General features: G+C 68.4%; 99 protein-coding genes, 2 tRNA genes, 2 rRNA genes and 1 pseudogene (1 of these 104 running past the window's edge). 28 read left to right on the top strand and 76 right to left on the bottom strand.

All coding sequences use genetic code 11. The features are described from left to right. From H507_RS0107065 to H507_RS0107040, 6 genes are all read right to left on the bottom strand, one after another. On the bottom strand, nt 1-264 hold the beginning of the coding sequence (locus tag H507_RS0107065) for an acyl-CoA thioesterase (protein WP_022910026.1). The gene continues 609 nt to the left of window position 1, outside the view; the window shows 264 of its 873 coding nt (coding positions 1-264); its start codon is at nt 262-264; its stop codon lies off the left edge, out of view. Nucleotides 265-346: 82 nt separating this feature from the next. Beyond that, nucleotides 347-4,201, bottom strand: a complete 3,855-nt coding sequence (gene hrpA / locus H507_RS0107060; protein ID WP_022910025.1) for an ATP-dependent RNA helicase HrpA — start codon at nt 4,199-4,201, stop codon at nt 347-349. Between the two features lie 20 nt (nt 4,202-4,221). Continuing rightward, nucleotides 4,222-5,124 carry a universal stress protein gene (locus H507_RS0107055; protein WP_026377908.1) on the bottom strand — a complete coding sequence of 301 codons (903 nt, stop codon included), beginning with the start codon at nt 5,122-5,124 and terminating at the stop codon, nt 4,222-4,224. Next, the gene (locus H507_RS15340) at nt 5,111-5,518 is read right to left on the bottom strand and encodes a pyridoxamine 5'-phosphate oxidase family protein (protein ID WP_022910023.1); all 408 of its coding nucleotides are present in this window, start codon (nt 5,516-5,518) and stop codon (nt 5,111-5,113) included. The genes H507_RS0107055 and H507_RS15340 overlap by 14 nt, the downstream gene beginning before the upstream one ends. Nucleotides 5,519-5,525: 7 nt before the next feature. Further along, nucleotides 5,526-6,461: a T3SS (YopN, CesT) and YbjN peptide-binding chaperone 1 gene (locus H507_RS0107045; RefSeq protein ID WP_022910022.1), complete on the bottom strand. Its 936-nt coding sequence runs from the start codon at nt 6,459-6,461 to the stop codon at nt 5,526-5,528. Between the two features lie 131 nt (nt 6,462-6,592). Then, nucleotides 6,593-7,528, bottom strand: coding sequence for an AEC family transporter (locus tag H507_RS0107040; protein ID WP_026377906.1), 936 nt, complete (start codon nt 7,526-7,528; stop codon nt 6,593-6,595). A 62-nt stretch (nt 7,529-7,590) separates the two neighbouring features. Here H507_RS0107040 and H507_RS0107035 point away from each other — a divergent pair, with 62 nt between their 5' ends. Beyond that, the gene (locus tag H507_RS0107035; RefSeq protein WP_022910020.1) at nt 7,591-8,076 is read left to right on the top strand and encodes a DedA family protein; all 486 of its coding nucleotides are present in this window, start codon (nt 7,591-7,593) and stop codon (nt 8,074-8,076) included. Here H507_RS0107035 and H507_RS0107030 read toward each other — a convergent pair. Then, entirely contained in the window at nt 8,067-9,656 is a 1,590-nt protein-coding gene (locus H507_RS0107030; RefSeq protein WP_026377905.1) for an ABC-F family ATP-binding cassette domain-containing protein, read from the bottom strand. The genes H507_RS0107035 and H507_RS0107030 overlap by 10 nt on opposite strands. Nucleotides 9,657-9,914: 258 nt before the next feature. On the opposite strand from H507_RS0107030, the gene H507_RS0107020 reads away from it, so the two are divergent. Both H507_RS0107020 and H507_RS0107015 read left to right on the top strand, forming a co-directional pair. Continuing rightward, on the top strand, nt 9,915-10,139 hold the full coding sequence (locus H507_RS0107020; RefSeq protein WP_022910017.1) for a tautomerase family protein: 225 nt from the start codon (nt 9,915-9,917) through the stop codon (nt 10,137-10,139). 54 nt (nt 10,140-10,193) lie between these two features. Next, a complete protein-coding gene (locus tag H507_RS0107015) occupies nt 10,194-11,828 on the top strand; it encodes a LuxR family transcriptional regulator (RefSeq protein WP_022910016.1) in 1,635 nt (544 codons plus the stop codon). Between the two features lie 97 nt (nt 11,829-11,925). Here H507_RS0107015 and H507_RS0107010 read toward each other — a convergent pair whose 3' ends face one another. From H507_RS0107010 to H507_RS0107000, 3 genes are all read right to left on the bottom strand, one after another. Beyond that, a complete protein-coding gene (locus H507_RS0107010; RefSeq protein ID WP_022910015.1) occupies nt 11,926-14,805 on the bottom strand; it encodes a vitamin B12-dependent ribonucleotide reductase in 2,880 nt (959 codons plus the stop codon). Between the two features lie 83 nt (nt 14,806-14,888). Next, the gene (nrdR, locus tag H507_RS15335) at nt 14,889-15,437 is read right to left on the bottom strand and encodes a transcriptional regulator NrdR (RefSeq protein WP_084707749.1); all 549 of its coding nucleotides are present in this window, start codon (nt 15,435-15,437) and stop codon (nt 14,889-14,891) included. Between the two features lie 305 nt (nt 15,438-15,742). Beyond that, on the bottom strand, nt 15,743-16,078 hold the full coding sequence (locus tag H507_RS0107000) for a hypothetical protein (protein WP_026377904.1): 336 nt from the start codon (nt 16,076-16,078) through the stop codon (nt 15,743-15,745). Between the two features lie 296 nt (nt 16,079-16,374). Between H507_RS0107000 and lexA the strand changes: the two genes are divergently transcribed. Next, nucleotides 16,375-17,238: a transcriptional repressor LexA gene (gene lexA / locus H507_RS0106995; RefSeq protein ID WP_022910012.1), complete on the top strand. Its 864-nt coding sequence runs from the start codon at nt 16,375-16,377 to the stop codon at nt 17,236-17,238. Between the two features lies 1 nt (nt 17,239). On the opposite strand, the gene H507_RS0106990 is transcribed toward lexA, so the two are convergent. The 4 genes from H507_RS0106990 to miaA all read right to left on the bottom strand — a co-directional run bounded on the left by H507_RS0106990 (nt 17,240) and on the right by miaA (nt 22,712). Next, nucleotides 17,240-19,204 (bottom strand): ATP-dependent DNA helicase, encoded by a 1,965-nt coding sequence (locus H507_RS0106990; protein ID WP_084707748.1) that lies wholly within the window; start codon nt 19,202-19,204, stop codon nt 17,240-17,242. Between the two features lie 129 nt (nt 19,205-19,333). After that, nucleotides 19,334-20,863, bottom strand: a complete 1,530-nt coding sequence (gene hflX / locus H507_RS15330) for a GTPase HflX (RefSeq protein ID WP_022910010.1) — start codon at nt 20,861-20,863, stop codon at nt 19,334-19,336. A 45-nt stretch (nt 20,864-20,908) separates the two neighbouring features. Continuing rightward, on the bottom strand, nt 20,909-21,727 hold the full coding sequence (dapF, locus tag H507_RS0106980) for a diaminopimelate epimerase (RefSeq protein WP_022910009.1): 819 nt from the start codon (nt 21,725-21,727) through the stop codon (nt 20,909-20,911). A gap of 67 nt (nt 21,728-21,794) precedes the next feature. Then, nucleotides 21,795-22,712, bottom strand: a complete 918-nt coding sequence (miaA, locus tag H507_RS0106975) for a tRNA (adenosine(37)-N6)-dimethylallyltransferase MiaA (RefSeq protein ID WP_022910008.1) — start codon at nt 22,710-22,712, stop codon at nt 21,795-21,797. Between the two features lie 386 nt (nt 22,713-23,098). Here miaA and H507_RS0106970 point away from each other — a divergent pair, with 386 nt between their 5' ends. After that, on the top strand, nt 23,099-23,320 hold the full coding sequence (locus H507_RS0106970; protein ID WP_022910007.1) for an antitoxin: 222 nt from the start codon (nt 23,099-23,101) through the stop codon (nt 23,318-23,320). Nucleotides 23,321-23,479: 159 nt separating this feature from the next. Here the strand turns inward: H507_RS0106970 and miaB are convergent, their stop codons facing one another. After that, nucleotides 23,480-24,946, bottom strand: a complete 1,467-nt coding sequence (miaB, locus tag H507_RS0106965) for a tRNA (N6-isopentenyl adenosine(37)-C2)-methylthiotransferase MiaB (RefSeq protein ID WP_022910006.1) — start codon at nt 24,944-24,946, stop codon at nt 23,480-23,482. Nucleotides 24,947-25,037: 91 nt separating this feature from the next. Between miaB and H507_RS0106960 the strand changes: the two genes are divergently transcribed. The 5 genes from H507_RS0106960 (at nt 25,038) to H507_RS0106940 (ending at nt 29,329) form a co-directional block, all read left to right on the top strand. Beyond that, a complete protein-coding gene (locus H507_RS0106960; protein ID WP_022910005.1) occupies nt 25,038-25,937 on the top strand; it encodes an aldose 1-epimerase family protein in 900 nt (299 codons plus the stop codon). A gap of 94 nt (nt 25,938-26,031) precedes the next feature. Further along, nucleotides 26,032-26,808, top strand: a complete 777-nt coding sequence (locus H507_RS0106955) for an amino acid ABC transporter ATP-binding protein (protein ID WP_022910004.1) — start codon at nt 26,032-26,034, stop codon at nt 26,806-26,808. Between the two features lie 47 nt (nt 26,809-26,855). Continuing rightward, entirely contained in the window at nt 26,856-27,665 is an 810-nt protein-coding gene (locus H507_RS0106950) for a glutamate ABC transporter substrate-binding protein (RefSeq protein WP_022910003.1), read from the top strand. Nucleotides 27,666-27,758: 93 nt separating this feature from the next. Then, complete coding sequence (locus H507_RS0106945; RefSeq protein WP_022910002.1) at nt 27,759-28,442, top strand: amino acid ABC transporter permease; 684 nt, start codon at nt 27,759-27,761, stop codon at nt 28,440-28,442. Continuing rightward, complete coding sequence (locus H507_RS0106940) at nt 28,439-29,329, top strand: amino acid ABC transporter permease (RefSeq protein WP_022910001.1); 891 nt, start codon at nt 28,439-28,441, stop codon at nt 29,327-29,329. Before H507_RS0106945 ends, H507_RS0106940 begins: the two co-directional genes overlap by 4 nt. A gap of 80 nt (nt 29,330-29,409) precedes the next feature. On the opposite strand, the gene H507_RS15325 is transcribed toward H507_RS0106940, so the two are convergent. The 3 genes from H507_RS15325 to H507_RS0106925 form a co-directional block, all read right to left on the bottom strand. Further along, the gene (locus H507_RS15325; protein ID WP_040438019.1) at nt 29,410-29,907 is read right to left on the bottom strand and encodes a regulatory protein RecX; all 498 of its coding nucleotides are present in this window, start codon (nt 29,905-29,907) and stop codon (nt 29,410-29,412) included. A 62-nt stretch (nt 29,908-29,969) separates the two neighbouring features. Further along, the gene (gene recA / locus H507_RS0106930) at nt 29,970-31,016 is read right to left on the bottom strand and encodes a recombinase RecA (protein ID WP_022909999.1); all 1,047 of its coding nucleotides are present in this window, start codon (nt 31,014-31,016) and stop codon (nt 29,970-29,972) included. Between the two features lie 262 nt (nt 31,017-31,278). After that, nucleotides 31,279-31,473, bottom strand: a complete 195-nt coding sequence (locus tag H507_RS0106925; RefSeq protein ID WP_022909998.1) for a DUF3046 domain-containing protein — start codon at nt 31,471-31,473, stop codon at nt 31,279-31,281. Nucleotides 31,474-31,539: 66 nt separating this feature from the next. Here H507_RS0106925 and H507_RS0106920 point away from each other — a divergent pair, with 66 nt between their 5' ends. Together H507_RS0106920 and H507_RS0106915 are read left to right on the top strand one after the other, a co-directional pair. Beyond that, complete coding sequence (locus H507_RS0106920; RefSeq protein WP_022909997.1) at nt 31,540-36,063, top strand: Lhr family ATP-dependent helicase; 4,524 nt, start codon at nt 31,540-31,542, stop codon at nt 36,061-36,063. A gap of 184 nt (nt 36,064-36,247) precedes the next feature. Beyond that, nucleotides 36,248-37,009 carry a DeoR/GlpR family DNA-binding transcription regulator gene (locus H507_RS0106915; protein ID WP_026377901.1) on the top strand — a complete coding sequence of 254 codons (762 nt, stop codon included), beginning with the start codon at nt 36,248-36,250 and terminating at the stop codon, nt 37,007-37,009. A gap of 124 nt (nt 37,010-37,133) precedes the next feature. Here the strand turns inward: H507_RS0106915 and H507_RS0106910 are convergent, their stop codons facing one another. The 10 genes from H507_RS0106910 to H507_RS0106865 form a co-directional block, all read right to left on the bottom strand. Further along, nucleotides 37,134-37,409: a helix-turn-helix domain-containing protein gene (locus tag H507_RS0106910; RefSeq protein WP_026377900.1), complete on the bottom strand. Its 276-nt coding sequence runs from the start codon at nt 37,407-37,409 to the stop codon at nt 37,134-37,136. A 140-nt stretch (nt 37,410-37,549) separates the two neighbouring features. Next, complete coding sequence (locus tag H507_RS0106905) at nt 37,550-38,068, bottom strand: CinA family protein (RefSeq protein WP_084707747.1); 519 nt, start codon at nt 38,066-38,068, stop codon at nt 37,550-37,552. Further along, nucleotides 38,049-38,630: a CDP-diacylglycerol--glycerol-3-phosphate 3-phosphatidyltransferase gene (gene pgsA / locus H507_RS0106900; RefSeq protein ID WP_022909993.1), complete on the bottom strand. Its 582-nt coding sequence runs from the start codon at nt 38,628-38,630 to the stop codon at nt 38,049-38,051. The genes H507_RS0106905 and pgsA overlap by 20 nt, the downstream gene beginning before the upstream one ends. Continuing rightward, nucleotides 38,627-40,057 carry a 30S ribosomal protein S12 methylthiotransferase RimO gene (gene rimO, locus H507_RS0106895; RefSeq protein WP_026377898.1) on the bottom strand — a complete coding sequence of 477 codons (1,431 nt, stop codon included), beginning with the start codon at nt 40,055-40,057 and terminating at the stop codon, nt 38,627-38,629. The genes pgsA and rimO overlap by 4 nt, the downstream gene beginning before the upstream one ends. An 81-nt stretch (nt 40,058-40,138) precedes the next feature. Further along, nucleotides 40,139-41,410, bottom strand: coding sequence for a hypothetical protein (locus tag H507_RS0106890; protein WP_040438018.1), 1,272 nt, complete (start codon nt 41,408-41,410; stop codon nt 40,139-40,141). After that, the gene (locus tag H507_RS0106885; protein WP_022909990.1) at nt 41,407-42,543 is read right to left on the bottom strand and encodes a hypothetical protein; all 1,137 of its coding nucleotides are present in this window, start codon (nt 42,541-42,543) and stop codon (nt 41,407-41,409) included. Before H507_RS0106885 ends, H507_RS0106890 begins: the two co-directional genes overlap by 4 nt. 73 nt (nt 42,544-42,616) lie before the next feature. After that, nucleotides 42,617-43,807, bottom strand: a complete 1,191-nt coding sequence (locus H507_RS0106880) for a hypothetical protein (RefSeq protein ID WP_022909989.1) — start codon at nt 43,805-43,807, stop codon at nt 42,617-42,619. Next, entirely contained in the window at nt 43,804-44,922 is a 1,119-nt protein-coding gene (locus tag H507_RS0106875) for a hypothetical protein (RefSeq protein ID WP_022909988.1), read from the bottom strand. Before H507_RS0106875 ends, H507_RS0106880 begins: the two co-directional genes overlap by 4 nt. 54 nt (nt 44,923-44,976) lie before the next feature. After that, nucleotides 44,977-47,493, bottom strand: a complete 2,517-nt coding sequence (locus H507_RS0106870) for an FtsK/SpoIIIE family DNA translocase (protein ID WP_022909987.1) — start codon at nt 47,491-47,493, stop codon at nt 44,977-44,979. 76 nt (nt 47,494-47,569) lie between these two features. Beyond that, nucleotides 47,570-48,520 carry a thiamine-phosphate kinase gene (locus H507_RS0106865; protein ID WP_022909986.1) on the bottom strand — a complete coding sequence of 317 codons (951 nt, stop codon included), beginning with the start codon at nt 48,518-48,520 and terminating at the stop codon, nt 47,570-47,572. An 87-nt stretch (nt 48,521-48,607) separates the two neighbouring features. Here H507_RS0106865 and H507_RS0106860 point away from each other — a divergent pair, with 87 nt between their 5' ends. Together H507_RS0106860 and H507_RS0106855 are read left to right on the top strand one after the other, a co-directional pair. Next, nucleotides 48,608-48,841, top strand: coding sequence for an Lrp/AsnC family transcriptional regulator (locus H507_RS0106860; protein WP_022909985.1), 234 nt, complete (start codon nt 48,608-48,610; stop codon nt 48,839-48,841). Next, on the top strand, nt 48,841-49,302 hold the full coding sequence (locus H507_RS0106855) for a DUF3515 family protein (protein ID WP_022909984.1): 462 nt from the start codon (nt 48,841-48,843) through the stop codon (nt 49,300-49,302). The genes H507_RS0106860 and H507_RS0106855 overlap by 1 nt, the downstream gene beginning before the upstream one ends. A gap of 31 nt (nt 49,303-49,333) precedes the next feature. On the opposite strand, the gene H507_RS0106850 is transcribed toward H507_RS0106855, so the two are convergent. Together H507_RS0106850 and H507_RS15320 are read right to left on the bottom strand one after the other, a co-directional pair. After that, a complete protein-coding gene (locus H507_RS0106850) occupies nt 49,334-50,443 on the bottom strand; it encodes a D-alanine--D-alanine ligase family protein (protein ID WP_022909983.1) in 1,110 nt (369 codons plus the stop codon). Beyond that, nucleotides 50,440-51,291 (bottom strand): lysophospholipid acyltransferase family protein, encoded by an 852-nt coding sequence (locus H507_RS15320; RefSeq protein WP_022909982.1) that lies wholly within the window; start codon nt 51,289-51,291, stop codon nt 50,440-50,442. The genes H507_RS0106850 and H507_RS15320 overlap by 4 nt, the downstream gene beginning before the upstream one ends. 31 nt (nt 51,292-51,322) lie before the next feature. Here H507_RS15320 and H507_RS0106840 point away from each other — a divergent pair, with 31 nt between their 5' ends. Next, a complete protein-coding gene (locus H507_RS0106840; RefSeq protein WP_026377895.1) occupies nt 51,323-51,535 on the top strand; it encodes a hypothetical protein in 213 nt (70 codons plus the stop codon). A gap of 45 nt (nt 51,536-51,580) precedes the next feature. On the opposite strand, the gene leuD is transcribed toward H507_RS0106840, so the two are convergent. Continuing rightward, the gene (leuD, locus tag H507_RS0106835) at nt 51,581-52,189 is read right to left on the bottom strand and encodes a 3-isopropylmalate dehydratase small subunit (protein ID WP_022909980.1); all 609 of its coding nucleotides are present in this window, start codon (nt 52,187-52,189) and stop codon (nt 51,581-51,583) included. 5 nt (nt 52,190-52,194) lie between these two features. Further along, nucleotides 52,195-53,631, bottom strand: a complete 1,437-nt coding sequence (gene leuC, locus H507_RS0106830; RefSeq protein ID WP_022909979.1) for a 3-isopropylmalate dehydratase large subunit — start codon at nt 53,629-53,631, stop codon at nt 52,195-52,197. 111 nt (nt 53,632-53,742) lie between these two features. Between leuC and H507_RS0106825 the strand changes: the two genes are divergently transcribed. Beyond that, nucleotides 53,743-54,468: an IclR family transcriptional regulator gene (locus H507_RS0106825; RefSeq protein ID WP_022909978.1), complete on the top strand. Its 726-nt coding sequence runs from the start codon at nt 53,743-53,745 to the stop codon at nt 54,466-54,468. 121 nt (nt 54,469-54,589) lie between these two features. On the opposite strand, the gene H507_RS15315 is transcribed toward H507_RS0106825, so the two are convergent. The 6 genes from H507_RS15315 to H507_RS0106795 all read right to left on the bottom strand — a co-directional run bounded on the left by H507_RS15315 (nt 54,590) and on the right by H507_RS0106795 (nt 59,526). After that, nucleotides 54,590-56,911, bottom strand: a complete 2,322-nt coding sequence (locus H507_RS15315; protein ID WP_022909977.1) for an alpha-L-rhamnosidase — start codon at nt 56,909-56,911, stop codon at nt 54,590-54,592. Nucleotides 56,912-56,998: 87 nt separating this feature from the next. Then, a tRNA-Glu gene (locus H507_RS0106815) sits at nt 56,999-57,071 on the bottom strand. Nucleotides 57,072-57,145: 74 nt separating this feature from the next. Next, nucleotides 57,146-57,217: transfer RNA gene (locus H507_RS0106810), tRNA-Gln, on the bottom strand. A 69-nt stretch (nt 57,218-57,286) separates the two neighbouring features. Further along, complete coding sequence (locus tag H507_RS0106805) at nt 57,287-58,240, bottom strand: CPBP family intramembrane glutamic endopeptidase (RefSeq protein ID WP_022909976.1); 954 nt, start codon at nt 58,238-58,240, stop codon at nt 57,287-57,289. Between the two features lie 4 nt (nt 58,241-58,244). Continuing rightward, complete coding sequence (locus H507_RS0106800) at nt 58,245-59,048, bottom strand: fumarylacetoacetate hydrolase family protein (protein ID WP_022909975.1); 804 nt, start codon at nt 59,046-59,048, stop codon at nt 58,245-58,247. A gap of 103 nt (nt 59,049-59,151) precedes the next feature. Further along, complete coding sequence (locus H507_RS0106795; RefSeq protein ID WP_022909974.1) at nt 59,152-59,526, bottom strand: VOC family protein; 375 nt, start codon at nt 59,524-59,526, stop codon at nt 59,152-59,154. Between the two features lie 59 nt (nt 59,527-59,585). Here H507_RS0106795 and H507_RS0106790 point away from each other — a divergent pair, with 59 nt between their 5' ends. Beyond that, on the top strand, nt 59,586-60,866 hold the full coding sequence (locus H507_RS0106790) for a thymidine phosphorylase (RefSeq protein ID WP_026377893.1): 1,281 nt from the start codon (nt 59,586-59,588) through the stop codon (nt 60,864-60,866). A gap of 204 nt (nt 60,867-61,070) precedes the next feature. Here H507_RS0106790 and cimA read toward each other — a convergent pair whose 3' ends face one another. Then, nucleotides 61,071-62,654, bottom strand: a complete 1,584-nt coding sequence (gene cimA, locus H507_RS0106785; RefSeq protein ID WP_022909972.1) for a citramalate synthase — start codon at nt 62,652-62,654, stop codon at nt 61,071-61,073. Nucleotides 62,655-62,762: 108 nt separating this feature from the next. Further along, a complete protein-coding gene (gene ilvE / locus H507_RS0106780; RefSeq protein WP_022909971.1) occupies nt 62,763-63,908 on the bottom strand; it encodes a branched-chain-amino-acid transaminase in 1,146 nt (381 codons plus the stop codon). Nucleotides 63,909-63,978: 70 nt separating this feature from the next. On the opposite strand from ilvE, the gene H507_RS0106775 reads away from it, so the two are divergent. From H507_RS0106775 to H507_RS0106760, 4 genes are all read left to right on the top strand, one after another. After that, nucleotides 63,979-65,049 (top strand): 3-isopropylmalate dehydrogenase, encoded by a 1,071-nt coding sequence (locus H507_RS0106775; protein WP_026377892.1) that lies wholly within the window; start codon nt 63,979-63,981, stop codon nt 65,047-65,049. 66 nt (nt 65,050-65,115) lie between these two features. Continuing rightward, entirely contained in the window at nt 65,116-65,739 is a 624-nt protein-coding gene (locus tag H507_RS0106770; protein ID WP_022909969.1) for a hypothetical protein, read from the top strand. A 49-nt stretch (nt 65,740-65,788) separates the two neighbouring features. Further along, nucleotides 65,789-66,754 carry an alpha/beta hydrolase gene (locus tag H507_RS15310; RefSeq protein WP_022909968.1) on the top strand — a complete coding sequence of 322 codons (966 nt, stop codon included), beginning with the start codon at nt 65,789-65,791 and terminating at the stop codon, nt 66,752-66,754. 140 nt (nt 66,755-66,894) lie between these two features. After that, a complete protein-coding gene (locus H507_RS0106760) occupies nt 66,895-68,190 on the top strand; it encodes a S1C family serine protease (protein WP_211217319.1) in 1,296 nt (431 codons plus the stop codon). A gap of 87 nt (nt 68,191-68,277) precedes the next feature. Here H507_RS0106760 and H507_RS15305 read toward each other — a convergent pair whose 3' ends face one another. The 6 genes from H507_RS15305 to H507_RS0106730 form a co-directional block, all read right to left on the bottom strand. Further along, entirely contained in the window at nt 68,278-69,795 is a 1,518-nt protein-coding gene (locus H507_RS15305; RefSeq protein ID WP_022909966.1) for a flotillin family protein, read from the bottom strand. 81 nt (nt 69,796-69,876) lie between these two features. Further along, on the bottom strand, nt 69,877-70,407 hold the full coding sequence (locus H507_RS15300) for an NfeD family protein (RefSeq protein ID WP_022909965.1): 531 nt from the start codon (nt 70,405-70,407) through the stop codon (nt 69,877-69,879). A gap of 44 nt (nt 70,408-70,451) precedes the next feature. After that, nucleotides 70,452-71,282, bottom strand: a complete 831-nt coding sequence (locus tag H507_RS0106745; protein ID WP_022909964.1) for a serine/threonine-protein kinase — start codon at nt 71,280-71,282, stop codon at nt 70,452-70,454. A 129-nt stretch (nt 71,283-71,411) separates the two neighbouring features. Then, complete coding sequence (gene ilvC, locus H507_RS0106740; protein ID WP_026377890.1) at nt 71,412-72,443, bottom strand: ketol-acid reductoisomerase; 1,032 nt, start codon at nt 72,441-72,443, stop codon at nt 71,412-71,414. A gap of 170 nt (nt 72,444-72,613) precedes the next feature. Beyond that, on the bottom strand, nt 72,614-73,150 hold the full coding sequence (gene ilvN, locus H507_RS0106735) for an acetolactate synthase small subunit (RefSeq protein ID WP_022909962.1): 537 nt from the start codon (nt 73,148-73,150) through the stop codon (nt 72,614-72,616). Then, nucleotides 73,147-74,889: an acetolactate synthase large subunit gene (locus tag H507_RS0106730; RefSeq protein WP_022909961.1), complete on the bottom strand. Its 1,743-nt coding sequence runs from the start codon at nt 74,887-74,889 to the stop codon at nt 73,147-73,149. Before H507_RS0106730 ends, ilvN begins: the two co-directional genes overlap by 4 nt. Nucleotides 74,890-75,365: 476 nt before the next feature. Here H507_RS0106730 and H507_RS0106725 point away from each other — a divergent pair, with 476 nt between their 5' ends. The 3 genes from H507_RS0106725 (at nt 75,366) to H507_RS15295 (ending at nt 79,466) form a co-directional block, all read left to right on the top strand. Further along, nucleotides 75,366-75,929: a hypothetical protein gene (locus H507_RS0106725; protein ID WP_022909960.1), complete on the top strand. Its 564-nt coding sequence runs from the start codon at nt 75,366-75,368 to the stop codon at nt 75,927-75,929. A 206-nt stretch (nt 75,930-76,135) separates the two neighbouring features. After that, nucleotides 76,136-77,980 (top strand): dihydroxy-acid dehydratase, encoded by a 1,845-nt coding sequence (ilvD, locus tag H507_RS0106720; protein ID WP_022909959.1) that lies wholly within the window; start codon nt 76,136-76,138, stop codon nt 77,978-77,980. Between the two features lie 355 nt (nt 77,981-78,335). Further along, nucleotides 78,336-79,466, top strand: coding sequence for a TerC/Alx family metal homeostasis membrane protein (locus H507_RS15295; protein WP_022909958.1), 1,131 nt, complete (start codon nt 78,336-78,338; stop codon nt 79,464-79,466). 15 nt (nt 79,467-79,481) lie between these two features. Here H507_RS15295 and H507_RS15290 read toward each other — a convergent pair whose 3' ends face one another. From H507_RS15290 to hisH, 4 genes are read right to left on the bottom strand one after another with little or no spacing between them, the layout of a single operon-like run. Next, the gene (locus H507_RS15290; protein ID WP_157438915.1) at nt 79,482-79,865 is read right to left on the bottom strand and encodes an HIT family protein; all 384 of its coding nucleotides are present in this window, start codon (nt 79,863-79,865) and stop codon (nt 79,482-79,484) included. Continuing rightward, the gene (locus H507_RS0106705) at nt 79,862-80,782 is read right to left on the bottom strand and encodes a 2-hydroxyacid dehydrogenase (protein ID WP_022909956.1); all 921 of its coding nucleotides are present in this window, start codon (nt 80,780-80,782) and stop codon (nt 79,862-79,864) included. The genes H507_RS15290 and H507_RS0106705 overlap by 4 nt, the downstream gene beginning before the upstream one ends. Continuing rightward, complete coding sequence (gene hisF / locus H507_RS0106700) at nt 80,779-81,579, bottom strand: imidazole glycerol phosphate synthase subunit HisF (RefSeq protein WP_022909955.1); 801 nt, start codon at nt 81,577-81,579, stop codon at nt 80,779-80,781. The genes H507_RS0106705 and hisF overlap by 4 nt, the downstream gene beginning before the upstream one ends. Beyond that, complete coding sequence (hisH, locus tag H507_RS0106695) at nt 81,576-82,211, bottom strand: imidazole glycerol phosphate synthase subunit HisH (RefSeq protein WP_022909954.1); 636 nt, start codon at nt 82,209-82,211, stop codon at nt 81,576-81,578. The genes hisF and hisH overlap by 4 nt, the downstream gene beginning before the upstream one ends. Before the next feature lie 134 nt (nt 82,212-82,345). On the opposite strand from hisH, the gene H507_RS0106690 reads away from it, so the two are divergent. Both H507_RS0106690 and H507_RS0106685 read left to right on the top strand, forming a co-directional pair. Continuing rightward, nucleotides 82,346-83,845, top strand: a complete 1,500-nt coding sequence (locus tag H507_RS0106690; RefSeq protein WP_022909953.1) for a TldD/PmbA family protein — start codon at nt 82,346-82,348, stop codon at nt 83,843-83,845. Then, the gene (locus H507_RS0106685; protein ID WP_022909952.1) at nt 83,845-85,338 is read left to right on the top strand and encodes a metallopeptidase TldD-related protein; all 1,494 of its coding nucleotides are present in this window, start codon (nt 83,845-83,847) and stop codon (nt 85,336-85,338) included. Before H507_RS0106690 ends, H507_RS0106685 begins: the two co-directional genes overlap by 1 nt. A 186-nt stretch (nt 85,339-85,524) precedes the next feature. On the opposite strand, the pseudogene H507_RS18250 reads toward H507_RS0106685, so the two are convergent. The 8 genes and pseudogenes from H507_RS18250 to H507_RS0106645 all read right to left on the bottom strand — a co-directional run. Next, nucleotides 85,525-86,544 (bottom strand): annotated as a pseudogene (locus H507_RS18250) (MFS transporter); the annotation flags it as partial. After that, on the bottom strand, nt 86,541-87,224 hold the full coding sequence (locus H507_RS0106675; protein ID WP_022909950.1) for a GntR family transcriptional regulator: 684 nt from the start codon (nt 87,222-87,224) through the stop codon (nt 86,541-86,543). The gene H507_RS0106675 and the pseudogene H507_RS18250, both read right to left, overlap by 4 nt. A gap of 67 nt (nt 87,225-87,291) precedes the next feature. Beyond that, nucleotides 87,292-90,108: a DEAD/DEAH box helicase gene (locus H507_RS0106670; RefSeq protein WP_022909949.1), complete on the bottom strand. Its 2,817-nt coding sequence runs from the start codon at nt 90,106-90,108 to the stop codon at nt 87,292-87,294. Further along, nucleotides 90,105-91,085 (bottom strand): diacylglycerol/lipid kinase family protein, encoded by a 981-nt coding sequence (locus H507_RS15285; protein ID WP_022909948.1) that lies wholly within the window; start codon nt 91,083-91,085, stop codon nt 90,105-90,107. The genes H507_RS0106670 and H507_RS15285 overlap by 4 nt, the downstream gene beginning before the upstream one ends. 49 nt (nt 91,086-91,134) lie before the next feature. Beyond that, complete coding sequence (tatC, locus tag H507_RS15280; protein WP_022909947.1) at nt 91,135-92,007, bottom strand: twin-arginine translocase subunit TatC; 873 nt, start codon at nt 92,005-92,007, stop codon at nt 91,135-91,137. A gap of 44 nt (nt 92,008-92,051) precedes the next feature. Next, nucleotides 92,052-92,336, bottom strand: coding sequence for a Sec-independent protein translocase subunit TatA/TatB (locus H507_RS18445; protein ID WP_022909946.1), 285 nt, complete (start codon nt 92,334-92,336; stop codon nt 92,052-92,054). A gap of 151 nt (nt 92,337-92,487) precedes the next feature. Next, nucleotides 92,488-93,432 carry a helix-turn-helix transcriptional regulator gene (locus H507_RS0106650; protein WP_022909945.1) on the bottom strand — a complete coding sequence of 315 codons (945 nt, stop codon included), beginning with the start codon at nt 93,430-93,432 and terminating at the stop codon, nt 92,488-92,490. Then, nucleotides 93,429-94,415 (bottom strand): helix-turn-helix transcriptional regulator, encoded by a 987-nt coding sequence (locus H507_RS0106645; RefSeq protein ID WP_022909944.1) that lies wholly within the window; start codon nt 94,413-94,415, stop codon nt 93,429-93,431. Before H507_RS0106645 ends, H507_RS0106650 begins: the two co-directional genes overlap by 4 nt. 49 nt (nt 94,416-94,464) lie before the next feature. Between H507_RS0106645 and gluQRS the strand changes: the two genes are divergently transcribed. Next, nucleotides 94,465-95,316 carry a tRNA glutamyl-Q(34) synthetase GluQRS gene (gluQRS, locus tag H507_RS15275; RefSeq protein ID WP_051139712.1) on the top strand — a complete coding sequence of 284 codons (852 nt, stop codon included), beginning with the start codon at nt 94,465-94,467 and terminating at the stop codon, nt 95,314-95,316. Between the two features lie 3 nt (nt 95,317-95,319). Here the strand turns inward: gluQRS and H507_RS0106635 are convergent, their stop codons facing one another. The 10 genes from H507_RS0106635 to H507_RS15255 are packed head-to-tail and all read right to left on the bottom strand — an operon-like array spanning nt 95,320 to nt 104,665. Then, the gene (locus H507_RS0106635; RefSeq protein ID WP_022909942.1) at nt 95,320-96,372 is read right to left on the bottom strand and encodes an FKBP-type peptidyl-prolyl cis-trans isomerase; all 1,053 of its coding nucleotides are present in this window, start codon (nt 96,370-96,372) and stop codon (nt 95,320-95,322) included. Nucleotides 96,373-96,394: 22 nt separating this feature from the next. Then, entirely contained in the window at nt 96,395-97,801 is a 1,407-nt protein-coding gene (locus H507_RS15270) for a proteasome accessory factor PafA2 family protein (RefSeq protein WP_022909941.1), read from the bottom strand. 46 nt (nt 97,802-97,847) lie between these two features. Then, nucleotides 97,848-98,642 (bottom strand): pseudouridine synthase, encoded by a 795-nt coding sequence (locus H507_RS0106625; protein WP_022909940.1) that lies wholly within the window; start codon nt 98,640-98,642, stop codon nt 97,848-97,850. Next, complete coding sequence (gene scpB / locus H507_RS15265) at nt 98,639-99,262, bottom strand: SMC-Scp complex subunit ScpB (RefSeq protein WP_022909939.1); 624 nt, start codon at nt 99,260-99,262, stop codon at nt 98,639-98,641. The genes H507_RS0106625 and scpB overlap by 4 nt, the downstream gene beginning before the upstream one ends. Beyond that, nucleotides 99,259-100,104, bottom strand: coding sequence for a segregation and condensation protein A (locus H507_RS15260; protein ID WP_022909938.1), 846 nt, complete (start codon nt 100,102-100,104; stop codon nt 99,259-99,261). Before H507_RS15260 ends, scpB begins: the two co-directional genes overlap by 4 nt. After that, nucleotides 100,101-100,454, bottom strand: coding sequence for a hypothetical protein (locus H507_RS0106610; protein ID WP_022909937.1), 354 nt, complete (start codon nt 100,452-100,454; stop codon nt 100,101-100,103). The genes H507_RS15260 and H507_RS0106610 overlap by 4 nt, the downstream gene beginning before the upstream one ends. Then, entirely contained in the window at nt 100,439-101,350 is a 912-nt protein-coding gene (locus H507_RS0106605; protein ID WP_157438914.1) for a ParA family protein, read from the bottom strand. The genes H507_RS0106610 and H507_RS0106605 overlap by 16 nt, the downstream gene beginning before the upstream one ends. A 45-nt stretch (nt 101,351-101,395) precedes the next feature. Beyond that, nucleotides 101,396-102,337 carry a site-specific tyrosine recombinase XerD gene (locus tag H507_RS0106600; RefSeq protein ID WP_022909935.1) on the bottom strand — a complete coding sequence of 314 codons (942 nt, stop codon included), beginning with the start codon at nt 102,335-102,337 and terminating at the stop codon, nt 101,396-101,398. Then, nucleotides 102,324-102,974: an NUDIX domain-containing protein gene (locus H507_RS0106595; RefSeq protein ID WP_022909934.1), complete on the bottom strand. Its 651-nt coding sequence runs from the start codon at nt 102,972-102,974 to the stop codon at nt 102,324-102,326. The genes H507_RS0106600 and H507_RS0106595 overlap by 14 nt, the downstream gene beginning before the upstream one ends. Beyond that, entirely contained in the window at nt 102,971-104,665 is a 1,695-nt protein-coding gene (locus H507_RS15255) for a CTP synthase (RefSeq protein ID WP_040438017.1), read from the bottom strand. The genes H507_RS0106595 and H507_RS15255 overlap by 4 nt, the downstream gene beginning before the upstream one ends. Nucleotides 104,666-104,831: 166 nt before the next feature. Between H507_RS15255 and H507_RS0106585 the strand changes: the two genes are divergently transcribed. Then, nucleotides 104,832-105,893, top strand: coding sequence for an ATP-dependent DNA ligase (locus H507_RS0106585; RefSeq protein WP_022909932.1), 1,062 nt, complete (start codon nt 104,832-104,834; stop codon nt 105,891-105,893). A 52-nt stretch (nt 105,894-105,945) separates the two neighbouring features. Here H507_RS0106585 and recN read toward each other — a convergent pair whose 3' ends face one another. The 8 genes from recN to H507_RS0106545 all read right to left on the bottom strand — a co-directional run. Beyond that, nucleotides 105,946-107,631 (bottom strand): DNA repair protein RecN, encoded by a 1,686-nt coding sequence (recN, locus tag H507_RS0106580; RefSeq protein WP_022909931.1) that lies wholly within the window; start codon nt 107,629-107,631, stop codon nt 105,946-105,948. Beyond that, on the bottom strand, nt 107,631-108,578 hold the full coding sequence (locus H507_RS15250; protein ID WP_022909930.1) for an NAD kinase: 948 nt from the start codon (nt 108,576-108,578) through the stop codon (nt 107,631-107,633). Before H507_RS15250 ends, recN begins: the two co-directional genes overlap by 1 nt. Continuing rightward, nucleotides 108,575-109,351 carry a TlyA family RNA methyltransferase gene (locus H507_RS15245; RefSeq protein ID WP_245558869.1) on the bottom strand — a complete coding sequence of 259 codons (777 nt, stop codon included), beginning with the start codon at nt 109,349-109,351 and terminating at the stop codon, nt 108,575-108,577. Before H507_RS15245 ends, H507_RS15250 begins: the two co-directional genes overlap by 4 nt. An 11-nt stretch (nt 109,352-109,362) precedes the next feature. Further along, entirely contained in the window at nt 109,363-109,614 is a 252-nt protein-coding gene (locus H507_RS0106565) for a hypothetical protein (RefSeq protein ID WP_022909928.1), read from the bottom strand. Continuing rightward, nucleotides 109,611-110,600: an HAD-IIA family hydrolase gene (locus tag H507_RS0106560; RefSeq protein ID WP_022909927.1), complete on the bottom strand. Its 990-nt coding sequence runs from the start codon at nt 110,598-110,600 to the stop codon at nt 109,611-109,613. The genes H507_RS0106565 and H507_RS0106560 overlap by 4 nt, the downstream gene beginning before the upstream one ends. Further along, the gene (locus H507_RS15240; protein WP_157438913.1) at nt 110,597-112,903 is read right to left on the bottom strand and encodes a hypothetical protein; all 2,307 of its coding nucleotides are present in this window, start codon (nt 112,901-112,903) and stop codon (nt 110,597-110,599) included. The genes H507_RS0106560 and H507_RS15240 overlap by 4 nt, the downstream gene beginning before the upstream one ends. Nucleotides 112,904-113,113: 210 nt before the next feature. After that, nucleotides 113,114-113,230: ribosomal RNA gene (gene rrf / locus H507_RS0106550) — 5S ribosomal RNA — on the bottom strand. Nucleotides 113,231-113,331: 101 nt separating this feature from the next. After that, a 23S ribosomal RNA gene (locus H507_RS0106545) occupies nt 113,332-115,343 on the bottom strand; the annotation flags it as partial.

Here is a 115,343-nt window from a genome sequence, read left to right as displayed (position 1 = left end):
CGAGAACGTGTGGCCGTCGCGGGTCCTCTCGACGTCGTAGATGATGGGTGCGTCGGTCGAGCCCGGGCGCAGGAAGTAGGCGTTGAGCGAATGGCAGATGCGCTCGGCGGGCATGGTGCCGTAGGCGGCCATCAACGCCTGGGCGAGTACCTGTCCACCGAAGGTGCGCTGCCAGGTCGTCCGGGGGTGGGAGCCCCGGTAGAGGCCCAGTTCGATCTCTTCCAGGCTGAGCAGGTCGACGAGTTCGGCGGTGGTTGCTGGCACGCAGGTCACTCAACCACAGATCGCCGACCTCGAGACCGAGCCGCTGCCTCCGCGGCGACCCGGACGACCCACGCGCGGCTGGTCAGAGCTTCTTGAGTGCCGTCCGCACCCGCTTGGGTGAGATCGGCACGGCCGTCCTCAAGGTCTGTGCGAACAGCCCCACCCGCAGTTCCTCGATCAGGAAGGCGACCTCCTCCACCTGCGGCGTGAGGGGGCCCGGCGGTTGGCGGTCGACCACCGCGGCGTACTCGTCCTCGAGTTCGTCCACCTGGTCCTGCAGTTCCCGGTCACGGACCGGATTGCGGGCGGCTGCCTCGAGCCGCAGCTTCATGGCCTGCACGTAGCGGGGAAGTTGTGCGAACCAGGGGTCGGGGGTGGCAGAGATGAAGTGGGGGAAGATGAGGTTTCGCAGTTGCCGCGAGACGTCCTGGCAGGCAGACGGCGGCGCATCCTGCCGCACCAACTCCTGTACTTCCAGGCGGTGCGTGAGGGTCTGCGCAACCAACGACACCACTCTGCGCATCGCGTCGGCCTGCTCCTGGCGAACGTGCAGGGCCACGGCCTCGTAGGCGGCTGCATCCCGCACCCCGTTGAGGTCACCGACCGCACCGACCGCCAGCGACTCGACAGTCTTGAGCCGGGCATCGGCCAGCAGTTCGGGGACCGAACCGTAGGGAGAGTGCGGCAGGGCCACCTTTTCGAGGTTGCTCAGGTGTGAGACCACCCATTTGGAGGGGTCGGGATTGGTCAGCACCAGCAGGCGCCTGATTCCCCGATGGTGCGAGCGCTGTTGGGCGGCTGGCGCGTCGAGCACCACCTGGCCCACCGATGCTCCCTCGTCGGTCAACGCCGGGTAGCCGACGGCCTTCGTACCGCCCCTGCCCACCTCGACGGTGACGGGGATCTCACCGAACGTCCAAGCGGTCTGGCCGGTGATCCGGTCGGCGCGGGTGGCCTTGGTGAGGGTGCGGCTCAGCTGGGTCGCCAACTCCTGGCGCAGTTCGTCGAAGTCCTTGCCGATCCGGTCGGAACCCTCCCTCGAGGTCACCTGGAACCGGACTCGCAGGTGGTCGGGGACCGCTTCGGGACGCCAGGCATCTGCCGGCACCGGGGAACCGGTCAGGGCGGTCAGCGCTCGTCCGAGTTCATCGGCGAAACGCACGGACCGATCTCCGCCGCCATCACCGTCCAGCCAACGCAGGGCCTCACGGGCATGGTCGGGGGCAGGGACGTAGTTGGTCCGCAGGTGTTTCGGCAGTCCGCGGATGAGTTCGGTGGCGAGTTCCTGACGCAACCCGGGCACCTGCCAACTGAACGGCTCCGCCGTCAACTGGTTGAGCAGGCGCATCGGGATGGTCACCGTCACACCGTCGTGACCGGACCCCGGCTCGAACACGTAGCGGACGTCGAGTCGAAGGTCACCCACCTGCCAGTGGTCGGGGAAGGCACCCTCGTCGAACGTCTGGGTGTCGTCCCGAATGAGGTCGTCGAGGTCGAGTTCCAGCAGTCGCTTGTCGTCGACCCGACGCCACCACGCGTCGAAGTGGCTGGCCGAGACCACCTCGTCGGGGATGCGACGGTCGTAGAAGTCGAAGATGACCTGGTCATCAACGACCACGTCCCGACGCCGGCTGCGCTCCTCGATCTCCTCGGCCCGTCGCCGCACTTCGGCGTTGTGGGCCAGCACGGCGTGGCGATTGGGCCACGCCTGTTCGACGAGACCTTGCCGGATGAAGATCTCGCGGGCCTCGACCGGGTTGATCCGGGCGTAGTTCACGGGACGCTCCGCGATGATCGGCACCCCGTAGAGGCTCACCCGCTCCATGGCCACCACTGAACCCGAGTTGGACGACCAGTGCGGCTCGGAGTACTGCCGCTTGAGCACGTGCTCGGCCACCTGTTCGACCCACTCGGCCTGGATCTCGGCCACCGTGCGCGCCCAGAGTCGGCTGGTCTCGACGAGTTCGACGGCCATCACCAGCGGGGGTGGGTTGCGGGCCAGCACCGAGCCGGGATTGATCGCGAACCGGGCGCCACGGGCACCGAGGTACTCCCGCGGCCCCGGGCGGGTGCGCTTGCGTGGGCCTGATCCGCGCGCGGGGCTCGGCTCCCGCACGTCCGCCAGTCCGACGTGGCCCAGGAGTCCGGCCAGCACGCTGGTCAACACGTCACTGGTGGCGGCTGCGGACTGGTTGCGGTGCCAGCCCAGTTCCTTGCACAGTTCCCGCAGTTGTGCGTGCAGGTCCTCCCACTCACGCACCCGCAGGAAGTTGAGGTACTCCTCTCGGCACATCCGGCGGAAGGCGTTGCCCGACAACTCGCGTCTGGCCCCACGCAGGTAGTTCCACAGTCGCACCAGCGGCATCACGTCGCCGCCCTCACCTGCCGGCGGGCCCTGCTCCTTGCGGGTGTTGGTGTGGGCGGTGTGCCGCAGTGGCCGGCCCTGGTCGTCGGTGCTGGCCTGAGCCGCTGTCACCACCTCGCGGGTGAACCGGGCGTGCATGGCGTCGGCCTGCGGCCGCTTGTCGACGGGCCGTTCCCTGACGTCCGGGATCGCGAGCGCGGAGACGATGACCAGCACCTCGCGCAGACAGTCGCGCCGCTGGGCCTCGATCAGCATCCGTCCCAGTCGGGGGTCGACCGGCAGCTTGGCGAGGGCGTGACCCGTCTGCGTCAGTCTCGGGTGATGGCGGTTGCCGGGCGCCAGGGCACCCAATTCGTCGAGCAGACGCATGCCGTCGGTGATCTGCCCGGAGTCGGGGGCCTCGACGAACGGGAAAGCCGCGATGTCACCCAGCCCCGCCTGCGCCATCTGCAGGATGACCGAGGCGAGGTTCGTCCTCAGGATCTCGGGTTCGGTGAACTCGGGACGAGCCTGGTAGTCCTCCTCGGAGTACAGGCGGATGCAGATCCCGGGGGCCACGCGACCGCACCGTCCGGCGCGCTGGTTGGCCGAAGCCTGCGACACCGGTTCGATGGGCAGCCGCTGCACCTTCGTGCGGGCCGAGTACCGACTGACCCTGGCAGTTCCGGGATCGACCACGTAACGGATGCCGGGAACCGTGATCGAGGTCTCGGCCACGTTGGTGGCCAGCACCACCCGCCGACCCGTGTGGGACTGGAAGACCCGCTGCTGCTCCGCGGACGACAGCCGCGCGTACAGCGGCAGCACCTCGGTCTCGGGCAGCTTCAGTGCGCTGACCGCCTCGGCGGCATCACGGATCTCCCGCTCCCCCGACAGGAAGACGAGGATGTCGCCGGGACCTTCGGCCGCCAACTCCTCCACCGCTGCGCTGATGCCGGCGACCTGGTCGTCATCGTCACCCAGGGGGCGGTAGCGGGTCTCGACCGGGAAGGTGCGCCCGGAGACCTCCACGACGGGAGCGCCCTCGAAGTGCTCGGAGAACCGGGCGGTGTCGATGGTGGCCGAGGTGATGACCACCTTCAGGTCGCGCCTGCGGGTGAGCAGCTGTTTGAGGTAGCCCAGCAGGAAGTCGATGTTGAGGCTGCGTTCGTGGGCCTCGTCGATGATGATCGTGTCGTAGCGACGCAGGTCGCGATCGCGGGTGATCTCAGCGAGCAGCACGCCGTCGGTCATCACCTTCACCCGGGTCTCGCGGCCCGCCTGTCGGGTGAACCGCACCTGGTAGCCGACCACCTCACCCAGCGGCGTGTTGATCTCGCTGGCGAGGCGCTCGGCCACCGACCGGGCGGCGATCCGACGGGGCTGGGTGTGGGCGATGCGCCGTCGGCCACGAGCCAGCGCGATCTTGGGCAACTGCGTGGTCTTGCCCGACCCGGTCTCCCCCGCCACCACGATCACCTGGTGGCGGTCGAGCAGGTCGCCGATGTCGTCGGCCCGGACCGAGATCGGCAGCTGCGGCGCGCAGGTGAGATCGAGGCCGGCGGGCAGGGCGGCGAGGGCGGGCTGGTTCATGGCCCGCCCAGCCTACGCGGTCAGTGCACCACCAGCAGCGGACATTTGGCGTGGGCCAGCACGGCGCGGGTGACGCCCCCGATGGAGAAGCCGATGACCGACGGCGGACGCATGCCCAGCACGAGCAGGTCGACGGTCGCAGACAGAGCGATCAGTTGTTCGACGGGGTGCCCCAGGGTGACCTGCAGGGTGTGCGGGACGTCCGGGTACCCCCCTGCCACCCGGCCCACGATGTCGGCGAGCTGCAGCTCGGCGGCGTGACGCATCTCGGTCTCGGCCTCGGCGGTGAGGCGATAGCCCCCGAACATGCCGGGAGGGATGTTGGCCTGCACGGTGGTGGCCAGCACGCTGGCACCGCGCAGCCGAGCCTCGTCGAAGGCTGCCTTCAAGGTCTGGGTGGAGTGCTTGTCGCACTCGACGCCGATACCCACCACACCGTGGGCACCGGTCGGGCCTGGGTTGACGGCGTTCGAGATGACCACCACGGGGCAGGCCGCGGTGGAGGCCAGCGAGACACTGGTCGACCCCACGAACATGCGCTCCAGACCGGAGATGGCCCGTCGTCCGATCACCAACAAGGTGGCGTCCTTCGACAGTTTGGCCAGCACGGCCGCAGCGTTTCCGAGCACCACCTCGGTGTGCACCTGGTCGGCGGCCATCCCCGTGTCGACGGCATGTTTCACGGCCTCGGCGAGCACCTCGCTGGCTGCCGACTCGAGGCTGGAGGGATCGTAGACGACACCCCAGGTGCCAGCCAGCACAGCATCATCGACGGCGTGCACCAGCAACAGTTCGGCCTTGCGCGCCAGGGCTGCCCGCACCCCGAACGCGACGGCGCGCAGGCCGTCCTCGGATCCGTCGACCCCCACCAACACGTGCGGTCGGTACTGCTCCGGCCCGTCCGTTTCCTCATGCGTAGACATCGACATCCCTCTCGGTTCCGGGGGCGACCGATCGTCCGGAGACTTCCGTGATTCGGATGGCCCGACCCAATTCTCTCTCGCCCGGTGCCCACGGTTCGGGCGCTGGTGTGGAAGTTCGTCCCGAGTCGGCCATCACCCCTCGCGCGACCACGCTCCAGCCGGTTCTGGTCTCGTCGTCGAGGTCATCGATCTCGAAGACGACCTCGCCGACGGCGCCCGCCAGTGGGCTGCCCGGCGAGGTGCGGTACCAGATCGTCTCGCCGTCACTGGTGCAGGTGACGGGAAGCAGGTGCACCCGCCCCTCCACCGCCCAGGCGAGTCGTCCCACACCCGCCTGCCGAAGCAGCGTGCGGCACTCGTCGGGGTCGATCGTGGTGAAGTGCCCGTGTTCCATCAGTGCCTCACTCGGCTCGTTGGTCGAAGGTGGTGCGGCCGCGCAGTTTGGCGGCGAGTTCGTCGTCGAGGCCGTCGGCGACAGCGCTGATCAGGCGGAGCGCCTGGTGCAGGTGCGCAGGCACGAAGGGGTGCGCGAGCACTGACAACTGCACGAAGACGCGGTCGCGGTGCAGCGCGAAGCGACCGTGGCGGGCCTCGACATTGAGGTCGTTGAGCACCTCGACGGCCCGTGAACGGCCCTCGACGTCGTGCACGAGGGCCGAGAACAGCACCACCTCCTCGGCGTCGGGAGTGGTGCGGACGAAGACCATGGTCGAGCCGACCCGGATGGCGATGTCACCCTCGGAGTCGCGCAACGGCTCGTGGCCGAACATCTGCGCGAGTTCCTCGGAGACCAGTTGGTCGAGATGTGCACGACCCGAGGGCATGATGGCCACCAGGTCGCTCGGATCGAAGCGCGACGGCTGCGTGTGGGCCTCGTCCTCGGCGGGAACACTGCCCTGGAGCACCTCCGCCAAGTGGTCGGGGGCCAGGAAGACCGGGTGCTGCACCCCGAAGACGTCACGCAGCGTGCGCACCCCCAGGTCGGCGAGGAAGGCCGACTCGTCCTGGGGGCGGACCAGGGTGAAGTTCGGGCTGGGGGTCTCACCGTCAACCGTCGGTGACTGCCAGCCCAACTTTTCGAGCTGGTGCAGTTGCTCGACCCCGAGCTGGAAACCTTCCCCCAGGACCGCATTGCTGGCGGCCTCGACCACCACGACCTCCGGCCGTTCCGACGAGACGGAGTAGCGCACGAAGGGCGCTGCGTCGGCGCTCGACGAGAGCGTCCCGATGGTCAACTCGCCGTCGGCGATCACCGAGATGACGTCGGCCAGCCGCTCGGCGAACTGCTCCCACGCCTGGGCGACACTGCGGTCGAGATCGAAGTCCTGATCGGGCATGGGCCCTCCTTCCACCCGTCAACCTAACCCACGAGGAATCCAGCCGTCCGCCGATCCGACCCGGTGAGGCCGCCAGCCGGTGACGTCGTGGACGGCACGGCCGGGCACCGGGCCCTCCGGCGTGGCAGGGCTCAGCGATGGACCAGCGCGGCGATCACGGTGATGGTCGGGATCGAGGCAATGGTGGTGATGAACACCACGTCGCGGGCCAGCACGATTCCCCGCGAGTAGCGCACCGACCAGACGAAGACGTTCTGGGCCGTCGGCAGGCCAGCGATCACGGTCACGGCCAAGGTCTGGATGGGATCGAGTCTGAACGCCACCGCGAGTCCCCAGGCGATCAGGGGTTGGACGACGAGCTTCAGGACGCTCGCCAGCGCGGTCTCGAAGCCCGCTCCCCCGCGACCCGGCAGCGGGCCCAGTCTGAGCGACAGTCCATAGGCGAGCAACATGCAGGGCACGGCGAGGGCACCCAACAGTTCGAGGGGGTCGGCGACGGGGGTGGGGATCCTCCAGTCGGCGAGGTTCACGACCAGACCGAGCAGGGTGGCCACGGTCATCGGGTTGCGGAACGGCAGGGAGAGGTTCCGGAGCAGGCTCGGGCTTCGTCCACTCTCGCGGGCAGCGTCGGCGTCGAGCAGTGACAGGCAGATCGGTTGCAGCACGCCGACCTGGATCAGCAGGATCGGAGCCACCCAGGTCACGTCCTTGAGCACGTAGGCGGCGATCGGGATGCCCAGGTTGGCGGCGTTCACGTAACCGGACGCGAAGGTGCCGATGATCCGGGGGGCGCGCTCGAGGTGCGGACGTACCACCAGCGAGATGGCGAGGAAGAGCAGCGAGGCCGACACGGCAGCGATGAAGCTGACCAACAGGTTCATGGCGAAGACGCGTTTCAGGTCGGCTCGCGCCATCATGGCGAACAGCAGGGCCGGTGAGCCGATGAAGAAGGTCACCTTGCCCAGGACCTGCTGGGCCGTCTCGTCGAGCACCCCGACGTGCGCGAGCAGCCAGCCGACACCGATCACCACCCAGATGGTCAGGAACCCGAGCAGGACGTCGATCACCCCCACAGGCTACGGGCTGGAGGCGGACCGGCCTCGACGACACCGCTGGCTAGGATGATCCGATGAACCCGCTCGACTGGGAAGCCCCGTGGGCTGTCATCGCGGCGGCCCTGTTCGTCATCGTCATGCTGCGCGCCAACGCCACCTACTGGCTGGGGCGTGGGTTGGGCGCCTCAGCCTCACGGCACCCTCGACTGCTCCGTCTGGTCCAGTCGGCCCGGTACCGGCGGGTGCTGGGCTGGATCGACCGTTGGGGTCCGCCCGTGGTGTCGGTCTCCTTCCTCACGGTGGGAATCCAGACGGTCGTCAACCTGGCCGCGGGCGCCACTCGGATGCGCCTGGCCCACTACCTGCCGGCAGTCACCGTGGGATGTGTGCTGTGGGCCCTCATCTACTCGACCGTGGGGTTCGTCGGGTTCCGTTCGGTGGCAGCTCTGCACGAGCGCTCCCCCGTGGCGGCCTGGTCGGCTCTGGCGATCGCTGTGGCCGCCCTGACCGCGTTCGTGATCGTGCGGAGGCGAGGAGAGGTGCAGCCGGCTCAGTCCTGACCCAGAGTGATGACCTGGCCACGCCACCGCTGCCTCAGCCAGCGGTCGTGACTGGCGATCAGCACGGCGCCGGGAAACTCGTCGAGGGCCCGTTCGAGCTCTTCGGCCAGTCCCAGGGCCAGGTGGTTGGTGGGCTCGTCCAGCAGCAGCAGGTGCGGGGGGTCGGCGACCAGACGAGCCAGCTCGACCCGCTTGCGCGTTCCCAGGGACAGCTCCCCCAGCGGTCGGTGCTGGTCGCGTCCGGCCACCAGCCCCAGGTCGGAGAGCGAACGCCCGACATCCTGGAACAGTTCGGCTGGGGTCGCATCGAGGTCGGTGGGGGTCGTGTCCTGGGTGAGGGTCCCGATCCTCAGGCCACGGCGCACCAGGCGGCGGCCCTGATCGGGCCGTAGGGTGCCGTTCACGACAGAGACCAGTGTGGACTTGCCCGAACCGTTGGCGCCGGTCACCAGTACGCGGTCACGACCCCGCAGGTCCAGGCTGAGCTCAGCCAGACGGTGGTTGACGCTGACCTGCTGCAGACTCACCAGCACCTCGTCGCCGTCGAGGGGTCGCCCGCCGAATCCGGTGAAGCGCAGCGCCGAAGGGGGCTTGCGCACCTGCTCCCGCTCGACCTGCTCGAGGCTGGCACGCGCGCGGTTGACCCGCCGGGCAATGGTGGCCGAGGCCTTGTCGGAGTAGAACTTCTTCGACCCGCGCTGCTCGGTCTTGGGAGCCGAGGTGTGGAACACCTGACGAGCCCCGTGGGCGACCTCATGACGGAGTTCGTTGATCCGTTGCCGTTCGGCACCGAAACGTTCGTCCCACGCCCTGCGTTCGCTCTCTCGCTGGGCCAAGTAGTCGGAGTACCGCCCGGTGGTGGTGACGCCGACCCTGAGCTCACCGACGGCTGAGCTGGCCGGGTCGAGGTCGACGATCCTGGTGGCCACCGTGTCAAGGAAGTGCCGGTCGTGGCTGGCGAACAGCACCGGGCCACCCCAGTTCGACAGCTCACCAGCCAGGAAGTCGAGGGCGGTGTCGTCCAGGTGGTTGGTCGGTTCGTCCAGCAGCAGACCGATGGGACGTTCCAGCAGCAAGGAGGCCAGCGCGAGCCGGGAGCGCTGACCACCCGACAGGCTGGTGACGGTCCGTTGTTGGGACACCTCGGCCAAGCCGAGACCTGCCAGTGCCGCCTCGACCCGGGGTTCGATCGTCCATGCGCCGACCTGTTCCGCCTCATCGAGCAGGGTGGCGTAGCGCGCACCCGCACCCGGGTCGTGGGCCAGCGCCTCGGCGGCACGATCGAGGTCGGCCAGCAGCGTCCGGGTGGGCACCAGGGCCCGCTCGAGCACGTCGCCGACGGAGTCGGTGTGGCGGAACGGCAGGTGCTGGTGCAGCATGCCCACCCTGGAGGGTCGGACGATGGTGCCCGACTGGGGCACCAGCGCGCCAGCGGCCAGGTGCAGGACGGTTGACTTGCCTGATCCGTTCTCGCCGATCAGGGCGACCCGTTGCCCGGGGGCTGCCGTGAGGCTCAGGTCGGTGAGGAGAGGGCGTCCATCGTGGGTGAACGAGACGCCGTCGAGGATGAAGGATTGCATGACTGACTCCGCGTGGAACTGGGCCACCGCGGGCGGCGGCCTGGGGACGAGGGCAGGTCAGCGATCTGTCATGACGCCCAGCCTAGCGCCACGCTCGCCATGGCGTCGCGGGATTTTCGGGCCCCGCCATGGCCCGTGCGGGCCATGGACACGTCCGGTCAGGAATGGCCCACCGTGTCGATGCGGGAGCCGGGGCGCCACGAGCAGGGTTGATCCTGCAGCTGCGATCCGCGCAGGTGCAGCACGAAGGAGCACGTCATGCCATTCATCAACGTGAAGGTCATCGAGAACGTCTTCACCCCCGAGCAGACCCAGCAGATCGTGCGCGGGCTGACCGATGCCATGGTGGCGATCGAGGGCGAGAACATGCGCCCGGTCACGTGGTGCGTCGTCGAGGAGGTGAAGAGCGGGTCGTGGGGTATCGCCGGGAATCCCCTGAGCACCGAGGACGTGAAGGCCCTGGCCAAGGGAGGGCCGGCCTGAGCCGTGCACGTCGGGATCGTTGCGCCGCCGTGGGACTGAGGGGACACTCTCACCATGGGGAGCCGCGCTGGGGCCGAGGATTCCGCCGACCAGCACCTGCGCGCGGGGCGCTGGGGGGCGGCCCGCGACTGCTTCCTGCGCCAGCTCGCCGAACGGCCCGATGGAGGCGCATACGAGGGCCTGGCGCAAGCCCTGTGGTGGCTGGACGATGGTGCCGGCTGCCTGGCAGCCCGCGAGTCGGCGTATCGGCTGTATCGCGACCAAGCGGACGACCTCGGCGCCGCCCGCGCGGCCACCTCGTTGGGCTATGACTCCCTGCTCTTCGGTGAGGGGGAGGCGGTGGCTCGCGGATGGCGGGGCCTGGCTCACGGGCTGCTCGATCGCCTGCCGGAGACGGTGGAGCAAGGATGGCTGGCCGTACGCGAGGCGGAGGCGGTCATCGCGGCGCAGGGCGACCCGCCCTTTGCCCAGGCCTGGGCCGAGCAGGCTGCGGCTGTGGGGGTTCGGCAGCAGGACGCCGACCTCAGCCATGCGGCAACGGCATTGGCGGGACTGGCCCTGACCCTGGCTGGATGCCCCGAGGAAGGCGCTCCCCTGCTCGACCGTGCGGTGACGGCTGCCACGACGGGCGAGGTGCGGGACGCGATGTGGATGGGCAAGATCTACTGCTGGCTCATCATCGCTTGCCAGCAGACCCGAGACCTGTCGCGGGCTGACGAGTGGTGCCGACGGGTCGAGACGGTCTGCGAGCGCCGACAACTGAGCCCGTTGTTCACCGCCTGCCGCATCCAGCACTCGTCGGTGCTGATCGAGCGGGGAACCTGGTCGCAGGCGGAGACCAACCTCACCGAGGTGATGGACGAGGCCGTCCCGTCCCGTCGCCACTCCCGTCTCGATGCCGTAGTGCTCCTGGGTGAGCTTCGCCGTCGACAGGGGCGGATCAGGGAGGCAGAGGAACTGCTCCGGCAGGCCGAGTTCGAGCCCGGGGCGATCGTGTCGCAGGCGATGATCCGGCTGTCACGGGGCGAGAGGATGCAGGCATGGACGGCCATCAGTGGAGTGCTGGCCGGCATTCCTGAACACCAGCGCACCGTGCGAGCCAGCTTCCTGCTGCCCGCCGTCCAAACAGCGCTCGCGGCCGGTGACGAGGAAGCCGCGCGCAACTGCGCCGACGAACTGAGGACGACAGCCGGCCTGGTCGGGAATGGTCCCCTGCAGGGGCTCGCAGCCGCGGCCGATGCCACTCTGGCGGTCGGCTCAGAGGCGGTGGCGCAGTGGCACACCGCTGTGCGTTGGTTCCACGAGTCCCGTCTGCCCTTCGACGAAGGTGAGAGCAGGCTCGCCCTGGCCACGGCTCTCCTTGCTCTGGGGGACGAGGGCGGGGCCGGCGAGCAGGTGGGGAGGGCGATCGAGCTGCTCGAGGGTCTGGGTGCGAGGGAGCGCCTCGACGATGCGATCCGGCTCAGGGGCCAGCTGTCCGGCCGACACGAGACGAGGCCGGTCCTCACCGAACGTGAGGTCGAGATCCTCCGGTGCGTCGCCCAGGGGATGACGAACCAGCAGATCGCCCAGACCCTGACCGTGAGTCCGCACACCGTCCACCGTCACCTGTCCCACATCCTCGGCAAGCTGGAGCAGCCCACCCGAGCGGGTGCCGTCGCGCACGCGCTCAGTCATCACCTGCTGTGACGAGCCAACCGCCGGGCGTCGTGGACGCCGCGTCGGGCTGGCCTCCAGGAGTCCAGCCCGACGCGGGGAGCCACAGATGCCGTGAATCAGATGGGTCTCAGCTGCAGCCGGAGGTCGACCCGCAGCCCTCGCAGACGTAGCACGAGCCCGACGGACGCATCTTGGTGCCGCAGGTCATGCAGAGGGGGGCATCCACCGACATGCCGGTGATCGCCTCCATCAGCTCGGCCGTGGTGTGAGCCGAACCCGGGGCCGGGGTGGCCACCGGCTCAGCCGCCACCAGCGACGGCTGGTTCGCGCCCGCCTCGTCGAAGCGACGGTTGTCGGCCTCGTCGTTCTTGAGCTGCTCCGCCTCGGGCATTCCCGCCTCGTCCTCCTCGGAGAGGTAGGTGCCGGTCTCGACGTAGCGGGCTCGCTCGGCGGCGGTGTAGACCCCGAGCTCGGAGCGCTCGTCGAACGATAGGTAGTCCAGCGCCAGGCGGCGGAAGATGTAGTCCATGATCGACTGGGCCATGCGGATGTCGGCGTCGTCGGTCATGCCGGCCGGCTCGAACTTGAGGTTGGTGAACTTCTGGACGTAGGTCTCCAGCGGAACGCCGTACTGCAGGGCCACCGAGATGGCGATCGAGAAGGCGTCCATCACGCCGGCCAGGGTGGAGCCCTGCTTGCCCAGCTTGAGGAAGACCTCACCCAGACGGCCGTCCTGGTAGTCGTTGGTGGTCATGTAGCCCTCGGCTCCGGCCACCGAGAACGAGGTGGTGTGACCCGAACGCGACTTGGGCAGACGGGTGCGGCGAGGACGGTACTCGACGCGCACCTCGGGCGCAGGCGCTGCTGCGGCGACGGCCTCGGGCGCCTTCTCGTCCTTCTTCTTCGCATCGGACAGGGGTTGACCGACCTTGCAGTTGTCGCGGTAGACGGCCAGGGCCTTCAGGCCCAGCTTCCATCCCTGCAGGTAGACGTCGGCGATCTCCTCGACGGTCGCACTCTCGGGCAGGTTGACCGTCTTCGAGATGGCACCCGACAGGAAGGGCTGGGTCGCGGCCATCATGCGCACGTGGCCCATCGGCTTGATCGCGCGGGCGCCCATGGCGGTGTCGAAGACCTCGTAGTGCTCGGGCTTGAGGCCGGGGGCGTCGATCACGTGACCGTGCTCCGCGATGAACTCCACGATGGCCTCGGCCGTCTCGGTGGAGTAGCCCAGGTTCTTCAGGGCCCGCGGGATGGTCTGGTTGACGATCTGCATGGAGCCGCCGCCGACGAGCTTCTTGAACTTGACCAGCGAGAAGTCGGGCTCGATGCCGGTGGTGTCGCAGTCCATCATGAAGCCGATGGTTCCGGTGGGGGCGAGCAGCGAAGCCTGTGCGTTGCGGAAGCCGTTGGTCTTGCCCAGCTTGACCACGTTCTCCCACTCGCGGGTCGCGGCCTTGTGCACGTCACCGTCGAGGGAACCGAGGGTGCGCAGGTCGTCGTTGGCGGCCTGGTGCTTGCGCATCACCTTCTGGTGAGCGGCCTGGTTGCGGGCGTAGCCGTTGTAGGGGCCGACCACCGACGCGAGTTCGGCGGAGCGACGGTAGGCGGCGCCGGTCATCAGAGAGGTGATGGCAGCGGCGAGCGAACGACCACCCTCGGAGTCATAGCCCTTGCCGAGGGCCATCAGCAGGGCGCCGAGGTTGGCGTAGCCGATGCCCAGCTGGCGGTAGTCACGGGTGGTCTGGCCGATCGCCTCGGTGGGGAAGTCGGCGAAGCAGATGGAGATGTCCATCGCCGTGAAGATCAGCTCGACGGCCTTCACGAACGACTCCGTGTCGAAGGTGTCCTTGTCGGTCAGGAACTTCATCAGGTTCAGGCTGGCCAGGTTGCACGAGGAGTTGTCGAGGCTCATGTACTCCGAGCAGGGGTTGGACGCAGTGATGCGTCCGGTCTCGGGGTTGGTGTGCCAGGCGTTGATGGTGTCGTCGTACTGGATGCCCGGGTCGGCGCACTCCCAGGCCGCCTTGGCGATCTTGCCGAACAACTCCTTGGCGTGCACCTCCTCGATGATCGAGCCGTCGCCACGCGAACGCAGGCCGAAGAGCCCGTCCTCCTCGACGGCGCGCATGAACTCATCGGTCACGCGGACGGAGTTGTTGGCGTTCTGGTACTGCACCGAGGTGATGTCACGGCCGCCGAGGTCCATGTCGAAACCTGCGTCGCGCAGGGCCCGGATCTTGTTCTCCTCGCGAGCCTTGGTCTCGACGAACTCCTCGATGTCCGGGTGGTCGACGTCAAGCACCACCATCTTGGCGGCGCGACGGGTGGCGCCACCCGACTTGATGGTTCCCGCGGACGCGTCGGCGCCGCGCATGAACGACACCGGGCCGGATGCCGTGCCACCGGAGCTGAGCAGTTCCTTCGAGGAGCGGATCCGCGACAGGTTCAGACCGGCACCCGAGCCGCCCTTGAAGATGAATCCCTCTTCCTTGTACCAGTTGAGGATCGAGTCCATCGAGTCGTCGACCGACAGGATGAAGCAGGCCGAGACCTGCTGGGGGCTCTGGGTGCCGACGTTGAACCAGACCGGCGAGTTGAAGCTGAAGTACTGGTGCAGCAGCATCCACGCCAGTTCGTGCTCGAAGATCTCTGCGTCGAGGTCCGAGGCGAAGTAGTCGTTCTCGATGCCGGCACGGGTGTAGGTCTTCACCACGCGGTCGATGAGCTGGCGCAGGCTCGTCTCGCGCGCGTCGGTTCCCACGGCGCCACGGAAGTACTTGGTGGTCACGATCGTCGAAGCATTCAGGCTCCAGAACGAGGGGAACTCCACCCCACGCTGCTCGAACACGGTCTCGCCGGTTCGCCAGTTGGTCTGCACGACGTCGCGCTTCTCCCAGGTGACGTCGTCGAAGGGATGCGATCCCTCGCGGGAGAACACACGGTCGATCGTCAGGCCTGACGACTTCTTGCCCGACCGACGGGTCGAGCGGGTGGTTTCGCTCATGGCGGGAACTTCCTCTTCTTGGTGGTGACCTGACGGCGTCAGGGGCGGGGGCGGTGCTGGGGGCGTCGACTGCTGAATGGGGGTCAGCCGATGGATTCAAGGGTGGGCTGGGCAGAGGCCGGGGAACTCGCGCGATGTTTGCGGACCCGGTCGGGTTGGGCGACGGCTTCGACGTCGGGATCAACCTGCGCACCTTCGCGCATGGCCGCGATCTCGGCGGCGAAGTCGTCGACCGACTCGTAGTGCTTGTACACCGAGGCGAACCTGAGGTAGGCGACAGGGTCGAGCTCCGACAACGGCCCCAGGATGGCGACCCCCACCTCCTCGGTGGGAACCTCGGCCATGCCGGACGAGCGGAGAGCCTCCTCCACCCGCTGCCCGAGTTTGGCGAGGTCGGCATCGCTCACGGGCCGGCCCTTGCAGGCCTTGCGGACACCCTGGACGACCTTGTCGCGGCTGAACGGCTCGACCACACCGGACTTCTTCACGACCACGAGTTGCATCTGCTCGACGGTGGTGAATCGACGCTCGCAGGCGGGGCACTGGCGGCGGCGACGGATGGACGTCCCGTCGTCCGAGGCGCGCGAGTCCAGGACACGTGAATCCGTGTTGCGGCAGAAGGGGCAGTGCACCCGACCCACCTCCTCGACCTGCTCGCGCTTCATCCCGGCTCGGGCTGGGGATGAACCTGTGGACACGATGTGGACAAGTCAGCCAACCAGTGGACAACTCACCACAACCTGTGGACGAATCACATCCACGGAACTACTAGATGTAGTGACTGTAGACACGCGATCAGCGCAGGTCAAGGGGACCGCGACGACACGCCGACACAAGATGTGGGACTGCTCGACGCCACCGATCACCACCGGTGGCGAACGGAGCATCAGATGTGGCTGGTCCGACCCTCAGGGCCGGCCACAGGGGTGACGACCCTTCAGCCCAAGGGTGCGTTCGAGAAGCCCAGGAAGGTGTTAACGACCACGGCAAGGGACAACACGACCAAGCAGGCGAGGCTGCCCAGCAGGAGCGCGAGGCCACGCTCGGTGATCTGGACGCGTTCGACCACCGCGAGGGATCGCCCGCCGACGCGAGCGGCGGTGGGCAAGGTGCACGCACGAGCCGACAGGGGCGAGGCGGTGGGTGCGGACGCGAGAGGGCGATGCAGTCGGGGTCCGGTGGGGCGCGGCCCGGTCGAGAGGCGACGGTCGGCGCGCCCACGAACTCGGGGGCGGGGAAGGACGGGGGCCAGGGTGGTAGCCGCAGCAGTCATCGTTCACTCCTCTGTCTTGGGCCGGACATCCTCCGGACCCGGGTTGTGCACCGCCCCGAGCGACTCGGACTGCAGTGCCTGTACACCTGTTCGATAACACTAGCCGCCCGGAGTGAATCGCACAACGGTTCGAATCAATCCGCGTGTCGCTGCCTCCATCGGGCTTCGTCGGCCAACGTGATGGGTTGCCGAACACTTCTCACCCAACAGGGCAGCTCTGACAATTTCCTTCGCGACACCGGAACACGCGGCCCGGGTGTTTGAAATCTCGTTCGATTCTGCCTACCGTCAGGCACATGTCAGGAGAAGAGGCACCCACCCCCCGCAAGCGTCGCCGGACCGTCACCAAGCGTGGGCCGGGCCGACCAAGCAATGCGGCGATCCAGGCCGAACTCGGCGCTGCCTCCTCTCCGGCGGAGGCCAACCCTGGTGCCGATGGGCTGACGCCTCGCCAGCACCGGATCCTCGAGGTCATTCGTGCCTCGATCGAGTCGAAGGGCTACCCGCCGAGCATTCGTGAGGTGGCGTCCGTGATGGGCTTCGCGTCCCCTTCGTCGGTCGCCCACCAGATGCGCGCACTCGAGGCCAAGGGCTACCTGCGCCGTGACCCCAACCGCCCCCGCGCCATCGAGGTGCGGATGCCGGCCACCGATCTCTCCGCGAAACAAACGGCCGCGCTACCGGCTCCGACCCCACTGCGGGCCAGCGCACCGACGACGAGGGCCACGGCGTCCGGAGGTGTGGCGGACGACCTCGACGTGACGGGCATCAACGACACCTTCCCCACCGCCGTCAACGTCCCCATCCTCGGTCGTATCGCCGCCGGCGGCCCGATCCTGGCCGAGGAGGTCATCGAGGACGTCTTCCCGCTCCCCCGCCAACTGGTGGGGGAAGGCACCCTGTTCATGCTCGAGGTGCGAGGCGACTCGATGATCGAGGCAGCCATCTGCGACGGCGACTGGGTTGTCGTCCGACAACAGCCGACTGCGGAGAACGGCGACATCGTCGCGGCCCTGCTCGACACCGAGGCCACGGTGAAGACCTTCAAGCGGGTTCCGGGACAGGTGTGGCTACTCCCGCACAACCCGCTCTACTCCCCCATCGACGGCAACCACGCCAGCATTCTCGGCAAGGTCGTCGCGGTGATGCGGAAGGTGTGAGTCACGACTCCCGTGCCGCTTGCAGCCGCTTCAGGGCCTGCACGGCCACCTCACGGTCTGCGGTCATCCAGAACTCCGGCATCGTCGCCCTCAGGAATGATCCGTACCTCGCCTTGACCAGGCGCGGATCGAGCATCGCCACCACGCCTCTGTCGCTGGCTCGTCGAATCAGCCGACCGGCTCCCTGCGCGAGCAGGAGGGCGGCGTGCGATGCCGCCACGGCCATGAAGCCGTTGCCACCCGCCTCGGTGACAGCCTGTTGCCTGGCCTGCATCAAAGGGTCGTCCGGGCGAGGGAAGGGGATCTTGTCGATGATCACCAACTCGCAGGTGTCGCCGGGGATGTCGATCCCCTGCCACAGCGACAGGGTTCCGAACAGGCTTGCATGAGGGTCCTCGATGAACCTCCGCGTCAACTCGGGCAGCTGGGCATCGCCCTGGCAGAGGATGGTGAGGTCGGGCAACTGCGCACGCACGTGCCGGGCGGCGGCCTCGGCGTTCCGCTGGGAAGCGAACAGCCCCAGCGTTCGACCGCCGGCCGCCCACACCAACTCCGCCACCTCGGCCAGCACTTCGGGGGCCATCTGTTCACGACCGGGGTTGGGCAGGTCGGCCGCGACGTAGAGGATGCCCTGTCGCCGGTAGTCGAACGGCGATCCGACGTCGAGGCCAGCCCAGTGCAGCTCGGTGGACTCCTCGGCGCGGTCGACCTCGACCGAGGGTGAGTCCACCCGTTCCTTGCGCTTGAGCCCGACCGTCTGGGCCACTTGGTCGAAGTCGCCGCCGATCTTGAGGGTCGCCGAGGTCATCACCACTGTCGCGGTGCTCATGACGGCCTCCCTCATCAGGCCGGCCACCGACAACGGGGCCACGTGGGCCCAGCGCCCGAACCGATCCCGGTCAGTGGTCCACACGACATCGGCGGGTCGCAGGGCCGCCATGCGTTCGGCGATGTCGAAGATCTCCTTCACGGCGGCGGCGGCCTGGGTCTTCTCGGCGTCGGCTCCCTGCATGACCGCTGGACGGTCGTCCGGCTTGGTGGCGAGTTGGCTGACGGCGTGACGGGCGGCATCACGCACGAGGGCGAAGGCCTGGGTCATCACCCCCGCCTCGGTGATCCGCCCCACCGGTGCCTCGTCGAGCGCGGACTTGAGCGCGTCGGCCGCCTCGAGCAGTTGCATGCCGGTGTCGTCGTCCACGTGGTTGAGCGCGCGGCGGGCGACCCTTTCCACCAGCTGGGGGCTGAGCTCGTCCGAGGCCGCCCCGGTGACCCGGGACACCAGGTCATGGGCCTCGTCGATCACGACCAGGTCGTGCTCGGGCAGGGCCGTACCGCCGTGCATGGCATCGATCGCCAGCAACGCGTGGTTGGTGACGATCAGTTGGGCCTTGCGAGCCTCGTCGCGTGACTTCTCCACGAAGCACTCGGACCCGAACGGGCAGCGCTGCACCCCCAGGCACTCCCGCACCGGGATCGAGACCTGTTCCCACGAACGGGGCAGGTGACTGGGGGCATCGTCGCGGTCAGCCACACCGTGCTCGGCCAACTGCTGCTCGGCCCACTCACGCAGCATCACCACCTCTGCGCCGATCACCGATTCCGCGCCCGCTCCTGAGGCCTTGGCGGCCTCGGCCACCTCCTCCCCACCCAGCAAGGTGTCCTGATCGGGTGCCAGTCCCTCGCGCACGCGGTAGAGGCAGGCGTAGTTGGTGCGGCCCTTGAGGATGGCGGTCGCGGGACGCTTGCCGTGGACGACCTCGATGGCGTCCAGCGCTGCCGGGATGTCCTTCTTCGCCAACTGCGCCTGCAGGGCCAGGGTGGCGGTGGCGACGATCACCGTGTCGCCGCTGGTGGCACAGCGGTCGAGCGCCGGGGCCAGGTAGCCCAACGACTTCCCCGTGCCGGTGCCGGCTTGGATGAGCGCGTGCACGCCGGTGTCAAACGCGTCGGCGATGGCGTCAGCCATCAGCTCCTGGCCCGGCCGCTCCTCGCCACCGAACCCGGCCACAGCTGCCGCCAGTACGTCCCGATGCCGGCGCTGTTGAGTCACCCGGTCATGTTAACGAACGCGTCCGACATTCCTCGGCGCCCGACCTCAGCGCCGGTAGGGCTCGATCTCTGCCGCGAGTCCGGGATGGACATGGGCCGTCACCAGGGTGCCGTCCGCGGTGTGTTCGCTGGTCACCAACTGGCCGGTGCGGTGGATCTTGTCGATCAGGTCACCGCGTGCGTAGGGAACCATGGCCGTCACCTCGACCTCGGGCACCGGCAACCTCGCCTCGGTGACGCGCCTGAGCTCATCGATGCCCTCACCCGTGCGCGCTGACACGAACACGGCGTCGGGGTACTGGCTGCGAAGCATGGTGAGGGTGTCCGGGTCGGCACGGTCGATCTTGTTGATCACCATCTGCTCGGCACGGTGACCGGCCCCGATGTCGTTGAGCACCGTCCGCACCGCATTGATCTGCCCGATCGGGTCGGGGTCGGAACCGTCGACCACGTGCAGCAGCAGGTCGGCCTGGGTGGACTCCTCCAGGGTCGAGGCGAAGGCCGCCACCAGGTCGTGGGGAAGGTGGCGCACGAAGCCGACGGTGTCGGTGAGGGTGAACACCCGTCCGTCGGAGGCGTTGGTGCGGCGCGTGGTCGGGTCAAGGGTGGCGAACAGCGCGTCCTCGACCAGCACCCCCGCGTGGGTGAGACGGTTGAGCAGGGACGACTTGCCCGCGTTGGTGTAGCCCACGATCGCAACCGAGGGGATCCGGTTGCGCACGCGATCGGCGCGCTTGGTCTCCCGAACCCCGTCCATCTCGCGCAGCCGGGCCCGCAACTGGGCGATGCGAGTGTTGATCCGGCGCCTGTCCGTCTCGATCTTCGTCTCACCGGGGCCACGGCCACCGATTCCCGCGCCACCGGCCGCACGCCCGCCGGCCTGGCGGGAGAGGTTCCCACCCCACCCACGCAACCGCTGCTTGAGGTAGCTCAGCTGGGCCAGTTCCACCTGGGCCTTGCCTTCGACGCTCTTGGCGTGCTGGGCGAAGATGTCGAGGATCAGCGCGGTCCGGTCGACGACCTTCACCTTGATCCGGTCCTCGAGGTTGCGCAGCTGGGCAGGTTGCAGTTCCCCGTCGCAGATCACGGTGTCGGCGCCGGTGGCCATGACCACCTCACGTACCTCGTCGACCTTGCCGCGTCCGATGTAGGTGGCAGGGTCGGGAGACTTCCTGCGCTGGACGAGCCCCTCCAGCACCTGCGAGCCGGCGGTCTCTGCCAGCAGTTTGAGTTCAGCCATGGCGTTGTCGACGTCCTGCTCGGTGCCGGAGGTCCAGACGGAAACCAGCACCACCCGCTCGAGTCGGAGTTGGCGGTACTCGACCTCGGTGACGTCCTCGAGCTCGGTCGAGATGCCCGCCACTCGGCGCAGGCTGTGCCGAGCAGCGAGGTCGATCTGGTCACCGTCGAAGCTCTGGTCCTCCTCGGGGTCGGGTTCGGCCCACGGGTCGCTGAGCTCGTCCCCCTCGAGGTAGTCGTCCTCGTCATCGAGTCCGCCGGGGTCGACGTCTGTGGTCGGGAGTTCAAGGGCGTCGAGGTCGCTGGGCTCGAGCGAATGCTGGGGTGCTTGGGTCATCGTCCATCCATTTTGCCAGCCGAACCGTCACACGACCAGCGCAATTCAGTCGGGCAGGCTGGTCTCGCCGGTTGCCACGAGCACCGCCGGACCGGTCAAGGTCGCTCTCTGCTCACCCAGGCCGACCCACAGTTGGCCACCGGGAACGGTCACCGCATAGCTGCCCGGACCGCCCCCACTGGCCCGGGCGAACGCGGCCGCCGCCGCGACCACCCCAGTGCCGCATGACAGGGTCTCGCCGCTACCCCGTTCGTGCACCCTGAGCGCGATCGAGCGCTCGCCGGTGGGCACGACGAACTCGACATTCGCACCCTCGGGGAAGGCCTCGGATGGCTGCCACCTGGGCTGCTGTTGCACCGGGAGCCCCGCAAGGTCGGTGCCCTCGTCAAGCAACACGACCGCGTGGGGGTTGCCGACGTCGACGACGGTGGCTGACCAGTTGCGCCCATCCAGGTCGACCTCCACGGTGCCACCCAGCGTCACCTCGCCCATGTCGACGGTGAAGGTGCCGTCGTTGGTGACCTGGACGGCACGCTCCCCGGCACGCGTGGCGATCCGGGGTTGGTTGAGCCAGTCGTTCTCCATCAGGTAGCGCACGAAGACCCTGAGCCCGTTGCCGCACATCTCGGCGATGGAGCCATCGGCGTTCCGGTAGTCCATGAACCACAGGTCGGGATCGCCGTCCCACTCGGGGATGTGCTCGGCCTTCACCGCACGCAACACTCCGTCGCCACCGATTCCGAAGTGGCGATCGGTGAGGGTACGCACATCATTGGCCGACAACGGCATCGTATTGTGCCGATCGGCCACGATCACGAAGTCGTTGCCGGTGCCTTGACCCTTGGCGAACCTGATCCTGCGCACGTGTGCCTCCCGTGGTGTGATCCCCGCAGTCTTTCACGCTCCCTGACGGGTGCACCGGCGGTTCAGCTCATAGCGACTCGATGACCCGATCGACGTTGGCCGGGTCGTCCGCGGGCAACCAGGTGATCCGTGGATCCCGCCTGAACCAACCCAGCTGCTTGCGGGCAAAGCGTCGGGTCTGGGCCACCGTGGCCAGCCGGGCCTCCTCCTCGGTGCAGGCGCCGGCGAGATGATCGAGCACCTGTCGATAGCCGAGGGCTCGCGACGCCGTGCGTGCCGATCTCAGGCCCTGGGCCTCGAGTCGACGCACCTCGTCGACGAATCCCTGCTCCCACATCTCGTCGACCCGTTGGGCGATCCGGGCGTCCATCACACCACGTTCGACCTCGAGGCCGAACTGGTGCACCTCGTCCAGGGCGTAGGTGGGTTCCGGCAGGCTGGCGCTGAAGGTGCCCGTCAGCGAGATGACTTCGAGGGCCCGGACGATTCGGCGGGCGTTCCCGGGCTCGATCCGCTCCGCCACCTCGGGGGCAATGGCGGCGAGTTCGGCGTGCAGGGCCTCTGCCCCCACCGTCTCGCAACGGTGCTGCCATGCGGCCCTCACCCGTGGATCGGTTCCGGGGAAGTCGAACTCGTCGGTGATGGCGTGGGTGTAGAGGGCAGATCCGCCCACCAGGACGGGGATGGTGCCGTGCGACCGCAGCGTCGCGATCACGTCTCGCGCCAGTTCCTGGAACTCGGCCACCGACGCGGTGACCGCGGGCTCCCAGATGTCGACCAGGTGGTGGCGGACGGCCCCACGTTGGTCAGGGGTGGGCTTCGCCGTGCCGATGTCCATCCCCCGATAGACCGCCATGGAGTCGGCGTTGACGATCTCACTGGGACGTCCGGCGGCCGACAGCGTGCAGGCCAGGTCGACGGCCAGCTGCGACTTCCCACTGGCCGTGGGGCCGACCAGGACGATCAACGGGACGGACGTGGGCACCCCGTCATTCTGCCAGCCCCCGAGGGAGCCGGTGGCGGATGGGCAGGGCCGGGGCATCGGGCGTTCCGCGTCTGGTCCGCGGCAGCGACGCCTCGTCCGGTTGCACCTGCCCTCGTTCCCGCCAACCTGCCCCCATCCGGTGCACCTGCCCTGTCCCTCCCCTAGGGCAACTGCTCCCCGTGAGGGCAACTGGGACGGAAGGCGGGCAACTGGGACGGAAGGGAGGCAACTGGACGGAAGGGAGGCAAGGCGCTGGAACTGGGGCAACCCGGGAGCCCATCGACGACCATCGTGGGAGAAATCTGACGCGAACGCCTGACAGCCGGATCGCTCGTGTGCACAGTGGATCCAAGCCCTCCGGGGATCGCACGCAGAAGGGAGACCACATGGGACTGCTTGACGATGTGAAGAATGCGTTCGACGGTGACGACAGCAATGACTCCGACCTGGTCAACAAGGGCCAGGAGCTGGCGAACCAGCACGCAGACCAGATCGATGGTGGCGTGGAGCAGGCGGGCGACTTCGTCGACGACAAGACCGGCGGCAAGTACTCAGGCCAGGTTGACCGAGGTCAGGCCTTCATCGAGGACAAGACCGGCAACCTCTGATTGCCGCTGCACATCAAGCAGCACGAACACCATCACCAGCGGTACCGGCACACCAGCGGTACCCGAAACTCCAGCATGACGAAGGGGACGAGCGAAGCCGCTCGTCCCCTTCTGCGTTCAGCCCGTCCTGCGTCCAGTTCGCGTGGACCGATCAACGGGTCAGGACGTGGGCCGAAGCGTCGGCATGCCCAAGGAGACGCCCGCAGACACCGCAGGAGTCTCCTGACGCCGCTGCCAGGCATCCCCGCCCCGGGTGCGACGCAGGTCGGTGATGCCGGCGTCGGCGTTCAGGTGGTGTGGGGCGGCGTGGGTGACCACGGTCGTGGCGATGTCACCGGGGCGCGGGCGCTGGGCAGCGTCCCCGGGCACGGTGACGTGGACGAGACGGTTGTCGCGGGCGCGACCGCTCATGCGGTGGGTGGCTTGGTCCTTGCGACCCTCTCCGTCGGCGAACATCACTTCGACTTCACGTCCCTCGAGCCCCTGGTTCTCGCGGTGGGCCACGTCGTTCACCAGCTCCAGCAATCGGTCGTAGCGCTCCTGGACGACGGGCTTGGGCACCTGGTCGGGCATGGTCGCCGCCGGTGTCCCCGGGCGGATCGAGTACTGGAATGTGAACGCGGCTGCGAAACGCGAGGCGGCCACGACGTCGAGGGTCTGGCGGAAGTCGTCCTCGGTCTCGCCGGGGAAACCCACGATCAGGTCGGTCGTGATGGCCGCCTCGGGCATTGCCGCGCGGACCCGCTCGATGATCCCGAGGTAGCGCTCCGCCCGGTACGAGCGGCGCATCTCCCGCAGGATGCGGTCCGACCCGGATTGCAGGGGCATGTGCAGCTGCGGCATGACGTTGGGGGTCTCGGCCATGGCCTCGATCACGTCATCGGTGAAGGCGGCCGGGTGCGGGCTGGTGAACCTCACCCGCTCAAGCCCCTCGACCCCACCGCAGGCACGCAACAGCTTGGCGAACGCACCACGATCACCGAACTCGACTCCGTAGGAGTTGACGTTCTGGCCGAGCAGGGTGATCTCCTGCACTCCTTCGGCCACCAGCGTCTCGATCTCGCGCAGAATGTCGCCCGGACGCCGATCCGTCTCCTTGCCACGCAGGGCCGGGACGATGCAGAAGGTGCAGGTGTTGTTGCACCCCACCGAGATCGAGACCCAGGCCGAGTAGGCGGAGTCACGACGGGTCGGCAGGTTGGACGGGAAGGTCTGCAGGGCCTCGACGATCTCGACCTGCGCCTCCTGTTCGATGCGCGCGCGCTCGAGCAGGACGGGCAACGAGCCGACATTGTGGGTACCGAAGACCACGTCGACCCACGGCGCGCGGCGTGTGATCGTGTCCCGGTCCTTCTGGGCCATGCACCCGCCCACGGCGATCTGCATCCCCGGACGGACGGCCTTGACCGAGGCGATGTGCCCGAGATTCCCGTACAACTTGTTGTCGGCATTCTCCCGAACGGCGCAGGTGTTGAACACGACCAGGTCGGCTTGGTCGTCCGCCTCCGTGCGGACGTAACCAGCGTCCTCGAGCAGACCCGAGATCCGCTCCGAGTCGTGAACGTTCATCTGGCAGCCGTAGGTCACGACCTGGTAGGTGCGCCGGGCGATGGTGGGAGACGTCATGATGGGCCGGATTCTACCGGCGCCGAACTGGGAGCCCGACCATCGTCCCCGGCGCCCGCACGGTCGCAGCAAAGTGGCTAGCGTGACGTCCATGCACGCACCAGCAGCCCACCACCCCACCGGCGAGCAGTACCAGATCAGCGCGGGCGAGGTCTCGGCCGTCGTCACCGAGCAGGGCGCCACGCTGCGCAGCCTGACCATCGGTGGCCACGAACGCCTGTGGGGGTTCGGGCCCGAGGACATCCCGCAGGGGAGCCAAGGTCAACAACTCCTGCCGTGGCCCAACCGGATCCGCGATGGTCGCTATGGCTTCGACGGTGCCGAGCACCAGCTTCCGGTCAACGAGATCGACCGCTTCACCGCCCTGCACGGGCTGGTGGCCTGGGTGCCGTGGCAGTTGGTGCATCACACCGACACCGAGGTCGAACAGCAGGTCCGCGTGCTCCCGCAGCCGGGCTACCCCTTCGGCGTCGAGGCGATCCTGACCCACCGCGTGGACGAGACCGGCCTCACCGTCGAGGTCAGCGCCCGCAACGTCGGCTCGACTCCCGCCCCCTGGGGATACGCAGCCCACCCCTACGTCAAGGTCGGGGGCCCCATCGACGAGTGGGTGGTCCGCTCGCCGTTCCGGCAGTACCTCGACGTCGAGGCCGACCGCCTGCTGCCCATCAGCTTGATCGACACCCAGGGCACGTCCGAGCAGTTGGACGACACTGCCCCGCTCGGGGCTCGCACCTTTGACCGTGCCTTTGCCGGCGTCGACGGGGCTTGGGAGCTGAACGTCCGCGGACGAGACGGCGAGATCACCCTGTGGGCGGACGAGAAGCTGCCCTGGCTGCAGATCTACACCCCCGCGGACCGTCTGTCGCTGGCCATCGAGCCCATGAGCTGCGGACCCGACGCCTTCAACCCGGGGCCGACGCACGACGGTCTGGTGATCCTGCAACCGGGCGCGGAGTGGTCGGCGAGCTGGGGTTTCAGGGTCCGCTGACTCCGCTCGGGAGGGTGTTACAGGTTGGCAACAGATGGTGGCCTCAGCAGCGAACCCGAGCCCCCACCCGCATGCTTGCCCTAGTGTTCCGGGCATGAGCGCAGTCGCAGAGCCTTCGCAGTCGCCGTCCACCTCGGGCCGCGACCTGGTCGTGCTGAAGGACGTCAACAAGCACTTCGGCGACAACCATGTGCTGCGGGACATCAACCTCACCGTGCGTCAGGGCGAGGTGGTCGTCGTGCTCGGACCTTCGGGCTCGGGCAAGTCGACCCTGTGCCGCACCATCAATCGTCTCGAGACCATTGAGTCGGGCGAGATCCTGATCGACGGACAGCGACTGCCCGAGGAGGGCAAGGCCCTCGCCCAGTTGCGCGCCGACGTCGGCATGGTCTTCCAGTCATTCAACCTGTTCAGCCACAAGTCGATCCTCGACAACGTCACGCTCGGACCCACCAAGGTTCGCCGGCTGGGCGCTGCCAAGTCCCGCGACAAGGCCATGGACCTCCTGACCCGGGTGGGTGTGGACTCCCAGGCACAGAAGTACCCGGCCCAACTGTCGGGAGGACAGCAGCAGCGTGTCGCCATCGCCCGAGCGCTGGCCATGGACCCCAAAGTGATCCTCTTCGACGAGCCCACTTCTGCGCTCGACCCCGAGATGGTCAACGAGGTGCTCGACGTGATGGTCGGACTTGCCAAGCAGGGAATGACGATGATCGTGGTCACCCATGAGATGGGATTCGCCCGCAAGGCGGCCGACCGGGTCATCTTCATGGCCGACGGCCAGATCGTCGAGGAGGCCGAACCCGAGGCCTTCTTCACCTCACCCCAGTCCGATCGGGCCAAGGACTTCTTGTCGAAGATCCTGCACTGACCCCTGATCTGTTCCACCCGCCACCATCCACCACCGAAAGGCTCACCATGAAGCTCACCCGCAAGATCGCGGCAGGGGCTGCCGCCCTCCTGCTCGCCACCTCGCTGGCCGCCTGCGGCAACAACTCCGGCGCGGGCGACAAGATCGCCATCGGCATCAAGTTCGACCAGCCGGGCCTGGGACAGAAGGTCGGTGACTCCTACCAGGGCTTCGACGTCGAGGTCGCCAAGTACGTCGCCAAGGAGCTCGGGTACGACGAGAACAAGATCGAGTGGAAGGAGTCCCCCTCGGCGCAACGGGAGAACCTCATCCAGGGTGGGCAGGTCAAGCTGATCTTCGCGACCTATTCGATCACCGACGCGCGCAAGGAGAAGGTCTCGTTCGCCGGGCCGTACTTCGTGGCTGGTCAGGACCTGCTGGTCGCCAATGACTCGACCATCTCGGGTCCGAAGGACCTCGACGGCAAGAAGCTGTGCTCGGTCACCGGCTCGACCTCGGCCGAGAAGGTCAAGAAGGTCGTCCCCGGCGTCGACCTGCAGCAGTTCGACACGTATTCCAAGTGCGTTGAGGCGCTGGCCAATGGGTCGATCGACGCTGTCACCACCGACAACGTCATCCTCGCCGGTTTCGCAGCCCAGGACGCCTACAAGGGCAAGCTCAAGGTCGTGGGGGCCCCGTTCTCGGAGGAGCGCTACGGCGTCGGTCTGAAGAAGGGCGACGTCGAACTCTGCAAGAAGGTCAACACCGCCATCGAGAAGATGGTCTCGAGCGGCGACTGGGCCAAGGCGATCGAGAAGACTGTCGGCGCATCGGGTTTCAAGGCTCCGGCCGAACCCAAGGTCGACCCCTGCAGCTGAGTGCCCTCGGGTACCCAGAAACCAATCTGACCGGGACGAGCCTGCGTGGCAGGCTCGTCCCGGCAGACACCCCCTGATCCGAAAGGAGCGCGGATGAACGACGTGGCAGAACTGTTCAGGCAGTACAACCTGGTGCAGGCCTTCGGCATGACGCTGCTGCTCACCGTCTTGTCGGCCATCGGCGCCGCCCTGATCGGGATGGTGATCGCGGTGCTCCGCATCTCCCCCGTGGCAGCTCTCCGCTTCTTCGGTACCAGCTATGTCACGCTGATCCGCAACACTCCCCTGACGCTGATCCTCTTCTTCTGCGTCTTCGGCTTCCTGTTGTCCATGAACTGGCCCCTGCTCGGACGAGGCGCCAGCACCGAGTGGAACAACTTCGCATGGGCTGTGGTGGCGCTGTCGATCTACCACGCCTCGTTCGTCGCCGAGGCGATCAGGTCGGGGGTCAACACGGTGCCGATGGGTCAGGCCGAGGCCGCTCGGGCACTGGGGCTGTCCTTCGGGGGCTCGATCCGCGAGGTCATCCTGCCGCAGGCCCTGCGCGGGGCGGTCGCGCCACTCGGCAACACACTGATCGCGCTCACCAAGAACACCACGGTGGCGGCGACCGTCACAGTCACCGAGGCCTCGACCCAGATGAAAAACATGATCGAGTTCCGCCCCGACCTGATCGTGCTGATCTTCGCGATCATTGCCTTCGGGTTCGTGGTGCTGACGCTACCGATGGGCATCATCTTCACGCGCCTGTCACAGAAGTTGGCGGTGGCCCGATGAGCGCACAGTCGTCGTCGGTCATCTTCGACGCACCGGGGCCCCGTGGACGAGCCCTCAGCCGCGTGGTCGGCACCGTGGGTGTGCTCGCCTGTCTGGTGATCGGAGCCGCCTTCCTGTGGGCGCTGAGGAGCCAGCTGCTCACCGCATCGAAATGGGAGCCATTCCTCGAGGCATCGACCTGGACGAACTTCGTGCTGCCCGGTCTGCTGCAAACGCTGCAGGCGGCCGCCCTGTCGGTGCTCACCGCAGGTGTGGTGGGTGTGCTGTTGGGGGTGGGTCGGCTCAGTCACGTCAAGCCCATCTCCTGGGCGTCCGGCGTACTGGTGGAGTTCTTCCGATCAGTGCCCGTGCTGGTCATGATGGTCTTCTTCTACTACGTCTTCCTCTACTCCGGCGCCCTCAGCGGCGACGCCCTGCCGTTCCTCTCGGTGGTGCTGGGACTCACGTTCTACAACGGCTCCGTCATCGCCGAACTGATCCGCTCCGGAGTTCACTCACTTCCCAGCGGGCAGCGGGAGGCGGGATGGGCCATCGGGCTGACCCGGGAGCAGACCCTGTGGAACGTCCTGCTGCCCCAGGCCGTGACCGCGATGCTGCCGTCGCTGCTGAGTCAGATGGTGGTCGTGCTGAAGGACACGGCGCTCGGCTACATCGTCACCTACCCGGACCTGTTGCGCTCCTTGGGGACGCTGGCCTCGGGCAAGTCCAACATCCTGGCCGCCCTGCTGGTCGCGGCGGTGATCTACATCGTGATCAACTACGCCCTGACGACGTTCGCCGGCTGGGTCGAGACGAAGGTCCGCACCCGGCGCGCCGGAAGGGCCGTGGGAGTGGGCGCCGTGCCGGTGACCGGTATCGGTTCTGACAACGTCGATCCCGCCGACTGAGCCAGCCCAGTCCGGCCCGGGCCGACTCCTGAGTGGCTCCGGGAGTGGCTTAGCCACAGCCAGCGCGCATCCCGGGCCGCTCAGTTCCAGGTGTGAGGTCCGGGATCGATGTCGGCGTCGGTCAGGTCGCCCAGGATGTCAGGGTCGGCATCGAGTACCTCGCGACAGACACGGATGATGACGCTCGGGCCATAGCCCCGCCTGGCCAGTACCCCTTCCAGCCGACGCCGCGCCACCACCGGGTCGAGTCGGGCCAGACTGCGTGCCTTCTTCTCGGCGATCTGCCGAGCCGCACGCAGTTCGTCCTCATCGGTGATCTGGTCGAGCGCCTGCTTCGTGTCATCGTCCGACACGCCCTTGGCCCGCAGTTCGCGCCCGATCACCCGACGGGAGAGGTTCCGGTTGCGGTGCCTCGACTCACTCCACGCCGCTGCGAAGGCGGCATCATCGATGAGTTGCACCTCACTGAACCGGTCGAGCACCTCGTCGATGATCTCGCCGGGCACCAGTTTCGCTCGCATCGCCTCAGCCAGTTCGTGCCGACTGTGGGCGCGCAGCGTCAGTCGTCTGAGCGCGATCTCGCGGGCGACCTCCCGCGGGTCGGCGTCCCCATCAGCCGACCCCGCGGGCTCGCCGGAGCTCAGAACGCCACCTCGCCCGTCACGGGATCCACGCCGTCCGGCACGGCCTCAGGCGCACCCAGCCCCATCTTCTGCTTGATCTTGGTCTCGATCTCGAGGGCGATGTCGGGGTTGGCCTTGAGGAAGGCTCGGGCGTTCTCCTTGCCCTGGCCCAACTGGTCGGTCTCGTAGGTGAACCAGGCACCCGCCTTGCGGATGATGCCAGCGTCGACACCCATGTCGATCAGCGAGCCCTCCCTCGAGATGCCCTGTCCGTACAGGATGTCGAACTCGGCCTGCTTGAAGGGCGGCGCCACCTTGTTCTTGACGACCTTGACCCTGGTTCGGTTGCCCACGGACTCGGTACCGTCCTTGAGGGTCTCGATCCGGCGGACGTCGAGACGGACCGAGGAGTAGAACTTCAGGGCCTTGCCACCGGTCGTGGTCTCGGGCGAGCCGAACATGACGCCGATCTTCTCGCGCAGCTGGTTGATGAAGATGGCCGTGGTGCCGGCGCCGCTGAGCGCGCCGGTCATCTTGCGCAGCGCCTGGCTCATGAGTCGGGCCTGCAGGCCGACGTGGTTGTCACCCATCTCACCCTCGATCTCGGCGCGAGGCGTGAGGGCGGCCACCGAGTCGATCACGATGAGGGTCAGGGCACCGGACCGAACCAGCATGTCGGCGATCTCGAGCGCCTGTTCACCGTTGTCGGGCTGGCTCACCAGCAGGGCGTTGGTGTCGACACCCAACTTGGACGCATACTCCGGGTCAAGGGCGTGCTCGGCGTCGATGAACGCACAGATGCCGCCATCACGCTGGGCGTTGGCGATCGCGTGCAACGCCACCGTCGTCTTTCCGGAGGACTCGGGTCCGTAGATCTCGACGACTCGGCCTCGCGGGAGACCCCCGATGCCCAGGGCGATGTCGAGGGCCACGGAGCCCGTGGGGATGGCCGCGATGGGCTGTCGGGTCTCCTCACCCAATCGCATCACGGAGCCCTTGCCGTGCTGCTTCTCGATCTGGGCGAGCGCCGCCTCGAGGGCCTTGGCGCGATCTGCAACCGCCATGCTCGTTCCTTTCCTGGTCCCGGAGACCGGGCTCGTCCTGTTCGGTTCTGACGTCTGTGACTGTATGGACGGGCTCCGACAAAATCTCACCGGGCCCGAGGCCCTGTGGACAAGTGTTCGACCGTCGCCGCAGGTGTGGACAACACGTCAGAGCTTACCGAACACGCGTACGAATCACGCGAACGCATCGGTGTGTCGCACGTGTTTGGTGAGGGAGGCACCGAGGGCGTGATCCCACCGCCTGTCCTCTTCTGCCTGCGGGTCAGCGATGAACGGGGGCGAGCTCGAGCTCGGCCCACACGGCCCGCCAGATCGTCTTGCAGTTCACGCCGGCCACCAGTGCCTCCTCGACCGTGCGGCCGCCCAATGAGGCCATGGACTGGTTCTCGGCCCAGTGCAGGGAGTAGGCGCTGCCGAGATGTTGCGCCATGCGCGCCCTCAGCTCGGTTTCTCGCATGGGCGCAGCCTACCCGCGCCACGAGGACGGCCAGAACATGTCGGTGCCGTCTGCAACGATGCTGCCATGGTCGAGAAGCGGGCATCACGTCAGGAGGACAGGTCCGCCCTCGCCAGCTTCTCCGAGCCGACGCAGCGGTGGTTCACCGATTCGTTCACCGCCCCCACCCCGGCCCAGGCCGGCGCCTGGCGTGCGATCTCGTCCGGCGAACACAGCCTGCTGATCGCGCCGACGGGTTCGGGCAAGACCTTGGCCGCCTTCCTGCACAGCATCGATCGGCTGACACATCGTGGCGCCCGCCCCGAGGAGGGGCACGGCGACCAGGATCAGGTCCGGGTGCTCTACATCTCCCCCCTCAAGGCCCTCGCCGTCGACGTCGAGCGCAACCTGACCGCCCCGCTGCGGGGAATCCAGTTGGCGGCTGCGCGACTCGGCCGGACGTTGCCGCCGGTCACCGTGGCGGTCCGCACCGGGGACACGGCACCGGCGGAACGACGCCGGCAACTCGTGCGGCCCCCCGACATCCTGATCACGACCCCGGAGTCGTTGTTCCTGATGCTGTCGGGCCAGCACCGGGACCCGCTGACCGATCTCGACCTGGTGATCATCGATGAGATCCACGCCCTGGCCGGCACCAAACGGGGCGCTCATCTGGCGCTGAGCCTGGAACGGCTCGATGCACTCCACCAGCGCGGGGGTGCGCAACGGGTCGGGCTCTCCGCCACTGTTCGTCCGGCCGAACGCGTCGCTGCCTTCCTGGGTGGCGACCGACCCGTCACGATCGTGCAGCCGCCCGCTGACAAGCGGTGGGATCTGCACGTCGAGGTGCCGGTCGCCGACATGACCCAGTTGGCGCTCCCGCCCGACCCCGAGACCGGCATGGCTGAACCGAACCAGTCGATCTGGCCCTTCATCGAGTCGCGGGTGCTCGACCTGATCGAACCCCACCGGTCGACCTTGTGTTTCGTGAACTCACGGAGAGTGGCCGAACGGCTGACCGCACACCTCAACGAACAGTGGGCGACCCGGCTCGGCGAGGAGCCCATGGCCCCGAGCGTGCCGGCCCAGGTGATGGCCCAGTCCGGGGCAGGCGGCGGCCGGGAGGAGTATTCAGGGCAGGCTCTGGCCCGAGCCCACCACGGCTCCGTCAGCAAGGAGCGACGGGCCCAGATCGAGGCCGACCTGAAGTCGGGAGCGCTCGCCTGCGTGGTGGCCACCTCGTCGCTCGAGCTCGGCATCGACATGGGCGCCGTCGACCAGGTGATCCAGATCTCCTCGCCTCCTTCGGTCGCCTCGGGGCTGCAGCGGGTCGGTCGCGCCGGTCACCAGGTGGGCGCCGTGTCGCGAGGGGTGATCCTGCCCACCCACCGCGGAGACCTCATCGAGTCGGGGGTCATCGCCGAACGCATGGTGACCGGGCAGATCGAGGACGTCCGACGGATCACCAACCCCCTGGACGTGCTCGCCCAACAACTGGTGAGCATGTGCATCGACACCTCCGTGACCGCCGCCGAGGCCCGCGCCATGATCTCGCGCAGCGATCCCTACCGTGACCTGCCGGAGTCCGCGTTCAACGCCACCCTCGACATGCTCACGGGCCGCTATCCCAGCGACGACTGGGCCGAGCTTCGTCCACGCCTGGTCTGGGACCGTGCCACGGACCGGCTCACCGCCCGACCAGGCGCGAAGCGGCTGGTGACGACCTCGGGGGGCACCATCCCTGATCGCGGCCTCTTCGGTGTCTTCCTGGTCGGCGACGGCGCCGGGCGTCGAGTGGGTGAACTGGACGAGGAGATGGTCTACGAGTCACGCGTAGGTGACCTGTTCACCTTGGGCACCAGTACGTGGCGCATCGAGGAGATCACCGCCAACCAGGTCATGGTCAGCCCCGCACCGGGCCAGCCGGGCAGGTTGCCGTTCTGGCACGGGGACGCCAACTCCCGTCCGTTGGCGCTGGGGCGTGCACTGGGCGAGTTCACCGACCGCCTGCAGTCCAAGCCCGACAACCGAGCCGAGGAGCTGCGCGGACGAGGCCTCGACGCGTGGGCGGTCGACAACGCCTTGGCCCACTTGGACGAGCAACAGCGCGCCACCGGTGTCGTGCCCGGTGCACGCACCGTCGTGGTGGAGCGCTGCCGTGACGAACTGGGCGACTGGCGCGTCCTCGTGCACGCCAACTGGGGAGCCGCGGTGCTCGCACCGTGGGCGATGGTGATCGAGTCGAGGGCCCGGGAGCACTACGGCGTCGAGGCGCGAGCCACCGCCACCAACGACGGCATCATCATCCGCATCCCCGACGTCGAGCGCCAGCCGCCCGGGGCCGAACTGCTGGACATCTCCCCCGACGACGTGGAACACGTGCTCACCACCGAGGTGTTCGGCAGCGCCCTGTTCGCGGCACGCTTCCGCGAGTGCGCGGCACGAGCCCTGCTGCTGCCCCGCCGCGACCCCCGTCGTCGATCTCCGCTGTGGCAGCAACGGATGCGTTCGGCCCAGTTGTTGCAGGTCGCCAGTCAGTACCCGGACTTCCCGATCGTGCTGGAGACCCTGCGCGAGTGCATGGAGGACGTGTTCGACCTGCCGGGGCTCACCGAACAGCTCGTGGCCCTGGCCAGCCGCCGGATCAGGCTGCTCGAGGTCGAGACCGACCAACCCTCCCCCTACGCACGCAACCTGCTGTTCTCCTACGTCGGCGAGTTCATCTATGACTCCGACCAGCCGCTGGCGGAGCGCACCTTGGCAGCAGCGGGAATCGACCAGAACCTCCTGGCCGAACTGCTCGGCAGGTCCGGTGAGATCGCTGACCTGCTCGACCCCGAGGCTGCCCGGCAGGTCGAGGCTGAGGTTCAGCGCACCGCCGAGCACCACCGCGCCGAGACCCTCGAGGCGTGGTGGGACGTGATCCGCACCCTCGGGCCCTTGACGGTGCAGGAGGCCAACGAGCGGGCCGAGGGTGATGCCGACTGCTGGTTGCAGGAGCTCACGTCCGCGCGCCGTGTGGCGGCGGTCAGCCTTGGCCGCACCACCTTCCTGGTGACACCCGACGACCTGCCGCTGCTGCGTGACGGTCTGGGAGTGCCGGTACCTCCCGGCCACAGCGCCGGCGCCCCCCTCCCTCATGAGGAGGCATTGGCACGACTCGTCCTGCGGTGGGTGCGCACCCACACGGGTGCGTCAGCCGACGTCGTCGACGCCCGGTACCGGCTCCCGTCCGGCACCAGTGAGGGCATCCTCGAACGGGCCCGGTCGGCGCCCGGTTCGGAACTCGAGGTGCTCTCGCACCAGTGGTGGCACCGAAGCATGGTCCAGCGGGTTCGACGCCGGTCCTTGGCCCTTCTGCGCAGCGGCGTCGAACCGGTCGACCAGAGCCGCTTCGCCGCCTTCGCCCCCCGCTGGCATGAGCTGGATGAACCAGGGAGCGGTCCGGAGGCGCTGATGGCGGCCGTGGAGGCCTTGGCGGGATGTCCCATCCCTGCCTCCATGCTCGAGACCCTGGTGCTACCGGCCCGGGTCAGCGATTACCGACCGGAGATGCTGGACGACCTACTGGCCCGAGGTGACGTGTCGTGGAGTGGTCACGGCGCCATCGGCACCCGCGACGGCTGGGTGCAGCTGTGGCCCGCGGACCTCGCCCTGCCCGAACCGGCCGAAGGCACCCTGTCACCGCTGGCCGAGAAGATGCTGCAGCGTGCCCTCAGCGGAGGTGCCTGGACGGTCGCGGAGCTGTCCAGCACCGATGCGCTTGTCTCGATCGAGTCGGCCGAGGCCACGGACGCACTCTGGGAACTGGTGTGGGCGGGGCGCCTCACCAGCTCGACCTTCACGGCCGTACGTGAACACACCACCCGAGGCGCGCTGCGGACCCCCAAGCGGGCCACGCCGCGGCGGCGGACGATCGCCCGCCCGCTGCGCGCCCCCCGATCTGGAGGAACTCCCGGTCGCTGGTCGGCCAGCACACCCGCCGCAGGCACCCCGACCGAGCGTGACCTGATGGCGGCGTCCATGCTGCTCAGTCGCCACGGGGTGGTGACTCGCGGCGCCGTCCAGTCCGAGGCATTGTTCGGCTCGTTCGGGGCGGCATACCGTGTGCTGGCGGCGCTGGAGGAGCAGGGTGGGGTACGGCGCGGGTACTTCGTCGAAGGTCTCGGGGCGAGTCAGTTCGCCCTGCCGGGAGCCGTCGACCTCGTGCGCGAGGACCACCCCGAGGGGGCGGTGCGACTGTTGGCGGCGTGCGACCCGGCCAATCCTTTCGGTGCTGCTCTGCCCTGGCCTGAGTCACCCTCGCACCGTCCCACGCGCCGGGCCGGCGCCCTGGTGGTGCTCGGATCAGGGCAACCGCTCATCTATCTCGAGCGAGGGGTGCGGACGATGCTTGCCTTCACCGATGACCCTGAGCGGATCGTGGGTGCGTTGTCGGTGGTGGCCGACGCGGTGAGTCGTCGGGTGATGTCGCCCATGACGATCGAGACGATCAACGGCGAACCGGCATTGGGAGCACAGCTCGCCAACGGCACCTCATGGCGTTCCCTGCTCGAGGGCAGTCGATTCACCATGACACCCCAGGGGTTCCGAGCCCGTACCACCCCGTGAGGCCCACCCATGACCGGCGCGTCCGGAAGTCGGGATCAGGGTGTCCGGATCATGACCCAATGACGATCAGGGACGTGAGCGATCGCTACGATTTCCTCAGCCAAACGCTCACCCTGCGTTGATCGGAGAATCCATGACCACTTCCCCCGTCGATGCCGCCCAAGGAGGTCGTCGATCGGACCGCATGGTCGCACTGCTCGCCGCCGTCGCCGACAAGGGGGACGTGCAGCTCAGTGAACTGTCGGAGATGCTGGGAGCCTCCGCCGCGACCATACGCCGCGACGTGGCTGCCCTGGCCGAGCAGGGTCTGCTGGTGCGAACCCACGGCGGCGCCAAGCGGGTCCGACAGGGTGAGGAGTTGCCGGTGCAGTTGCGGGACGGACGCAATCGCCGCGCCAAGCAGGCCATCGCCCGCGCGGTCGTGGATCGGATTCCGCCGGGCAAACACGCCCTCGCCCTGACCGGAGGGACCACGACCACCGAGGTGCTGAGGGCCCTGCACGGGCGCAGCGACGTCACTTTGATCACCAACTCGGTCTCGCTCGCGCTCGAGGCGGCCAAGGTGGGTCAGCAGCGAGTCCTGATCGCGGGTGGTGTGCTGCGCTCCAACTCCCTGGAGTTGGTGGGATCATTGGCCGAGGCGACGTTCCGCCAGATCAATGTCGGAACCGCGATCGTGGGTTCCGACGGGGTCAGTGTCGATGGAGGCCTCACCACCCATGACGACACCGAGGCGGCCACCAACCACACCATGATCGAGCGCGCCCAGACCGTGATCTGCGTCGCCGACGGGTCGAAGATCGGTCGCGTCACCCTCGCCAAACTCGCCGACCTGAGCGAGATCGACCTGCTGGTCACGGACTCGACGGCCGACCGCAATGAACTGGCCAAGATCCGCAAGGCAGGGGTCGAGGTGCTGCTGGTTCCTGCCAACGGCGAGGTCTGACCGACACATCCGCCCGGCGGAGCGAGCCGTCACGAGCCATTGACGAGAACACCCTGCGTGCACCGCCCTCTGGGATGCACGCAGGGTGTTCGTCCGTTGGACCGGACCTGCTCGTCGACCGCGCTCAGGCGGCCTTGACGACCACCGGACGCTGCGGCTGTTCCGTCGTCACCAATTTCTGGCTCACCGTGTGCAGCACCTGGGACAGGGGCACGTTGAGCGCCGTGGCGATCGAGGCCAGCAATTCGGAGGATGCCTCCTTCTGGCCACGCTCGACCTCGGACAAGTACCCGAGGCTCACCCGGGCATCCATCGAGACGTCTCGCAGGGTGCGGCCCTGACCGAAGCGGAGTTCGCGCAGGGTCTCGCCGATCAGCTCTCGCATCAACATGGGCTTCATTGCGGCCGCCTCTCGTTCACCGTCTGTTCCGCCACAGTGGCGGTTCGACATTGGGGTCAACGTCCCCTGCGGGCGAATCATTCCCGCTCTGCGCGAAAGCCTCGAGCGGAGATGAAGCCTCGCGACTTCACATGATCTGATTAAGCCTTCAGGCTTTCGGCCGTCAGCGCGATCAGCGCCGCCACGGTTGCCTCCCGCACGCGTTGACGGTCACCGCTCTCGGCCAGCCTCCGCGCGATCGTCCCGCGCCGTGCTGCAACGGCGATCCACACGGTCCCGGCAGCCAACCCGTCCTGGGCGCCGGGACCGGCCACCCCGGTGCACGCGAGCCCCAGGTCTGCTCCCAGACGCGACCTGACGCCTTCCGCCATGGCCCGAGCGACAGCTTCGGAGACCACACCCTCGGCGGCGATCACGGCGGGGTCAACCCCGGCCAGACTGCTCTTCAGATCAGTGGCGTAGGTGATCAGGCCACCGCGCACCACCGCCGACGACCCGGGCACCGACGTCAGGGTGGCCGCCACCATGCCTCCGGTGAGTGACTCGCACGTGGCCACCGTGGTGCCGCGTTCGATCAGCGCTTCCACCAGTCGGCCGACCCCCGTAGCCACGGAGGTGGACGCCCCGGGGGTGTTCCCCTCAGGCACGGTCACCGGCATGCTCGGCCAGCCAGGTGGCGCGCAACCTGCGCGCGCCGTTCAGGTAGTCGAGCCCGGTGACCACGGTCAGCACGAATGCGAGGCCCATGGCCACCCACGCCACCCATTGCACCCACAACGGCAGGTGGGGCAGCCACAGCAGGTAGAGGATCAAGGCGATCGACTGCACCAGGGTCTTGAGCTTGCCGCCGCGGTTGGCGGCCATCACCCCGTACTTGAGGATCGCGAATCGGAGCAGGGTGATCCCCCATTCCCGCACCAGGATGATGATGGTCACCCACCACTGCAGTTCACCGATGATGCTCAGCCCGACGAAGGCCATGCCGGTGAGGGCCTTGTCGGCCAAGGGATCCCACAGCTTGCCGAAGTTGGTGACGAGGTCGTACTTGCGGGCGATCCGCCCGTCCGCGAAATCGGTCAGGATCGCGCCGACGAAGACCGCCGTGGTCGCCCACCGCCACCCCTGGTCGTGGGGGTGCGCCAGCAGCATCCAGGCGAAGACCGGCACGGCCAGGATGCGGATCCCCGTCAGGACGTTGGGGACGTTCCACTGGCTCTTCACGAGCCGACCGGTTCCGCGATCAGGTCGACGCCGTCCGATGCGGTGACGGCGGCCAGGACGAACTCCCCGACCTCTGCTCGGGGTCCCACCACCGTGGTGGTGCCATCGACCTCGGGGCCCTGGTGCTCGGCTCGTCCGGTCACCTCTCCCCCGTCGACCGACTCGACCAGCACGGTGAGCACCTCACCGATCCGGTCCTCGGCCCGCTGGGCGCACAGTTCTGCGGCGAGGTCCGAGATCGTCGCGGCACGGGCCTCGACCTCGTCTGGGTCGACGTGGTCACTCAGGCCCAGTGCCTCCGTCTCGTCCTCGTCGGAGTACCCGAACACCCCGACCACGTCCAGTCGGGCGTCGATGAGGAACTGCTTGAGCGTTTCGACGTCTGCCTCGGTCTCACCGGGGAAGCCGGCGATCACGTTCGAGCGGATCCCAGCCTGAGGGGCGAGCGTGCGCACGCTGTCGATCAGCCCCAGGAAGCTCTCGGCGTCGCCGAAGCGACGCATGCGCCGCAGCACCGACCCCGATGCGTGCTGGAACGACAGGTCGAAGTAGGGCACCACCTTGTCGGTGGACACCATCGCCTCCACCAGGGAGGGCCTCAACTCGGCGGGCTGCAGGTACGAGACCCGAATCCAGTCGAGTCCGTCCACCGCGGACAGGTCACCGAGCAACTTCTCCAGGGCGCGCAGGTCGCCGAGGTCCTTGCCGTAGGACGAGGAGTTCTCGCTCACGAGGAAGACTTCCTTCACCCCGTGGTCGACCAGCCAGCGCGCCTCCTCGACGACATCGGACGCCGCCCGGGACAGGTAGGAACCCCGGAACCTGGGGATGGCGCAGAAGGCGCAGCGACGGTCACAGCCCGAGGCGATCTTCAGCGGTGCGTAAGGGGAATTGCCCAACCTCTTGCGCAGCGTGCGCGGACCGCTCACCGGCGCCAGGCCCTCCGGGAGGTCGGTCAGGTGAGCGGTTCCGTGCCCGGGGATGGCGACCCCCCCAGCGGCGGCCGAGCGGGCCACCGGGGTCAGGGGCAGCAGGCTGCGACGGTCACGGGGCACGTGGGCCTCGTGGTGACCGCCGGCCAGGATGGTCTGGAGTCGTCCTGCAATGTCGGTGTAGTCGTCGAAGCCCAGCACGGCGTCGGCCTCCGGCAGCGAGTCGGCGAGTTCCTTGCCGTAGCGCTCAGCCATGCAACCCACGGCGACCACTGCCTTCGCGCGGCCCTCGCCCTTCAGTTCCGAGGCCTCGATGAGGGTGTCGATGGAGTCCTTCTTGGCCTGCTCGACGAAGCCGCAGGTGTTCACCATCACGGTGTCGGCCTCTTCTGCGTCGTCGACCAACCGGAAGCCGCCAGCCTCGAGTCGGGCGGCGAGTTCTTCGGAGTCGACCTCGTTGCGGGCACAGCCCAAGGTGACCAGGTGCACGTTCATCAGGTCAGTCATGATGGGCCCAGTATCTCATCCGCTGCGGCGCCTCGGGTGACGGTGCTCCCGCACCCCCCAGCGCCCAGGTCAAGCCTCGATGACGAAGGTCGCGTGCCGACCTCCCAGTTCGAGAACCAGGTCGGGGTAACTGCTGGGCTCCTGCGGCAGGTACCACACACGGGTGTTCGGGACGCTGGCCATCACTGCCGTGGCCCCCTCGAGATGCCAGGTCAGGTTCACGGCCGAGGCATCGCCCTGGGCGCTCGACCACGTCACGGCGATCACCACCCAGCCGTCCGGCAGGGTGATCCGTTGCGCCACCAGCCCCACGTCGAGTGTGGGACCGGTCGGCCGGAGCCCCAGCAGGTGCTCGGATGCGACGGGCTGTGGCAGGCCTGCTGCCTCGTCCGACAGAAGTCTGACCACCAGGGACGACCCGGCGAGGTAGACGACCGCGTCGGGTCGGGTGGGAACCACGGCCCAGGCGTCAACCGCCGCACCGTGCACGCGTCCCGCGAGGTCGCCCCACACGAGGGCGCGCGTGGTCCTGGTCGACCTGGGGTACACACCGGCGGCCACTCGGTGTGGACGGTCGTGGCTCAGTGAGACGGGACCTTCGGCATCGACCAGGTCGGCCCACGCCAACTGCGGGTGGTGGACGACCAGCACCCGCTCACTGCCGAGGTCGGGCTCCCCCGCCGGCAGGATCCCCGTGGTGGGTGTGCCAGCGGTGGCGTCGTCCAACAGCGGTATGGCCGCGAGCCCGACCCCGTGGTCGCTCTCGGAGGGCAACCGGACCAGTCGCGCCGTCGGACGGTCCGGGGAACCCACCCGGATGCGCAAGGCGAACCCACTGCCGATCATCATCAATGTCTCGGTCTCAACGACCCCCTTCGAGGTGAGGACCCACGCCCCGAGAGCGGCGAGCGGCACCACGAGGGCAGCACCAGCGAGGGTCCGTCTGCTGACGGCTCTGCGACCCAGTGCTGAGCCGAGCCCCCGAGGCAGTCGACCGCCCTCGACCACCCCACGGGGGTGCACCGGTGGGCCATCCCACGGCCTCAGCCCCTCCGCTGCCCGAGCCCGTTCGGCTCGACCACGCAGCAGCCAGGTGTTCGAAGGGCTGTCACTGGGCCGAAGCCCCACCTCGACGGGCCGGCTGTGCCGCACCAGCAGCAGTCGGAGCAGGTGGTCCGCGTCCTCGACGACCCACCGCCGCGCCCACACCCCGGCGAAGGCACGGTCCACGACGGTGGTGACATCGGGGTGGTCGGCAGTCAGTCCCATCAAGGTCGCCGAGACGGCGATCGCGGCCGGTCGACGCATTCCCCACCAAGCCTCGAACTGCTCCCGGTTCATGCGTTCACCACGGCCCTGTGAGGCAGGCCCTCTGACCCGAACCATCGCACCTCGACCGGATGTCCCGGGCTGGCAGGCGGACGGCAGACCGCCATCACGATCGGCCCGAGGTGGGGGCTGTCGACGATCCCGGTGGCCAGTTCGACCCCGTTGCGCCACAGCGACGGAGCAGAACCGGAGTGTGCCCTGACGGCCAGCAGCTGGCTGTCGTGGATCACAGGTCCGAGGTGGAGGACGAATTCGTGGCCCAGGTGACGGGTCATCACGACGTGGACCGGTTCGGCCAGGACGAGGGTGTCCCCCCACGACACGTGATAGCCCGAGATCCCTCGCTCGGGAGTGTCACGGAATCCGACCACGGAGCGGGGCACCTCACTGAGGAAGGACTGCCCGTCGCTGCGCACGACCATGGGCAGCGGCCACGGGCCGTCGACGAGCGCCAGGCCGATCGAGACCTGCACGCCCGCCAGTCCCAGGCCCAGCACGACTCCCGTGCACACCCCGCCGTCCGGAGTGTTGACCCAGTCGATGGCAGTCCACTCCCCCCGCACCCACGAGGCGATCAGGGTGCGGGGCGAGGCCGGGTCGCCGGACCACGGCACGGTCACCGTGGTGGGTTCGTCGACGGCGTGCGAGAACTCGGCCAGCAGTCGATCCGCGTGCCACAGCTGCAGCCACGCGTCATCGCCGTCGCCGCTCGGCAGCAGTTTCAGTTGCTCGCCAGCCACCTGCACGGGCCAGCCGTGGCCGGTCGAGGCGATCGTGGCCCCGGTGACCGCGATGACACCGGCCACCGTCACCCTCGAGAGGGTGGTGCTCAGTCGCCTCGACCCCTCGTCGATCACCGGCGATAGGACCCCGGTGCGCGCCAGACCGGCAGCAGCTCGCTGCCTGGACGGTGTCGGCCATTGCCCACCCATCGCCCACAGCTGGGCCAGGTGGCGGCGCGCCCAGCCGGCCCGCAGCTCGCCGCGAAGACTCGCACGCTCACGCCAGAGGTCGGTCAGGGTCCGATCGACCAATTGCTCGGCGACGCCACGATCGGAGACGAGCGCGTCGGCCACCGCCTGCAGGTCGTCGCCGTAGGTGGTCACGAAGTCCTCGTGAGCCTCGACGTCGTCGTCGATCCGCATACCGACAGGCTAGTCCGCCGACGAACGGGGTTCGGCGCTGCCTGGCGCTGCCTGGCGCCGCCGGCGTCCGAGATCAGAACGACACCACGTACTGCACCTCGTCGCGTGCCGTCCGCAGCGTCAGCCGCACCTCGAACGGGTCACCGGGACGGGTGGCCTGCGGCAGGGCAGGCACGTGCCAGAACCTGCCCGTGCCCGACACCGCACGAGAGGTCGCCAGACTGGGCAGGTCCCACGACAGTTCCCCAGGTTCGTCGGCCGTCACGGCGACCAGGCCCGTGCCGTCGACCAGTCCGAGCCCGTGGACCGTCACCCCGGGGGCGTCGGTTCGTCCCCAGGCCGGACGAACCGTGACCGGGTGGGAGCTCAATCGCATCTGCGAGAGCCCCCGCGTGAGGTGACGCACGACCAGGTGGTCGTGGGAGAGGTAGCAGATCCGCCCGGGGTCACCCGGGAAGGGTCCGTGCACGATCCAGGCGTCGCCGAACACCCCACCGGCCTCATCTCCCCACACGAGGGTGGACGGCCCGTAGGCGTCCAACGAGAAGAGCCCGGCTGCGAAGGGCTCCTCTGCGCTGGCGGCGAAGGGCACCACGGCGGTGTTCACGAGGTCGGCGAAGACCAGACCCGGCTGGTGCAGCAGGAGGGTCTGCAGGGTCGCGTCGTCCGACAGGCCTGCCGTGGGCAACACGACGCTGGTGCCGTGGGCGGCATCAACCACGAAGGAGCCGATCAGCGCCGGCAAGGAGGGCGACCAGCGTGGGTCGGAGGTGTAGACCTTGGCCTGGCGCCGGTTGCCGTGCCCCAGGATGTCGATGGTCAGGCGGAGCCGGGTGCCCCCGTCGATGGTGGTCCGGGTGCTGCGTACCGCGTCGTGCACCGCCAGCCCCAGAGTGGTGGCGCCGGCGGCGGTGGCGACACCGACGCCGCCGACGATCACGGCCCTGCGGGGCACGCCGGCGGGGTCGACGTGCTCGGTCCTGGCGGCCGCGGCACGCGCCCGCCATTCCACGGCGTTGGGGGGCCAGCGAACCACCGGCTCCGGCTTCCTGCCCGGGTGCGTGTGTCGGACCAGCGCGCGACGCAACAGCACCACCGGGTCGGCCCACCACATCCACCGGCGGGACCACACGTCGGCCAGCGCCCGGTCGGCTGCCGCGACGACTCGTCCGTCGGCGGTGGGCAGGCCCAGCAATTGGGCGGCCGAGGCCACGGCCCGCCCCCGGTGGCCCAGCACCAACTCGTCGAACTGCTCGCGCTTCATCGGCCCACCACCCGGATGCTGACCAGTCCGTTGACCCCGACCACCACGACATCGACAGGGTGGGCCGGGGAGGCCGGTGGTTCGAGCAGGGCACACACCAGGGCACCGTTCTGGAACACCTGCCGCAACGCCGGCAAGGGTGCACCGTCCCGGGACAGGGTGGCTGCCACCAGGCTCCAGCTCTGCACCACCAGCAGTTGGGTCTCGGCGCCGATGTCAGCGAGGAAGACCGTCGCCTGGTTCTCCCCGCGCCCCACCAACACCTCCCGGTGGGGCTTCTGCAGCACGAACACCCCCGTCTGGGGGGCGAAGTAGCCGGTGATCCGGTGGGGGGACCAGTCGACCAGGGCCTGCGGCACCCGTGGCGGCTCGCTGCGGTACCCCGGGTCGGAGAGGTACGTGACCACCGGCAGGCGCCCGACGGCTCGTCCGATCGCCAACGCCAACGTGCCGTGACCCGGATGCACCAGGGTCGTGGGCATCACCGGTTCTGAGCCCGCACCGACGAGGTCGACGGCTTCCACCTCCCCGCGCAGCCAGACCGCCACCAGGTCGCGCCCGTCGGGCAGCGGAGTGATCGAGGTCATCGGGCGCTCCCGGGCGGTCGCGAACTCGGCCAGGAGATCACCACGGCGACTGATCCGCACCACCGGCCCGGTCGGGTCCCCCTGCGGGGACGAGACGTCGAGGGCGAACCCGTCGACGAGGACCCGACTCCCGCGGCCGGCCGTCGCCAGGGACTGCCACAGGGCGCCCCCCAGGGCAGCAACACCCGTGGCCCCGGCCACCATCAGGCCACGGCGGGTCGCCATCGCGTGTCCGGCGGCGACGATCGCATCCGTGCCCGGTCGGGCTGCCTGGTCGACCCGTTCCTCCGCGATCGGGGTGGGCCACCCGGAACGACGGGCCCAGCGGCGCGCCACTCGCTCGCGGGCGAAGGCGGGCCACTCCGCGCTGTCGAGCCGATGACGTTCGGCCCACACGTCGGACAGGGCCGCGTCGACCAACGCGCTGGCCGCGTCGGGATCGCCCGTCAGCTGCTCGGCGAACTGCTGCAGCGGGGCGCCGTGGCTGGCCGCGAAGTCCTCGTGGTCGTCGACGTCATCGTCTGCCATGCACAGACGATAGGCCGACCGAGCCCCCAGGGGAATGGCCCGGCCACACCGGACTCAGCCCAGGGGGAGGTTCTCGAGCACCGTGTCGAGCTCGTCCGGCTTCACCAGCACCTCCCGGGGCTTCGACCCCTCGGAGGGGCCGACCACGCCGCGGGTCTCGAGGATGTCCATCAGACGGCCGGCCTTGGCAAAGCCGACCCTGAGCTTGCGCTGCAGCATCGAGGTCGAACCCAGCTGCAGCTCGACCACCAGCTTCGCAGCGTCGATCACCAGTTCCAGGTCGTCACCGATGTCCTCAGCGACCTTCTGGCTTCCCGCGGCGGGAGCGACGACGTCCTCGCGGTACTGGGGCTGGAGCTGGGTGCGGATCGACTCCACCACGGAGCGCACCTCGCGCTCCCCCACCCAGGCTCCCTGCACCCGGATCGGCTTGCCGGCCCCCATCGGCAGGAAGAGCCCGTCGCCCTGGCCGACGAGCTTTTCGGCCCCGGGCTGGTCGAGGATGACGCGTGAGTCGGTCATCGACGACGTGGCGAAGGCCAGCCGCGAGGGCACATTGGCCTTGATCAGTCCGGTGACGACATCGGTCGAGGGACGCTGGGTGGCCAGCACGAGGTGGATACCGGCGGCCCGGGCCAACTGGGTGATGCGGACGATGGAGTCCTCGACGTCACGGGGCGCCACCATCATCAGGTCGGCCAACTCGTCGACGACCACCAGCAGGTAGGGATAGGGCGCGAGCACCCGCTCCGAGGCTTCCGGCACCTTGACCGTGCCCGCCCGAACGGCGGCGTTGAAGTCGTCGACGTGACGGAACCCGAAGGCTGCGAGGTCGTCGTAGCGCAGGTCCATCTCACGGACGACCCACTGCAGCGCGTCGGCCGCCTTCTTGGCGTTGGTGATGATGGGGGTGACCAGGTGGGGGATGCCCTCGTAGGCGGTCAGTTCCACCCGCTTCGGGTCGACCAGCAGCAACCTGACCTCGTCAGGGGTCGAGCGCATCATGATCGAGGTGATCAGCGAGTTGATGAAGGACGACTTGCCCGAGCCGGTCGCGCCAGCCACCAACAGGTGGGGCATCTTGGCCATGTTCGCGATCACGAACCCGCCCTCGACGTCCTTGCCCAGCCCGACCGTCATGGGGTGGTGGTCGTTCATGGCGCGGGGGGAACGGAGCACGTCACCCAGCGAGACGATCTCCTTGTCGAGATTGGGGATCTCGATGCCGATCGCCGACTTGCCCGGGATGGGCGACAGGATGCGCACCTCGGGAGAGGCCACCGCGTAGGCGATGTTCTTCGACAGTGCCGTCACCTTCTCGACCTTGACGGCCTGTCCCAGCTCGACCTCATAGCGGGTCACGGTCGGACCACGGGTGTAGCCGGTCACCGTGGCGTCGATCTCGAACTGGTTCAGCACCTCGGTGAGGCGCGCCACGATGGCGTCGCTGGCCGGTGTCTTGGCCTTCGGCGCGGTGCCGGCCTTGAGCATCGAGGGCTGCGGCAGCACGTACTGCACGTCGCCCGACAGCACCAACTGTTCGACCCGCGCCGGAACCGGCGTGTGGGGTGGGGCCTGCAGTTTGGGTTCTGGTGGCAGTCCCACCTGGCTGCGATCGACCGCGGGGGCCTCGCCGGGCTGTCGGCGCACCGACTCCACGGCGTCATGGTCATAGACGCCGGTGTCGTCGCGAGCACCGTCGGGAACGGCGTCGAACAGGTCGGTGGGCTCGTCGTCGTCGCTGACCAGCGGTGAGTCGTAGGCCTTGTCCACCTCGGTGACCAGGGCCGCCCGTTGTTCGGCGCGCTCGGCCCGGTGTGCCTGCAGGCGGTCGTGGTGGTCGCGCAGCCGGTCTGCGATCTCCCACAGCGGCATGCCGATGATCACGATGATGCCGAACAGTGACAGCAGCACCAGCAACGGAACTGCGACCCAGACGGTGAGCAACTGGGTGAGCATCGACGAACTGATGTAGCCCAACGCTCCGCCAGCGGCCCTCAGGGCCGGTGCATCGGCGGGGCTCGGCGAGTCCTTCATGATGTTGACCAGCCCGAGCACGCCGAGGAAGAAGGCCGACCAGCCCACCACCTGTCGTCCGGTGGGTCCGTTCTTCTGCGGGTGTCTCAGAGTGCGCCACGCCATCCCCAGGCAGAACAGGGGCAGGGCGTAGCTGATCGCCCCGAAGATGGTGGAGATGCCGATCTCGAGCCAGCCACCGACCGGGTCGGGAAGGCCGAACCAGAACACGGCTGCCACCACGATGGCCGACCCCAGCAGGAACAGACCGGCACCGTCGCGGCGCAGTTCTGGGTCGACCTCAAGAGCGGTGTCGCCGACCTTGCGGGCTCCGCTGCCGAGCAGGCCAGCCGTTCCGCGCCACAGGGCTGCCAGTCCCTTGCCCAGGCCGCCGGAGCGTGGCCGCGCGGACGATCGTCCCCTCGACTGGGTCGAGCGGCTGGTGCCGGATCGGGCGGTGGACTTGGAGGAACTTCCGGACGACCGCGTGCCGGACGAAGACCTCGAGGAGGACTTGCCCGACGACCGCGGTGGGGAAGACGCGCGGGTCGCCATGCTCGAAGATTAGCCCACCCCCCCGGCCGGGGGGCAGCCTGCCACGCCGGTCCGACCGGCAGCAGCATCCGCCGGTTCAGGCGAAGTGGTCGTACCCGCCGGGCCCACTGAACGGCTCGCCGTCGACGAGCACGGCCGGTCGTCCGTCGTCCTGGACGGGGAGGACGCGCCCGATCACGTGCCAGTCGTCAGGGACGAACCCGGGCTCGAAGCAGGCCACCAGCGCATGGTCCTCACCGCCGGTCAACACGAACGACAACGGGTCGGAGCCCGTGGCCTGGGCGACCACGGTGAGTGGCTCCGCCACCACCAGGCGTGAGGTGTCGACGTCGATCACCACCCCCGAGGCGTTGGCCAGGTGGGTGAGATCGCCGACCAGGCCGTCGGAGACATCGCACATGGCAGTCGCGCCCGCCTCGGCGGCTCGTCGGCCCTGCCGATAGGGAACCTGCGGCGTCCGTTGCGCCTCGACCACCGCCCGGGGCGAGCGGAACCCGCGCTTGAGCACCGCCAGACCCGCGGCGGCCCACCCGAGGCGACCCACCATGGCCACCACCTGCCCGGGTCGGGCACCGGAGCGGAGCACGGGTGCGCGTCCCTCGGTCTGCCCCACGACGGTCACACAGACGGTGATCCGTTCCGCGGCCGTGGTGTCGCCACCGACGATCGTCACGCCTGCGGTCTGGGCCTCTTCACGCATGCCCGTCATGAACTGCCTGACCCACGTGAGCGGGGTGCTGGCCGGTGCCCCGAGGGCAACCACCAGCGAGACCGGAGTGGCGCCCATGGCCTCGAGATCGGCGACGTTGACGGCCACGCACTTGCGTCCCACGTCGGCGCCACCCGACCAGTCGGTACGGAAGTGAACCCCCTCGACCAGCAGGTCGGTGGAGCACACGGCCGATCCGTTCACCAGGAACACAGCGGCATCGTCCCCGGGGCCGACCGAGACGGCCGCGTCCAGTCCGAGGTCGCGGGTGAAGACCTCGATCAGGCCGAACTCGCCCAACTCCGCGATGGTCTGCATGTCTTCTCCCCAACTCAACTGTGGCTGATCGTCGTTCACGCTACCGTGAGCGGGACAACCCACCAGCGCGACGGGCAGGAGTGACCCATGGTCAACGCATACATCTTGGTCCAGACCAATGTCGGCAAGGCCGCCGACGTCGCCGTCGCCATCCGCGAGATCGAGGGAGTCACCCTCGCCGAGGACGTGACCGGGCCCTATGACGTGATCGTGCGCGCCGAGGCCGGGTCGGTCGACGAGTTGGGACAGATCGTGGTCGCGAAGGTGCAGGCAGTCGAGGGCATCACCCGCACCGTCACCTGCCCCGTCGTCAACATTTGATGCGGACGGCCCGCTCGGCCATCCTTGGTGTCCTGGCTTGTCTGACGCTGGCCGCCTGCGGCGCCCAGGAACCCCCTTCGGCCACCTCGCACACTCCCCCACCGGCTGCCATGGCCGCCTGCCAACGCGTGCTCGCTGACCTGCCCGAGACCGTTGCAGGGCTGCAGGGAGCGGTGGACGCCCGGGGTCGCGTGGCCTACTGGGGTTCCGACGAGAAGAGGGTGGTGCTGCGCTGCGGTGTCGACAAGCCCGCTGGGCTTGAGCCGGGGAGCCGCTGCGACATGGTCAACGGTGTCGGCTGGTGGGCCGAGAAGCTCGAGGGAGGCTACCGGTTCACCACCCTCGGGCGAGCTGCCTTCGTGCAGGTGGAGGTGCCTCCGGCGCACGCGCCCGAGGCCGACGTGCTGAACGAGCTGAGCGGCGCCGTGGGCCAGGACCCCGTCGTCACCCCCTGCGTCTGAGCCCGGAAACCGCAGTGTGGGGGGCGCCTGCTCAGCGCAGGCCGGTGGGCCTGGCCAGCGCGACGGCGATCAACTCGTCGATCAGTTCGCCGTACCCCAGCCCCGACTTCTGCCACAGCTGGGGGTACATCGAGTACTGGGTGAAACCGGGCATGGTGTTGATCTCGTTGACCAGCACCTCCCCCGACTCGAGCACGAAGGTGTCCACCCTGCCCAGACCCTCGGCGCCGATGGCATCGAAGGCCTGTACGGCGATCTCCTGCACCCGGGCCTGCAACGCGTCGTCGATCCGGGCGGGGATGTCGAGGGCCACCTGCTCGCCGGGCAGGTACTTGGCGTCGAAGTCGTAGAAGCCCGACCCGTCCACCATCCTGATCTCGCCGACCAGGGAGGTGCGGGGGGATGCGCCGTCGGGTGAGCCCAGCACCGCACACTCGATCTCGCGGCCGATGATGCCCTGCTCGATGACCACCTTGGGGTCATGCTGCTGGGCCGTCCCGATGGCCGCCGCCACCTGCTCGGGGTGGTTGACCTTCGTGATCCCGATGGACGAGCCGGCCCTGGCCGGCTTCACGAACCATGGCAGGTCGAGGCGCTCCAGCCGCGCCGTCACCGCGTCCCGGTCGGTGGCCCACTGCCGGGCGGTGACCACCTCGTAGGGCCCCTGGGGCAGTCCGGCCGCGGCGAAGCAGGCCTTCATCAGGTGCTTGTCCATGCCATTGGCGCTCGCGGCCACCCCGGCTCCGACGTAGCGCAGCTGGTGCATCTCGAACAGCCCCTGGATCGTGCCGTCCTCACCGAATGGACCGTGCAGCAGGGCGAAGGCGACGTCGAGAGGGCGGGGTTCGTCCAGCCGGTCGCCCTCGCGCACGCACAGTCCCGGCCCCCGGCCGGTCGACACCAGCACCACCTCGGGGCCGGACTCGGGCACCGTGGGCAGCACCCCGTCGACGGTGTGCAGGGAACGGGCGACGTCGAGGTCGACCAGGGTCCACCGCCCCGAGGGGGCGATGCCGATGCAGGTCACCTCGTAGCGGTCGAGGTCGATCGCCTGCAGCACGCTGGCCGCGGTCAGGCACGAGACGCCGTGCTCGGACGAGACTCCGCCGAAGACGATGGCAACTCGGGTGGGCGTGCTCATACTTCTCCTGGATCGGTGGGGCCTCGGGATCCGGCCTCGTCCACCCTAGCCGGGGGCTGCGGCACCCGCGCGCCCACACGCGTGTCCCAGCGATCCCTCGGGGCAGGGGCCCCACGGAGTTCCCCGACCAGAACCGTGAGTGCGTCCATGATCCGCACCGAAGCCGCCCGCACCGCCTCGCCCTCCCGGTCGGTGCCCACCCAGGGCCGCAGGTCGGAGAGGTCGATCGGCTCACCGCAACACACGTGGATCCGTTTACGGGGGAAGAACCGGGGCATGCCCATGCCGGTACCCCCGATCACGTGGTTGGCACCCCACTGTCCCACCGGGACGACGGGGTGCTGGCTGCGCAGGGCCAACCTGGCGGCCCCCGACCTGGCCGTCATGGGCCACGTCTCGGGATCACGGGTGAGGGTGCCCTCGGGGTACATCGTCACGCATCGTCCGTCGTCAAGCGCCCGTTGGGCGGTGACCAGCACCTCGGCGGCCTTGGCGGAGCCGCGGTCGACGGGGATCTGCTCGCACGACCGCGCCAGCCAACCCACCACGGGGGTCTTCCACAACTGCACCTTGCCGAGGTAGCGCGGCCAACGGCCCGACCAGATCAGGAACTCACCCAACGCGACCGCATCGAAGTAGCTCAGGTGGTTCGAGACCACCAGCACGCCGCCGGTCTGGGGCAGTCTGTCGCTGCCACGCCAGTCGTGGGTCACCAACAGGCCCATGGCCGCGTGGACGAACCGCCCGAGCGCGGTGAACACCCGTCCGCCGTCCTCGTGGTTGGCGCGCCGCAGGGGCCAGGCGAGACGGTGGTTCGACTCTCCCGGCGGAAGGGGTTGGTGGGTCATGCCACGCAACGCTAGCGCCTAGTCTGTGGCCATGAGCGACCATCGTGACGGGGGGGCCGTGCCCACCGTGGTGCAGGCGACGGTGGTGGCCGTCATGCCTGAGGGCTGGCGAGCCCTCACCGATCGCGGGACGGCCGTCGACCTGCCCAGGGCCAGCCTGATACGGCTGCGGTCGTTGCGCCCGGGTCAACGAGTCACCGTCACCAGGCGCGGCGACGAGGTCGTCCGCGTCTCGATCGGGTGAGGGTCGTCCGTCCGGGGACGACCGCCCCAAACCGGCTCGTGAGGATCAGTCCGCGGTGCGCACCGGCAGGGTGGCCGGCTTGAAGCTCGGGCGTGAGGCCTCGTAGGCAGCGATCTCGTCGGAGTGCTGCAGCGTCATCGAGATGTCGTCGAGCCCCTCGAGCAACCGCTGCCGGGTGAAGTCGTCGATCGTGAACCCGTGACGCGTGCCGTCGGGCAGGCTGATCACCCGATCCTCCAGCGACACCTCGATGGCGGTGCCCGGGTGGGCGTCGACCCAGTCCCACAACTGCTCGACGACGTCCTGCTCGACGAGCGCCACCAACAAGCCGGCCTTGCCCGAGTTGTTGCGGAAGATGTCACCGAAGCGGCTGCCGATGACCACCTTGAAGCCGTAGTTCTGCAGGGCCCAGACCGCGTGCTCACGCGATGAACCCGTGCCGAACTCGGGGCCCGGGATCAGGATCGTCCCCGCCCGGTACGCCTCCTGGTTGAGCACGAAGTCGGGGTCGTTGCGCCATGCCGAGAACAGCCCGTCCTCGAACCCGTCGCGGGTGATCCGCTTGAGGTAGACGGCAGGGATGATCTGGTCGGTGTCGACGTTGCTGCGTCGCAGCGGCACGGGCACACCGATGTGGGTGGAGAACTTGTCCATGGTGATCAGCCCTTCTGTTCGGCCGGGATGAGGTCTTGGGGTGCGGACAGGTGTCCGGTGATGGCGGTGGCGGCCGCGACGGCGGGCGAGACCAGGTGGGTACGTCCACCCTTGCCCTGCCTGCCCTCGAAGTTGCGGTTCGAGGTCGACGCGGCCCGCTCCCCGGGAGCCAACTGGTCGGGGTTCATGCCCAGGCACATGGAGCAGCCGGCGGCGCGCCACTCGGCACCCGCCTCGAGGAAGACCTTGTCGAGTCCCTCGATCTCGGCCTGCAGCCGTACCCGGGCTGAACCGGGAACCACCAGCATGCGCACCGAGTCGGCGATCCGGTTGCCCTGCAGCACGCTGGCCGCGAGGCGGAGGTCCTCGATGCGTCCGTTGGTGCAGGATCCCAGGAAGACGGTGTCGACGGCGATCTCACGCATCGGCGTGCCCGCCGTCAAGCCCATGTACTGCAGGGCCTTCTCGGCGGCGGTGCGGTCGACCTCGTCGGTGAAGTCGCTGGGGGTGGGGACGACTGCCCCGAGCGGCACTCCCTGGCCGGGGTTGGTGCCCCAGGTCACGAACGGGGTGAGCTGGGTGGCGTCGATGTCCACCTCGCGGTCGAACACGGCGTCGTCGTCACTGCGCAGCGTCTTCCAGTACTCGACCGCGGCGTCCCACTGCTCACCCTCGGGAGCATGCGGACGGCCCTTGATGTAGTCGAAGGTGGCCTGGTCGGGGGCGATCATGCCCGCCTTGGCTCCCCACTCGATCGACATGTTGCAGATGGTCATGCGACCCTCCATCGACAGGTTCTCGATGGTCGTGCCGCGGTACTCCACGATGTAGCCCTGGCCGCCGCCGGTGCCGACCTTGGCGATCAGTGCCAGCACGACATCCTTGGCGGTCACACCGGCGGGCAGGTCACCGTTGATGTTGACGGCCATGGTCTTCGGACGAGCCTGCGGCAGCGTCTGGGTGGCCAGGACGTGCTCGACCTCGGAGGTGCCGATGCCGAAGGCCAGTGCCCCGAAGGCGCCGTGGGTGGAGGTGTGGGAGTCGCCACACACGATGGTCATGCCCGGCTGGGTGATGCCCAACTGGGGACCGATGATGTGGACCACGCCCTGGTCCTTGTCACCCAAGGAATGGATGCGGATCCCGAACTCGGCAGCGTTCTTGCGCAGGGTGTCGACCTGGGTGCGGCTGACCGGGTCGGCGATGGGCCGATCGATGTCGAGCGTCGGGGTGTTGTGGTCCTCGGTGGCCAGGGTCAGGTCGGGCCGGCGCACGGGGCGTCCCGCGAGCTTGAGTCCGGCGAAGGCCTGCGGGCTGGTGACCTCGTGCACGAGGTGCAGGTCGATGAACAACAGGTCGGGCTCACCCGCGGCCTGACGGACGACGTGGGCGTCCCAGACCTTGTCGGACAGGGTGGTCGGACCACTGGCAGTGGTGGGCATTCAACACCTCGATGTGGGTCTCTGACTGGCTCGCGACGAAGCAGGACTCTTCGCCGAGGAGTCCAACTCTAGCGCTTGCATTTCCAAAATGCGGACATGTAATCTCAAATCATGGACGACACCAGTGGCGTGGGCGTGCTCGACAAAGCCGCCCTTGTACTCACCGCACTCGAATCCGGACCGACCACCCTGGCGGGACTCGTCACGGCGACCGGACTGGCCCGACCGACAGCCCATCGCCTGGCCGTGGCGCTCGAACACCACCGCTTGGTGGGACGCGACCTGCAGGGCCGTTTCGTGTTGGGTCCGCGTCTGGGTGAACTCGCCTCCGCCGCGGGCGAGGACCGATTGCTGGCCACCGCCGGCCCCATTCTCGCGCGGCTTCGCGACATCACCGGTGAGTCCGCCCAGCTGTTCCGCAGGCAGGGCGAGTTCCGCGTGTGTGCTGCGGCGGCCGAGCGTCCCTCGGGACTGCGCGACACCATCCCGGTGGGCACCCAGTTGACGATGTCAGCTGGCTCCGCCGCCCAGGTGCTGCTCGCCTGGGAGGAGCCGGAGCGGGTGCAGCGCGGCCTGTCGTCCTCGAACTTCTCGGCAGTGGCTCTGGCGTCGGTGCGTCGACGTGGCTGGGCGCACTCCGTCGCCGAACGCGAGCCGGGGGTCGCCTCGGTCAGCGCGCCCGTCCGCTCGCCTTCCGGCAAGGTGATCGCCGCACTGTCGGTGTCGGGTCCGATCGAACGTCTGGGTCGCCAGCCGGGACGACTGCACGCCGCCGCCGTGATGAGCGCCGCCGAGCGGCTCTCGGAGGTCCTGCGCAGGGCAGCCTCGGCCGAGTGACCTGACGCCCGCACCAGCGGGCTCCCCTCGTCCACACCCGCAAACTCCCACCTTCGGGACAGACTGCACGCTCACAACCGTGAAGTGTGTCCCGGGAGTGGGAGTTTGTGCTGTCGGGGGCTCAGGCAGGGGCGATCCCGGTGAGCACGGAGCCGACCGGAACCACCCGACTGTGCCGCCCGGCCGCCACCCGTTCGGGACGCACCCCCGGCAGGTCGAGGTCGGCCTCGACGGGGGTGTCGACGAGCACGTGGAGCTCGCCGTCGGCCACGCTCCACCGGATCGAGGCTCGCCCGTGCGGGGTGTCGAGCCATGCCCTCGCCCACTCCACACCCAGACCCGGACGAGGGGCGAACCGCACCCGCGCATAGCCTGGCTCGGCGGGTGCCAGACCGGCGACGGTGCGGTGCAGCCAGTCGGCCACGGCGCCGAGGGCGTAGTGGTTGAAACTGGTCATCTCGCCGGGGTTGATGGAGCCGTCGGGCAGCATCGAGTCCCATCGCTCCCATATCGTCGTCGCCCCCATCGTCACCGGGTAGAGCCACGAGGGGCACTCGGTCTGCAGCAGCAGTCGGTAGGCCTCGACCAGGTGACCGGTGCTGGTCAGGGCGTCACACACGAACGGGGTGCCCGCGAAGCCGGTGGCGATGTGGAACCCCTCCTCGCGGGTGAGCTGGGCCAACCTGTCCCCGGCCAACTGGCGGCGGGGTTCGTCCAGCAGGTCGAACGCGATCGCCAGGGCGTAGACGGTGGGACAGTCCGAGAAGACGGTCCCGTCCTCGCCGACCCAGTGCTCGTTGAAGGCCTGTTTGGTGCGGGTCGCCAGTGCTTCCAGCCGTGCGGCATCCTGCTCGCGACCCAGCACCCGCGCGGCCTTGGCCGTCAATGTTGCGCTGCGGTACAGGGCGGCGGTGGCCACCACCCCCTTGTCGGCTCGCGCCTGGTCGGCGTGGTCCGGCGGGGCGGCCGGATCCAGCCAGTCGCCGAACTGGAAGCCCGTGTCCCACAGACCGGTGGGCGAGAGCAGGGTGGTGACGTGATCGATGTGGTCGACCATCGCGGGGTACGCCTCAGCCAGGGCATCGACGTCACCGTGGGCCTGCCACAGCGCCCACGGCACCCACACCGCGGCGTCGGACCACACGGCGGCGGTGGCGTCGTTGGCGGGTTCGACGATCTTCAGGGCGTCGGGGATGACGAAGGCCACCCGGCCGCCGGCGTGCACCTGTTCGGCTCGAAGGTCGGCCAACCAGTCGCCCAGGAACCCGCGCATGTCATAGAGGAAGGTGGCGGTGGGGGCGAACACGGCCAGGTCACCCGTCCAGCCCAACCGCTCGTCACGCTGCGGGCAGTCGGTGGGGACGTCGACCATGTTCCCCCGCAGCCCCCACACGATGTTGCGGTGGAGTTGGTTGAGTTCGGCATGGGAGGACTCGAAGTGCCCGGTGCGCCTCAGGTCGGACGAGACCACCACGGCGCGGAGGTCGTCGCGGTCCAGCTCACCGGGCCAGCCCTCCACCTCGACGTAGCGGAATCCGTGGAAGGTGAACGTCGGTTCGAAGTGGTCGGCACCCCCCGACAGCACGAAACGATCGGTGGCGAGCGCCGAGCGCAGCGGACGAGTGCCCAACTCCTCGTGCTCCAACACCTCGGCATGCCGCATGATCACCTCCTGACCGGCGGGCCCCTGCACCCTCAGCTTCACCCACCCCACCACGTTCTGGCCGAAGTCGACCAAGGTGCGTCCGGACGGGGACGTCCAGATGCGTCGGGGTGGCAACTCCTCATGCCTGACCACGGGCGGACCCAGATAGGGAACCAGCACCGAGGCGTCGAAGTCGAGCACCTCGGCTGGGCCCCAGCCACGGGGCTCGGACTCGGACGAGAAGCCGGGCCTCAGCCAGTCCCGCGCGGCTCGCCGCGCATCGATGGTCTGCCCGTCGTAGAGGTCATCGGTCAACACCTCGGACGGGCCCACGTCCCAGGACGCGTCGGTCACGACCGTTTGCACGTACCCGTCGGCGAAGGTGATCTCGAGTTGGGCGATCACGGCCGTGCGGTCGCCGTAGAGGTGGCGGCGTCCTTCCTGCCAGGTGAGGCGACCGGCCCACCACCCGTTCCCGACCAGGATGCTGGCCACGACAGGGTCGACGCTGGGGTGCAGGCGATGGGTGACGTCGTACTCGCGGTAGCGCTGCCGCCACTCGTAGCTGGTCCACCCGGGGCTCAACACGTCCGGACCGATCGGTCGTCCGTCGAGTTGTGCCTCGAAGATGCCGTGGGCACTCACGAACCAACGAGCCCGGACGATCGCGCCGTGCGTGTGGTCGACGGTGAACTCCCGACGGAATCGAGGTGCCGAGTCGCCACCGGTCGAGGCGGCAATGAGGCGTGCCGTCCACTTCGGGCTCGGTTCGGCGAGGGCGGGTGTCGACTGCGGCATGAAACGATTCAAGCACGGGCCGTGGTCCCCAGGCCGAGTGACCGCAAATGCGAGAGGCCCGTCAGTCGCCTGACGGGCCTCGATCTGTACCCCCGACCGGATTTGAACCGGCGCTACCGCCGTGAGAGGGCGGCGTGCTGGGCCGCTACACAACGGGGGCCAGCTGCCGAGTCTGACCTCGGCGCTCGAAGAACTCTACTGGAAACCTTGAGGGCCTGCCAATTCAGTTCTTCGCAGGGGTACTAGGACTCGAACCTAGAATAAAGGAACCAGAAACCTTCGTGTTGCCAATTACACCATACCCCTACGTTGCCGACCGGCTCCTCGGAACCCTCGGCAACGACGACTAACTCTAGAGCACGCCGACCAGATCGCTCAAATCCGTCCCGGGGTGATGGCGGGGGTGGTGTGGGCGACGTTGAGTCGGCGTCCGAACCACCAGCACAGGGCGGCGGTGACCGCGAATCCGGCCACGTCCCAGACCGCAGCGCTCGCGGTGATCTGGGTGACTCCCTTGGCCCGGGCGGCGCCCCCGCTGAAGATGGCGTAGCCGAAGGCGAAGACGTTGTTGGCCACATGCGCGGCGATGCCTGCCTCGATGCCTCCGGTGACGACCACCAGCGCACCTGCCAGCAGGCCGAAGGCGAATCGGTCGATGAACAACCAGATGTTCTGCACACCGTGGAACAGCGCGAAGACCAGCGCCGTCACCACCACGGCGGCCCAGCGGTTGCGGGTGATCCCACCGATGGCCTGCAGCATGTAGCCACGGAAGAAGAACTCCTCCCCCGCCGCTTGCAGGGGCGACAGCACCAGCACGAAGACGACCCAGAGCCAGGCCTGCGCGGGCACCGTCCACTGGGGGAAGTGACCCCAACCCCCCCAACCGCCCGAGGCCCATTCGCTCACCCACATGACCAGGTTCAACGCCACAGCGGCGATGGCGAGGCAGCCGACCAGGTAGCGCCACCGCAGGCCCGGTTGCACCGACAGCAGCCACCGCGGGCGCACCCGGTGCCAGCCCCACACGAGCGCGATGCTGAGCGGGATCAGCGTGGCAAGGGCAATGTGGGTCGCGGCCAGGCCCTCGGGCAGGTGGTAGGCCATGGCCCGGCCGTAGTAGGCGGTGAACCCGCCGTTCGGACGGCGGACCAGGTAGCCGAGTCCCAGGACCAGTTGGGCGACCACCGGTACCACCAACAGGTAGCCCGAGATCCCGATCAACAGGCCGACGACGCAGCGCACCATCACCTGGCGTCCTCTGCCGAGCACGTCGGGGTAGGCGATGGAGGGCTCCGGATCGGCGACCGGTTCGAGCAGTGGCTGCACCGGCTCAGGCCTCGTCCACGATCGGGTTGGTGAGCGTACCGATGCCGTCGATGGTGACGCTCACCTCCTGACCCGCCTGCATCGACCCGACCCCCGCGGGTGTCCCGGTCAGGATGACGTCGCCGGGGATGAGGGTGGTGAAGCCGGAGATGTAGGTGACCAGTTCGGTGATCGATCGCATCATCAGGTCGGTGTTGCCCCGCTGCCGGGTCTCCCCGTCCAGGGTGGTCTCGAGCGGCAGGTGCCCGGCCTCGTCCACCGACAGGTGGGTGACGAGCCACGGCCCGAGCGGGCAGAACGTGTCCCATCCCTTGGCCCGCGCCCACTGGCCCTCGGGTGCCTGCAGGTCCCTGGCGGTCACGTCGTTGGCGATGGTGTACCCGAAGATGACCTCCTGCACGCGTTCGGCGGGTACCTGCTTGGCGATGCGTCCGATCACGACGGCCAGTTCACCCTCGTAGCTCAACTCGTTGACCTCGGCCGGCTTGACGATGGCCTCGCCGGGCCCGATCACCGAGGTGTTGGGCTTGAAGAACAACAACGGGCGTTGGGGCACCTCATTGCCGAGTTCGGCAGCGTGGGCGGCATAGTTGCGGCCCACGCCAATGACCTTGGAGCGGGGGATGACCGGCGAGAGCAGTCGGACATCGGACAGGTCGTGGCGCTGCCCCGAGTAGTTCACCGGACCGGCCAAGGGATCCCCGGTGATCTGGGAGACGGTGTCGGGGTGGTCGCCCCCGTCAGCGGCGAGTTCGACGATGCCGTAGGCGGGGTCCTGACCGGGCAGGGAGTAACGAGCAATGCGCATGCGGTCAGCCTATCGACGCGGCCATCCGAAGCTGCGCGGGACGGCCCGGCACCGGAGCGGGCCGGGTTGGGACGGGCCGGGTCGGGGGGCCGGCGAGCTCTGCTCAGAGGAACAGGCAGAACGGATGGCCTGCCGGGTCGAACATCACCCGTACCGATTCCTGGGGCTGGTGGGGGGCGAGGCGCGCACCGCAGGCCAAGGCGTGGTCGACGGCCGCCGGCAGGTCGTCCACCAAGATGTCCAGGTGTTGACTGGCGAACTGGTGGCCGGGCTCGGCGGGCCACACGGGTGGGGTCCACTGCTCCTCGAACTCGAAGTTCACGGTGAACCGTCCCCCGTCGGACTCGGTGCTCAGCTGAGCCCACCCGGGGTCTGAGGGATTGGGTTCGCCGCCCAGCAGGCGAGCGTAGAAGTTGGCGAGGGCTGCCGCGTCAGCACAGCCGAGGGTGACGGAGGTCAACTGGAGTCGTGGGGCCATTCCCCCACCCTGCCATGGCGGCCGTCGGCACGCTGGGCGCTGCTGACATACTGCGAGGCATGAGTGCTTTCGATGCCGTCGAGTTGATCCGCCGCAAGCGTTCCGGGGCTGAGTTGACCAGTGACCAGATCGACTGGCTGATCCCGGCCTACACCCGAGGTGAGGTGGCCGACGAACAGATGTCGGCGATGGCGATGGCCATCTTCTTCCGCGGCATGGCCGACAGCGAGCTCTCGACCTGGACCACCGCGATGATAAACACCGGCGAGAGGCTCGACTTCTCCGGACTTTCTCGACCCACCGCCGACAAGCACTCCACGGGCGGGGTCGGTGACAAGATCACTCTCCCCCTCGCGCCGTTGGTCGCGGCCTGCGGTGTCGCCGTGCCACAGCTGAGCGGACGAGGCCTCGGCCACACCGGTGGCACCCTGGACAAGCTCGAGTCCATTCCCGGCTGGAGGGCGTCCCTGACGAACGACGAGATGATGCGCCAGTTGGAGGATGTGGGCGCCGTCATCTGCGCTGCCGGTTCGGGGCTGGCTCCGGCAGACAAGAAGCTCTACGCGCTGCGGGACGTCACCGGCACCGTCGAGGCGATCCCGCTGATCGCCAGTTCGATCATGTCGAAGAAGATCGCCGAGGGAACCGACTCGTTGGTGCTCGATGTGAAGGTCGGGGTCGGCGCTTTCATGCAGACCCTCGACCAGGCCCGTGAACTGGCGAGTCGCATGGTGGCCCTCGGCAAGGCAGCGGGCGTCACGACCGTCGCCCTGCTCACCGACATGGACACCCCGCTGGGCCGCGCGGCAGGCAACGCCGTCGAGGTGGCCGAGTCGGTGGAGGTCCTCGCCGGGGGCGGCCCGACCGACGTGGTCGACCTGACGCTGGCCCTGGCGCGCGAGATGGTGCAGTCAGCCGGCGTCGACGTCGACCCTGCCGACAAGCTTGCCGACGGCTCTGCGATGGACGTGTGGCGGCGGATGATCCGCGCCCAGGGTGGCGACCCGGAGGCGGCCCTCCCCCAGGCCCGACATCAGGAGGTCGTCCTCGCGGACCAGTCGGGGGTGCTCACCCGGCTCGATGCCATGGCCGTCGGTCTGGCGGCGTGGCGACTCGGTGCGGGGCGCGCCCGCAAGGAGGACCCGGTGCAGACGGGGGCCGGTGTGATGATGCATGCCAAGCCCGGTGACGCCGTCACCGCGGGTCAGCCGCTGTTCACCCTGCTCACCGACACCCCGGAGACGTTCGACCGGGCCAAGCAGGCACTGGAGGGCGGCTGGACGATCGAGGCGTCCGGCTCGTTCGAAGGACGACCGCTGGTGATCGAGCGCATCAGCTGACTGACGCCGCGCCCCACCGACTGGCGAGCGAAGCGAGACCTCCGGGCGGTGAGCGTCGCAGCTTGCTGCGAGCCGCCCCATGGACACGTGGCGAGCGTCGCAGCTTGCTGACAGGTGTGCCCCACCGACGCGACCACGACGGGCGAGCGAAGCGAGACCTCAGGGCGGCGAGCGTCGCAGCTTGCTGCGAGCCGCCCCATCGACTCAATAGCCCTTGACGAGTCCGTAGAGGTAACCGTCGGCCAAGGCCTCCCAGGAGGCCTCGATCACGTTGGTGCCCACACCCACCGTGGTCCAGGTGTGGTCGGTGGTGCCCATGTCGATCAGCACCCGCACGACCGCGTCGGTTCCGAAGCCGGCCTCGAGGATGCGCACCCGGTAATCGGAGAGCCGGTAGGGCAGCACTTGCTCGAACCCGTGCGCCACCACCTCGCGGAGTGCCGAGTCGAGCGCGTTGACGGGGCCGTTTCCGTCCGAGGTGACGGTCTTGGTCTCACCGTCGAGGGTGAGGGTGACGGTGGCCTGGGAGTCGCCGGGAACGTTCAAGGCCTGGTGCCGGGTGCTGACCTCCCACGCGCCCACCTCGAAAGGCTTGTCGAGGGTGCCGAGCAGGTCACGCATCAGCAGTTCGAAGCTGGCGTCGGAGGCCTCGTAGGAGTAGCCGTTCGCTTCCCGTTCCTTGACCACGTCGGCCACCATTGCGGCGGTGTCACGGTCTGGGAGTTCGAATCCCAACTGCTCGGCCTTGATCTGGATGTTGGCGCGACCCGACATGTCTGAGATGAGCATGCGCATGTCGTTGCCCACCAGAGCAGGGTCGATGTGCTGGTAGAGATTGGGGTCGACCCTGATGGCTGAGGCGTGAAGTCCTGCCTTGTGTGCGAAGGACGAGTGACCCACGTACGGCTGGCGCGCGTGCGCCGGCTGGTTGGCGATCTCGGCGATCGCGTGGCTGATGTGGGTGAGTGACTCGAGCCCTCGTCCGCCCAGGGGTTCCCACCCGTACTTGAGCTGCAGGTTGGCCACCACCGTGGTGAGGTCGGCATTGCCGGTCCGCTCGCCGTAGCCGTTGATGGTGCCCTGCACGTGCATGGCGCCGGCCTCGACGGCCGCCATCGAGTTGGCGACAGCGCAGCCCGTGTCGTTGTGGCAGTGGATGCCGAGGTCGACCCCGATGGCCGCTGCGGACGAGACCACGTCGCCCATCCAGCTGGGCAGCATGCCGCCGTTGGTGTCACACAGCACGACCACCTCTGCGCCGGCCTCGGCAGCGGCCCGTACCACCTCGAGGGAGTAGGCCTCGTTGCGGCGGAACCCGTCGAAGAAGTGTTCGCAGTCGACGAAGACCCGCTTGCCCTCGTTGACGAGGTGGCTGACGGTGTCGCGCACCATCGCCAGGTTCTCGTCCAGGGTCGTACGCAGGGCCTGTTCCACGTGGCGGTCGTGGGACTTTGCGACCAGGCAGATGTGACTCGTGCCGGCGTCACGTAGGGCAGCCACCAAGGGGTCGTCCGCCGCCTTCCCGCCGGGACGTCGGGTGGATCCGAAGGCGACCAGAGTGGCGTTGCGCAGGGCGAGGCCTTCGGCGGCCGCCTTGAAGAAGGCGGTGTCGTTCGGATTGGCGCCCGGCCAGCCACCCTCGATGTGGGTGACACCCAGTTCGTCCAACAGTCCCGCGATGCGCAGCTTGTCGGAGACGGTGAGCCTCAAGCCCTCCTGCTGGGCGCCGTCACGAAGAGTGGTGTCGTAGACGTGCAGGTACTCGGGCGCGACGGGGGTGAGCGTCACTGGTCAACTCCTGTGCGGTGCATGGCGTGTCCCCCGATCTGGGGGTTCGTACAATCCTGAGGCACGAACCAACCAGTGGGTGCGGGGTTCCAGTGTGTGGTACGCCGCTCAGGCCAACCGGTACAGCCAACCATGGGTGTCCTCGGCGCGTCCGTACTGGATGTCGACCAGTCGCTCGCGGATGCGCAGCGACACCTCGCCGCTGCCGGGCACCACCAGTTCTCCCCCGTTCGACCTGATGGCGCGGATCGGCGTGATGACGGCGGCCGTGCCGCACGCGAAGATCTCGGTGAAACGGCCCGCCTCGACACCGGCGACCACCTCTGCCCAGGCCACCGGGCGTTCGACCGGGGTGAGGCCGAGGTCGCGTCCGACCTGCAGGACCGAGGAACGTGTCACCCCTTCGAGGATCGTGCCCGAGGTCTCGGGGGTGACCAACTCACCGTCGGCGCTCACCAGCACGATGTTCATGCCACCGAGCTCCTCGAGCCAACGGTGCTCGACGGCGTCGAGGAAGAGCACCTGGGAGCAGCCGTGCTCGGCCGCCTTCGCCTGCGCCTGGAGGGAAGCCGCGTAGTTGCCGCCACACTTGGCGGCCCCGGTGCCGCCGGGGGCTGCACGGGAGAACTCGTCCTCGAGCCAGATGTCGACCGGTTCGACGCCCCCCGGGAAGTAGGGTCCGACCGGCGATGCGATCACGAGGTGGGTGACGCTTCTCGCGGCCCGAACCCCCAGATAGGCCTCGCGCGCGAACATGAAGGGACGAAGGTACAGACTCTGTTCACCCTGCCCGCCACCGCTGTGGCCCTGCTCGCACCGCCCGTCATCGACCCCCTCGTCGTCGGAACGCCCGTCCAGTCCAGCGGGCACCCAGCGCTCGTCGAGTCGGACGAGGGCCTCAATGCTCGCGAGGAAGTCGGCGGCCGGGAGCACGGGCAACTGCAGTCGGGTCGCCGAGCGGGCGTAGCGGGCTGCATTGGCCTCGGGCCTGAAGGTCCACACGGAGCCGTCGCCGTGCCGGTAGGCCTTCATGCCCTCGAAGATCTCCTGGGCGTAGTGGAGCACCGCAGCCGCCGGGTCGAGCTGGATCGGCCCGTAGGGGACGACGGCCGCGTCGTGCCACCCCTGGTCGGCCGTCCACTCCACGCGCGACATGTGATCGGTGAAGTGCACCCCGAAGCCGGGGTTGGCGTGCACCCGTGCGATCGTGGCCGCATCGGAGAACGTGGGGTCGGTGGGCAGGGTGAACTCCATGCCAGCAACCTACCGCCCGGGTGCTGGAACCTGCACCCGGCTTGCGGCGATGCTGGCTACAGTCACGGCCATGAGCAACGACAGCCAACACACCCCGACCATCGCCGTCATCGGCGGCGACTACATCGGGCCGGAGGTGACCGCCGAAGCCGTCAAGGTGCTCAAGGCCACCGTGGGAGAGAACACCTTCAGCTTCGTCGACCACGACCTCGGGGCCGAGGCATGGAAGCGAACCGGCGAGGTGCTGCCCGACTCGACCCTTGAGGAGCTCAAGCGGGTTGACGCGATCATCCTCGGCGCCGTGGGGGCGCACCCCGGGGACCAGCAGATCCCCTCGGGTCTGCTCGAACGTGGTCTGCTGCTCAAGCTGCGCTTCGCCCTCGACCACGCAGTGAACCTTCGCCCCTCGAAGTTGTACCCCGGGGTGCCCTCGCCACTGTCCGACCAGGTGGTGGCCCAGGGGCCGATCGACTTCGTCGTCGTGCGTGAGGGCACCGAGGGCCTGTACTGCGGCAATGGTGGCGCCGTGCGGGTGGGAACACCCCAGGAGTTGGCCACCGAGGTCAGCATCAACACGGCCTTCGGTGTGGAGCGGGTCGTCCGTGACGCGTTCGAGCGCGCCACCCAGCGCCGCAACCATGTCACCCTGCTGCACAAGCACAACGTGCTCGTGAATGCCGGCAAGCTGTGGAACCGGGTGTTCACCGAGGTCGCCGCCGAGTACCCGCAGGTGTCGACCGACTACCAGCACATCGACGCGGCCATGATCCACCTGACCACCAACCCCTCGCGGTTCGACGTGATCGTCACCGACAACCTGTTCGGCGACATCGTCACCGACCTCGCCGGAGCCGTCACCGGTGGCATCGGCCTCGCCGCCAGCGCCAACATCAACCCCACCCGCCAGTACCCCTCGATGTTCGAGCCGGTGCACGGCTCGGCACCCGACATCGCCGGCACCGGCAAGGCCGACCCGACCGCCGCCATCTCGTCGATGGCCCTGCTGCTCGAGCACCTGGGACGACCCGAGGACGCGGCCCGCATCGTGGCCGCCGTCGAGTCCGACATCGCGGGCCGGGCCGGCAAGCAGCGGATCACCCAGCAGATCGGTGACGACATCGCCGCCCGGGTGGCCGGCTGAAGACCGATCATCACGATTGGGTGACAACACCGCTTGTCACGGCCTGATCGGGCGCAGGATGGACACATGTCCCTCCGGCGCCCGATCTCATGGGGGCCCACACCTGCGCGGTCGGCACGGGCGTGGTTCGCCGCCGCGGTCGCCGGACTCGTACCGCTGCTTGTCGCCGTGCTGCTGTCCACCTGGTCGGCCACCACCGCCTGGGCGTGCTCGTGTGTCGAGGAGGACCTGAACCATCAGGTGACCAGAGCGGACGCGATCTTCCGCGGCGTGGTCGAGCGAGTCCGGGTGCCCACTGGCAATCAGATGGCCGGAAACGTGCTCACTGTCCGTCCCACCCAGGTCTGGAAGGGCGAAGCTCGCGGGCGTCTGGAGGTGATCGATGGGTATGGCCAAGGAGGTGGCGCCTGCGGCCAGGACTTCGCGGTCGGCGCCGACGTGCTCTTCATGGTGCAGCGCACCGGCGAGGGGTGGCAGGGCGGCCTGTGTTCGGGAACCGGGAGCCACTCCGCCTCACGCGCCTCCGACATCACCGAACTGCTGGGCGCGGGAACCGAGATCTCGATCACACCGCTGCCACCGCTGCCCGCCACCGAGGACCACACGCCCGCCTACTGGTACGCGAGTGGCGCGTTCGTCGTCCTCTGTTTGGCTGTGGCGATATGGATTCGGCGCCGCCGAAGGTCCTGACCCGACAGATACCGCGCGGACCAGACCGCACGGCACCTAGGCTGGCGGCATGCCGCTGGATGAACTGTTCGCCGCCCGCCTCGCCGAGGCCGCCCAACTGGCCCAGGAACAGGGCCTGGACGCCGAGTCGCCGCAGGTGCAGGCAGTGATGGCGCGCCCCTACGGGGCGGCCGAGTCCGACGAGGTGCTGATCCACCACGACACGATCCCCGGCCCGCACGGCGACATACCGGTGCGCGTCTACCGCGACCCCTCGGCTGCACCGCAGGCCCCGGGACTGGTCTGGTGCCACGGAGGAGCCTTCATGTGGGGCGACCTCGACATGCCCGAGGCGGACGAGGTGAGCCGAGGCATCGCGACCCGAACCCAGGGCGTGGTCATCTCGGTCGACTACCGACTGACCGGGGCCCCGAACCCCCCCACCGCCATGCCGCTGCCCGAGTCAGTCAGCAACCAGTACCCGATCGCCCACGACGAGGTGACCACCGCCTACCGCTGGGTGCATGAGCACGCCGCCCAGCTCGGCATCGACCCCGACCGGCTGGCCATCGGGGGAGCCTCCGCCGGCGCCAACCTGATCGCGGGCGCGGTCGTCCGGTTGCGGGACGAGGGCGGCCCGCTCCCCCATGTCTGGCTGCCCATCTACCCCGCCGTCCACGCCCACACGCCGGAGATGTCGGACGAGTTGCGTCGCGACCTCGACCAGTTCGGGTCAGGGTTCGACGAGACAGCGCTGACCTTCATCGGCGCCGCCTATGGGGCCACCGTCGATGACCCGTACGGCTATGTCGGTCACCGAACTGACATGGCGGGTCTGCCCCGCTGCCTGATCGTCAACGACCAGTACGACGAGCTTCGTGCCTCCGGCGAGGCCCTGGCCCGGCACCTGGAGGCCAGTGGTGTCGAGGTCGTCTGCCTGACGGCCCACGGCATGAAGCACGGTCACCTGAACCTGGTCGGACACCCGCGCACGAAGCAGACCTTGGACGACATGGCCGCCGCCATCCTGAGCTGAGGTGGCCGGGAGGTGTGGTCGCAGCGGCGTCCGCACTGACAGGGGACGCGTGGGTGGCTCACAGGAAACACCCAGACTCCCGGAGTTGGTTGGTGGTCGAGGACGCACGGAACGCCCACCCCGATCACCCGGAGGCTCCCATGACCAACGATCGATTCGAACACCAGCCGGTCCAGTACCCGCAAGGCCCCACCCAACAGTGGCCCACCCAACAGTGGCCCGACCAACAGCAGCCCACCCAACAGGCTGCCGCTGCGACCAAGCACTCACGCGGTCGCATCTCCTCGGTGCTGGCGGTCGCAGTACTGGCCGCGGGTGTCGGGGGAGGAGCCGGTGTCATCACCGACCGCTACCTTGCGGACCAGCGCCCGGCTGCCGTCGCCTCGGCGAGCGGATCGGGTGCAGCCTCGTCCACGACGGTCACCAAGGTGGTGCAGGGCGACTCGTCCAACCCTGACTGGTCGAGGACGGCCGCCACGGCTTCGAAGTCGGTCGTCTCCATCACCGTCTCCTCGGCCCGGTCGGAGGCGGCCGGTACGGGAGTCATCTGGGACACGGCCGGTCACATCGTCACCAACAACCACGTCGTGTCGGGACTCGGCACGGGAGCGACGATCACGGTGCAGTTCGGGACCAGCAGCCATCCCGCGACCATCGTCGGCACTGATGCCTCGTCCGACCTGGCCGTGATCAAGGTCGCGGGACTCCCGTCGGGCAGCCAGCCGATCACGGTGGCCGACTCCGACAAGGCGTCCGTCGGGCAGGCGGTGATGGCCATCGGCAATCCGCTCGGTCTGAGCGACACGGTCACCACGGGCATCGTCAGTGCTCTCAACCGTCCGGTGGTCACCACGGGCGAGACCACCACACCCACGACGCAGGCCGACGCCGTCTACACCAACGCGATCCAGACCTCGGCACCCATCAACCCCGGGAACTCCGGAGGCGCCCTGGTCAACGCAGACGCTGAGCTGCTGGGGATCAACTCCTCGATCGCGACGCTGTCGAGTGGCACGGCCAGCCAGAGCGGCAGCATCGGCATCGGGTTCGCGATCCCGTCGAACGAGGTGAGCTACGTGGTCAAGCAGCTGATTGCCGACGGCACGGCGGACCACGCCTACCTCGGCATCGGCACCACCGACGGCACGGCCACTGTCAACGGGGTCACCATCACCGGCGCCCAGGTGCGCTCGGTCTCGGCCGGGACACCCGCAGCGAGGGCTGGACTGCGGGCGGGCGACCTGATCACCTCCGTCAACGGCACCTCGGTGGCCTCGTCGGACTCCTTGGTCGCGCTCGTGCGGTCGGCGGAGGTGAACGAGAAGGTGACACTGGGGGTCGTCCGCAAGGGAACGGCCACCACCCTCACCACGACTCTGGTGGCCGCCCCCAGAAGTGCCGGCTCAGGCAGCTCACCCCGCACCGGCGGACGATGACCTCGGGATCAGGAATTCACAGCGTCACGCGAACGGCGTGGGTACCCCGTTGACCGGGGCACCCACGCCGTCGTCGTCTCCCCCGGATCAGGCGGGGTCGCCCTCGGGCACCTTCTGCGTCGCGACGACGGCCTCATCGGAATAGGCCGACATCAGCCTCGAGAGATCGACCCCGGTGGTGTTCTTGATCAACTCCATGGTCTGCACCACCGTGTTGGTCACCTGCTTGGGGACCGCACCGGCTCCGTCGGTCGAGATCACGGTCAGCTTGTCGATACCCGCCATCGGGGCTGCGACCTTCTCGGCCACCTGCGGCAGCACCTCCACCAACATCTGCAGCACAGCGGCCTCGTTGTAGCGTGCGAAGGCATCGGCCCGCTTGTTCATGGCAGCTGCCTCGGCCTCACCCACCGCGAGCACGCTGGAGGCCTTCGCATCGCCCTCAGCGCGCACGGCATCGGCCTCGGCGATACGACGGGCCTTCTCGGCCTCACCCCGCCGGGCACCCTCGATCGCTTCGGCTTCCGCGAGTGCGGCACGTCGGGACTTGTCGCCCTCTCCGGTCAAGCGGGCCGTCTCTGCCTCTGCCTCGGCATTGGCGATGGCGGCGGCCTTCGCGGCGGCAGCCTGCGAGATCGCAGCAGCCCGCCTCGCCTCCGCCTCCGTCTCGACGCGGTAACGCTCGGCGTCGGCTGGCTTGCGAACCTCGGTGTCGAGTTGGCGTTCCTTGAGGGCCGCCTGCCTCACGGCCACCTTCTCCTGCTCGGTCAGGATGGCCTGGTCACGGTCGGCCTGGGCCAAGGGCCCCGAGGCCGCGGCTCGAGCGGATGCCGCGTCGGTCTCGGCCTTGATCTCTGACTGCTTCAGGGCCAGTTCGCGCTGGGCGATGGCGATCTGCTGCTCGGCGGCGATCCTGGCCTGTTCCGCCTGCTGTCGGGCGGCCGATTCGGCGATCGCGGCCACCTGCTGCACCTTCGCTGCCTCGGGTCGTCCGAGGTCGGAGAGGTAGGTGCCGTCATCGGTGATGTCCTGGATCTGGAAGGTGTCGAGCACCAGACCCTGCCCCGTCAGGGACGATTCCGACTCGTCGGCCACCCGCTGCGCGAACGCCGCCCGGTCCCTGATGATCTGCTCGACGGTCAACGGGCCGACGATGGAGCGCAGCGAACCAGCGAGGGTCTCCTGGGTGAAGGTCTCGATCTCGTCCTGCTGGGACAGGAAGCGCTGGGCTGCCGCCCGGATGGAGTCCTCGTTCCCGCCCACCTTGACGATGGCGACGCCGTCGAGGTTGAGCTTGATTCCCTGACCCGAGACCGCCCCCTTGATCTGCACCATGATGCGGCGGCTCGAGAGGTCGAGCGTGTGCAGTCGCTGCACGAACGGCCACACGAACACTCCTCCACCCATCACCACCTTCTGGCCCGACAGGTCGGTCGACAGGATCCCGGTCTCGGGATTGCGCACCTCCTTGCCCTTGCGGCCGGTCACGATGAAGGCCTCGTTGGGACCGGCGACGCGGTAACGGCTGACGATCAGCAGGGCGGCGATGACTGCCACCACCACCGCCGCTGCGATGCCGATCGCCAGGGGAGAGATGTCGGGCATGGTGCTCCTGTCCGGTTTGGGTCCCTGGGTGGCGCCGGTGGGCGCGGGACCTCTGGTTGGTGTCTTGCAGGCTGGGTTGGGTCAGTGCGGGGTGTCATTGGTGGGTGCGTCGCCGGGATCGGTCGTGCGGACCTCGATGGCGGTGGCCGACACGACGCCGGCCACCCACACCTGCGTTCCCCGGGGCAGCGGTCCGTCGGCGCGGGCGTTGAGCTTGAGCGGGTGGCCAGCGGCATTCACGCGAACCTCGCCGAACCCCGAGCTCGGGATGTCGGAGATCACCGTGGCGTTCAGGCCGACCAAGGACGAGGTGTTGAGCGATGCAGTGGGGTCGTTGCGGTCGAGGGCGCGGGTCAGTCGTCCGAGCAGCCAACCGACCATCAAACCGGCGACCACGCCGACGGGAATGGCCAGCCAAGTGCTGCCGGTGGCCGAGCGGACGCCCCAGCCGACGAAACCGAACACTCCCAGGAAGGCAGCGATCGCAGCGCTCGAGACGAGGTCGGAGTCGAGCAGACCACCGAGGTGGTCACCGATCTGCAGGAAGTCCCCCAGGACCAACGAGAGCACGAGGATCGCCGCACCGATCCCGCCGACCACCAGGAACACCATCAGAGACTGCCTTCCGCTGACCTGAAGGCTATCGGTCGTGCGGTTCAGCGCTGAGCCCGCCCCCAGGCGTCCAGAAGTTCGTCGACACTGGCGTACCGATCCTCCCGGGAGGTGCTGCGGGCGCGTTCCGCCACCTCGAACTGGCGTGGACTGGCCTCCCAGGCCGTGAACTGCTTGGTGCCACTGTCGCCGAGCAGGGCGTGCGCCAGACAGCCCAGGGTGAAGACTGTGGTGCTCTCGTCCAGGAGGGCGCCGAGTTGGAACTCCTCGGGCGCCATGAACCGCGTCGATCCCCACATGCGCCCCATGGTGTTGGTCAGGGGTGCGCGTTGGTAGAGGTCGATGTCGCAGACCACCGCCCGACCGGCAGCCGGATCGACCATGACCGATCCGTCGTACAGGTCGACCGGAACCCAACCCTTCTCAGCGACATGGGCGTGGAAGGCGATCAATTGGCTGACGAGGTCCACGCGGACTGGTTGCGGGAGCGCCCGCACCTCGTGCACGCGGTCGTACTGCCTGCCCAGGGGGATCGCGTCCGTCCACTCGAAGACGAGCAGATGCCCGGTCGCGTCGCCGAGGTCGAGGTCACGTCGGTCGCGAAGCCGGACGAGGCTCGGGTGCGCCAACTGCTCGAAGGCCTCCCCCGCATGCCGCAGGCGCTCGACCGCGTCCGGGATCGTTCCCTCGTAGCGCGAGGTTGCGGCGCCGGCCATCTTCAGGAAGAGGCGCTCACCATCATGGGCGCCCAGGCACAGGTTGCCGGAGTCCTGGTCTGCCAGCACGGTGAAGACCCGACCCCACGGGGCGACCCAGCCCAGGTCGGTGGGAGCCCGCAGCGGTACCGGAAGACCGTCGATCCAGTGGGTGATCACGCTGTCCCCGCCGTCCCTCGAGCCGGTCGCGCCCGACCCAGAGGCCCGAACACACTCTCGGCCAATGTCCAGACGTCACGCTTGTGGGCGTGAAGTCTGACCATTGGCCGAGGGTGTGGTTCGGGTGGGTCAGCGAGCGGCCGTGCCCTCGGTGTAGTCGGAGTCGGACGACTTGACCCATGACATCAGCTTGCGCAGTTCGCGACCGGTGGCCTCGATGGGGTGGTTCTCCCCCGCCTCACGGAAGGCCTTGAACTCGGGAGCGCCCGCGTCCTGGTCGTCGATGAAGCGCTTGGCGAAGGCACCGTTCTGCACGTCGGTCAGGACGGCCTTCATGTTCTCCTTCACCCGAGCGTCGATGACGCGGGGGCCCGAGACGTAGTCGCCGAACTCGGCGGTGTCGGAGACCGACCAGCGCTGCTTGGCGATGCCGCCCTCGTACATCAGGTCGACGATCAGCTTCAGTTCGTGCAGGCACTCGAAGTAGGCGACCTCGGGCTGGTACCCGGCCTCCACCAAGGTCTCGAAACCGGCCTGGACGAGCGCAGAGGCGCCGCCACAGAGAACGGCCTGCTCACCGAACAGGTCAGTCTCGGTCTCCTCGGTGAAGGTGGTCTGGATGCCACCGGCACGCAGACCACCGATGGCCCGGGCGTACGAGAGGGCGAGGTCGAGGGCATGGCCCGACTCGTCCTTCTCGACGGCGACGAGCACGGGCACGCCACGACCGTCGGCGTATTCGCGACGCACGAGGTGACCGGGGCCCTTCGGGGCAACCATGCACACGTCGACACCCTCGGGGGCCTGGATGTAGCCGAAACGGATGTTGAACCCGTGCGCGAAGAACAGTGCGTCACCCTTGGCCAGGTTCGGCAGGATCTCGTTGGCGTAGACCGTGCGCTGCACCTGGTCGGGAACCAGGATCATGACCAGGTCGGCCTCCTCGACGGCCTCGGCCACGCTGAGCACGCGGAGACCGGCCGCCTCGGCCTTCTCACGGGACTTCGAGCCCTCGGCCAGGCCGACGCGCACGTCGACACCCGAGTCGCGCAGGTTGAGCGCGTGGGCGTGGCCCTGCGATCCGTAGCCGATCACGGCGACGTGACGGTTCTGGATGATCGACAGATCAGCGTCCTGGTCGTAGTACATCTTTGCTGCCATGGGTGTGGTTCTCCTTGTGGGATCTTGCTTCGGGGTGGTCGTGGGATGGTCGCCCAGTTGGGTGGTCGTCCAGTTCGGTGGTCGTCCAGGGGATTCTTGCGTGCCCGCTGCGGGACGGGTGAACCCGTCCGCTTCGTGGCACCGGCGTGAGGGGGGAGAGGGCCCGGCGCTCAGCCCTGGCTCTCCTTGTCGCGGCGGATGTCGGATCGGGTGCGGTCGGTCAGGGCTCTCGCGCCACGGCCCAGAGCCACATGGCCCGAGGTCACCAACTCGAGCACACCGAACGGCTCGAGCATCGACACCAGGGCCTGGATCTTCTCGTGCGAGCCGGTCGCCTCGATGGTGATGGACTCGTGGCTGATGTCGACGGCCTTCCCACGGAAGAGGTTGACCGTGTCGACGATCTTGGAGCGGTTGTCGATGTCGGACCGCACCTTGACCAGCACGAGCTGACGCAGCACGGCGGCCTCGTCCAGCTCGAGCACCTTGTGCACCTCGATCAACTTGTTGAGCTGCTTGACGATCTGCTCGAGCACCAGCGGGTCGTCGACCTCGGCCATGACGGTCATGCGCGAGAGTTCGGGCTTCTCCGTCTGGCCGACCGTGAGCGATTCGATGTTGAAGCCACGGCGCGAGAACAGTCCCGCGATGCGCGCGAGCACGCCCGGCTTGTTGTGAACCAGGACCGAGAGCGTGTGGGTGCTCACAGGACCTCCTCCTCCCAATCAGGCGCGAGGTCTCGCGCGATCTTGATCTCGTCGTTGCCGGTGCCGGCGGCCACCATCGGCCACACCATGGCGTCCTTGTTGACCAGGAACTCGACCACGACCGGACGATCGTTGATGGCCATGGCCTGGTTGATCACGTCGTCGACCTGCTCGACCGTCTCGGCCCTCAACCCGACGCAGCCCATCGCCTCCGCCAGCTTGACGAAGTCAGGGATGCGCTGGCTGTGCAGTTCGGTGTTGGAGTACCGACTGTCGTAGAACAGGGTCTGCCACTGGCGCACCATGCCGAGCACCTGGTTGTTGATCACGGCGATCTTGACCGGAATGTCATTCAGGGCGCAGGTGACCAATTCCTGGTTGGTCATCTGGAAACAGCCGTCACCGTCGATTCCCCAGACCACTTGGTCGGGGTTGCCCACCTTGGCGCCCATCGCCGCCGGCACGCAGTAGCCCATCGTGCCCGCACCCCCCGAGTTGAGCCACTTGCCGGGCTTCTCGAAGGGCAGGAAGTGGGCCGACCACATCTGATGCTGGCCCACGCCGGTGGCCCAGATGGTGTCGGGCCCCGAGATCTCGCCCAGCCGCTTGATGACGTACTGGGGGCTGAGTTCACCGTTGGGTGGCAGGTCGTAACCGGTCGGGTAGCGCCGCTTGAGGCCGGTCACGTAGCCCACCCACTCCGAGATGTCGGCGAGGTCGACCTTGGTGATCTGCTGGTTCAGTTCCCGCAGCACGTTCTTGGCGTCACCGACGATCGGCACGTCCGCAACCCGGTTCTTCGAGATCTCGGCCGGGTCGATGTCGGCGTGGATCACCAGGGCGTCGGGAGCGAACGAGTCGAGCCGGCCGGTGACACGATCATCGAAGCGTGCCCCGATGGTGATCAGCAGGTCGGAGCGCTGCAGTGCCCCGACGGCGGCCACGGTGCCGTGCATACCGGGCATGCCCATCGCCAGTTCGTGGCTGTCGGGGAAGACGCCCCGTGCCATCAGCGTGGTCACCACCGGGATGCCGGTGGCGTCGACGAACTCGCGCAGTTCGGCAGAGGCCTCGGCCCGCACGACACCACCACCGATGTAGAGCACCGGGCGGCTCGCCTTGGCGATCAGCTTGACGGCCTGGCGGATCTGCAACACGTGTGGCTTCACCGTGGGGCGATAGCTGGGCATCTTGATCGAGCCCGGCCACACGAAGGGCGCCGACTTCTGCAGTGCATCCTTGGCGATGTCAACCAGAACGGGCCCCGGACGGCCCGACGAGGCGATGTGGAAGGCCTCCTTGAGGGCCTGCGGGATGTCCTCGGTGCGCGTGACCAGGAAGTTGTGCTTGGTGATCGGCATGGTGATCCCGCGGATGTCGGCCTCCTGGAAGGCGTCCGTGCCGATGGACGCCGAGTTCACCTGACCGGTGATGGCCACGATCGGCACCGAGTCCATGTACGCGTCGGCCAAGGGGGTGACCAGGTTCGTCGCGCCGGGCCCGGAGGTGGCCATGCACACCCCGACCCTGCCCGTCGACGAGGCATAGCCCTCGGCCGCGTGGCCGGCGCCCTGCTCGTGGCGGACGAGGATGTGACGGACCTTGGAGTCGTAGAGGGGGTCGTAGGCCGGGAGGATCGCACCTCCCGGGATGCCGAAGATTACGTCGACATCAAGCTTCTCGAGCGAAGCCACCAGCGCCTGTGCGCCGGTCATCTCAGGTGTCTGGTCACCTGCCATGGTGTCTCCCTTTCCTCGGCGCCCCCCGTGGGGCGATGTGTGTACGTGCGCTGTCCCTGACAACAAAAAACCCCCGCTGCCTCCATGGGCATACGAGGGTGCGCTGGACCGACTGCTGGTCGGCTCAGCGCTGGCGGAGTACGAGGTTCGTGCGCACGGCTTCACCATACCCCGGCGACCATCGGGGACCAATGCGGCGGGCGCATCTCTCGCATCGTGGGACGCCCCCGCGTCGCGGGCTGCCCCACTGGCCTTCGCAGCCATGACCCCAGCATTGATGAGCTGCCGTGAGGACCTGCCCGGACGAACACCTGCCGCGCAGCCATTGTGGGTTGCCTGTCCTCAGAGATATATGCCACCCCCACCCAATTCATCGTTCAACCAACGACGTAGCGTTCTTCTTGCTACGACACGGAGTCGTAGGACACCTGCTGGTCCAGACCCAGCCCGTCCGCAGAAGTTCGAAAGGTCCTCCCATGAAGCCCACCAAGATCGTCGGAATCATTTCCTTCGTCGCTGGCCTGGTCATGATCGTCGCCGGAGCTGTCACGTGGGGTGTGGTCACCTCGCAGCTCAAGGACGAGCGCATCACCGTCGCCGCCGACGCCGCCCCCGTGATGGGGATCAAGGTCGCCGGCAAGAACGTCGCCGGCCCGATCACCGCTTTCGGCCAGGCCGAGATCATCAAGCACCACGCCACCACCGGTTCGGACGGCAAGACCTACGCCGAGCTCGGTGCCCTGCAGAACGGGGTCAAGACCAAGGCCAAGGATCTGGGCGTCGAAGACCTCACCAGCACCGACCCTGCCGTCGTCTCGAAGATCGAGGCCGACCCCACCCTGACCGAACTCAAGGGTGAACTCGCCAAGTACACCGCTCAGCGCACCACCCAGATGAACGGTGCCTTCCTGCGCACCTCGCTGTTCAGCTCGGTGATCACCTACGGCGTGTCGGCCTTCGTGATCGGCATGGGCCTGATGAACCTGCTCTACGGCTGGGCCTTCGTGTCGGTCAGCCGCAAGCACACCGTCGCCGAGTGACCTGCCGAGTTGCACGGGCGACCGTGTGACTCACCCCGCAGCTGATCCAGCTGCATGATCCCCCCTGCAGCGGGCGGTCCGGAGAGATCCGGGCCGCCCGTTCGCGTGTGCCGGGCGATCACCGTGTCGGTCCCTCCCACCGCGGACGAACGCACCCCTCCCGCACCGAAGGCCTAGGCTGGAGCGCAGTATTCCCAGGAGGACCGATGCCCGAACTGCGTTCCAAGACCACCACCCACGGCCGCAACATGGCCGGCGCCCGAGCCCTGTGGCGTGCCACGGGCATGGGTGACAACGACTTCGGCAAGCCGATCGTGGCGATCGCGAACTCCTTCACCCAGTTCGTCCCCGGACACGTGCACCTCAAGGACATGGGCCAGTTGGTCGCCGGCGCGGTGGCGGAGGCCGGAGGTGTGGGCAAGGAGTTCAACACCATCGCCGTCGATGACGGCATCGCCATGGGCCACGCCGGCATGCTGTACTCACTGCCCTCGCGAGAGGTGATCGCCGACTCGGTGGAGTACATGGTGAACGCCCATTGCGCCGACGCTCTGGTGTGCATCTCGAACTGCGACAAGATCACTCCCGGCATGCTGCTCGCAGCGCTGCGACTGAACATCCCGGCCGTCTTCGTCTCGGGCGGCCCGATGGAGGCCGGCACCGCCGTGATCGACCCCACCACGTCGACCGCGCAGACCCGCCTCGACCTGATCGACGCCATGGTCAAGGCCGTCGACGAGAGCGTCCCCGACAACCAACTCGACACGATCGAGGCCAACGCCTGCCCCACCTGTGGCTCGTGCTCGGGCATGTTCACCGCCAATTCGATGAACTGCCTCACCGAGGTGCTCGGGCTCTCGCTGCCGGGCAACGGGTCGACCCTGGCCACCGCCGCGCAGCGCAAGGGCCTCTTCGAGAACGCCGGACGACTGGTCGTCGACCTGGCCAAGCGCTACTACGACGAGGACGACGACTCGGTGCTGCCGCGCTCGATCGCCACCAAGGCGGCTTTCGAGAACGCCATGACCGTCGACATCGCGATGGGCGGATCCACCAACACCGTGCTGCACCTGTTGGCAGCAGCCCACGAAGCCGGGGTGGACTTCACCCAGCCCGACATCGACCGGCTGTCGCGGCACACGCCGTGTGTGTGCAAGGTCGCCCCGAACACCCACAACTACTACATGGAGGACGTGCACCGCGCCGGCGGCATCCCCGCCATCATGGGTGAGCTGTTCCGCGGGGGACTGCTCGACACCGGCGTCCACGCGGTCCACTCCCCCAGCCTCCAGTCCTGGATGGACACCTGGGACCTGCGCGGCGGCAAGGCCACCGACGAGGCCATGGACCTGTGGTACGCAGCCCCGGGCGGGGTGCGGACCACCCAGGCGTTCTCGTCCACCAACCGGTGGGCCAGCCTCGACACCGACGCGGAGTCGGGCTGCATCCGCTCCGTCGAGCACGCCTACACCACCGACGGCGGACTGGCCGTGCTCTACGGCAACCTCGCCGAGGACGGCTGCATCGTCAAGACCGCAGGGGTGCCCGAGGACCAGTGGGTCTTCCGCGGCACGGCCAAGGTCTCCGAGTCCCAGGACGAGGCGGTCGAGCAGATCCTCGGCGGTCTGATCAAGCCGGGCGACGTGGTCGTCGTCCGCTACGAGGGACCCAAGGGTGGCCCGGGCATGCAGGAGATGCTGTACCCGACGTCGTACCTCAAGGGGGTGGGGCTGGGCCCCAAGTGCGCCCTGATCACCGACGGACGATTCTCGGGTGGTTCCTCGGGCCTGTCGATCGGCCACGTCTCACCTGAAGCTGCTTCCGGGGGCACCATCGGTCTGGTCGAGGACGGGGACATCATCGAGATCTCCATCCCCGACCGGCGCATCCACCTCGACGTGCCCGACGAGGTGCTGGCCGAGCGCCGCGCCCATGCCGACGCCCACGGATGGAAGCCCGCCACCCGGCAACGCGAGGTCTCACCGGCGCTGAAGATCTTCGCGAAGTTCGCGCAGTCCGCCGACAAGGGTGCGGCTCGGGTCGTCGACTGATCGCCTGGCCACAACCCGGCCTCGTGGCTGACTGGCCTCTCGTGACTGGTTGAGACAGAGTCAATCGGTCCAATCGTGCGGATGATGCACCTTGGTGCCCCATGGTGCGGCTGGGGCGCAACAATCCCGCTCAGGCGACACGATCCGCACGATTGGCCGACCGCACGATTTCCTCGACGTTGTCATTTCGGGTTCAACCACTGCTTGGGTTACGCTGGAAGCCGAGGGGAGTACTTCACAAGTCTTCGCCGGTCACTACGGATGGTCATCCATCCTCGGCGTGAGCGCCCACGGGTCCAGTCGGATCCGGAGGTGAAGGAGACCTCAGACCATCCTTGAGAGATCTGAGCCCTCCATGACCCCTGCGTCCGTCGCCCCCTTGTTGCCCCTCGAGGGCTCCCTGTCGACCATCGGTTCCCCAGCCCTGTGGGGCTGGACGATCGCCGGTGTGATCGCTCTGTTCGTGATCGACTTCCTGATCACCCGGAAGCCGCACGAGGTCTCCATGAAGGAGGCCGTCGGCTGGTCGATCTTCTACGTCGCGCTGCCGCTGCTGTTCGGCGTGTTCGTCGTCCTGCGGTTCGGCGGTGGGACCGGGATGGAGTACTACACCGGTTACCTGGTGGAGAAGTCCCTCTCGGTCGACAACCTGTTCGTCTTCATGATGTTGCTGGCCGGCTTCGCCGTTCCTCGAGCCCTGCAGCAGCGAGTCCTGCTGATCGGCGTGGCCGGGGCACTCCTGCTGCGCGCCGGGTTCATCGCCCTGGGCGCAACGCTGATCGAATCGTTCGCCATCACCTTTTTGTTCTTCGGGCTGATCCTGGTCGCCACCGCCGTCAAGGTCTGGCGTGACGCCGCGGTCGGCCACTCCGACGAGGACGTGTCGAAGCTGCCGGTGGTCCGACTCGTCAACAAGGTGTGGCCGGTGGCCCCCGCCTATCACGGCACGAAGATGACGGTCGTCCAGTCGGGCGGGCGGGCCCTCACCCCTCTCGCGGTCGTGACCCTGGCGATCCTGGGAACCGACCTGCTGTTCGCCATCGACTCGGTGCCTGCCGTCTACGGCATCACCGGCGACCCGTACCTGGTGTTCGCGACCAACGCGTTCGCCCTGCTCGGCCTGCGGGCGCTCTACTTCGTGCTCGAAGGAGTGCTGTCGAAGCTCGTGCACCTCAGTTACGGTCTGGCGATCATCCTCGCCTTCATCGGGGTGAAGCTGGTGCTGCACTGGGCGCACGGCGTGTGGGACTGGGTGCCCACCGTCCCCACCCTCGCCTCCTTGGTGGTCATCGTCGGGGTGCTCGGCCTGACCACCGTGACCAGCCTGCTGGCATCGGACGCGCGTCAGCGCTTCGCCCTGACGAAGCTGACGCCCCCGTCGGCCTCCCAAGTGAGCGGGTCGACGCGTCCGGGTCCTGATCCCGAACGGCGGAGCCGGCAGCATGCCACTCCGGTCACCCGCGTTCGACCCGGACAAATGGGCTGAGACGATCCCAGGGGGTCACGACCCGAGGAGCTGGGTCAACACCTCGTCGGGTCCTCCCCGGGGCGACTGCCCCGGCTGGTAGCGGGGTATGAGGTGGACGTGCAGGTGGAAGACCTCCTGCCCCGCGGCCGCGCCCGAGTTGATCTGTGCCGTGACCCCGCTGGCACCGAGACGGTCGGTGATCGTCCGGGCGACGGTCGTGACCGCATCGGCCATCAGCGCCAGCCCCGCCGGTTCACTCGTGAGGTTCTCGGTGTGGGTGGTGGGAACGACCAAAGTGTGCCCCGGTGACTTGGGGGACAGGTCGAGGAAGGCGACTGCCGTGTCATCGCGGAAGACCTCCCGGGCGGGGACGTCACCCTGGACGATGCGGCAGAAGATGCATCCGTCCATGCTCATTCGCCCCCACGCACGACGTTGGCCACCGGCTCGCCGGCGACCCAGTGGGCGATCTGCTCGCGCAGCATCCGGTCGCGGCGGGGGTCGAACGCGTTGGTGTATCCGCCGACGTGGGGGCTGATCAGCACGTTGGGCTGCGACCACAGGGGATGGTCGGCCGGGAGCGGCTCCGGGTCGGTCACGTCCAGAGCGGCGTGGAGTCGTCCCGACGTCACCTCGGCGAGCAGAGCGTCGGTCTCGACGATGGGCCCTCGCCCGACGTTGACCAGCAGCGCACCGTCGGGGAGGTTCGCGAGCATGGCCGCGTCGAAGAGCCCGCGGGTGTCATCGGTGAGCGGCAGGATGATGATGGCCACGTCGGTCTCACGCAGCACCTGGGGAAGGTTCTCGATCGGCTCCACACCGTCGCGGGCCGTACGGGCCACGCGCCGGATGACCGTCGGTTCGAACGGTTCCACGCGCGCCTCGATGGCCTTGCCGATGTGCCCGTAGCCGATGATCGTGACCCGGCGATAGGCCAGACCGGTGCCCCACTCCCCCTGCCATGTGCCGGTGGTCTGGTTGCGGGCGAAGTCGTCCAGGTGGCGTGCGTGGGCCAACGTGAGGGCCACCGCGAGTTCGGCCGTGGCCGAGTCGTGCACCCCGGCGGCGTTGCACAGCCTGACTCCGGCCGGCAGTTCGGGCACGTTGTCATAGCCCGCGCTCTGCATCTGCACCACCTCGAGCCCCGTGAGTTCGTCCGGACGATGGATCACTCCCCCCGACGACATGTAGGGCACCACCAGGAAGTTCACCTCCGACAGCGGCCCGGGAGCGGTGTCCGCGTCGGTGTAGGAGCGGTAGGTGAGGCCATCGTGCTCACCGAGGATGCGGATGGCGTCCTCCTGCGAGTAGGGGACCCAGGCAATACGGCTCATGCGGAGTGTTCTCCTTCGAGATGGGGACGACGGACCTCGACACCTGCCTCGGCCAAGGAGTCCTTGAGGGTGGGGATGGGCACCTGCCCGGAGTGGAACACAGAGGCGGCCAGGGCCGCGTCGACATCGGACTCGCGGAAGACATCGACGAAGTGGTCGATCGCGCCGGCGCCACCGGAGGCGACCAGGGGCACGTGGCAGACAGCCCGGACGGCCGACAACTGCTCGAGGTCGTAGCCGGCCCTCACCCCGTCGGAGCCCATGCAGTTCAGCACGATCTCGCCGGCACCCAGCTCCTGCACCCGGGCAACCCAGTCGAGGGTGGTGGTCTCGAGGGCACGGGTGGCATCCGGATTGCCGGTGAACTGGCGGATGCGCCACTGCCCGTCGGGGTCGCGCAGCGAGTCGATGCCGACCACCACGCACTGCACCCCGAAGGCCTCAGCCAGTTCGCTGATCAGTTCCGGGCGTTGGGTGGCCGGGGTGTTGATCGAGATCTTGTCGGCGCCGGCGTGCAGCACGGCCCTGGCCTGCTCGACGGACGAGATGCCGCCGGCGACGCAGAAGGGAATGTCGATGGCCCGGGCCACGCGACGCACCCAGTCGATGTCGACGGCGCGACCCTGGGGGGATGCGGTGATGTCGTAGAACACCAACTCGTCGGCACCCTCAAGGCGGTAGCGGTCGGCCAGTTCGACGATGTCGCCCATGTCGACGTGGTCACGGAACTGGGTGCCCTTGACGACGCGTCCGTCGCGCACGTCGAGACACGGGATGATGCGGCGGGCGACGCTCATGCGGTGACCCCCTCAGAGATCGCTGGCGACAGGAAGTTGGCGAGCAGACGAGACCCGACGGCGGCGGACTTCTCCGGGTGGAACTGGCAGCCCCAGATGTGGGCGGTCTCAGCCGTTCGACCCCGGACGACGGCCGCGAACCGGGTGCCGTGCTCGCAGGCCGCCAGCGTCGTACCGGTGACCGGGGCGGCGTAGGAGTGGACGAAGTAGCCGCGCTCCCCCGTGGAGATGCCGGCCAGGATCGGGTCGTCGGCGAGCAGTTCGAGGGTGTTCCATCCCATGTGGGGGATGCGGATGTGCTCGTCCCCGGGCAGCCGCGTGACACGGCCGGGCAGGTAGCCCAACAGGTCGACGCCGCCGTCCTCCTCGGAGTGTTCGAACAGCAGTTGGGACCCCACGCAGACCCCGAGCATCGGCACCCGGACGTCGCGGAGAACCGCGATCAGGTCGAGTTCGTTGAGCCGTGCCATGGCGGCACCCGCGGCCCCAACGCCGGGCAGGATGACGCGGTCGGCACGGAGGATCTCGGCGGGGTCGGCGGTCAGGCGGGCGGTACCGCCGAGCCGTTCGACGGCGTCGGCGACCGAACCAATGTTCGTGCCGCCTGAGTCCACGAGAGCCACTTGCACCATGAGCCCAGCCTAGGTGCTGGGCCGCAGGGTCCGCCCACCCGGACAGTGGTTGGGCGCCGAGCCCCCGTCGGCGAGGCTCGCAGCCGCGAGAACTCCCCGGTGCCAGGGCCGCCGCTCCGGCTAGGTTGGTGCCCATGAACGAGCTTGACCCGAGCTTCACCTCCCTGCCCCTGGATGCCTTGGCCGATGCCGCCCTCGCCCGCGCCAAGCAGCTGGGCGCCAGCCACGCCGACGTCCGCATCGAGCGTCACCGCACCGCCCAGACCCGTCTGCGCGACGGCAAGCTCGCCGGTGCCAGCGACTCCACTGACCTGGGCATCAGCATCCGGGTCGTCCACCACGGGTCGTGGGGCTTCGCGGCAGGCATCACGCTGACGGCGGAAGCCGCGCGCACGCTGGCCGAGCAGGCCGTCGCCATTGCCCAGGTGAGCGCCCCGCTCAACCCTCGAGCCGTCGAACTCGCCGACGAACCCGTGCACACGGGCACGTGGGTGTCGAGCTACGAGGTCAACCCGTTCCACGTGCCCGACCGCGACCGGGTGGCCCGGCTGGTCGAGTTGTCGCAGTCGCTGGCCTCCCAGGCGGGGGTGAGCCACACGCAGGCGAGCCTGATGGCGGTGCAGGAGAACACCTTCTTCGCCAACCTCGCCGGCACCCGCACCACCCAGCAGCGGGTGCGGGTCCATCCGGAGTTCACGGCCACCAACGTCTCCGACTCGGGCTTCTCGTCGATGCGCACGATCGCACCGCCGGCCGGGCGCGGGTGGGAGTACCTGACGGGCACCGGCTGGGACTTCGACGCCGAGATCGCAGGCGTGGGTGACCACCTGGCAGCCAATGTGCGAGCCGCCTCGGTGACGGCGGGGCCCACCGACCTGGTGATCGACCCGTCCAACCTGTTCCTGACCATCCACGAGTCGGTCGCCCACGGCACCGAACTCGACCGGGCCCTGGGCTACGAGGCTGCCTACGCCGGCACCTCGTTCGCCACCTTCGACCAACTCGGCACCCTGCGGTACGGCTCCGAGGTCATGAACGTCACCGGTGACCGGGTCACCGAGCACGGACTGGCCACCGTCGGCTGGGATGACGAGGGAGTCGCCGCGCAGACGTTCGACATCATCCGCGACGGCACGCTGGTCGGCTACCAACTCAACCGCCAGATGGCCCACGAGAAGGGTCTCGGCCGCTCCAACGGGTGCGCCTTCGCCGATTCCGCCGGTCACATTCCCCTGCAGCGCATGCCAAACGTGTCGCTGCAACCCGGAACTGACAACCTCAGCCTCGACGACCTGATCGGACGCGTCGAGAACGGTCTCTACGTCGTCGGCGACAAGTCGTGGTCCATCGACATGCAGCGGTTCAACTTCCAGTTCACCGGCCAACGGTTCCTGGTGATCAAGGACGGCCAGCTCACCGGCGAACAGGTCCGCGACGCCGCCTACCAGGGCACGACCACCGACTTCTGGGGGTCGATGGAGGCCGTGGGCGGCCCCGACACCTACCTGCTCGCCGGGGCCTTCAACTGCGGCAAGGGCCAACCCGGCCAGGTCGCCGCCGTCTCCCACGGAGCCCCCGCCTGCCTCTTCCGGGGCGTCAACGTGCTCAACACTGTCGAGGAAGGACAGGCCTGATGTCTCAGACCACCCCAGACCCCAGCAACCCGGAGCCCACCACCGTTTCCGTCCCTGACCAGCCGGCGCCCTCCGCCTGGATCGAGGATGCCCTCGCCGCGGCCGTTGACCTGCCCGGGGCCGATGCCGGCTGCGTGGTGATCATTCGCGACGCGACCAGTGCCAACCTTCGCTGGGCCAACAACGCGCTCACCACCAACGGGCAGATGCACACCCGCACCGCCCAGGTGGTGGCCCTGGCCACCGTGGACGGCGGCGTGGCCTCGGGCTGCCTCGACGCGCCGGTCACCTCCTCGGACGAGGTGGTCGCACTCGTCCGGAGGGCCGCAGAACTGGCCGCCTCAGGCACCCCGGACGAGGACGCAGCACCGCTCGTGGACGGAGGTGTCGACCCCGACATGGCCGACCCCCCCGCATCCGCTGGCATCGAGGCCTTCACCGGCCTGGCCCAAGGCCTGGGGCGGTCGTTCACCGAGGCCGGCGACCACCACCTGTTCTTCGGGTTCGCCGAACTGGCCGTCACCACCATCTGGTTGGGCACCTCCGCCGGCACTCGCCGCCGAGCCGTCGAGCGGATGGGACGTCTGGAACTGAACGCCAAGCATCCCGACCTGATCGGTTCGGCCTGGGTGGGTCGATCGACCCCCGACTTCGCCGACATCGACATCGCCGCGCTCACCGCCGAGGTGCTCGAGCGGCTGAGCTGGTGCGAGAACCGGGTGGAGCTCCCGGCCGGACGCTACGAGACCATCCTTCCCGGCGGAGCACTCGCAGACCTGCTCATCTACGCCTACTGGACGATGGCGGGTCGCGACGCCCGCGAGGGCAGCACCGTCTTCTCCGGGCCGGGCGGAGGCACACGGGTCGGTGAGCGACTCGCGACTCTGCCGATCACGATGTGGTCGGACCCGCGGGCACCGCGCCTGGAGCGCGCCCCCTTCGCGGTCACCGGAACCTCCTTGGCCGGGCTGGCCTCGGTGCACGACAACGGAGTGCCGGTCGGCCGTCAGACGTGGCTGGAGGAGGGTCGCCTGGCCACCCTGGTGGAGACCCGGGCGGAATTGGCAGCGATGGGATCCCCGGACGGTGCCGACCACCCTGGTGGCGACCAGGATCGTCCGTTGCCCTGGCCGACCGAGAACCTCCTTGTGGATGCCGGCGGCACCGCCACGCTCGACGAGATGGTTCGCTCGACCAAGCGTGGGCTGTTGCTGACCTGCCTGTGGTACATCCGCGAGGTCGACCCCGAGACCCTGCTGCTGACGGGGCTCACCCGCGACGGCGTCTACCTGGTCGAGGACGGCAAGGTGACCGGCATGGTCAACAACTTCCGTTGGAACGAGTCGCCTGTCGACCTACTGAAGCGCATCACTGAGGTCGGACGATCCGAGCAGGTGCTGTGCCGGGAGTGGAACGACTGGTTCACGCTCACCCAGGTGCCCCCGGTGAGGGTGCCGGAGTTCAACATGTCGACCGTCTCGAAGGCCTACTGAGTTCCGTCGGCGGAGGTTGCGGGCCGCAGTCCCCCAACACGAGCCACAGGCCACAGCCACGACGAGCAGTGACCACTGGTACCCCGCCACGGGGAGCAAGCCCGCCAGCACCGCCGGCAGCAGGAAGCCGGCGTAGGCGATGGCGTAGTAGACCCCCGTCAGGCCGGCCAGTTCCGTGGGGCTGGCGATCCGCTGCACAACCATCAGCCCGGCCACGACGGTGATGCCGTAGGCCACACCGAGCAGCACCGCGACGACGAGCCCCAGCACGGGGTTGGCCTCGAGGGCAGCGATGACGGCGGTCACCATGCCGGTGGTCATCAGAGCCATCCCGACCAGGAGGGCGCGGCCACCCGTGATCCGCTCGATGGTTCCCACCACACCCTGCACGGCGGCCCCGGCGCCGAGCGTCGCAACGGTGAGCACGGTGGCGTAGAGGGTGCTCCACTCCCCCAGGCTCGGCGCCTCCACGGCCGGGACGATGGCGTAGGCCACCCCGGCGGCGGCGAAGATCCACGGTGCCACCGGCACGATGACAGAGGTGAAGAGGCGGTGGCCCGCGGCGGGTACACGCAGGTCATGCCACCAGGGGCCCTCCGCGGGCGTTGAAGCGCTTCCGACGAGGGTCTCGGGCGCCCTCATCAACCAGCCGAGTGCCACGAGTCCGAGAACGACGTGCAGCAGGAAGGGCAGCCGGGTGGGCATCGGCGCCCACTGGGCCAACGCCCCGGTCACACCGGCGCCGAGCCCGAACCCCAGGGTCAGGGTCAGCGCCGGACGACGAGCGCCCGCTGAAGGCGTCGCCCCGGCATCGAACGGTGGCGACGACAACTCCTTGATCCAGCTGGTGCCCACCGCCATCGCGACGCCCACCCCGGCGCCGGCCAGGGCGCGCCCAAGGCAGAGCAGCGGGAAGGACTGCAGGGAGACCGCGAGCACGAGGTTCCCGACCACGCTGACCACGAGGCCACCCAGGAGCACCCGGCGACGCCCGTGACGATCTGAGATCGCCGCGGCAACCAGCAGTCCGGGCACGAGCCCGAGCACATAGGTGCCGAGCAGCAGGTTCGCCTGCCACGGCTGGTAGTGACCGACCTGCTCGTAGAGGTGCAGCAACGGCGTGAAGTGATTGCCTCCCCAAGCCATCACGAAGACGGCAGGAGCGACCAACCGCCACGGGTGTCCCACCGAACGGGGGCGGCTCATCGGGAGCGTCCGAACTCGCCGGGGGCGACGTGCCCGGCCGCGATGTGGGTGGCCAGGAGCTCGACGTAACCGGACGAATCGCCGGCCGCGAGCAGCTCGGCCATCCGGGAGTGTTCCTGGCAGAAGACGGTGGCCGCTTCGGGGTTGTCCGACACGGCCAGGTGGATGAGCCTGGCCAGTCGGGGAGCCAGCGATGCCATCAGCTCGTCCACCACCTTGTTCTCGGTTGCGGCGATCACCGCCAGGTGGAAGGCCACGTCCTGACCGGCGAACGCCTGCAGGTCATGGTCTGCCAGCGCCCGGCGTTGCGCCGCCACGGCGTCCCGCAGGTGCGTCACCACGGAATCTCGGCGAGCCCGGTCATCGGCCAGCAGCTGGGCCGCCCTGGACTCGAACATGAGGCGGACCTCGAGCAGGTCACGCCGGTCGGCGGTCGAGACCGTCGTCACGACGGCACCCTTCTTCGGCACGAGACGGACGAGGCCCCACCGCGAGAGCTGCACCATGGCCTCGCGCGCCGGGGTGCGGCTGGCACCGAGTGGCTCGGCGATACCGGACTCCGTGATCAGCGCACCGGCCGGGGTGGCTCCCGTCACGATGGCATCCGCAGCATCGGCTGCGATCCGCAGCGCGACGGGGGCCGTCGGGGGGATGTCCTGCCAAGGAGGCGAAGTGCTCACGAAGGGACGCTACAGATGCATGCATCAACGCATGCATCTGTTGGGCGAGAGATGGGGCCGGTCGGCGTCAGTCCTCGTCGGGGTCGTACTGGATGACGCCTCGCCGCATCAGCTCGACGATCTGCCGCGCCCTGCGACGCACGTCCCCCGGACCGGCGGCGTCCGCCACCTGCCCGGCCATGTCGATCACCTGTCGCACCCAGCGGACGAAGTCACCAGCAGGCAGGCCCGTGACCTCGAGCACGTCGGCCAACTCGGCACCCGTGGCCCAGGCGTGGGCCGCCTCGGCGAAACCGATGTCGGGCTCCTTGGCAGGATCGAGCCGCTGGTCGCGTTCCACCAGACTGACCCGCCGCCAGACCTGGCGCACCTCGTGTTGGGCGGACTCGGAGGCGCGATCGGGCATCCGCGCCACGCGCGACGCCTCACGTCTGGACTCGTACACCAGCGACGACAGCACGGCGGCCAACTGGGGGGCCTCCAACCCGTCGAAGACACCCTCCCTGAGGCACTCCGCGGCCACCAGGTCGAGTTCTGAGTAGATGCGGCTCAGCCGTTTGCCGTCGGCCGTGACCAGGTCGGGATCGTCCGCGTCGAGGTAGCCCAGCGAGGTCAGCACCGTGCAGATCCGGTCGAACTTGGCGGCGATGGTCGCCGTGCGGCGAGCCATCCGGGCCTCGGACTTCACGAGGTCTCGTTCCATCCGCAGCGCCTGCTCCGCGTGCCGGGCGTGGAGTTCGCGGTCGGGACACCCATGGCAGGGATGCGCCCGCAGCCGGAGCCTCAACTCGGCCACCTCGGTGGCTATCTCCTCGTCACGCTCAGGCTTGAAGAACTGCGGCGGCACCGGCTTCTGCGCCCTCACCCGGTCGAGCAGCGCAGCCACCAGGGCCTTGCGGGAGTGGGCCACGCGCGGGTCGAACTTCTTGGGGATGCGCACCTTGCCCACCGCGGCCGTCGGCTGGGGGAAGTCCTTCAGCGAGAGGCGGGTCAGCTCTCGTCCCTCGGTCATCACCATCGGGGTGGGTTCGCTGCTCCGCGACCGCCCGGGGTCGACCACGACGGCCCAGCCTGCGTGCTTGCCCCCGGGCACCCAGATCAGGTCGCCGGCCTCGAGGTGGAACAACGATTCCATCGCCTCGGCGCGCAGGTCGGACTTCCGGCCCCGGGCCGCCTCGGCCTCGAGCTGGCTGACCTGGTCACGCATCCGGGCGTACTCGACGAAGTCCCCTCGATCACACTGCGCCGCCTTGAGGTGCTCGGCCACGACCTGTTCGGTCCGCTCCGCCTCGCGGGCGATACCGACGACGTTCCGGTCGGTCTGGAACTGGGCGAAGCTCTGCTCGAGCAGTACCCGGGCCTTCGACCGGCCGACGCGCCCGACCATGTTGACGGCCATGTTGTAGGTCGGCGAGAACGACGACCGCAACGGATAGGTGCGCCTCGAAGCCAATCCGGCGACAGCGCGGGGGTCGAGGCCCGGTTGCCACAGCACCACCGCGTGGCCCTCGACGTCGATGCCGCGGCGGCCGGCTCGTCCGGTCAGCTGGGTGTACTCCCCCGGCGTGATGTCGACATGGGCCTGCCCGTTGTACTTGACCAGCTTCTCGAGGACGACGGTGCGCGCCGGCATGTTGATGCCCAGGGCCAGGGTCTCGGTGGCGAAGACCACCTTGATCAGACCGGCTGCGAAGCCCTCCTCGACGACGGCCTTGAAGGCCGGCAGGATACCGGCGTGGTGGGCAGCGATCCCCCGGGCGAGGGCCTCGACGAAGACGTCGAACTCGAGGGCGCGCAGGTCGTCGGCCGGCATGCCACCGACATGGCGCTCGCAGATCTCACGCAGCTCACGGGCCTCCCTGGCCGTGGTCAGCCTGACGTTCGAGTGCAACAACTGGCGCACCGCCGCGTCACAACCCTGCCGGGAGAAGATGAAGCAGATGGCGGGCAGTAGTTCCGCGGCGGCCAGCAGTTCGACCATGCCGTCCCGACGAGGGGTGAGGCGGCGCTGGGAGTCCTGGGTCTGGCTCCCGTGGGCCGCACCGCCGTACGAGCCGGAGCCGTACCCGGCCTTCCGCTTGCCCCTCCCCGAGCGGCTGCGCGGGTTGCGGGAGTCGTCGCGCACCGCCCGCGCCTCCTGCTTCGAGATCGACAGCAGCTCGGGATTGACGTCGGAGGCACGCCGGGCAGGCATGGCCAGCGCGGTGGGGGCGTCACCGTCGAAGAGGTCGTGCAGGCGCCGGCCGACCATCACGTGCTGGAACAGAGGCACGGGACGACGCTCCGACAGCACCACGTCGACGCGTCCGCGTACCTCGTCGAGCCAGTCACCGAACTCCTCGGCGTTGCTGACGGTGGCCGACAGGCTCACCACCTGCACATCGGGCGCCAGTCCGAGGATGACCTCCTCCCAGACGGCACCGCGGAACCGGTCGGCGAGGTAGTGCACCTCGTCCATCACGACGTAGCCGAGGTTGGCCAGGGTGGGTGACTCGGCGTAGATCATGTTGCGCAGCACCTCGGTGGTCATCACCACCACCTGGGCCTCGCCGTTGATGGTGGTGTCACCGGTCAGCAGTCCGACCCGTTCGCTGCCGTAGCGCTCCTCGAGGTCGTGGAACTTCTGGTTCGAGAGTGCCTTGATGGGTGTGGTGTAGAAGCACTTGGTGCCCCGTTCCACGGCGCAGAAGACCGCGAACTCACCGACCACCGTCTTCCCCGCGCCGGTGGGTGCGGCGACCAGCACGCCGGCACCGTCCTCGACCTTCGCACAGGCCTCGAGTTGGTAGTCGTCCAGGGCGAATGAGTACCGGGTGACGAATTCGCGCAGCAGCGGGCCCCACTGCTGGGGTTGGGTCGAGCGCGTCTCAACGGGTTCGGTCACGGGGTCACCTCTCGGACGGGGGTGCGGGTCGCCGGCACCACCAGTCGCAGCGCTCCTCGGACGGCTCGGACGTCGACCGGGGTGTGTCCCAGCAGTTCCCCGTCACCATCGGCAATGGTCGAGGGGTGGGTGCGCACCCGCACGTGCTTGGCGCGGACGAGTTCCACGGCTGGGTGCCTGGTGAAGCTGCCGTCGTACATCCGGGGAAGGAGTCGCAGCAGCAGGCTGCGCGGCACGGGGTGGACGATGGTGAGGTCGAGCTCCCCGTCTGTCAGGTCTGCGTGGGGTGCGACCTTCATGCCACCCCCGAAGTAGGCGCCGTTGCAGACGGTCGCGAACATGGCGTCGAGGCGACGACTCCCACCGTCGATCTCGAGCTCGTAGCTGACCGGCGTGAATCGTGCCAGCTCCCGCAATGCGGTGATGCCGTAGGTGAGGCCGCCGAGCTGGATCGGGCTGCGGGACGCCCCTTGGCTGACGACGGCCTCGTACCCGGTGCACACCGAGCAGCCGACCCAACGGCGTTCGGCCCCGTCGATGAGGTCACCGGTCACCTCGTTGAGGTCGATCGAGACCACGGTGCGGGACACGATGGTCTGCACCGCCCCGCGCAGGGTGACGGGTAGACCGGCCGAACGGCAGAAGTCGTTGCCGGTGCCGGCCGGGATGACTCCCAGGGGTACGTCGGTGGACGCGCACGCGTTGATGCCCAGGTGGGCCATGCCGTCGCCTCCCATCACCACGAGCGTGTCGAGGGAGGGCTCACCGTCGGCGCCCGGTCGGGCCGCGTCCACGGCCTGGATGGTGCGCAGCCGGGCGTCGTCGTAGCTGATGGCCCGATGCACACGAAGATGGACGTCCGGCAGGGCCGCCAGCAGTGAGGAGCAGACCTTGGGCAGCACCCGGCCTGCACGACCACGGCCGGCCTTGGGATTCACCACCAGGGTGATGGTGGGCCCGTCAAAGCGGTTGAGCACGTCAGCGATTGTTGCAGGTATCGGTCATCGATCGGCGACCGCGCCCGTCTCAGTCGACGTTGATCTTCGACTCGTCGAGCACCACGTCATCGTTGGCGGACTGCTCGGCCCGGCGACGGTCATTGACCGAACAGATCGCCAGGCTGATGAAGAACATAGCCACCATCGGGAACGACAGGGCCAACATCGAGAAGGGGTCGACCGAGGGCGTTGCCACCGCACCGAAGACGAAGCAGCCGAAGATCGACAGGTTGCGGTAGCGGTTCAGCTGGGCTGCCTTGAGCACTCCCAGCATGTTGAGCGCCACGATCACGACGGGCAACAGGAAGCTCAACCCGAACACCAGCAACATGCGCATCAGGAACCCGAGGAACTCGCTCAGCTCGTTGAGGTTCTGCACGCCTGCGGGGTTGAAGCTCATCAGCACGGCGAAGCCCTTGGGGCTGATCCAGTAACCGAGGGCCACACCGGCCAGGAACAGCGGGATGGCCGACCCGAGGAACCGGACCGCGTACTTCTTCTCCTGGGCCAACAGGCCCGGGACGATGAACGACCAGAGCTGGTACAGCCAGATCGGGCAGCTCAGGATGACCCCGGCCACACCGCCGATCTTCAGCATCAACATGAACCCGCCGGTGATGCCATTGACCGTGAACGACACGTTCGCGGCGTTCTCGGGATGGGCGGCCTTGTAGAGGTGCTCGGCCTCGAAGGCCGGCTGCAGCATGAAGGCGAACAGGTACTTGTAGAAGACCATCGACAGCGCCATCATCAGCACCAGGCCAATGGCCGAGATGATCACGCGGTAGCGGAACTCCTTGAGGTGGTCGACCAACGCCATGGTCCCGTCGTCCGTCTTCGGAGGCGGGGTCAACCAACCCAGGTTCAGCTTGTGCTTCCTCGGCTCAGTGGTCGTTGTCATGGCGCGGTCGACGTCTCGTCAGCTCGTCCGGGAGGCCCCGACGATCAATTCTGCTTGGGCTGCTCGACGGTCTGGGCGTCGGCCACGACGGGCGTGGTCGGTGCCTGGACGACGGGCGCCTGGGGGGCGGCGGGCCTGGGGTCGAGCTCGGCGTTGGTCGAGGCGGCCTTGTTCTTGTCGGCCTCACGCAGACCCTGGGTCTCTTCCTTGAACTCGCGAATCGCGCGGCCCGTTCCCTTGCCGATGCCTGCCAGACGGCTCCCGCCGAACAGCAGGATTGCCACCACGAGGATGATCAGCAGCTCGGGCCATCCCAGTCCAAAGGGCATGTCAGTCTCTCTTCTGTCGGTGCAGCGGAGTCTCCACCACACTGTGCGTTCATGCTACGACGATGGAGCAACCACTGCCCACCTCGGCACGCCTGCACGTTACACCGGGCGACCCAAGCCGCCTTCGCCCCCGCGAGCTGTGGGCAGCGACTCAGCCGAGGCTGGAGTACAACTGCAGGCCAGCCCGAGCGGCATCCCGGGCGGGATCGGCGGCCTGGCAGGGTTCCACGGCCTCGACACCGTTACCCAACTGCAACAGTCGCAGCACCAGCCATTCCTCGTCGACCACCTGGAAGGTCGCCCGCAGGCGCCCGTCGTCGAGGTGGTCCACATCGCTGACCGGGTCGTACTCGGTGACCCAGGCGGCCCTGGGTGACAGCGTCAGGGTCACCAGGTGCCCCGCCTCCTCGCCGAACCAGGTCTCACCCAGGTCGGGCAGGGCACCGTGGTCGGCAGCGCGTTCACCCGTGTCGACCACGTCGATCACGCGATCGAGCCGGTAGGTGCGCCACGACTGCCGCTCAAGGCTCCACCCGCGCAGGTAGGCGTAGCCGTCGCGGACGATGAGTTCGGCCGGGTCGACCATGGGGGTGCTCGTGGACCCCCTGGTCAGTCCGTCGTAGCTGAGCTGCACCCGGCGCCGGGCCTCGATGGCCCGCGCGAGGGTGTCACGGGTCTGGTCGGATCCCGAGGCCAACTGCACGGCGACCCCACCAGCGGGACCCGAGACGGCGCTGATCTTGGCCAGCGTGCTCCTGACCACCGCTCGCTGGGCCGCCGGTACGACCGGTTCGAGCGCGGCCAGGGCCACCTTGAGGGCCAGCGCCTCGGTCATCTGGAACCGGTGGGGTCGGCGAACCGCCTCACCGTTGGTCACCTCGATCGGACCGCCGGCCTCGATGGTGTCCATGTTGAAGTCGAACTGCTGACCCGGCAGGTTGTTGGGGCCGCAGTACCACAGCACGTTCAGGTCCTTGACGATCTGCGAGGCCGTGGTGCCGTAGTGATCCGCCACCTCCGCCGCGGTCAACCCCGGGTTGGCCTGCAGATAGGGCACCAGGGTCAGCAGTCGTCCCAACTGGTCGGTCGACTTCACTGCTGCTCCTGGGACTCGTGGGCGACGACGGCCTCGACCGGGTCGAGCATGGTGCGCAGGTGGGCCACCACGGCCTCGCGCAGGTCGGTGGGTTGCAGCACCACGGCGTCACGAGCCATCGAGGCAGCCTCGCCCACCATGTCGTTGTGCCGGTTGTAGGGCACCGACCAGCAGTCGAAACCGGGGGGCAGCGGTACCGGCGACTCGACCAGGTGACCGCGACGGGTGAAGCGGGGGGCATGACCGGTGCGCACGGCCACCAGGGCAACATCGGTGTTCTCGGCGGGGGCGAGGTCGGCCAGGGACCGTTCGGGGTCATGGTCGGCGGGGATCACGTAGGCACCGTCCTTGCCGACGGCCCTCGGCGGCGTCGAGATGCGGGCGAGCTTGAAGCAGCGGGGCGCAGCGCGTGACTGGTCGTACCCGATCAGGTACCAGGAACCATTGCGGTACGGCAGTGACCAGGGCTCCACACGACGGACCTCACCGCCGCGATACCTGAACTCCACGACCCGCTTGGCCGAGACGGCGTCGAACAGCACCTCGAAACTGGGCTCCCTCGCTCCCAGCACCGGGCGGACGCCGACGGTACCCGCATCGATCCGGGCGCCTGCGGCCCTCAACTTGGCAACCGCCATCGTGGTCTGCGCCGCCGCCCCCGACTCGTCCCAGACGTGGGCAGCCACCCCCAGGACGGCGGCCTCCTCCTCGGTCAGTTCGACCGGTGGCAGCTCGAACTCCGAGCGTTCGACGACATAGGTGTCGGCTGCCCCCCACTCGTCGGAGGCCTTGCGGGTGTGGATCTCGATACCCTGGGCCCGCAGGTCGTCCTTGTCACGTTCGAAGGTGCGTTCCTGACCACTGGGGGTCAGCTCGCGGTACCCGTCGATCCCGTTGAAGATCTCACGCTTGGTGAGGGGGCGTCCGCTCGACAGCAGCAGGTACGCCAGGTTCACCAGCCGCTCCGACTTCTTCGCCGACATGCTTCCCTGCCTCCGTACACGCGCTCGACCTGCACGAGACACTACCGGGGTGAGCGGTCGATTCGCCCCCAGCCCCACCTCCGAGCTGCACCTGGGCAATCTGCGCACCGCGATCCTGTCGCAGCGGTTCGCGGACGAGGCAGGTATCGGGCACCTGGTGCGGGTGGAGGACCTCGACCAGCAGCGGGTTGCCGCCGCCCCGGGAATCGCCGAGCAGCAAGTGGCCGACCTGGGGGCCTTTGGCGTTCGGTCCGATGTGCCGGTGGTGCGCCAGTCCGATCGTCTGCAGCTCTACCGCGACGCGGCGCAGTCCCTGGATCTCTACCCGTGCTTCTGCAGCAGACGTGACATCGTCCAGGCCTCACAGGCCCCCCATGGTGGGATGCGACCCTACCCGGGCACGTGTGCCCGGCTGACCCACAGGGAGCAGCAGGAGCGAGCGCTGGTTCGACCCCCCGCGTGGCGGGTGCGCTCCGGCGGCGTCACCCGGACCGTGACCGACCGCTTCGCGGGAGAGGTGACCGCCGTGGTCGACGACTTCGTGGTCGTGCGCAATGACGGGACCCCTGCCTACAACCTTGCGGTGGTGGTCGACGACGGGCTGCAGGGGGTCACCCAGGTGACCAGGGGACGAGACCTGCTCGAGTCTGCGCCTCGCCAGGCCTGGCTCGCTGCGAAGCTGGGCTTCGCGACGCCCGAGTACGTCCACGTGGGGCTTGCCGTCACCACGACGGGGCAGCGCCTCGCCAAGCGCGACGGGGCCGTGACGTTGACCCAACTGGTCGACTCAGGACGAGCGCGGGATCGCGCCTCGGCCGTCGAGCTGGTGTGGCAGCTGGTGTCGCCGACCCTGGATGACCCGGCGGCGGACTGGGTCATCGACCCCACGCCGCCGGAGTGAGGGTCACTGGGCGGCGGAGGCGAACAGCAGGTCGACCACGTAGACGAGGGTGGCGCCGGCAGCCACGGAAGGGGTGGCATTCCCCTTGGGGTAGGCGTCGGCCGGGGTGGCGACGATCAGCACCCGTGAGCCGACCGTCTTGCCCACCAGCTGGCTCTGCCACGCCGGGATCAATGACGAGAGGGCGCCCGAGGCTGCTCCCGTCGACCAGGTCTCGGCCACGACGTCGCCGGTGTCCCAGTTGACGCAGGTGTACTGCACCTGAACCGAGTCGGTGGCCGCGACGGCGCGGCCAGCACCCTTGATCAGCACCGCGCTGGTCGTCCTGGTGGGCTTGGTGGCCGACCCGATCGTGATCGTGGGTGCCTGGTTGCCGTTGTCCTTCACGGTGGGCATGCCGGCGGGGGGTGCGACGGCGTCACCGGTGACCCGGTCGAGGGAGGCCCCCTCGATGTCGACCACGAACACCAGGCCGTCGCCCTTCTCGATCCCGGCATTGGTGTTGCCGTCGGCGTAACCGTCCTTCGACGGCATCAGGATCAGGACACGGTCACCCACCTTCTTGCCCTGCAGCCCCTTGGCGAACCCGGCGACGACCTGGTCGAGCTGGAACGAGGCGGTCTTGCCCGCCGAGAAGGACTGGTCGAAGGACTTGCCGGTGCGGGCGTTGATGCCGATGTAGTTGACCTCGACGATCGCCGTCCTGGACACGGTCGTACCCTTGCCCGCCACGAGCACCTTGGACTGGGTCTCGGCGGTGGTGAGGGGCCACGGCCCGGTCACCACGGGCAGTTTGCCGACTGCTCCGGCCACCTTGATCTGGTCGAGGTTGGCCAGCACGGTGGGCTTCGCGGTCGGGGTCGCGGCGGCGCTGCCCGAGGCGGAAGCGCTGGCCGAGGTGGAGGCGCTGGTCGATGACGACGGGTTGATGGCCGACGCGCCCGAGGGGGCGGGGTCACTGCTCGGCTTGGAACATCCCGCCAGCACCACCGCCGCCGCTCCGAGCGAGGAAAGTCCGAGGGTTCGGCGAGAGATCAGTTCGGGTCGTCGATTCACCCGGCCAGCGTAGCGGTCGGCCTCAACCGATCGTGAACGCGGTCGACCTGCCGACACGTGGCTCGGTGGCCATGCGTTCGACGAGGCGATCGGCGCGGGGATCGTCCGCCGCGAGCGGGTCGGGGCAGATCAGGTTGCCCTGGTCGAGATCGCGGCAGTTGAAGGTCATCCAGTCGACCGTGTACGAGCGCTCGTGCCGCTGGGCTGCGGCGATCAGACGTCCACGGATCGCGGCTCGGGTGGTGGTCGGCGGGTCGTCGACGGCCCGGACGACGGCTGACTCGTCGACGAGCCGGTTGACCTGGCCGGCGTCACGGAGCGTGCCGAACAGGCCCTGTCCCGGACGGACGTCGTGGTAGGCGAGGTCGAGTTGCGCCATGCGGGCCGGGTCAAGAGTGCCTCGACGGTCGGCGTCGCCGTGGAGCAGGCGCAACTTCACGGCCCAGTCGATGTCGTGGTGGATCAGGTCGAGGCGGTGGTCGCCGACAGCCGTCAGCACCCGCTGCCACAACTCGACGGCGCGTTCGAGCCACGACTCGCCGGCCGTGAACGGACGAACCTGCTCCAGGCAGTCCGTCAGCACGGCCAGGGCGGAGGTCTCTCCCCCGGCGGCCAGTGCCACCGGGGATCGTCCGCTGCGGTCGCGGGCCACGTCCCGGATCGCCTGGCCGGGATCGGCCAACTGCCATCGCTCGAAGCGCACCCCCGCTTCGATGGCACGCAGCATCAGCTCGGTGGCGCCGATCCGCACCGCGAGGGTGGGTTCGGCCAGGGTCGAGTCACCGACGATCACGTGCAGCCGACGGTGCAGCTGCGGATCGGCGTGCGGTTCGTCGCGAGTGTTGATCATCGGCCGGGAGCGGGTGGTGGTGGACGACAGGGGGTCCCACATGTGCGCGGCCCGCTGGCTGAGCCAGAACTCCTGGCTCGACCTGACCCAGGTACCCGTCCCGCACAGAAGTTGGCGCATCACGAGGAACGGGGTCAGGGCCGACGCGAATGAGCGCAGCGTGGTGTCGCGCCGCACCTGGTAGTTCTCGTGGCTGCCGTAGGAGTTCCCGTGTGAGTCGAGGTTGTTCTTGAACAGTCTCACCCGGGCGGTGGTGCCCTCATCGGCCATCACCTGGATGGCGCGATCCGCCAACCGGTTGAGCACGGCGTCGCCGGCACGGTCGTGGGCGACGAGGTCGTCGAGGGTGTCGCACTCAGGGGTGGCGTACTCGGGGTGCGAACCGACGTCGAGATACATCCGCCCGCCGTTGCGCAGGAAGACATTGGTGGTGGCGCTCACCGTGGTCACGGGACGGAACAGTTGCCTGGCGCCTTCGTCGGCTCCCAACCGTCGCCAGCCACCGGGGCCCTGCACCTCGACCTGCAGTCCGTACTCGGTCTCCAGTCCACGCACCCGTCGAGACATGAACCCCGTCACTGCGCCCCCCTCATTGGCCAGTTCGGCCGACAGCGGTCACCCGAGCTCACATCTTGACGAGGTCGAGCAGTGCCCCCAGCTCTTCCCGGGTCAGCTCCCTCAGCTCGCCCTGCTTGAGGTTGCCCAGGCGCACGGGGCCGATCGACTGGCGTGACAGCTTGATCACCGGATGGGCCACGGCGTCCATCATGCGGCGCACGATGCGGTTACGGCCCTCGTGCAGGGTGATCGACACCAGCGACCGTGACTCCCCCCGGCTGACGAGCTTGATCCGGTCGGGACGGACCGGACCGTCGTCCAGGGTGACGCCCTTCTCGAGGCGGCGCAGGATCTTGTTGTCGAGCAATCCCTCCACCTCGGCCAGATAGGTCTTGGGCACGTGGTAGCTCGGGTGGGCCATGCGGTGGGCGAACTCACCGTCATTGGTCAGCAGGATCAGCCCCTCGGTGTCGGTGTCGAGCCTGCCCACGTGGAACAGCCTCTCCTTGCGACGTCCGAGGTAGTCGGTGAGGGTGGGACGGCCCTCCGGGTCGTCCATGGTCGAGACCACCCCGCGAGGCTTGTTGAAGACCAGGTACTGGTGGCGCCGTGGCGGTGGGATACGGGAGCCGTCGACCCGGATCGTGTCCCGGTCGGGGTTGACGCGAGTACCCAGCTCCGAGACCACCCGTCCGTTCACCTCGACGCGACCCTTGGCGATCAGGTCCTCCGAGGCCCTGCGGGAGGCGATCCCGGCCTGGGCCAGCACCTTCTGCAGTCGGATCTCGTCGGGTGCCTCCTGGACGACGGCGTCGTCGGGCTCCTGGTCACGGTTCGGGGTTGCGTTGTCTGTCTCAGTCATCGCTGGTCTCCTTCTGGGCCTGTCTCCTGGTGGGATGACGCCCTGTCCGTTCCAGTGTCCTCGGGGTGGACGACTCGCGCCAACTCCTCCTCCAGTGCGCTCGCGTCGGGCAGGTGGGGGGCCAACGGTGGCAGGTCGCTCAGGGACTCCAGTCCCATCCGTTCCGCGAAGTGGTCGGTGGTGGTCAGCAGTGCCGCCCCGCGGGAGCCGTCCGCCGGTTCGTTCTCGGCCACCAAGCCGCGGGCGAGCAGGGTGCGGACCACTCCGTCGACGTTCACCCCACGCACCGCCGACACCCGGGAACGGGCGATCGGCTGCAGGTACGCAATCACCGCCAAGGTCTCGAGCGCGGCCTGCGACAGTCGCGAGTGCTGACCCTCGAGCACCCAGGCGCTGATCAGGTCGGCGTGGTCCGCACGGGTCCAGAACCTCCACCCCCCGGCGAGGTGACGCACCTCGATGCCACGCTGGTGGTCGTCGTAGAAGCGGGCGATCTCGGCGAGCGCCTGCTCCACCTCGTCGACCGGGGACTGGGTGGCCTCGGCCAGTTCGATCGCGGTCATGGACTCGGTTGCCATCAGCAGCAGTGCCTCGATGGCGCCGCTGAGCGGGGTGGTCATGGTGTCTCCTCGGACTGAGGGGGTGGGGCGTCGAACTCGTCGGAGATCTGCAGGTCGGACTCCTCGTCGCCGGTCCAGCGGATGGTCAGTTCGCCGAGCGCGGTCAGTTGTTCGAAGGCGATCACCTGTTCGCGGAACAGTTCGAGCAATGACAGGAACCGCGCCACCGTGGTGATCCGGTCGGCGTCGGCGACCAACTCCCTGAACGTGAGCACCCGCTTGGCGCGGAGCCTGCCCACGACCAGCCGGGCCTGCTCCTGCACACTGACGGTGCTCTGGTGCAGGTGTTCCAGCCCGACCAGGGCGGCGGGCTGGGGTGAGAGCGCTCGTGCCGCCGCTTGTGCCAGAGCCTCGGGGCTGGGCAGGTTCACCTCGGGCATGAGCGCGGCGAACCGGGGTTCGAGCCCACCGGGACGAGCGAACCGTTTCGCCTGCTCCCCCAGTCGGTCGGCGAACAAGGCCGAGACGATCTTGAATGCCCGGTACTGCAACAGCCGGGCGAACAACAGGTCGCGCGCCTCGAGCAGGGCCAGGTCCTCCTCGTCCTCCACCTCTCCCTGCGGCAGCAGCCGGGCGGCCTTCAGGTCGAGCAGGGTCGCCGCGACCAACAGGAAGGAACTGGTCTGGTCGAGGTCCCAGACCTCGCCGCCGGCCTTGACGAAGGCAATGAACTCATCGGTCACCCGCGACAGGGACACCTCGGTGACATCGAGTTTGTGCTTGCTGATCAGTTGCAGCAACAGGTCGAACGGCCCCTCGAAGTTGTCCAGGTGCAGGGTGAAGCCGGGCCGACCCTCCGACGACGGGAGCGCGGTCTCGTCGGTGGCGGCCGTCGTGGTCATGGCTGGGTCAGCTGTCTGACCAGGTCGGACTGCTCACCGTTCTCGGCGAGTCCCGCCAGGGCCATCGCGATGGCGGTGCGCACGATCTTGCCGCGGTCGGCCACCACACCCTGCTGACGCAGCGTGAGCCGTGCCTGTTCGAGCGCGATCAACTCGTCGGATGAGACGTAGACCGTGATCTTCTCGTCGTGGCGCACCCGGCCCGTGGCCGCGGGGCCGGGAGGGCCGTCGTCCGGCTCGCTGTCGGGCCGGATGCCCGGTTGGCCCGGCCGTGCTGTCTGACCTGCCCTGGTCGACTGGGTGGGGCGGAAGAGTTCGCTGGCGCCGGGTAGGTTCACACGCCTGGGCATCGGGCGAGCACCTCCCGTGCCAGCGAGCGATAGGCGGTCGCACCGGGCGAGGACGTCGCGTAGGTGGTGATCGGCTCCCCCGCGACGGTGGTCTCGGGGAACTTGACGGTGCGACGGATGACGGTGTGGAAGACGGTCTCGCCGAAGGCGTCGACCACCCGCTCCAGCACCTCGCGGCTGTGCAGCGTGCGCGCGTCGTACATGGTGCCGAGGATCCCCAGGATCTCCAGGTGCGGATTGAGGCGGTCCTGCACCTTCGCGATGGTGTCGGTGAGCAGGGCCACGCCGCGCAGCGCGAAGAACTCGCACTCCAGGGGGATCAGGGCACGGTCAGCGGCAGTGAGGGCGTTGACGGTCAACAGCCCCAGCGAGGGAGCGCAGTCGATCAGGATGATGTGGTACTCCGACTTGACCTTCTCGAGCACCCGCAGCAGGGTCTGCTCGCGGGCCACCTCGCTGACCAACTGCACCTCGGCTGCCGACAGGTCGATGTTGGAGGGAAGGATGTCGAGGTTGTCGACGGAGGTCGGCTGGATGACGTCGTGGATGTCGGTGCGCCGTGACATCAGCAGGTTGTAGATGCTGGTGTCGAGGGTGTGCGGGTTGACCCCCAGCCCGACCGACAGCGACCCCTGCGGGTCGAAGTCCACCAGCAGCACGCGGCGGCCTGTCTCGGCGAGGGCCGCACCCAGGTTGATGGTGGTGGTCGTCTTGCCGACCCCACCCTTCTGGTTGGTCATGGCGATGATCAGCGCATCCTTGGAACCCGGTTGCGGTGGGGTGGGTTCGGGCAGGTCGGGCAGGGGGCGTCCGGTCGGACCGAGGTTGTCGGCCTCGACCTGTTCGGTCACCGGGCCCGGCTCGTCGTGCACGGTGAACAGCGCGTCGTCGCTCAACCTCGTCACCTTCCTGTTTGTCGATCTGTCTCCACGAGCCTAGCCTCACCGGGCTCGGGGGTGGGCGGCCCGGTGCACCTCTCGCAGATGCTCGACCGTCACCATCGTGTAGATCTGGGTGGTCGTGACCGAGGCGTGGCCCAGCAGCTCCTGCACCACTCGCACGTCGGCTCCCCCGTCGAGCATGTGGGTGGCGAAGGAGTGGCGCAGTGAATGAGGACTGACCTCGGCGCCCAGGCCGGACCGTTCGGCGTGGGTCTGCACCACGGCCCAGGCGCTCTGGCGCGAGAGCCTCGCTCCGCGGGTGTTCAGCAGCAGGGCGGGGGTGGCTGTCCTGGCCCGCGCCGACCACTGCGGGCGACCCCGCACCAGCCACGCCTCGACGGCCCTGCGGGCGTAGTCGCCCAGCGGCACCAGACGCTCCTTGCTCCCCTTGCCGAACAACCTCAACCCGTGGTCGGGATCGGCCAGGGTGCGGCGCACCTCGTCGACGTCGAGCCCGCAGACCTCGGAGATGCGCGCGCCGGTGCCGTAGAGCAGCTCGAGCAGGGCCGCGTCCCTCAACCCGTCGACCTCGTCGGTGTCGGGCGAGTCCAGCAGTCGTCCGACCTGGTCGACCGTCAGCGCCTTCGGCAACCGGGTGCCCAGCCGGGGCGGTGAGACGTCACGGGCGGGGTTCTCGGGGGTGAGGCCGTCGGCCAGTCCGAAGGCGTGCAGGTTGCGAACCGCCACCACCGCCCGGCCCACCGAGGCGGGGGCCAGCGGTGCCCGTCCCGAGGTCGGCGCGGCGAGGTCGCGGGCGAACTCGCTGATGTCGGTGCCGGTGACCTGGCTGGGATCGGAGATCCCGCGGGACGCGAGGAACTCGAGATAGCGGTCGAGGTCGCGCCGGTAGCTCACCAAGGTGTTGGACGCCAGCCCCCGCTCCACCCGCAGGTGGTCGAGGTAGCCCCGCACGAAACGGGTGAGCGGTTCAGGCGCGCTCACGCTGCTGCTCGGCGTGGACCCCACGCACGGGCCAGGGCGCGTCCGCCGGCCGCAGGTCGCGTCCGGTCGCGCGGGCGGTCGCCAACGCCATCACACCGGCCACCAGCAGCGGTGACTGCAGCCGTCCGTCGAGGATGCCGTCGACCAGATCGGAGAACGGTTCCCAGCCCACCACCATGTGCGCCTCTTCGTGTTCCAGCACGAATCCATCGGGACGGTCGGTCTGGGCGAGCCCCGTGGCGAGGTACACCCGCGCCGACTCCTCCGACCCGCCCGGGCTGGTGGCGACGTCCACCAGCACCGACCAGTGGTCGGCCCTCAGACTTGCCTCCTCGGCCAGTTCCCGCTGCGCGGCGTCCAACGGATCCTCGTCCACCCCGTCGAGCAGGCCGGCGGGCGGTTCCACCAGCTCCATGCCAACCGGGTGGCGGTACTGACGGACGACGGCGACGCGGTCCCGGTCGTCGACGGCGATGATGCCGACCGCTCCCGGATGGGTGATGTACTGCCGATGGAAGGGCTGACCGCCGGTGGGTCCCGTGATCTCGTCCTCGACGAAGAGGGACACACGGCCACGACCGAGCACGGTGTGTCCGGTGACCGGCCAGGCCAGCGGGAGGTCGCTGAGCGAACTCATGCCTCGTCCTCGTCGGCAGCCCCGTCGCCGACGGTGGCAGCAGCGGCGACGAGCTCGACCGGCAGACGCTGCTCACCCTTGCGCTTCAGCGCGGCCTCGATCAGCCCCTGGAACAGGGGGTGGGGACGGGTCGGGCGGGACTTGAGTTCGGGGTGCGCCTGGGTGGCCACGTAGAACGGGTGCAGTGAGGTGGGCAACTCCACGAACTCCACCAGGTTGCGGTCGGGCGACAGCCCCGAGAAGACCAGACCAGCCGCCTCCAACTGGGAGCGGTAGGCGTTGTTGACCTCGTAGCGGTGGCGGTGGCGTTCCTCGACCCGGTTGCGACCGTAGAGCCGCGAGACCACCGATCCACGCTTGAGGTCTGCTGGGTAGGAACCCAACCGCATCGACCCGCCCAGGTCTCCGGCTCCGTCGACGATCGCCTGCTGTTCGGCCATGGTTGCGATCACCGGGTGCTCACTGCCCGGATCGAACTCACTCGACGCGGCATCACTGATGCCCGCGACGTTGCGTGCTGCCTCGATGACCATGCACTGCAGGCCCAGGCAGAGCCCGAGGGTGGGGATCTTGTTCTCACGGGCGAAGCGCAGCGCGCCCAACTTCCCCTCGACACCACGGATGCCGAAGCCACCCGGCACGCAGACCCCGTCCACATCACCGAGATTGGTCTCGGCACCCTCAGGGGTCTCGCAGGTGTCGGAGGCCACCCAGCGCACGTTGACCTTCGCCCAGTTGGCGAACCCCCCTGCGCGCAGGGCCTCGGTCACCGACAGGTAGGCGTCGGGCAGGTCGATGTACTTGCCGACCAGGGCGATGGTGACCTCTTCCTTGGGATGGTGCACGCGGTCGAGAAGGTCGTCCCAACGCTTCCAGTTGACGTCGCGGAAACTCAGGTCGAGCCGGCGAACGAGGTAGGCGTCCAAACCCTCCTCGTGCAGCACACGAGGGATGTTGTAGATGGAGGGGGCGTCGATGCACGACACCACGGCCTCCTCGTCGACGTCGCAGCTCATCGCGATCTTGCGCTTGATGCCGTCGCCCAGTTCACGGTTGGCTCGGCAGACGATCGCGTCGGGCTGGATGCCGACCTGCCGCAGGGCGGCCACGGAGTGCTGGGTGGGCTTGGTCTTCATCTCACCGGACGGCCCGATGTAGGGCACCAGCGAGACGTGCAGGTAGAAGACGTTCTCGCGACCGATCTCGTGCCGCACGACCCTGGCGGCCTCGAGGAAGGGCAGCGATTCGATGTCGCCGACCGTCCCACCGATCTCGTGGATGACGACGTCGACACCCGGCCCACCCATGGCGAGCATCGAGTCCTTGATCTCGTTGGTGATGTGCGGGATCACCTGGACGGTGTCGCCGAGGTAGTCACCACGCCTCTCCTTGGCGATCACCGAGGAGTACACCTTGCCCGTGGTGATGTTGGCGTCCGCGGTGAGGTTCACGTCGAGGAAACGCTCGTAGTGGCCGATGTCGAGGTCGGTCTCGGCACCGTCCTCGGTGACGAACACCTCGCCGTGCTGGAAGGGGTTCATCGTGCCCGGATCGACGTTCAGGTACGGGTCGAGTTTCTGCATGGTGACCCTGAGACCACGAGCGACGAGCAGGCTGCCCAAGCTCGAGGCTGTCAATCCCTTGCCGAGTGAGGAGACGACCCCACCGGTCACGAACACATGCTTGGTCATTTTCGCGCTGCCCACGGACTCCCATCATAGGTGCTCCCGGGGGGTGGCTGGGCCATCGACGAGGTGACCAGCGGTTTCGTGCGCCTGGTGTGTCATTCGTCACACCCACCCGGGCCCAGCCCGGGGCCGCGACACGAGGGGTGTGGATCCCTGCCATGATGGTCACATGCGACTCGCCATCGATCTGCCGATCGCGCCGATGCTGGCGCGGCTGATCGATGACATCCCCGCAGCCGACGCCGTGCCCGGCGGGTACGCCTACGAGCCCAAGTGGGACGGGTTCCGCTGCATCATCCTGCGTGACGGCGACCAGGTCGAACTGATCAGCCGCATGAACAAGCAGTTGACCCGCTACTTCCCCGAGGTCGTGGAGCGGGTGCGGGCGGCCCTGCCCGACAGATGCGTGGTCGACGCCGAGATCATTGTTCGCACGGGTCGGCCCGGCAACCAGAAGTTGGACTGGGATGCGCTGTCGGCCCGGGTGCACCCAGCGCTCAAGCGCATCCACCGGCTCAGCGTGCAGACTCCTGCCGAACTGGTCTGCTTCGACCTGCTGGCGCTCGACGACTCCAGCCTGCTCAACCTGCCCTACGACACCCGTCGGGAGTTGCTCGAGGGATTGTTCGCCGGTGTCGCCCCCGAGTCGGGGGTTCACCTCACGGTCGTCACGCACGACGCCGAACTGGCCCGGGAGTGGTTCCACTCCTTCGAGGGCGCCGGCCTCGACGGGGTGATGGTGAAGGAGCGCCGGGGCTGCTACGAGCCCGGACGACGAAGCATGCTCAAGGTCAAGCACACCCGCACCGCCGAGGCGGTGGTGGTGGGCTATCGCAAGCACGCCCGCGGCCACGGCGTGGGTTCCCTGCTGTTGGGCATGTACGACGAGGGTGGCGAACTGGTCAACGTGGGCGGTATCGGCGCCCTCAGCGATCGGATGCGCGAGGCCCTCGCCGACGAACTGGAGCCGCTGCGGGCACCGGAGGGCGAAGGGCTGATCCTGCCGCCCACCAATGCGCGCAACCGGCTCGGCCCCTGGGACCAGGGCGCCTACATCCCACTTCGACCCGAACTGGTGGTCGAGGTGTCGTTCGACCAGCTCGAGGGACGACGGTTCCGCCACGCCGTGACGCTGGTTCGCTTCCGTCCCGATCGGGAGCCGCGCTCGTGCACCCTGGACCAGGTCGACGTGGCCTCGGCCTATGACCTGGGGCGCCTGCTCGACAGCTGATTCCGTTCGGTGGCCCGGAGTCGGGGACGACCGCCCAGGGCTGCGCGGGACCTCAGCGTTCGGTCTCGGCCAGCAGATCGCGCGCATGCGCGAGAGCCGAGTCCGCTTCGTCCAGACCGCCCATCATGCGCGCCAATTCCCGCAGTCTGGCCTCGCCGGCCACGGGTGCCACGTCCGAGCTGGTGACCTGACCGTCCGAGGCCTTGCGTACCACCAGGTGGTGGTCGGCGAAGGCGGCCACCTGGGCCAGGTGGGTCACGACCACCACCTGCGAACCACGAGCCAGCCTGGCCAGGCGCCGTCCGATCTCCAGACCGACGGCCCCGCCGACGCCGGCATCGACCTCGTCGAAGACGAACGTGTGCCCGGCGTCCTCGTCGGCGAGCACCACCTCCAGGGCCAACCGCACCCTGGACAGCTCGCCACCGGACGCCGTCCGCGCCAGTGGGGCAGGGAGCGACCCGGGGTTGGCGGAGAACAGCAGCTGCACGTGGTCTCGTCCGTGTGTGGTCAGCTCGGTGGTGGTGCTCACCTCGAAGACGAGTCGGGCGTGGGGCATCGCCAGAGCTGCGAGTTCGTCCTGGACCCGCCCTGCCAGGTCGGTCGCCAGCCGGCGCCGTTCCCGGCCGAGCACGGCAGCCCTGTCCTCGAGTTCGGCGGTCAGCACCTGCACCCTGGCAGCGAGCTCGCCCACCCGGCCGTCGGAGTCCTCGAGCTCGAGCAGTCGGGTGGCCTGCTCGGACGACCACGCGATCACCTCGTCGACTGTCGTGCCGTACTTGCGGGTGAGACGTGCCAGGTCAGCCTGACGGGAGACCACCCGTTCGAGTTCGGCAGGGTCGGACTCGAGGTCGGCCAGGTAACCAGAGGTGTCGGCGGCAAGATCGGCGAGCGCCGAGCTGATCTCGACGGCTCGTTCGTGCAGTGGTCGGGCCGAGGGGTCGAGGTCGGCCAGGTGGTCCAGCCCCTTGCGTGCCTCCCCCAGCAGGCCGACGGCGTCTGCGGTGTCGTCGGCGTACTCGTCGCCCGAGAGGGTGACGCTGACCCGATGTGCCAGGGCCCTGAGATCGTCGACCGCCTGGAGCCGGGTGAACTGCGAGGCCAGGGCCAGGTCCTCCCCGGGTTGGGGGGCGATCCGTTCGATCTCGTCCAGACCGAATCTCAGCAGGTCCGCCTCGCGGGCGCGTTGCTGGGCGTGTGAGGTCAGGTCGTCCAGTTCGGCCTGCAGCCGACGCCGCTCGGCGAACACTCGCTGGTAGTCGGCGAGCCCCGCCAGATGGTCGGGACCGCAGGCTCGGTCGAGCACGTCACGCTGTCGCTCACTGGTGCCCAGTCTGGCCTGCTCGGACTGGCCGTGGATCGTTGCCAACTCGGCGGTGACCTCGGCCAGCGCCGCGACGGTGGTCTGGGCTCCCCCGACGAAGGCCCGCGATCGTCCTTGGTCGGTGACGTGGCGGGCGACGAGCAACTCGTCCCCGTCCAGCTCGGCACCCACCTCGTCGAGACGTGAGGCGGCCAGGGAAGGCTCGGCAGTGAACCGGCCCTCGACCAGGGCGCGCCGTTGGCCGTCCCGCACCAGTCCGGCATCAGCCCTCGCGCCGAGCAGGAGGCCCAGTCCGGTGGTGACCATCGTCTTGCCAGCGCCGGTCTCACCCGTGAGCGCCGTCAGTCCCGGGGCGAGTTCGAGGGTGGCGTCGTCGATCACCCCCAAGGCGTGCAGATGCAGGTCCCGCAGCATCAGTGGTGTCCCGCGGAGAGCTCACCCACAGCGTCGGTGGGGGCCTCCCTCATGTTGCGCCACCCCTCGACCCGGAGCCCGAACTTGCGCACGAGGCGATCAGCGAAGGGTTGTTCCGAGAGCCGGGCGATGAGCAGGTCGTCGGGACCGCGGACCACCTCCACCCGCTGCCCCGGGGCGACGTCGAAGGAACGTCGACCGTCACACCACACCACCGCCGACGAGTTGAGTTGGGGCATCACGGTCAGGTCGACATGGGCACGCGGGCTGATCACCAGGGCGCGCGCGAACAGCGCATGGGCCGACAACGGGACCACGATCAGCGCCTCGACATCGGGCCACATCACAGGACCCCCCGCCGAGAAGGCATAGGCCGTGGAACCGGTGGGGGTGCTCACCAGCACACCGTCGCACCCCCATTGCGACAAACGGCGGCCGTCGATGGTGGCGAGCACCTCGACCATCCGCTCGCGGGCGGCCTTCTCGAGGGAGACCTCGTTGACGGCGAAGGACTGCCACAGCGCCCGGTCGTCGGCGTCGTGCACCGTCACCTGCAGGGTCAGCCGTTCCTCGACCTCGTAGTGGCGCTCCACCACCAGCCTCACCAGCAGCGGAACGCCCGAGGGTTCGAGTTCGGCGAGGAACCCGACGTGGCCGAGGTTGATCCCCAGCAGCGGCACATGTCGGGGAAGGGCCCACTCGCCCGCTCTGAGGATGGTGCCATCGCCGCCGAAGACGACCACGACCTCGGCGTCGGTGAGTTGGGACTGGTCCACCAGTCGCGACCGGGCCGAGTCGGGCACGAGCGACAACAGGGTGGGCAAGTGGTCAGCGGGCACGCCGACCACGATTCCGTGGGCCTGGACTGCCTCGATGAAGGCGGCCGCCATGACGGGGGCGTCGGGATGGGTCGGGTGCACCATCACCGCCAACGACCGCTGCGTCACGTGACCTCCTCGGTGGTCTGCTGGTAACACCTTAGCCAGAACTCCTGGTTGCCAGTCTCGCCGGTGATCGGGCTGGGGAAGGGGTCCGACACCTCCCAGCCGAGCTCGTGCACCCGATCTGCCACCCGGACGACGGCGCGTTCGGCCTCGGTCGGGTCCCTGACCACGCCGCGGGCGTCGAGGCCGGCTCGTCCCACCTCGAACTGGGGCTTCACCAGGAGCAATGCCTGACCGCCGTCGCCCACGACGCTGAGCAGTGGTTCGACCAGCAGGCCCAGACCGATGAAGCTGACGTCGGTGACCACCAGGTCGACGGGCTCGCCGAGGGTGTCGGGGCGCAGGTCACGCAGGTTGAAGCCCTCGAGAACGACGACCCTGGGGTCGTGTCGGACCAGTGGGGAGAGTTGGCCGTGGCCGACGTCGACGGCGTGCACCCGCCCCGCACCTCGTGCCAGGCAGACCTGGGTGAAGCCCCCGGTCGAGGCACCGGCGTCGAGCACGACCGGGGCGACGCGGTCCCCGGGGTGTTGTTCCGTCCTGACCCCTGGGCCCGGCCCGTCAGCGGTCAGGATTGCGAAATGGTCGAGTGCCCCGATCAGTTTGTGAGCCGCGCGGCTCACCCAAGGGTCTGTCTCGACCTCGAGTTGGCTGGTGTCAGCGGCGACCTCGACCCCCGGGCGGGTGACGACCTGCCCGGCAACGCGGACCCGCCCGGCGCGGACCAACTGCTGGGCCGCCGAGCGGCTGCGTGCGAGTCCCCGCTCGGTGATCAACTGGTCGAGTCTCACGGGTTCGGACGAAGCCCGGGAATCGGTGCCTGCGCTCCCCCACGTGACTGCTCCAGCACCGATGCCAGCACCTCATGCACCTTGGCCAAGCGGTCGTGGTGCTCGGCTGGCGGATGGTCGTCCAGGCTGCCGAACTCGGCGAGGGCGGCGTCGATCAGCCGGTTGCCGGTCTGGGGCCTCTCGCTCTGGGGCCTCCCGCTCTGGGGCCTCCCGGACTGCGGCCTCCCGGACTGCGGGTTCTGGGTCATGGAATCAGGTCCAGTGCCGCCAAGGCTTCGGTGCCGTCGGCGCCCTCCCACACCAGCGCGAGCACGGCCCAGAGGGCATCCAGTTGCTCGTCGGGGGTGGTGCCCGGCTGGTCCAGGTGGACGCGACCGTTGGTCACCCGCGCGGTGATGTGCCCGCAGGTCGCCGAGTCGGATCCCGTGGTCAAGGTTCGGGCCGGGGCAAGGAGGGCGCGCAGGTCGTGGCCGATGTGGGTGGGCCGGTGATGGACGTCCGCTCCGGCGAGGTCGGCCTTGCCGTGGGCTCCGGTGAAGACGAAAAGGGACTCCATGTCGACCCCGTTGGCGCCCTCGATGTCGGTGTCGAGGCGGTCGCCCACGAAGATGGGACGGCCGGCGCCGAGTCGGGTCACCGTCTCGTGCATCAAGGGGGCACAGGGTTTGCCCGCCACCACGGGGTCGATCTCGACGGCCACCCGTACGGAAGCGACCTGTGAACCGGCGCCCGGCACCAACCCCTGATCGGTCGGTCGGGTGGCGTCGGTGTTGCTCGCGTACCATCGTGCGCCGCGCTGAATCGCGAAACACGCTCCGTCGAGGCGGGCCTGGGTCATGTCCGGGTCGTAGCCCTGCACGACGGCGACCGGTTCGTCCCGCCAGTTCTGGGTCGTGGTCAGTCCGACTGCAGTGAGCTCGGCCGCCAGGGCTGCCGTGCCGGTGACCAGCACCAGCGACCCCTCGGGCAATTCGTCGGCCATCAGCCGCGCCACCGCCTGCGCGCTGGTGACGACGTCAGCCACGTCAGCTGGAATCCCGAGTTGGACCAGATGATCGACCACGTGCTGTGGCGTCCGAGCGGCGTTGTTGGTCACGAATCCGACGTGAACCCCACGTTCACGGAGGGCAGCGATCCCCTCGGAGGCGCCCTCGACGGGCTGTGGTCCGAGGTAGACCACCCCGTCGAGGTCGAACAGCGCAGCGTCGTAGTCGTCGATCAAGGGGGACGTCACTGTGACTCGTCCGCCTTCTGATCGTCCTGATCCGCGTCATCCTCGGAGTCGCCGTCGGCCGAACCCCGGTCGGTGTCGTCGGCCGACTGCCGGTCTGTCACGTCCTCGTCCGACTGACTGGTCTCGGAGTCGCCGTCGAGGTCGTCGCCATCGTGCGACTCGTCCTCGTCGGAGTGAGCATCGTCCGACTCATCCTCCTCGGAGTTGTCCTCGAAGTCGTCGTCCTCCGAGTCCTCCTGCTCCGTATCGTCGTCCTCGGTGTCGTCGTCCTCGGAGTCGTCGTCCTCGGAGTCGTCGTCCTCGTCATCCCCGGACTCATGGCTCCGCGACTCGTCGTCCTGGACGTCGTCCTCGCTGTCGTCGAACGCAATCACGTCGATACCGTCGGCGAGGTGGGCACTGGTGGCGCCGAGGGCAAGCAACCGATCGCCGGCATCAAGCTCGTTGGCAGGATCCAGTTTCTCGACCTGGCCGAACAGGTCGATGGCCTGGTCGTTGTCGCCTTCCTTGATCAGCAACTCGGCCAGCGCGAACCGGAGTCGCGCCTGGCTGAGGCGTGCACCCCGGCGCGTGGCGATGGCCTGCCGGAGCACCCTGATTCCCTCGGCGCGTTGACCGAGGTCGTCGCGCGCCCCCGCCTCGACCATCACCATCTCGAGCCAACTGTCGGCATCCAGTCCGGCGGTGGCCGCCTTGCGGGCCAAGGTCAGTGCCTCGCGGGGCCGTCCCAGGGCTCGTTCGCAGTCGGCCAGGACCGGCAGGTACTCATCCGAGCCGGTCATACGGTGCAGGGCGCGATACTCGGTCAACGCCGTCGACCAGTCACCGGCAGCGTAGGCCGCCTCAGCAGTCGCCTCACGCACGATCGGCAGGCGAGCGGCTCGCCGTCGAGCGGCATGTGCATGGGCCAGCGCCAACTGGGGATCGGTGTCGATCAGCTCACCAGCAGCCTGCAGATGTGCCCCCACGATGTTCGCGAGGTCGTGCGGAAGGCCGCGCAGTTCGGCACGAACCTGTCGCGGCAGCAGCTTGGCGTCGAAGTGCTCCGGGAGTGGAGGTTCGTTCTCCTTGCGCTCAAGGCCCGGCCGGATCGCCCGCTCCTGCTCACGAACCTCCTCACGCGTGAGCTCGTCCTCGCGGCGGCCCCGGCGTTGGTTGGGGTTGAAGTCGCCTCGAGCACTGCTGAAACTCGGCCGTCCGGCACCCCTGTCCCCGCGGTCGTTGCTGCGGTAGGGACGACGGTCACCCGACTGCGGGCCACGGTCGTCGCGGTCATTGCTGCGGTAGGGACGCCGCTCATCCGACTGCGGACGGCCGGCACGGTCGTCACGGTCGTTGCTGCGGTACGGGCGACGGTCACCCGACTGCGGACGGCCGCCACGGTCGTCACGGTCATCACTGCGGTACGGGCGACGCTCACCCGACTGCGGGCCACGGTCATCACTGCGGTAGGGACGCCGCTCACCCGACTGGGGGCGGCCGGCACGGTCGTCGCGGTCGTTGGTGCGGTAGGGACGGCGCTCCCCGGACTGGGGGCCACGGTCATCACTGCGGTACGGGCGACGCTCGCCCGACTGCGGGCCACGGTCGTCGCGGCCATTGCTGCGGTAGGGACGGCGCTCACCGGACTGGGGGCCACGGTCATCACTGCGGTACGGGCGACGGTCACCCGACTGCGGGCGGCCGCCTCGGTCGTCACGGTCATTGCTCCGGTACGGGCGACGGTCACCCGACTGCGGGCCACGGTCATCGCTGCGGTAGGGGCGACGCTCGCCCGACTGCGGGCCACGGTCATCGCTGCGGTAGGGGCGACGCTCGCCCGACTGCGGGCCACGGTCATCGCTGCGGTAGGGGCGACGCTCGCCCGACTGCGGGCCACGGTCATCGCTGCGGTAGGGGCGACGCTCGCCCGACTGCGGGCCACGGTCATCACTGCGGTAGGGACGACGCTCGCCCGACTGCCCGCCACGGTCGTCGCGGTCATTGCTGCGGTAGGGACGGCGCTCGCCCGACTGGGAACCACGCTCATCGCGGTAGGGACGACGCTCACCCGACTGAGGGCCACGGTCATCACGGTCATTGCTGCGGTACGAACGCCGCTCACCGGAGGAGCCACCACTTGGACGCGATGTGCCCCCTCGGCTGTAACCGCCGCTCGAACCCCTCCCCGAACCACCCGAGCCAGGGCCTCGCGGGCTGTCGCCCCTGCCATCCCCGCCTCGTCCGCCGGAGGAACGGCCACTCTGGCCACCCCCGAACGGACGACGACCCTCACGCGGCTGATCCGCCTGCCATGCATTCATGAACACCATCTTCTCTCAGTGGCCCGATCCCGGGCAAAGAACGTCCCGACGAGCCCAGGGGGCTCGCCGTATCGGCACGGCGCGCGGGAGACCCGATCGGTCCCGCTGCGGCCGGCGAGCGCCAGCACTTCACCGACAGGGCACCGTGGAGGCCACTTTCGGCACAAATGGAAACACCCCCTTGATCCGAAGATCAAGGGGGTGTTGTAAGTCCGGCGGCGTCCTACTCTCCCACAGGGTCCCCCCTGCAGTACCATCGGCGCTGAAAGGCTTAACTTCCGGGTTCGGAATGGAACCGGGTGTTTCCCTTTCGCCATGGCCACCGAAACACTATGGAGATGTGTCGGACCAAGCATTCAATTATCAAGCCTGGTTCCCGACCGTATCCCGGGAACCACACAGTGGACGCGTAGCATCTTTGTAGATGAATGAACAAGCCCTCGGCCTATTAGTATCGGTCAGCTCCATGCCTTTCAGCACTTCCACATCCGACCTATCACCCGGTGGTCTGCCGGGGGCCTTACCAGATTATTCTGTGGGAACCCTCATCTTGAAGCGTGCTTCCCGCTTAGATGCTTTCAGCGGTTATCACTTCCCAACGTAGCCAACCAGCCGTGCTCTTGGCAGAACAACTGGCACACCAGAGGTTAGTCCGTCCCGGTCCTCTCGTACTAAGGACAGCTCTTCTCAAGATTCCTACGCGCGCAGCGGATAGGGACCGAACTGTCTCACGACGTTCTAAACCCAGCTCGCGTGCCGCTTTAATGGGCGAACAGCCCAACCCTTGGGACCGACTCCAGCCCCAGGATGCGACGAGCCGACATCGAGGTGCCAAACCATGCCGTCGCTGTGAGCGCTCGGGCAAGATCAGCCTGTTATCCCCGGGGTACCTTTTATCCGTTGAGTGACGGCGCTTCCACAAGCCACCGCCAGATCACTAGTCCCGACTTTCGTCCCTGCTCGAGATGTCTCTCTCACAGTCAAGCTCCCTTGTGCACTTACACTCGCCACCTGATTACCAACCAGGCTGAGGGAACCTTTGGGCGCCTCCGTTACCTTTTGGGAGGCGACCGCCCCAGTCAAACTACCCATCAGGCACTGTCCCTGATCCAGATCATGGACCTAGGTTAGATATCCAGAGCGACCAGAGTGGTATTTCAACGATGACTCCACAACCACTGGCGTGGCTGCTTCACAGTCTCCCACCTATCCTACACAAGTCGCACCGAACACCAATACCAAACTATAGTAAAGGTCCCGGGGTCTTTCCGTCCTGCTGCGCGTAACGAGCATCTTTACTCGTACTGCAATTTCGCCGAGTTCGTGGTGGAGACAGCGCCCAAATCGTTACTCCATTCGTGCAGGTCGGAACTTACCCGACAAGGAATTTCGCTACCTTAGGATGGTTATAGTTACCACCGCCGTTTACTGGGGCTTAAGTTCAGTGCTTCGCTTGCGCTGACACTTCCCGTTAACCTTCCAGCACCGGGCAGGAGTCAGTCCGTATACATCGTCTTTCGACTTGGCACGGACCTGTGTTTTTAGTAAACAGTCGCTTGGGCCTGGTCTCTGCGACCTTCAATGCTTCAGACAGCTCGTGTCCTCACACATCCGGTCCCCCTTATCCCGAAGTTACGGGGGTATTTTGCCGAGTTCCTTCACCACGATTATCTCGATCGCCTTGGTATTCTCTACCTATCCACCTGTGTCGGTTTGGGGTACGGGCGGCTCATACGTCGCTCACGAAGCTTTTCTAGGCAGCATAGGATCACCCACTCTTGGAAACGAATTCCAATCACGACGTCACGTCTCAGGCACATGAGGAGCGGATTTGCCTACCCCTCGCCCTACACGCTTGTCCCGGCATACCAGTCACCGGGATGGGCTACCTTCCTGCGTCCCTCCGCAGCTTGCCTACTACAAGTTTGGGTCGCAGAGTCAGCATCATCGATCCGAAGACCTCCGACACCTTCCGTGCTCAGCATCACCTGATTCAGCATGGGCCGTACTTCGCCGGTACGGGAATATCAACCCGTTGTCCATCGACTACGCCTGTCGGCCTCGCCTTAGGTCCCGACTTACCCAGGGCAGATTAGCTTGACCCTGGAACCCTTGGATATTCGGCGGACGGGTTTCTCACCCGTCATTCGCTACTCATGCCTGCATTCTCACTCGTGTGCTCTCCACGACTGGGTCACCCCGCCGCTTCATCGCGCACACGACGCTCCCCTACCCATCCACGCACCTGGACTCGAAAGTCAAGTACACGCGTGAATGCCATAGCTTCGGCGGATAACTTGAGCCCCGCTAAATTGTCGGCGCAGAATCACTTGACCAGTGAGCTATTACGCACTCTTTCAAGGGTGGCTGCTTCCAAGCCAACCTCCTGGTTGTCACCGCAACTCCACATCCTTTTCCACTTAGTTATCGCTTAGGGGCC

It is taken from the genome of Aestuariimicrobium kwangyangense DSM 21549, from assembly GCF_000421525.1.
GTDB lineage: Bacteria > Actinomycetota > Actinomycetes > Propionibacteriales > Propionibacteriaceae > Aestuariimicrobium > Aestuariimicrobium kwangyangense.
The sequence above is the reverse complement of the archived record's forward strand: the minus strand, read 5'-3'. Positions and strand labels throughout refer to the sequence as shown.

Bases quoted from the DNA above. Each gene is read 5' to 3' on its own strand.
- hrpA (WP_022910025.1), bottom strand. From the start codon at position 4,201: ATGAACCAGCCCGCCCTCGCCGCCCTGCCCGCCGGCCTCGATCTCACC.
- H507_RS0107055 (WP_026377908.1), bottom strand. From the start codon at position 5,124: ATGTCTACGCATGAGGAAACGGACGGGCCGGAGCAGTACCGACCGCAC.
- H507_RS15340 (WP_022910023.1), bottom strand. From the start codon at position 5,518: ATGGAACACGGGCACTTCACCACGATCGACCCCGACGAGTGCCGCACG.
- H507_RS0107045 (WP_022910022.1), bottom strand. From the start codon at position 6,461: ATGCCCGATCAGGACTTCGATCTCGACCGCAGTGTCGCCCAGGCGTGG.
- H507_RS0107035 (WP_022910020.1), top strand. From the start codon at position 7,591: ATGAACCCGCTCGACTGGGAAGCCCCGTGGGCTGTCATCGCGGCGGCC.
- H507_RS0107030 (WP_026377905.1), bottom strand. From the start codon at position 9,656: ATGCAATCCTTCATCCTCGACGGCGTCTCGTTCACCCACGATGGACGC.
- H507_RS0107020 (WP_022910017.1), top strand. From the start codon at position 9,915: ATGCCATTCATCAACGTGAAGGTCATCGAGAACGTCTTCACCCCCGAG.
- H507_RS0107015 (WP_022910016.1), top strand. From the start codon at position 10,194: ATGGGGAGCCGCGCTGGGGCCGAGGATTCCGCCGACCAGCACCTGCGC.
- H507_RS0107010 (WP_022910015.1), bottom strand. From the start codon at position 14,805: ATGAGCGAAACCACCCGCTCGACCCGTCGGTCGGGCAAGAAGTCGTCA.
- H507_RS0107000 (WP_026377904.1), bottom strand. From the start codon at position 16,078: ATGACTGCTGCGGCTACCACCCTGGCCCCCGTCCTTCCCCGCCCCCGA.
- lexA (WP_022910012.1), top strand. From the start codon at position 16,375: ATGTCAGGAGAAGAGGCACCCACCCCCCGCAAGCGTCGCCGGACCGTC.
- H507_RS0106990 (WP_084707748.1), bottom strand. From the start codon at position 19,204: ATGGCTGACGCCATCGCCGACGCGTTTGACACCGGCGTGCACGCGCTC.
- hflX (WP_022910010.1), bottom strand. From the start codon at position 20,863: ATGACCCAAGCACCCCAGCATTCGCTCGAGCCCAGCGACCTCGACGCC.
- H507_RS0106970 (WP_022910007.1), top strand. From the start codon at position 23,099: ATGGGACTGCTTGACGATGTGAAGAATGCGTTCGACGGTGACGACAGC.
- miaB (WP_022910006.1), bottom strand. From the start codon at position 24,946: ATGACGTCTCCCACCATCGCCCGGCGCACCTACCAGGTCGTGACCTAC.
- H507_RS0106960 (WP_022910005.1), top strand. From the start codon at position 25,038: ATGCACGCACCAGCAGCCCACCACCCCACCGGCGAGCAGTACCAGATC.
- H507_RS0106955 (WP_022910004.1), top strand. From the start codon at position 26,032: ATGAGCGCAGTCGCAGAGCCTTCGCAGTCGCCGTCCACCTCGGGCCGC.
- H507_RS0106950 (WP_022910003.1), top strand. From the start codon at position 26,856: ATGAAGCTCACCCGCAAGATCGCGGCAGGGGCTGCCGCCCTCCTGCTC.
- H507_RS0106945 (WP_022910002.1), top strand. From the start codon at position 27,759: ATGAACGACGTGGCAGAACTGTTCAGGCAGTACAACCTGGTGCAGGCC.
- H507_RS0106940 (WP_022910001.1), top strand. From the start codon at position 28,439: ATGAGCGCACAGTCGTCGTCGGTCATCTTCGACGCACCGGGGCCCCGT.
- recA (WP_022909999.1), bottom strand. From the start codon at position 31,016: ATGGCGGTTGCAGATCGCGCCAAGGCCCTCGAGGCGGCGCTCGCCCAG.
- H507_RS0106925 (WP_022909998.1), bottom strand. From the start codon at position 31,473: ATGCGAGAAACCGAGCTGAGGGCGCGCATGGCGCAACATCTCGGCAGC.
- H507_RS0106920 (WP_022909997.1), top strand. From the start codon at position 31,540: ATGGTCGAGAAGCGGGCATCACGTCAGGAGGACAGGTCCGCCCTCGCC.
- H507_RS0106915 (WP_026377901.1), top strand. From the start codon at position 36,248: ATGGTCGCACTGCTCGCCGCCGTCGCCGACAAGGGGGACGTGCAGCTC.
- H507_RS0106910 (WP_026377900.1), bottom strand. From the start codon at position 37,409: ATGAAGCCCATGTTGATGCGAGAGCTGATCGGCGAGACCCTGCGCGAA.
- H507_RS0106905 (WP_084707747.1), bottom strand. From the start codon at position 38,068: ATGCCGGTGACCGTGCCTGAGGGGAACACCCCCGGGGCGTCCACCTCC.
- rimO (WP_026377898.1), bottom strand. From the start codon at position 40,057: ATGAACGTGCACCTGGTCACCTTGGGCTGTGCCCGCAACGAGGTCGAC.
- H507_RS0106890 (WP_040438018.1), bottom strand. From the start codon at position 41,410: ATGAACCGGGAGCAGTTCGAGGCTTGGTGGGGAATGCGTCGACCGGCC.
- H507_RS0106885 (WP_022909990.1), bottom strand. From the start codon at position 42,543: ATGCGGATCGACGACGACGTCGAGGCTCACGAGGACTTCGTGACCACC.
- H507_RS0106880 (WP_022909989.1), bottom strand. From the start codon at position 43,807: ATGAAGCGCGAGCAGTTCGACGAGTTGGTGCTGGGCCACCGGGGGCGG.
- H507_RS0106875 (WP_022909988.1), bottom strand. From the start codon at position 44,922: ATGGCAGACGATGACGTCGACGACCACGAGGACTTCGCGGCCAGCCAC.
- H507_RS0106870 (WP_022909987.1), bottom strand. From the start codon at position 47,493: ATGGCGACCCGCGCGTCTTCCCCACCGCGGTCGTCGGGCAAGTCCTCC.
- H507_RS0106865 (WP_022909986.1), bottom strand. From the start codon at position 48,520: ATGCAGACCATCGCGGAGTTGGGCGAGTTCGGCCTGATCGAGGTCTTC.
- H507_RS0106860 (WP_022909985.1), top strand. From the start codon at position 48,608: ATGGTCAACGCATACATCTTGGTCCAGACCAATGTCGGCAAGGCCGCC.
- H507_RS0106855 (WP_022909984.1), top strand. From the start codon at position 48,841: ATGCGGACGGCCCGCTCGGCCATCCTTGGTGTCCTGGCTTGTCTGACG.
- H507_RS0106850 (WP_022909983.1), bottom strand. From the start codon at position 50,443: ATGAGCACGCCCACCCGAGTTGCCATCGTCTTCGGCGGAGTCTCGTCC.
- H507_RS15320 (WP_022909982.1), bottom strand. From the start codon at position 51,291: ATGACCCACCAACCCCTTCCGCCGGGAGAGTCGAACCACCGTCTCGCC.
- H507_RS0106840 (WP_026377895.1), top strand. From the start codon at position 51,323: ATGAGCGACCATCGTGACGGGGGGGCCGTGCCCACCGTGGTGCAGGCG.
- leuD (WP_022909980.1), bottom strand. From the start codon at position 52,189: ATGGACAAGTTCTCCACCCACATCGGTGTGCCCGTGCCGCTGCGACGC.
- leuC (WP_022909979.1), bottom strand. From the start codon at position 53,631: ATGCCCACCACTGCCAGTGGTCCGACCACCCTGTCCGACAAGGTCTGG.
- H507_RS0106825 (WP_022909978.1), top strand. From the start codon at position 53,743: ATGGACGACACCAGTGGCGTGGGCGTGCTCGACAAAGCCGCCCTTGTA.
- H507_RS15315 (WP_022909977.1), bottom strand. From the start codon at position 56,911: ATGCCGCAGTCGACACCCGCCCTCGCCGAACCGAGCCCGAAGTGGACG.
- H507_RS0106800 (WP_022909975.1), bottom strand. From the start codon at position 59,048: ATGCGCATTGCTCGTTACTCCCTGCCCGGTCAGGACCCCGCCTACGGC.
- H507_RS0106795 (WP_022909974.1), bottom strand. From the start codon at position 59,526: ATGGCCCCACGACTCCAGTTGACCTCCGTCACCCTCGGCTGTGCTGAC.
- H507_RS0106790 (WP_026377893.1), top strand. From the start codon at position 59,586: ATGAGTGCTTTCGATGCCGTCGAGTTGATCCGCCGCAAGCGTTCCGGG.
- ilvE (WP_022909971.1), bottom strand. From the start codon at position 63,908: ATGGAGTTCACCCTGCCCACCGACCCCACGTTCTCCGATGCGGCCACG.
- H507_RS0106775 (WP_026377892.1), top strand. From the start codon at position 63,979: ATGAGCAACGACAGCCAACACACCCCGACCATCGCCGTCATCGGCGGC.
- H507_RS0106770 (WP_022909969.1), top strand. From the start codon at position 65,116: ATGTCCCTCCGGCGCCCGATCTCATGGGGGCCCACACCTGCGCGGTCG.
- H507_RS15310 (WP_022909968.1), top strand. From the start codon at position 65,789: ATGCCGCTGGATGAACTGTTCGCCGCCCGCCTCGCCGAGGCCGCCCAA.
- H507_RS0106760 (WP_211217319.1), top strand. From the start codon at position 66,895: ATGACCAACGATCGATTCGAACACCAGCCGGTCCAGTACCCGCAAGGC.
- H507_RS15305 (WP_022909966.1), bottom strand. From the start codon at position 69,795: ATGCCCGACATCTCTCCCCTGGCGATCGGCATCGCAGCGGCGGTGGTG.
- H507_RS15300 (WP_022909965.1), bottom strand. From the start codon at position 70,407: ATGGTGTTCCTGGTGGTCGGCGGGATCGGTGCGGCGATCCTCGTGCTC.
- ilvC (WP_026377890.1), bottom strand. From the start codon at position 72,443: ATGGCAGCAAAGATGTACTACGACCAGGACGCTGATCTGTCGATCATC.
- H507_RS0106730 (WP_022909961.1), bottom strand. From the start codon at position 74,889: ATGGCAGGTGACCAGACACCTGAGATGACCGGCGCACAGGCGCTGGTG.
- H507_RS0106725 (WP_022909960.1), top strand. From the start codon at position 75,366: ATGAAGCCCACCAAGATCGTCGGAATCATTTCCTTCGTCGCTGGCCTG.
- ilvD (WP_022909959.1), top strand. From the start codon at position 76,136: ATGCCCGAACTGCGTTCCAAGACCACCACCCACGGCCGCAACATGGCC.
- H507_RS15295 (WP_022909958.1), top strand. From the start codon at position 78,336: ATGACCCCTGCGTCCGTCGCCCCCTTGTTGCCCCTCGAGGGCTCCCTG.
- H507_RS15290 (WP_157438915.1), bottom strand. From the start codon at position 79,865: ATGAGCATGGACGGATGCATCTTCTGCCGCATCGTCCAGGGTGACGTC.
- H507_RS0106705 (WP_022909956.1), bottom strand. From the start codon at position 80,782: ATGAGCCGTATTGCCTGGGTCCCCTACTCGCAGGAGGACGCCATCCGC.
- hisF (WP_022909955.1), bottom strand. From the start codon at position 81,579: ATGAGCGTCGCCCGCCGCATCATCCCGTGTCTCGACGTGCGCGACGGA.
- hisH (WP_022909954.1), bottom strand. From the start codon at position 82,211: ATGGTGCAAGTGGCTCTCGTGGACTCAGGCGGCACGAACATTGGTTCG.
- H507_RS0106690 (WP_022909953.1), top strand. From the start codon at position 82,346: ATGAACGAGCTTGACCCGAGCTTCACCTCCCTGCCCCTGGATGCCTTG.
- H507_RS0106685 (WP_022909952.1), top strand. From the start codon at position 83,845: ATGTCTCAGACCACCCCAGACCCCAGCAACCCGGAGCCCACCACCGTT.
- tatC (WP_022909947.1), bottom strand. From the start codon at position 92,007: ATGACAACGACCACTGAGCCGAGGAAGCACAAGCTGAACCTGGGTTGG.
- H507_RS18445 (WP_022909946.1), bottom strand. From the start codon at position 92,336: ATGCCCTTTGGACTGGGATGGCCCGAGCTGCTGATCATCCTCGTGGTG.
- H507_RS0106645 (WP_022909944.1), bottom strand. From the start codon at position 94,415: ATGTCGGCGAAGAAGTCGGAGCGGCTGGTGAACCTGGCGTACCTGCTG.
- H507_RS0106625 (WP_022909940.1), bottom strand. From the start codon at position 98,642: ATGACTGAGACAGACAACGCAACCCCGAACCGTGACCAGGAGCCCGAC.
- scpB (WP_022909939.1), bottom strand. From the start codon at position 99,262: ATGACCACCCCGCTCAGCGGCGCCATCGAGGCACTGCTGCTGATGGCA.
- H507_RS15260 (WP_022909938.1), bottom strand. From the start codon at position 100,104: ATGACCACGACGGCCGCCACCGACGAGACCGCGCTCCCGTCGTCGGAG.
- H507_RS0106610 (WP_022909937.1), bottom strand. From the start codon at position 100,454: ATGCCCAGGCGTGTGAACCTACCCGGCGCCAGCGAACTCTTCCGCCCC.
- H507_RS0106595 (WP_022909934.1), bottom strand. From the start codon at position 102,974: ATGAGTTCGCTCAGCGACCTCCCGCTGGCCTGGCCGGTCACCGGACAC.
- H507_RS15255 (WP_040438017.1), bottom strand. From the start codon at position 104,665: ATGACCAAGCATGTGTTCGTGACCGGTGGGGTCGTCTCCTCACTCGGC.
- H507_RS0106585 (WP_022909932.1), top strand. From the start codon at position 104,832: ATGCGACTCGCCATCGATCTGCCGATCGCGCCGATGCTGGCGCGGCTG.
- recN (WP_022909931.1), bottom strand. From the start codon at position 107,631: ATGCTGCGGGACCTGCATCTGCACGCCTTGGGGGTGATCGACGACGCC.
- H507_RS0106565 (WP_022909928.1), bottom strand. From the start codon at position 109,614: ATGACCCAGAACCCGCAGTCCGGGAGGCCGCAGTCCGGGAGGCCCCAG.
- H507_RS15240 (WP_157438913.1), bottom strand. From the start codon at position 112,903: ATGAATGCATGGCAGGCGGATCAGCCGCGTGAGGGTCGTCGTCCGTTC.